The 111851-nt window shown below is 72.7% G+C and carries 109 protein-coding genes and 2 pseudogenes (2 of these 111 running past the window's edge); 68 read left to right on the top strand and 43 right to left on the bottom strand.

The genetic code is table 11. The features are described 5' to 3' along the window. The 4 genes in view from ABZ567_RS19610 to ABZ567_RS19595 are tightly spaced (at most 18 nt apart) and all read left to right on the top strand, a layout consistent with a single transcriptional unit that may run on beyond the window. On the top strand, positions 1-1194 hold the 3' portion of the coding sequence (locus tag ABZ567_RS19610; RefSeq protein ID WP_360791415.1) for an urease subunit alpha. Its footprint begins 528 nt before the window's first position; the window shows 1194 of its 1722 coding nt (coding positions 529-1722); its start codon lies off the left edge, out of view; the stop codon is at positions 1192-1194. A gap of 14 nt (positions 1195-1208) precedes the next feature. Continuing rightward, positions 1209-1871 (top strand): urease accessory UreF family protein, encoded by a 663-nt coding sequence (locus tag ABZ567_RS19605; RefSeq protein ID WP_360791413.1) that lies wholly within the window; start codon positions 1209-1211, stop codon positions 1869-1871. Positions 1872-1889: 18 nt separating this feature from the next. Further along, positions 1890-2567, top strand: coding sequence for an urease accessory protein UreG (gene ureG / locus ABZ567_RS19600; protein WP_360791409.1), 678 nt, complete (start codon positions 1890-1892; stop codon positions 2565-2567). Then, the gene (locus ABZ567_RS19595) at positions 2564-3307 is read left to right on the top strand and encodes an urease accessory protein UreD (protein WP_360791712.1); all 744 of its coding nucleotides are present in this window, start codon (positions 2564-2566) and stop codon (positions 3305-3307) included. The genes ureG and ABZ567_RS19595 overlap by 4 nt, the downstream gene beginning before the upstream one ends. Before the next feature lie 182 nt (positions 3308-3489). Here ABZ567_RS19595 and ABZ567_RS19590 read toward each other — a convergent pair whose 3' ends face one another. Continuing rightward, positions 3490-4527, bottom strand: a complete 1038-nt coding sequence (locus ABZ567_RS19590) for an NAD-dependent epimerase/dehydratase family protein (RefSeq protein ID WP_360791407.1) — start codon at positions 4525-4527, stop codon at positions 3490-3492. Between the two features lie 64 nt (positions 4528-4591). Continuing rightward, positions 4592-5311: a lysophospholipid acyltransferase family protein gene (locus tag ABZ567_RS19585; RefSeq protein WP_360791709.1), complete on the bottom strand. Its 720-nt coding sequence runs from the start codon at positions 5309-5311 to the stop codon at positions 4592-4594. Positions 5312-5392: 81 nt separating this feature from the next. On the opposite strand from ABZ567_RS19585, the gene ABZ567_RS19580 reads away from it, so the two are divergent. After that, entirely contained in the window at positions 5393-6433 is a 1041-nt protein-coding gene (locus tag ABZ567_RS19580; protein WP_360791404.1) for a DUF3048 domain-containing protein, read from the top strand. 116 nt (positions 6434-6549) lie between these two features. On the opposite strand, the gene ABZ567_RS19575 is transcribed toward ABZ567_RS19580, so the two are convergent. The 5 genes from ABZ567_RS19575 to ABZ567_RS19555 form a co-directional block, all read right to left on the bottom strand. Continuing rightward, positions 6550-6765 carry a hypothetical protein gene (locus ABZ567_RS19575; protein ID WP_360791726.1) on the bottom strand — a complete coding sequence of 72 codons (216 nt, stop codon included), beginning with the start codon at positions 6763-6765 and terminating at the stop codon, positions 6550-6552. Between the two features lie 116 nt (positions 6766-6881). Next, positions 6882-7832 carry a cytochrome c oxidase assembly protein gene (locus tag ABZ567_RS19570; RefSeq protein ID WP_360791401.1) on the bottom strand — a complete coding sequence of 317 codons (951 nt, stop codon included), beginning with the start codon at positions 7830-7832 and terminating at the stop codon, positions 6882-6884. A gap of 105 nt (positions 7833-7937) precedes the next feature. Further along, positions 7938-8963 carry a 6-phosphofructokinase gene (locus ABZ567_RS19565; protein ID WP_360791398.1) on the bottom strand — a complete coding sequence of 342 codons (1026 nt, stop codon included), beginning with the start codon at positions 8961-8963 and terminating at the stop codon, positions 7938-7940. 158 nt (positions 8964-9121) lie between these two features. Then, complete coding sequence (locus ABZ567_RS19560; RefSeq protein ID WP_360791395.1) at positions 9122-9850, bottom strand: glutamine amidotransferase; 729 nt, start codon at positions 9848-9850, stop codon at positions 9122-9124. A 19-nt stretch (positions 9851-9869) separates the two neighbouring features. Continuing rightward, positions 9870-11117, bottom strand: a complete 1248-nt coding sequence (locus tag ABZ567_RS19555; protein ID WP_360791393.1) for a MurT ligase domain-containing protein — start codon at positions 11115-11117, stop codon at positions 9870-9872. 126 nt (positions 11118-11243) lie between these two features. Between ABZ567_RS19555 and def the strand changes: the two genes are divergently transcribed. Then, positions 11244-11834: a peptide deformylase gene (gene def, locus ABZ567_RS19550; protein ID WP_360791390.1), complete on the top strand. Its 591-nt coding sequence runs from the start codon at positions 11244-11246 to the stop codon at positions 11832-11834. Here def and ABZ567_RS19545 read toward each other — a convergent pair. After that, positions 11831-12478 (bottom strand): TetR family transcriptional regulator, encoded by a 648-nt coding sequence (locus tag ABZ567_RS19545; protein ID WP_360791387.1) that lies wholly within the window; start codon positions 12476-12478, stop codon positions 11831-11833. The two genes, def and ABZ567_RS19545, sit on opposite strands and share 4 nt — an antisense overlap. Before the next feature lie 162 nt (positions 12479-12640). On the opposite strand from ABZ567_RS19545, the gene ABZ567_RS19540 reads away from it, so the two are divergent. Further along, positions 12641-13858: an acyl-CoA dehydrogenase family protein gene (locus ABZ567_RS19540; RefSeq protein ID WP_360791384.1), complete on the top strand. Its 1218-nt coding sequence runs from the start codon at positions 12641-12643 to the stop codon at positions 13856-13858. 104 nt (positions 13859-13962) lie between these two features. Here the strand turns inward: ABZ567_RS19540 and ABZ567_RS19535 are convergent, their stop codons facing one another. Together ABZ567_RS19535 and ABZ567_RS19530 are read right to left on the bottom strand one after the other, a co-directional pair. Beyond that, positions 13963-14148 (bottom strand): hypothetical protein, encoded by a 186-nt coding sequence (locus ABZ567_RS19535; protein ID WP_360791381.1) that lies wholly within the window; start codon positions 14146-14148, stop codon positions 13963-13965. 106 nt (positions 14149-14254) lie between these two features. Next, positions 14255-14722 (bottom strand): VOC family protein, encoded by a 468-nt coding sequence (locus ABZ567_RS19530; RefSeq protein ID WP_360791378.1) that lies wholly within the window; start codon positions 14720-14722, stop codon positions 14255-14257. Positions 14723-14887: 165 nt separating this feature from the next. Here ABZ567_RS19530 and ABZ567_RS19525 point away from each other — a divergent pair, with 165 nt between their 5' ends. Then, positions 14888-16261 (top strand): cytochrome P450, encoded by a 1374-nt coding sequence (locus tag ABZ567_RS19525; RefSeq protein WP_360791375.1) that lies wholly within the window; start codon positions 14888-14890, stop codon positions 16259-16261. On the opposite strand, the gene ABZ567_RS19520 is transcribed toward ABZ567_RS19525, so the two are convergent. Beyond that, the gene (locus ABZ567_RS19520) at positions 16258-17112 is read right to left on the bottom strand and encodes a putative protein N(5)-glutamine methyltransferase (RefSeq protein WP_360791372.1); all 855 of its coding nucleotides are present in this window, start codon (positions 17110-17112) and stop codon (positions 16258-16260) included. The genes ABZ567_RS19525 and ABZ567_RS19520 overlap by 4 nt on opposite strands. Further along, positions 17105-17587, bottom strand: coding sequence for a glutathione peroxidase (locus ABZ567_RS19515; protein ID WP_360791369.1), 483 nt, complete (start codon positions 17585-17587; stop codon positions 17105-17107). Before ABZ567_RS19515 ends, ABZ567_RS19520 begins: the two co-directional genes overlap by 8 nt. A 37-nt stretch (positions 17588-17624) precedes the next feature. Between ABZ567_RS19515 and ABZ567_RS19510 the strand changes: the two genes are divergently transcribed. Then, positions 17625-17849: a DUF6011 domain-containing protein gene (locus ABZ567_RS19510; RefSeq protein ID WP_360791366.1), complete on the top strand. Its 225-nt coding sequence runs from the start codon at positions 17625-17627 to the stop codon at positions 17847-17849. Positions 17850-17970: 121 nt separating this feature from the next. Then, complete coding sequence (locus ABZ567_RS19505) at positions 17971-19041, top strand: RNA ligase (ATP) (RefSeq protein WP_360791364.1); 1071 nt, start codon at positions 17971-17973, stop codon at positions 19039-19041. Positions 19042-19051: 10 nt separating this feature from the next. On the opposite strand, the gene ABZ567_RS19500 is transcribed toward ABZ567_RS19505, so the two are convergent. Beyond that, positions 19052-19918: an acyl-CoA thioesterase II gene (locus ABZ567_RS19500; RefSeq protein WP_360791361.1), complete on the bottom strand. Its 867-nt coding sequence runs from the start codon at positions 19916-19918 to the stop codon at positions 19052-19054. Positions 19919-19933: 15 nt separating this feature from the next. Next, on the bottom strand, positions 19934-22447 hold the full coding sequence (locus tag ABZ567_RS19495; RefSeq protein ID WP_360791358.1) for a DUF3516 domain-containing protein: 2514 nt from the start codon (positions 22445-22447) through the stop codon (positions 19934-19936). Between the two features lie 131 nt (positions 22448-22578). Here ABZ567_RS19495 and ABZ567_RS19490 point away from each other — a divergent pair, with 131 nt between their 5' ends. After that, positions 22579-23370, top strand: coding sequence for a metal-dependent hydrolase (locus tag ABZ567_RS19490; protein ID WP_360791355.1), 792 nt, complete (start codon positions 22579-22581; stop codon positions 23368-23370). Positions 23371-23465: 95 nt separating this feature from the next. Here ABZ567_RS19490 and ABZ567_RS19485 read toward each other — a convergent pair whose 3' ends face one another. The 5 genes from ABZ567_RS19485 to ABZ567_RS19465 form a co-directional block, all read right to left on the bottom strand. Next, on the bottom strand, positions 23466-25247 hold the full coding sequence (locus ABZ567_RS19485; protein ID WP_360791352.1) for an ABC transporter ATP-binding protein: 1782 nt from the start codon (positions 25245-25247) through the stop codon (positions 23466-23468). Next, positions 25244-27052 carry an ABC transporter ATP-binding protein gene (locus ABZ567_RS19480; protein WP_360791349.1) on the bottom strand — a complete coding sequence of 603 codons (1809 nt, stop codon included), beginning with the start codon at positions 27050-27052 and terminating at the stop codon, positions 25244-25246. Before ABZ567_RS19480 ends, ABZ567_RS19485 begins: the two co-directional genes overlap by 4 nt. A gap of 300 nt (positions 27053-27352) precedes the next feature. Then, positions 27353-28774, bottom strand: a complete 1422-nt coding sequence (locus tag ABZ567_RS19475; RefSeq protein WP_360791346.1) for a Gfo/Idh/MocA family oxidoreductase — start codon at positions 28772-28774, stop codon at positions 27353-27355. 160 nt (positions 28775-28934) lie between these two features. Next, positions 28935-31859: an FAD-binding and (Fe-S)-binding domain-containing protein gene (locus ABZ567_RS19470; protein WP_360791344.1), complete on the bottom strand. Its 2925-nt coding sequence runs from the start codon at positions 31857-31859 to the stop codon at positions 28935-28937. 39 nt (positions 31860-31898) lie between these two features. Continuing rightward, positions 31899-32378, bottom strand: a complete 480-nt coding sequence (locus ABZ567_RS19465; RefSeq protein WP_360791341.1) for a MarR family transcriptional regulator — start codon at positions 32376-32378, stop codon at positions 31899-31901. Between the two features lie 108 nt (positions 32379-32486). Between ABZ567_RS19465 and ABZ567_RS19460 the strand changes: the two genes are divergently transcribed. Both ABZ567_RS19460 and mltG read left to right on the top strand, forming a co-directional pair. Beyond that, positions 32487-34355 carry an ABC transporter ATP-binding protein gene (locus ABZ567_RS19460; protein ID WP_360791338.1) on the top strand — a complete coding sequence of 623 codons (1869 nt, stop codon included), beginning with the start codon at positions 32487-32489 and terminating at the stop codon, positions 34353-34355. Positions 34356-34660: 305 nt separating this feature from the next. Next, positions 34661-35563, top strand: a complete 903-nt coding sequence (gene mltG, locus ABZ567_RS19455; RefSeq protein ID WP_360791335.1) for an endolytic transglycosylase MltG — start codon at positions 34661-34663, stop codon at positions 35561-35563. 7 nt (positions 35564-35570) lie between these two features. Here mltG and ABZ567_RS19450 read toward each other — a convergent pair whose 3' ends face one another. After that, on the bottom strand, positions 35571-36689 hold the full coding sequence (locus tag ABZ567_RS19450) for an NAD(P)-binding domain-containing protein (RefSeq protein ID WP_360791706.1): 1119 nt from the start codon (positions 36687-36689) through the stop codon (positions 35571-35573). 267 nt (positions 36690-36956) lie between these two features. Between ABZ567_RS19450 and ABZ567_RS19445 the strand changes: the two genes are divergently transcribed. From ABZ567_RS19445 to ABZ567_RS19430, 4 genes are read left to right on the top strand one after another with little or no spacing between them, the layout of a single operon-like run. Then, complete coding sequence (locus tag ABZ567_RS19445; protein WP_360791332.1) at positions 36957-37817, top strand: ABC transporter ATP-binding protein; 861 nt, start codon at positions 36957-36959, stop codon at positions 37815-37817. Then, a complete protein-coding gene (locus tag ABZ567_RS19440) occupies positions 37814-38791 on the top strand; it encodes an iron-siderophore ABC transporter substrate-binding protein (protein ID WP_360791330.1) in 978 nt (325 codons plus the stop codon). The genes ABZ567_RS19445 and ABZ567_RS19440 overlap by 4 nt, the downstream gene beginning before the upstream one ends. 4 nt (positions 38792-38795) lie before the next feature. Continuing rightward, positions 38796-40871 (top strand): iron ABC transporter permease, encoded by a 2076-nt coding sequence (locus ABZ567_RS19435; RefSeq protein ID WP_360791327.1) that lies wholly within the window; start codon positions 38796-38798, stop codon positions 40869-40871. Positions 40872-40902: 31 nt separating this feature from the next. After that, positions 40903-43047, top strand: a complete 2145-nt coding sequence (locus tag ABZ567_RS19430) for a prolyl oligopeptidase family serine peptidase (RefSeq protein ID WP_360791704.1) — start codon at positions 40903-40905, stop codon at positions 43045-43047. Here ABZ567_RS19430 and ABZ567_RS19425 read toward each other — a convergent pair. Beyond that, complete coding sequence (locus tag ABZ567_RS19425; protein WP_360791324.1) at positions 42995-43978, bottom strand: LuxR family transcriptional regulator; 984 nt, start codon at positions 43976-43978, stop codon at positions 42995-42997. The genes ABZ567_RS19430 and ABZ567_RS19425 overlap by 53 nt on opposite strands. A 169-nt stretch (positions 43979-44147) precedes the next feature. Here ABZ567_RS19425 and ABZ567_RS19420 point away from each other — a divergent pair, with 169 nt between their 5' ends. Further along, positions 44148-45560, top strand: a complete 1413-nt coding sequence (locus ABZ567_RS19420) for an aminopeptidase P family protein (protein WP_360791321.1) — start codon at positions 44148-44150, stop codon at positions 45558-45560. Between the two features lie 42 nt (positions 45561-45602). Here the strand turns inward: ABZ567_RS19420 and ABZ567_RS19415 are convergent, their stop codons facing one another. Together ABZ567_RS19415 and ABZ567_RS19410 are read right to left on the bottom strand one after the other, a co-directional pair. Further along, complete coding sequence (locus tag ABZ567_RS19415; protein WP_360791318.1) at positions 45603-46508, bottom strand: PaaX family transcriptional regulator C-terminal domain-containing protein; 906 nt, start codon at positions 46506-46508, stop codon at positions 45603-45605. Then, positions 46505-47230, bottom strand: coding sequence for a GNAT family N-acetyltransferase (locus ABZ567_RS19410; protein WP_360791315.1), 726 nt, complete (start codon positions 47228-47230; stop codon positions 46505-46507). Before ABZ567_RS19410 ends, ABZ567_RS19415 begins: the two co-directional genes overlap by 4 nt. A gap of 123 nt (positions 47231-47353) precedes the next feature. Here ABZ567_RS19410 and ABZ567_RS19405 point away from each other — a divergent pair, with 123 nt between their 5' ends. From ABZ567_RS19405 to ABZ567_RS19380, 6 genes and pseudogenes are all read left to right on the top strand, one after another. After that, on the top strand, positions 47354-48631 hold the full coding sequence (locus ABZ567_RS19405) for a DUF418 domain-containing protein (protein ID WP_360791312.1): 1278 nt from the start codon (positions 47354-47356) through the stop codon (positions 48629-48631). 112 nt (positions 48632-48743) lie between these two features. Next, the gene (locus ABZ567_RS19400; protein WP_360791309.1) at positions 48744-49196 is read left to right on the top strand and encodes a nuclear transport factor 2 family protein; all 453 of its coding nucleotides are present in this window, start codon (positions 48744-48746) and stop codon (positions 49194-49196) included. Between the two features lie 171 nt (positions 49197-49367). Beyond that, positions 49368-49817 carry an STAS domain-containing protein gene (locus ABZ567_RS19395; protein ID WP_360791306.1) on the top strand — a complete coding sequence of 150 codons (450 nt, stop codon included), beginning with the start codon at positions 49368-49370 and terminating at the stop codon, positions 49815-49817. Continuing rightward, on the top strand, positions 49798-50181 hold the full coding sequence (locus ABZ567_RS19390; protein WP_360791304.1) for a VOC family protein: 384 nt from the start codon (positions 49798-49800) through the stop codon (positions 50179-50181). Before ABZ567_RS19395 ends, ABZ567_RS19390 begins: the two co-directional genes overlap by 20 nt. Positions 50182-50330: 149 nt before the next feature. Next, a pseudogene (locus ABZ567_RS19385) lies at positions 50331-50915 on the top strand (isochorismatase family protein); the annotation flags it as partial. Between the two features lie 277 nt (positions 50916-51192). Continuing rightward, entirely contained in the window at positions 51193-53253 is a 2061-nt protein-coding gene (locus tag ABZ567_RS19380; RefSeq protein ID WP_360791302.1) for a SpoIIE family protein phosphatase, read from the top strand. A 57-nt stretch (positions 53254-53310) separates the two neighbouring features. Here the strand turns inward: ABZ567_RS19380 and ABZ567_RS19375 are convergent, their stop codons facing one another. The 6 genes from ABZ567_RS19375 to ABZ567_RS19350 form a co-directional block, all read right to left on the bottom strand. After that, positions 53311-55272 carry an ABC transporter permease gene (locus ABZ567_RS19375; protein WP_360791299.1) on the bottom strand — a complete coding sequence of 654 codons (1962 nt, stop codon included), beginning with the start codon at positions 55270-55272 and terminating at the stop codon, positions 53311-53313. Between the two features lie 103 nt (positions 55273-55375). Next, positions 55376-56191 (bottom strand): molybdate ABC transporter substrate-binding protein, encoded by an 816-nt coding sequence (gene modA, locus ABZ567_RS19370; protein WP_360791296.1) that lies wholly within the window; start codon positions 56189-56191, stop codon positions 55376-55378. Between the two features lie 73 nt (positions 56192-56264). Beyond that, complete coding sequence (locus ABZ567_RS19365) at positions 56265-56660, bottom strand: helix-turn-helix transcriptional regulator (protein ID WP_360791293.1); 396 nt, start codon at positions 56658-56660, stop codon at positions 56265-56267. 105 nt (positions 56661-56765) lie between these two features. Continuing rightward, positions 56766-57818 carry an iron-containing redox enzyme family protein gene (locus ABZ567_RS19360; RefSeq protein WP_360791290.1) on the bottom strand — a complete coding sequence of 351 codons (1053 nt, stop codon included), beginning with the start codon at positions 57816-57818 and terminating at the stop codon, positions 56766-56768. Next, positions 57815-58147, bottom strand: coding sequence for a CDGSH iron-sulfur domain-containing protein (locus ABZ567_RS19355; protein ID WP_360791287.1), 333 nt, complete (start codon positions 58145-58147; stop codon positions 57815-57817). Before ABZ567_RS19355 ends, ABZ567_RS19360 begins: the two co-directional genes overlap by 4 nt. Further along, complete coding sequence (locus ABZ567_RS19350; RefSeq protein WP_360791284.1) at positions 58147-58869, bottom strand: HemK2/MTQ2 family protein methyltransferase; 723 nt, start codon at positions 58867-58869, stop codon at positions 58147-58149. The genes ABZ567_RS19355 and ABZ567_RS19350 overlap by 1 nt, the downstream gene beginning before the upstream one ends. A gap of 169 nt (positions 58870-59038) precedes the next feature. Between ABZ567_RS19350 and ABZ567_RS19345 the strand changes: the two are divergent. The 19 genes and pseudogenes from ABZ567_RS19345 to ABZ567_RS19255 form a co-directional block, all read left to right on the top strand. Continuing rightward, positions 59039-59497: pseudogene (locus ABZ567_RS19345) on the top strand (SRPBCC family protein); the annotation flags it as partial. Between the two features lie 272 nt (positions 59498-59769). Further along, positions 59770-60456 (top strand): HAD family hydrolase, encoded by a 687-nt coding sequence (locus ABZ567_RS19340; protein WP_360791281.1) that lies wholly within the window; start codon positions 59770-59772, stop codon positions 60454-60456. A gap of 41 nt (positions 60457-60497) precedes the next feature. Beyond that, positions 60498-61901, top strand: coding sequence for an FAD-dependent oxidoreductase (locus ABZ567_RS19335; RefSeq protein WP_360791278.1), 1404 nt, complete (start codon positions 60498-60500; stop codon positions 61899-61901). A gap of 34 nt (positions 61902-61935) precedes the next feature. After that, positions 61936-62187 (top strand): BON domain-containing protein, encoded by a 252-nt coding sequence (locus tag ABZ567_RS19330; RefSeq protein ID WP_360791275.1) that lies wholly within the window; start codon positions 61936-61938, stop codon positions 62185-62187. An 89-nt stretch (positions 62188-62276) separates the two neighbouring features. Then, complete coding sequence (locus ABZ567_RS19325) at positions 62277-63047, top strand: metallophosphoesterase (protein WP_360791701.1); 771 nt, start codon at positions 62277-62279, stop codon at positions 63045-63047. 151 nt (positions 63048-63198) lie between these two features. Continuing rightward, entirely contained in the window at positions 63199-63366 is a 168-nt protein-coding gene (locus ABZ567_RS19320) for a hypothetical protein (RefSeq protein WP_360791272.1), read from the top strand. A gap of 56 nt (positions 63367-63422) precedes the next feature. Beyond that, entirely contained in the window at positions 63423-64970 is a 1548-nt protein-coding gene (locus tag ABZ567_RS19315) for a SpoIIE family protein phosphatase (protein ID WP_360791269.1), read from the top strand. Positions 64971-65017: 47 nt separating this feature from the next. Next, entirely contained in the window at positions 65018-66283 is a 1266-nt protein-coding gene (locus ABZ567_RS19310) for a peptide ligase PGM1-related protein (protein WP_360791266.1), read from the top strand. 119 nt (positions 66284-66402) lie between these two features. Continuing rightward, positions 66403-66666 carry a GlsB/YeaQ/YmgE family stress response membrane protein gene (locus tag ABZ567_RS19305; protein WP_360791263.1) on the top strand — a complete coding sequence of 88 codons (264 nt, stop codon included), beginning with the start codon at positions 66403-66405 and terminating at the stop codon, positions 66664-66666. 75 nt (positions 66667-66741) lie between these two features. Then, entirely contained in the window at positions 66742-67062 is a 321-nt protein-coding gene (gene gvpO, locus ABZ567_RS19300) for a gas vesicle protein GvpO (protein ID WP_360791260.1), read from the top strand. Between the two features lie 62 nt (positions 67063-67124). Then, on the top strand, positions 67125-67559 hold the full coding sequence (locus ABZ567_RS19295) for a gas vesicle structural protein GvpA (protein WP_360791257.1): 435 nt from the start codon (positions 67125-67127) through the stop codon (positions 67557-67559). Further along, the gene (locus tag ABZ567_RS19290) at positions 67556-68275 is read left to right on the top strand and encodes a GvpL/GvpF family gas vesicle protein (protein WP_360791254.1); all 720 of its coding nucleotides are present in this window, start codon (positions 67556-67558) and stop codon (positions 68273-68275) included. Before ABZ567_RS19295 ends, ABZ567_RS19290 begins: the two co-directional genes overlap by 4 nt. Positions 68276-68279: 4 nt before the next feature. Beyond that, entirely contained in the window at positions 68280-68519 is a 240-nt protein-coding gene (locus ABZ567_RS19285) for a gas vesicle protein GvpG (protein WP_360791251.1), read from the top strand. Between the two features lie 33 nt (positions 68520-68552). Further along, on the top strand, positions 68553-68864 hold the full coding sequence (locus tag ABZ567_RS19280; protein WP_360791248.1) for a gas vesicle protein: 312 nt from the start codon (positions 68553-68555) through the stop codon (positions 68862-68864). Continuing rightward, the gene (locus ABZ567_RS19275; RefSeq protein WP_360791245.1) at positions 68861-69793 is read left to right on the top strand and encodes a GvpL/GvpF family gas vesicle protein; all 933 of its coding nucleotides are present in this window, start codon (positions 68861-68863) and stop codon (positions 69791-69793) included. The genes ABZ567_RS19280 and ABZ567_RS19275 overlap by 4 nt, the downstream gene beginning before the upstream one ends. Then, a complete protein-coding gene (locus ABZ567_RS19270; RefSeq protein WP_360791242.1) occupies positions 69790-69975 on the top strand; it encodes a gas vesicle protein in 186 nt (61 codons plus the stop codon). The genes ABZ567_RS19275 and ABZ567_RS19270 overlap by 4 nt, the downstream gene beginning before the upstream one ends. Beyond that, positions 69972-70247, top strand: coding sequence for a gas vesicle protein K (locus ABZ567_RS19265; RefSeq protein WP_360791239.1), 276 nt, complete (start codon positions 69972-69974; stop codon positions 70245-70247). Before ABZ567_RS19270 ends, ABZ567_RS19265 begins: the two co-directional genes overlap by 4 nt. A 40-nt stretch (positions 70248-70287) precedes the next feature. Beyond that, a complete protein-coding gene (locus ABZ567_RS19260) occupies positions 70288-70674 on the top strand; it encodes a hypothetical protein (protein ID WP_360791236.1) in 387 nt (128 codons plus the stop codon). Between the two features lie 153 nt (positions 70675-70827). After that, positions 70828-70989, top strand: a complete 162-nt coding sequence (locus ABZ567_RS19255) for a DUF5670 family protein (protein WP_073816292.1) — start codon at positions 70828-70830, stop codon at positions 70987-70989. 154 nt (positions 70990-71143) lie between these two features. Here ABZ567_RS19255 and ABZ567_RS19250 read toward each other — a convergent pair whose 3' ends face one another. Continuing rightward, positions 71144-71371 carry a DUF5133 domain-containing protein gene (locus ABZ567_RS19250; RefSeq protein ID WP_360791232.1) on the bottom strand — a complete coding sequence of 76 codons (228 nt, stop codon included), beginning with the start codon at positions 71369-71371 and terminating at the stop codon, positions 71144-71146. Positions 71372-71697: 326 nt separating this feature from the next. On the opposite strand from ABZ567_RS19250, the gene ABZ567_RS19245 reads away from it, so the two are divergent. From ABZ567_RS19245 to ABZ567_RS19230, 4 genes are all read left to right on the top strand, one after another. Continuing rightward, entirely contained in the window at positions 71698-75723 is a 4026-nt protein-coding gene (locus tag ABZ567_RS19245; RefSeq protein ID WP_360791229.1) for a HAMP domain-containing protein, read from the top strand. 119 nt (positions 75724-75842) lie between these two features. After that, positions 75843-78332 (top strand): SpoIIE family protein phosphatase, encoded by a 2490-nt coding sequence (locus ABZ567_RS19240; protein WP_360791226.1) that lies wholly within the window; start codon positions 75843-75845, stop codon positions 78330-78332. Between the two features lie 48 nt (positions 78333-78380). Then, on the top strand, positions 78381-78749 hold the full coding sequence (locus ABZ567_RS19235) for an STAS domain-containing protein (RefSeq protein ID WP_360791223.1): 369 nt from the start codon (positions 78381-78383) through the stop codon (positions 78747-78749). A gap of 64 nt (positions 78750-78813) precedes the next feature. Next, entirely contained in the window at positions 78814-79971 is a 1158-nt protein-coding gene (locus ABZ567_RS19230) for a PP2C family protein-serine/threonine phosphatase (RefSeq protein ID WP_360791220.1), read from the top strand. A gap of 148 nt (positions 79972-80119) precedes the next feature. Here the strand turns inward: ABZ567_RS19230 and ABZ567_RS19225 are convergent, their stop codons facing one another. Then, the gene (locus ABZ567_RS19225; RefSeq protein WP_360791217.1) at positions 80120-80629 is read right to left on the bottom strand and encodes a MarR family transcriptional regulator; all 510 of its coding nucleotides are present in this window, start codon (positions 80627-80629) and stop codon (positions 80120-80122) included. A 107-nt stretch (positions 80630-80736) separates the two neighbouring features. On the opposite strand from ABZ567_RS19225, the gene ABZ567_RS19220 reads away from it, so the two are divergent. The 3 genes from ABZ567_RS19220 to ABZ567_RS19210 all read left to right on the top strand — a co-directional run bounded on the left by ABZ567_RS19220 (position 80737) and on the right by ABZ567_RS19210 (position 83414). Continuing rightward, positions 80737-81987, top strand: a complete 1251-nt coding sequence (locus ABZ567_RS19220; RefSeq protein WP_360791214.1) for a GAF domain-containing SpoIIE family protein phosphatase — start codon at positions 80737-80739, stop codon at positions 81985-81987. Continuing rightward, the gene (locus ABZ567_RS19215; RefSeq protein WP_360791211.1) at positions 81987-82436 is read left to right on the top strand and encodes an ATP-binding protein; all 450 of its coding nucleotides are present in this window, start codon (positions 81987-81989) and stop codon (positions 82434-82436) included. The genes ABZ567_RS19220 and ABZ567_RS19215 overlap by 1 nt, the downstream gene beginning before the upstream one ends. Positions 82437-82601: 165 nt before the next feature. Continuing rightward, entirely contained in the window at positions 82602-83414 is an 813-nt protein-coding gene (locus tag ABZ567_RS19210) for an RNA polymerase sigma factor SigF (RefSeq protein WP_360791698.1), read from the top strand. Between the two features lie 72 nt (positions 83415-83486). Here ABZ567_RS19210 and ABZ567_RS19205 read toward each other — a convergent pair whose 3' ends face one another. Then, positions 83487-83756 carry a WhiB family transcriptional regulator gene (locus ABZ567_RS19205; RefSeq protein ID WP_360791208.1) on the bottom strand — a complete coding sequence of 90 codons (270 nt, stop codon included), beginning with the start codon at positions 83754-83756 and terminating at the stop codon, positions 83487-83489. 190 nt (positions 83757-83946) lie between these two features. Here ABZ567_RS19205 and ABZ567_RS19200 point away from each other — a divergent pair, with 190 nt between their 5' ends. The 3 genes from ABZ567_RS19200 (at position 83947) to ABZ567_RS19190 (ending at position 87714) form a co-directional block, all read left to right on the top strand. After that, positions 83947-84777 carry a DUF1206 domain-containing protein gene (locus tag ABZ567_RS19200; RefSeq protein WP_360791205.1) on the top strand — a complete coding sequence of 277 codons (831 nt, stop codon included), beginning with the start codon at positions 83947-83949 and terminating at the stop codon, positions 84775-84777. A gap of 286 nt (positions 84778-85063) precedes the next feature. Next, positions 85064-86560 (top strand): FUSC family protein, encoded by a 1497-nt coding sequence (locus ABZ567_RS19195; RefSeq protein ID WP_360791695.1) that lies wholly within the window; start codon positions 85064-85066, stop codon positions 86558-86560. A 98-nt stretch (positions 86561-86658) separates the two neighbouring features. Beyond that, positions 86659-87714, top strand: coding sequence for a lactonase family protein (locus tag ABZ567_RS19190; RefSeq protein WP_360791202.1), 1056 nt, complete (start codon positions 86659-86661; stop codon positions 87712-87714). 102 nt (positions 87715-87816) lie between these two features. Here the strand turns inward: ABZ567_RS19190 and ABZ567_RS19185 are convergent, their stop codons facing one another. Together ABZ567_RS19185 and ABZ567_RS19180 are read right to left on the bottom strand one after the other, a co-directional pair. Beyond that, a complete protein-coding gene (locus ABZ567_RS19185) occupies positions 87817-88737 on the bottom strand; it encodes a hypothetical protein (protein WP_360791199.1) in 921 nt (306 codons plus the stop codon). 135 nt (positions 88738-88872) lie between these two features. After that, a complete protein-coding gene (locus ABZ567_RS19180; RefSeq protein WP_360791196.1) occupies positions 88873-89877 on the bottom strand; it encodes a BadF/BadG/BcrA/BcrD ATPase family protein in 1005 nt (334 codons plus the stop codon). A gap of 108 nt (positions 89878-89985) precedes the next feature. Here ABZ567_RS19180 and ABZ567_RS19175 point away from each other — a divergent pair, with 108 nt between their 5' ends. After that, the gene (locus ABZ567_RS19175) at positions 89986-90663 is read left to right on the top strand and encodes a uracil-DNA glycosylase (RefSeq protein WP_360791193.1); all 678 of its coding nucleotides are present in this window, start codon (positions 89986-89988) and stop codon (positions 90661-90663) included. A gap of 42 nt (positions 90664-90705) precedes the next feature. Here ABZ567_RS19175 and ABZ567_RS19170 read toward each other — a convergent pair whose 3' ends face one another. Both ABZ567_RS19170 and ABZ567_RS19165 read right to left on the bottom strand, forming a co-directional pair. After that, positions 90706-91788 (bottom strand): exo-alpha-sialidase, encoded by a 1083-nt coding sequence (locus ABZ567_RS19170; RefSeq protein WP_360791190.1) that lies wholly within the window; start codon positions 91786-91788, stop codon positions 90706-90708. A 209-nt stretch (positions 91789-91997) separates the two neighbouring features. After that, the gene (locus ABZ567_RS19165; RefSeq protein ID WP_360791187.1) at positions 91998-93083 is read right to left on the bottom strand and encodes an NADH:flavin oxidoreductase/NADH oxidase; all 1086 of its coding nucleotides are present in this window, start codon (positions 93081-93083) and stop codon (positions 91998-92000) included. Between the two features lie 134 nt (positions 93084-93217). Between ABZ567_RS19165 and ABZ567_RS19160 the strand changes: the two genes are divergently transcribed. Continuing rightward, positions 93218-93583 (top strand): helix-turn-helix transcriptional regulator, encoded by a 366-nt coding sequence (locus ABZ567_RS19160; protein ID WP_360791184.1) that lies wholly within the window; start codon positions 93218-93220, stop codon positions 93581-93583. A 29-nt stretch (positions 93584-93612) separates the two neighbouring features. Here ABZ567_RS19160 and ABZ567_RS19155 read toward each other — a convergent pair whose 3' ends face one another. After that, the gene (locus ABZ567_RS19155) at positions 93613-94263 is read right to left on the bottom strand and encodes a DUF305 domain-containing protein (protein ID WP_360791181.1); all 651 of its coding nucleotides are present in this window, start codon (positions 94261-94263) and stop codon (positions 93613-93615) included. Between the two features lie 176 nt (positions 94264-94439). Between ABZ567_RS19155 and ABZ567_RS19150 the strand changes: the two genes are divergently transcribed. Then, the gene (locus ABZ567_RS19150; RefSeq protein ID WP_360791179.1) at positions 94440-95975 is read left to right on the top strand and encodes a hypothetical protein; all 1536 of its coding nucleotides are present in this window, start codon (positions 94440-94442) and stop codon (positions 95973-95975) included. Here the strand turns inward: ABZ567_RS19150 and ABZ567_RS19145 are convergent. From ABZ567_RS19145 to ABZ567_RS19130, 4 genes are all read right to left on the bottom strand, one after another. Beyond that, positions 95954-96625: a helix-turn-helix domain-containing protein gene (locus tag ABZ567_RS19145; RefSeq protein ID WP_360791176.1), complete on the bottom strand. Its 672-nt coding sequence runs from the start codon at positions 96623-96625 to the stop codon at positions 95954-95956. The two genes, ABZ567_RS19150 and ABZ567_RS19145, sit on opposite strands and share 22 nt — an antisense overlap. A 129-nt stretch (positions 96626-96754) precedes the next feature. Then, a complete protein-coding gene (locus ABZ567_RS19140) occupies positions 96755-97423 on the bottom strand; it encodes a phosphatase PAP2 family protein (RefSeq protein ID WP_360791692.1) in 669 nt (222 codons plus the stop codon). Between the two features lie 94 nt (positions 97424-97517). Then, complete coding sequence (locus ABZ567_RS19135; protein ID WP_360791173.1) at positions 97518-98453, bottom strand: M56 family metallopeptidase; 936 nt, start codon at positions 98451-98453, stop codon at positions 97518-97520. Positions 98454-98614: 161 nt separating this feature from the next. Next, the gene (locus ABZ567_RS19130) at positions 98615-99178 is read right to left on the bottom strand and encodes a DUF5134 domain-containing protein (protein WP_360791170.1); all 564 of its coding nucleotides are present in this window, start codon (positions 99176-99178) and stop codon (positions 98615-98617) included. Between the two features lie 173 nt (positions 99179-99351). Between ABZ567_RS19130 and ABZ567_RS19125 the strand changes: the two genes are divergently transcribed. From ABZ567_RS19125 to ABZ567_RS19100, 6 genes are all read left to right on the top strand, one after another. Continuing rightward, complete coding sequence (locus ABZ567_RS19125) at positions 99352-99924, top strand: GNAT family N-acetyltransferase (protein WP_360791167.1); 573 nt, start codon at positions 99352-99354, stop codon at positions 99922-99924. Between the two features lie 155 nt (positions 99925-100079). Next, positions 100080-101486, top strand: a complete 1407-nt coding sequence (locus ABZ567_RS19120) for a DUF6421 family protein (RefSeq protein ID WP_360791164.1) — start codon at positions 100080-100082, stop codon at positions 101484-101486. A 35-nt stretch (positions 101487-101521) separates the two neighbouring features. After that, a complete protein-coding gene (locus ABZ567_RS19115) occupies positions 101522-102283 on the top strand; it encodes an SDR family oxidoreductase (protein WP_360791161.1) in 762 nt (253 codons plus the stop codon). Then, positions 102280-103359 carry a low specificity L-threonine aldolase gene (locus tag ABZ567_RS19110; RefSeq protein WP_360791689.1) on the top strand — a complete coding sequence of 360 codons (1080 nt, stop codon included), beginning with the start codon at positions 102280-102282 and terminating at the stop codon, positions 103357-103359. Before ABZ567_RS19115 ends, ABZ567_RS19110 begins: the two co-directional genes overlap by 4 nt. A 77-nt stretch (positions 103360-103436) precedes the next feature. Next, entirely contained in the window at positions 103437-104039 is a 603-nt protein-coding gene (locus ABZ567_RS19105; protein WP_360791158.1) for a transglutaminase family protein, read from the top strand. Between the two features lie 27 nt (positions 104040-104066). Then, on the top strand, positions 104067-104759 hold the full coding sequence (locus tag ABZ567_RS19100) for a phenylalanine--tRNA ligase beta subunit-related protein (protein WP_360791155.1): 693 nt from the start codon (positions 104067-104069) through the stop codon (positions 104757-104759). A gap of 96 nt (positions 104760-104855) precedes the next feature. Here ABZ567_RS19100 and ABZ567_RS19095 read toward each other — a convergent pair whose 3' ends face one another. Further along, positions 104856-105578 (bottom strand): lysophospholipid acyltransferase family protein, encoded by a 723-nt coding sequence (locus ABZ567_RS19095; protein WP_360791152.1) that lies wholly within the window; start codon positions 105576-105578, stop codon positions 104856-104858. 223 nt (positions 105579-105801) lie between these two features. On the opposite strand from ABZ567_RS19095, the gene ABZ567_RS19090 reads away from it, so the two are divergent. From ABZ567_RS19090 to ABZ567_RS19070, 5 genes are all read left to right on the top strand, one after another. Continuing rightward, on the top strand, positions 105802-106113 hold the full coding sequence (locus ABZ567_RS19090; protein ID WP_360791149.1) for a thioredoxin family protein: 312 nt from the start codon (positions 105802-105804) through the stop codon (positions 106111-106113). Between the two features lie 197 nt (positions 106114-106310). Continuing rightward, positions 106311-106835, top strand: a complete 525-nt coding sequence (locus tag ABZ567_RS19085) for a flavin reductase family protein (protein WP_360791146.1) — start codon at positions 106311-106313, stop codon at positions 106833-106835. A gap of 199 nt (positions 106836-107034) precedes the next feature. Further along, positions 107035-107820, top strand: a complete 786-nt coding sequence (locus tag ABZ567_RS19080; RefSeq protein ID WP_360791143.1) for an electron transfer flavoprotein subunit beta/FixA family protein — start codon at positions 107035-107037, stop codon at positions 107818-107820. 85 nt (positions 107821-107905) lie between these two features. Then, a complete protein-coding gene (locus tag ABZ567_RS19075) occupies positions 107906-108868 on the top strand; it encodes an electron transfer flavoprotein subunit alpha/FixB family protein (protein ID WP_360791140.1) in 963 nt (320 codons plus the stop codon). A gap of 153 nt (positions 108869-109021) precedes the next feature. Further along, a complete protein-coding gene (locus tag ABZ567_RS19070; protein WP_360791138.1) occupies positions 109022-110311 on the top strand; it encodes an aldolase/citrate lyase family protein in 1290 nt (429 codons plus the stop codon). 172 nt (positions 110312-110483) lie between these two features. Here the strand turns inward: ABZ567_RS19070 and ABZ567_RS19065 are convergent, their stop codons facing one another. After that, on the bottom strand, positions 110484-111518 hold the full coding sequence (locus ABZ567_RS19065; protein WP_360791135.1) for a LacI family DNA-binding transcriptional regulator: 1035 nt from the start codon (positions 111516-111518) through the stop codon (positions 110484-110486). Between the two features lie 134 nt (positions 111519-111652). On the opposite strand from ABZ567_RS19065, the gene ABZ567_RS19060 reads away from it, so the two are divergent. Further along, positions 111653-111851, top strand: partial view of an ROK family protein gene (locus tag ABZ567_RS19060; protein WP_360791132.1) — the 5' end (the start) only. 782 nt of this gene lie beyond the right edge of the window; only the first 199 of its 981 coding nucleotides appear in the window; its start codon is at positions 111653-111655; the stop codon falls past the right edge of the window.

Genomic DNA, 111851 nt, shown 5'->3' with positions numbered 1-111851 from the left:
GTCACGCCCGGCCCCTGGCACACGGCCCGGATGTTCGAGGCCCTGGACACCTTCCCCGTCAACATCGGCCTGCTCGGCAAGGGCAACACGATGTCCCGGGAGGCCATGCACTCCCAACTCCGGGGCGGCGCCCTCGGATTCAAGATCCACGAGGACTGGGGTGCGACCCCGGCCGTCATCGACGCCTGCCTGTCCGTCTGCGAGGAGACCGGCGCCCAGCTCGCCATCCACACCGACACCCTGAACGAAGCCGGTTTCGTCGGCGACACCCTCGCCGCCATCGCCGGGCGCACCGTCCACGCGTACCACACCGAGGGCGCCGGAGGCGGGCACGCCCCCGACATCATCACGGTCGTCTCCGAGCCGTACGTCCTGCCCAGCTCCACCAACCCGACCCGGCCGCACACCGTCAACACCATCGAGGAACACCTCGACATGCTGATGGTCTGCCACCACCTCAACCCGGCCGTCCCCGAGGACCTCGCCTTCGCGGAGTCCCGCATCCGGCCCTCCACCATCGCCGCCGAGGACGTCCTCCACGACCTGGGCGCGATCTCGATCATCTCCTCCGACTCCCAGGCCATGGGCCGGATCGGCGAGGTGATCATGCGCACCTGGCAGACCGCCCACGTCATGAAGAAGCGCCGCGGCGCCCTGCCCGGGGACGGCCGCGCCGACAACCACCGGGTGCGCCGCTACGTCGCCAAGTACACGATCAACCCGGCCGTCGCCCAGGGCATGGACCACCTCATCGGCTCGGTCGAGCCCGGCAAGCTCGCCGATCTGGTCCTCTGGGAGCCCGCCTTCTTCGGCGTCAAACCGCTCGTCGTCGTCAAGGGCGGCCAGATCGCGTACGCGCAGATGGGCGACGCCAACGCCTCCATCCCCACCCCCCAGCCGATCCTGCCCCGCCCGATGTTCGGCGCGCTCGGCAGGGCCGCGGCGGCCGGCTCGGTCAACTTCGTCGCCCGGGCGGCCATCGAGGACGACCTGCCGCGCAGGCTCGGTCTCCACAAGGAGTTCACCCCCATCGGCTCCACCCGGCGGGTCACCAAGGCCGACATGCGCGAGAACGACGCCCTGCCCCGGGTCGAGGTCGACGCCGACACCTTCACGGTGACCATCGACGGCGAAGCGGTCGAGCCCGCGCCCGCGGCGGAACTGCCCATGGCCCAGCGCTACTTCCTCTTCTGACGGCGCGCGCCTCCATGACACGCTCCGCACTCCTCGTCCTCGCCGACGGACGCTTCCCCGCCGGTGGGCACGCCCACTCCGGCGGCGCCGAGGCCGCCGTCAGGGCCGGCCGCATCAAGGACGCCGCCGGACTCGAGGCCTTCTGCCGGGGCCGGCTGCACACCACGGGCCTCACCTCGGCCGCGCTCGCCGCCGGCGCCGCGTACGGACTCGACCCGGTCGAACTCGACGTGGCGGCCGACGCCCGCACCCCCTCGCCCGCCCTGCGCGCCAGTGCCCGCAGACTCGGCCGCCAGCTGATGCGGGCCGCCCGCGCCACCTGGCCGAGCCCCGCACTCGACGCGCTCGCGACCGCGTTCCCGCGCGGCGCCCACCAGCCCGTCGTCCTCGGCACCACCGCCCTGGCCGCCGGGCTCGGCCCCGAGGACGCCGCCCACTGCGTCGCGTACGAGACGGTCGGCGGCCCCGCCACCGCCGCCGTACGCCTCCTCAGCCTCGACCCGTACCAGGCCACCGCCGTCCTGGCGCGCCTCGCCCCCGAGATGGACGAGGTCGTCGAGCGCGCCACCGCCGCCGCCCGCGAGGGCGTCCACGCGCTGCCCGCCGCCTCCGCCCCCCTCCTCGACCTCACCGCCGAGCAGCACGCGGCCTGGCCCGTCCGCCTCTTCGCCTCGTAGCGCTCCGACAGGAGAACCATGCACCTCGACCACGCCCACACCCACCACGGCGCCGTGTCCGCCGACGCCCACCGCCCCGACGGCACCCGCCGCGCCCTGCGCATCGGACTCGGCGGCCCCGTCGGCTCCGGCAAGACCGCGACCGTCGCCGCCCTCTGCCGGGTCCTGCGCGACACCCACTCCCTCGCCGTCGTCACCAACGACATCTACACCCGCGAGGACGCCGACTTCCTGCTCCGCAACGCCGTCCTGCCGCCCGAGCGCATCCAGGCCGTGGAGACCGGCGCCTGCCCGCACACCGCCATCCGCGACGACATCTCCGCCAACCTGGAAGCCGTCGAGGAACTGGAGGAGGCCGTGGGCCCCCTCGACCTCATCCTCGTCGAGTCCGGCGGCGACAACCTCACCGCCACCTTCTCCAAGGGGCTCGTCGACACCCAGATCTTCGTCATCGACGTGGCCGGCGGCGACGACATCCCGCGCAAGGGCGGCCCCGGCGTCACCACCGCCGACCTCCTCGTCGTCAACAAGACCGACCTCGCCCCCCACGTCGGCTCCGACCTGGAGCGGATGGCCCGCGACGCCGAACAGCAGCGGGGCGAACTGCCCGTGGCCTTCACCTCGTTGCGGGCCGAGAACGGCGTCGCGCCCGTCGCCGACTGGGTCCGCGCCCAGCTCGCGGCATGGACCGCGTGAGCCTGCGGGCCACGGCCCGGATCACCGCCGACGCCGACGGCGGGCTGCCGTTCCTGGTGAGCGAAGGGCCGCTCGCCGTGCGCCGCACCCGGGCGGCCGGTCCGTACACCCGGGTCACCCTCGTCGGGGCGATGAGCGCCCCCCTCGGCGGTGACCGGCTCGCCGTCGAGACCGAGGTACGGGACGGGGCCCGGCTCCTGGTCGACGCGGCCGCCGCGACCCTCGCCCTGCCGGGCCGGAGCGCCGAGCCCGCCGCGTACGACGTCCGGATCTCCGTCGGCGAGGGGGGAGTCCTGCGCTGGCTGCCCGAACAGCTGGTCTCCGTCCACGGCTCGGACCTGCGGATGCGTACCGTCGTCGCGCTCGCCCCCACGGCACGGCTGGTCCTGCGCGAGGAACAGGTCCTCGGCCGCCACGGTGAACCCCCCGGCACCCTCCGCACCCGCCTCACCGTCCACCGCGCCGGACGCCCCCTCCTCGACCAGGAGCTCGCGTACGGCCCGGGGGCTCCCGGCGGCTGGGACGGCGGCGCGGTCCTCGGCGGTCACCGGGCCACCGGGCAACTCCTCGTCGTCGATCCCGACTTCGAGGAGAAGCCGGTCGCGCCCCGACTCCTCGGCGAGCACGCGGCCATCACCCCGCTCGCCGGACCCGCGGCCCTCACCACCGCCGTCGCCCCCGACGCCCTGACCCTGCGCCGCCTCCTCGACGAGGCCATGGAGCTGCTCGCACCCGCGTGAGCCGTACCGCTCAGCGGGACACCGTCACCGGTTATGGGTTCGGCAAAGAAACACCCGTACGGGTTTACATCGTGCTGCCCACGGACGAAAGGATCACCCGAACGGAACGACACCCGGCGGCCGTAACGGCCCGCGGGGGCCGGGCTCGGGGAGGGACGGCCGTCCCTCCCCGAGCCCGGCGTTCACCGCCGGGCGGCCAGCCAGGCGTCCTCCGCCGCGTAGTCGAAGAAGTCCACCCCGTACTTGGCGAGACCGGGGAAGGCCTCCCGCCACTCCCGCCCCGCCAGGTGCCCGGTGAGCCACTCGACCGTCTCCGGCAGGGACCCGGCGTACGACACCACCGGCCGGTAGCCCAACTCCCGTTCCGCCGCCGTCATGTCGTAGACCATCGGATGCGGCGACGTCCACGGGGTCAGCCCCACGACGCCCTCCGGCGGCGGCCCCTCGATCAGCACCGTCTCGCTCGCCGCTCCCATGACCCCGTCGATCGCCGCCCCGATCTCCGCCACCGTCGGCGCTTCCGGGTCGGCGCCGTTGAGCACCCGGCTGCCCGGGTTCGCCGCCGCGAGCCGGACGAGCTCCGCCAGGTTGTCCACGTGCACCGGATGGAACCGTGAGGCGCCGCCGTACGAGAGAAGGCGCACCGGCCGCCCGTCGAGCGCCCGCTTCACGAACCACAGCTCGCGCGGCCCCGGGCAGTACGGGCCGTGGATGGCGCCCGCGCGCAGCAGCGTCGTCGGCAGCGCGTCACCGGCCGCGAGCAACTCCCCCTCCAGGGCCACCTTCCGCGTGCTGTACGAGGTGTCGCCGGGCGCGACCGTCGGCCAGTCCTCCGCGACCGGCACCGGGTAGGCGGGGAAGCCGTCCGGCCGGTCCTGCGTGTCGAAGCTGCGCCCCTTCTCGTCCTCGTAGACGGCGCCGCTCGACACCACCACCGCCGAACCGATCCGGTCGGAGAGACCGGTCAGCTGCCTGCCGTGCCCGGCGTCGTACGCGACGATGTCGACGAGCACGTCACAGCCCTCGCCCAGCCCCGCCGCCAGCGCCCCCTCCTCGGTGCGGTCGAGCCGCACCGACCGGACCTCGTCCGGCCACCTCTCGTCCCTGACACCGCCCCGCGAGGCGGCCGTCACCTCCCAGCCGTCCGCGACGAGGGCCCGCACGGCCGCCCGTCCCACCTGTCCCGTCGCACCCAGCACGAACACGTTTCCCTTGGTCATGGCAGCGACGCTACGGCCGCCCGGCGCCCCGGCCCAGGGCGTTGCGCCGTGCGCGGATCAGCCCTCAGCGTTCCGTCCGGGGGAACTTTCGCGGGGCCTCCCCGTCGTCCGTCTCCGCGGCCTTCACCGTCGCCGCGTACTCGTCCACGTACTCCTGACCCGACAGGCGGAGGATCTCGTACATGATCTCGTCGGTCACCGCGCGGACCACCGTCTTCTGGTCCGCGGACCCGGCGAACCGGGAGAAGTCCAGCGGCTCCCCGAACCGGATGGCGACCCGGCGGATCCTCGGCACGACCTTCCCCGGCGGCTGGATCTCGAACGTGCCGACCATCGCGCAGGGCACCACCGGCACCCCGGCCGTCAGCGCCATCACCGCCACCCCCACCTTCCCCTTGTAGAGCCGCCCGTCGGGCGAGCGCGTCCCCTCCGGATAGATGCCGAGGAGCTCGCCGCGGTCCAGCACGCCGAGCCCCTCACGGATCGCCGCCTTCCCGGCCTCCTTGCCCGACCGGTCGACCGGGATCTGACCGGCCGCCCGGAAGAACGCGGCCGTGAGCCGGCCCTTGATCCCCGGCCCGGTGAAGTACTCCTGCTTCGCGAGGAAGGTGATCCGCCGGTCGATCACCGCCGGCATCAGGAAGTGGTCGGAGAAGGAGAGGTGATTGCCCGCGACGATCGCCGCGCCCTCCTCAGGGATGTGTTCGAGCCCCTCGATCCGCGGCCTGAAGAGCAGCTTCAGAAGCGGTCCGAGCAGTACGTACTTCATCAGGTGGTAGAACACCCGCAACCCCCGTTCGTCGTCCGTCACGCCCCGTTGTATCCGTGTGCGGCCCCGTGGTCCACTGGTGGAGGAGCAGTCACCATGACGGGCGAGCGCGGGGCCAGACGGCCCGGCCGCGTCCTCACCGCGCTGCTGTGCGCGCTGACGGCGGCCGGGCTGTACGGCTGCTCCGACTCCGGCCCTCCCAAACCCACCCCGGTACCGACGCCTTCGCCGGCCACCACGGCGCCCGCGCCCACGACACCGGTACCCACGACGCCGGCGCCCAGTGGTCGGTCGCCGCTCACCGGGCTGCCCGCCCGGCCCGCACCCGTGCTCGCCGTCAAGATCGACAACGTGACCGCGGCCCGCCCCCACACCGGACTCGGCGCGGCCGACGTCGTCTACGTCGAACAGGTCGAGGGCGGGGTCACCCGGCTCCTCGCCGTCTACTCCTCCCGCCTCCCGGAGCTCGCGGGGCCCGTCCGCAGCGCCCGCGAGTCCGACATCGAGCTGCTCGGCGCCTTCGGACGGCCGGTCCTCGCCTACTCGGGGGCGCAGTCCGCCCTGAACCCCCTGCTGCGCTCCGCGCCGCTCCACCCCGTCACCGAGACCACCGCCCCCGGGGCCTTCCGGCGCTCCCCGGACCGGGCCGCCCCGCACAACCTCTACCTGCGGCCCGAGCGGGCCCTGGCCACCGACCCCGGGGCCCGGGACGCGCGGGACATCGGCTTCCGGTTCGGGCCGGCCCCGGCCGGCGGCACCCGGGCCGACTCCGAGACCGTCCGCTTCCCCGCCGCCCGCTACACCTTCACCTGGTCCTCCGCCGACCGGGGCTGGCGGGTGGCCATGGACGGCCGCGCGGCCCGTGCCACGGACACCGGACCGCTGAACCCGTCGACGGTCGTGGTCCAGCGCGTCACCGTCCGGCCCTCCGACTTCCAGGACCGCACCGGCGCGGTGTCCCCGTACACCGAGACCGTCGGCAAAGGCACCGCGCTCGTCCTGCGCGACGGACGCGCTCACGAGGCCCGCTGGTCCCGGCCCTCGGCGTCGTCGGGCACCACCTACACCACCCCGGACGGAGCGCCACTGGCCTTCGCGCCGGGACAGATCTGGGTACTCCTGGCCCCCAAGGGCTAGGGACACACGGGTCCCGGGCCGGTCGGCCGCGGTGAGCCAGGGACGTACGGGACCCGAGCCGGTCGGCCGCGGTGAGCTAGGGACGTACGGGTCCCGAGCCGGTCGGCCGCGGTGAGCTAGGGACGTACGGGACCCGAGCCGGTCGGCGGGCGGCGGCGGGGCCCTGACAGGCCCGCCGCGCCGTCCGACGCCGCCAGCCCGATGGTGACCATTCCCAGCACCAGCCAGCCGAACCAGAGCCAGCCGCTGCTGCCGAGCGCCACCGTGTACGCCGTCGTCAGCACCAGCGCGGCGAAGGTGAGCACCGCCATCGTCTTCGTGGAACCGGACATCAGTCCGCCCTCCTCCCGACCGGGGTCACGGAAGCCGTCCCGACCATCGTGACCCCGGGAGCGGGGCGTGCGCTACTCCCCGGACGCCCCGGCGTGCGCCGAGCGCCGGGGCGGGGTCACCGCCCCCGGGTCTGGAGCGAGGCCAGATACGCGTTGTAGGCCTCCAGCTCCTTGTCCCCGTCCCGGTCGGCCTTGCGGTCCTGGCGTACCGCCTGCCGCTGCTCGGAGTGGTACCACTGGTAGACCAGCGCGATCAGCACGAGCACGGACGGGATCTCGCTGAACGCCCAGGCGATGCCGCCCGCCGCGTTCTGGTCGGCGAGCGCGTCGATCCCCAGCGAGGCCGGCGGACTCGCGTACGCCTGGACCATCGGCTCCGACGCCATCATCAGCGCGATGCCGAAGAAGGCGTGGAACGGCATGCCCGCGAACAGCTCCAGCATCCGCATCACGTAACCCGGCCGGTGCGGGCCCGGGTCCACGCCCATGATCGGCCAGAAGAAGACCACGCCCACCATCAGGAAGTGGATCATCATCCCGATGTGACCGGGCTTCGATCCCATCAGAGTGTCGAAGAGCGGCGTGAAGTACAGCCCGTACAGGCTCGCGATGAACATCGGGATCGTGAAGCCCGGGTGCGTGATCACCTTCATGTACCGGCTGTGCAGCAGCTTCAGGAGCAGCTCGCGCGGCCCCGTGGAGCCCCGGCCCGCCACCGGCAGCGCCCGCAGCGCGAGTGTCACCGGCGCGCCGAGGAGCAGCAGGATGGGCGACAGCATGGAGATCACCATGTGCTGCACCATGTGGACGCTGAACATGACCATGCCGTAGTCGTTCAGCCTGGTGCACATGACGAGGGCGATGGTCAGCACGCCGACCGTGAAGAACACCGTCCGGCTCACCGGCCACGCGTCCCCGCGCCGCCGCAGCCGCGCCACGCCCCACCCGTACAGACCGAGCGCCGTGAGGCAGCCGATCAGGAAGAAGAGGTCGGGAGAGAACTCCAGGCCCCGCCCCAGCGTGAACGGCGGCAGATCCGTGGTCATGCCGTGCCCGCTGTGATCCATCGTGTGCACTCCTGGAGCCCGATTCGTGCTTGTTGTCCGCACCAGACTAGAACCGCCCCCGGCCGCGACTGCGACCGGGGGCGGCTGTCACGCACGGGTGACGGGTCAGAGCACGCACTCCGCCTCGGCGTAGCGGTCGGCCGGGACCGTCTTGAGCGTCTCCACGGCCTCGGCCAGCGGAACCATGGTGATGTCGGTGCCGCGCAGGGCGGTCAGCATGCCGAACTCGCCGCGGTGCGCCGCCTCGACCGCGTGCCAGCCGAAGCGGGTGGCGAGGACCCGGTCGTACGCGGTCGGGGTGCCGCCGCGCTGGACGTGTCCGAGGATCACCGGTCGGGCCTCCTTGCCGAGCCGCCGCTCCAGCTCGACGGAGAGTTGGTTGGCGACTCCGGTGAACCGCTCGTGGCCGTAGATGTCGGTGCCCGCGGTCTTGAACTCCATCGAGCCCTCGCGCGGCTTCGCGCCCTCCGCGACGACGACGATCGCGAAGCGCTTGCCGTCGGCGAACCGGGCGCCGACCCGGGCGGTCAGCTCGTCCATGTCGAAGGGGCGCTCGGGGACGACGACGGCGTGCGCGCCGGCGGCCATGCCGGAGTGCAGCGCTATCCAGCCGGTGTGACGGCCCATGACCTCGACGACGAGGACCCGCTGGTGGGACTCGGCGGTGGTCTTCAGCCGGTCGAGGGCCTCGGTCGCGACGGTGACGGCCGTGTCGAAGCCGAAGGTGACGTCGGTGGAGGCGATGTCGTTGTCGATGGTCTTCGGGACGCCGACGATCGGGAGACCCGCCTCGGAGAGCAGGTTCGCCGCCTTCAGGGTGCCCTCGCCGCCGATCGGGATGATCGCGTCGAGCCCCAGGTCGGCGACATGGCCGCGGGCGCGCTCGACGCCGTCGACCAGGTGCGCGGGCTGGACCCGGGAGGAGCCGAGGATGGTGCCGCCCCGGGCCAGGATGCCGCCCACCGCTTCGAGGTCGAGCTTGCGGTAGTCGGCCTCCAGGAGGCCCTTCCACCCGTCGAGGAAGCCGATGACCTCGTCACCGTGGTCGACGACGGCTCGGTGCACGACGGAACGGATGACAGCGTTCAGACCGGGGCAGTCTCCGCCGGAGGTGAGCACGCCAATGCGCATAGCCCATAAACCTTTGCAACGTGGGCCGACTCCCGGACCACGTCGTCCGGCTGGATCCCCGCCACCCTATAGCCGCAGGGTGACGGGGCCGAACCGGATGTCCGCACAGTGGACAACGTACGTTCGTACGAGGGACCGACGGAGGGCCGCGGGACGACTCAGGCGGGCTGGGTGGCCGCCGCGATGCGCTCGCCGCGCAGCGCCTCGTACCAACGGTCGTCGGTCGGCGGCAGCGCGTTCACATCGAGGGCCAGCTTCAGGAGCAGGTCCGCGATCTGCGGGTTGCGGGCCATGACGGGGCCGTGCATGTACGTACCGAAGACGGTGTCGTTGTACGCGCCCTCGGTGCCGTCGCCGGTCCCGTTGCCCTTCCCGAGCACCGTCCGGGCGAACGGCCGGGCGGTCGGGCCGAGGTGGGTGATGCCCTGGTGGTTCTCGAAGCCCGTCAGCTGGGGGAGGCCGAGCCGCGGATCGATGTCCGCGAGGACGTCGCCGACGCACCGCTCACCCTCGCCGCGGGTCGAGATCACGTCGATGAGGCCGAGACCGGTCTCCCGCTCGCCGAGGTCGTTGATGAACTCGTGGCCCAGGATCTGGTAGCCGGCGCAGACCGAGAAGATGATCGCGCCGTTGGAGGCGGCCCGGCTCAGACCGCCGTCGCGCCGCAGCCGCTCGGCCGCGAGCCGCTGCGGACGGTCCTCGCCGCCGCCGATCAGGTAGATGTCGCCCGAGGTCGGCACCGGCTGGTCGCTGCGGACGTCGACGCGCTCGACGCTGAGACCGCGCTGCTCGGCGCGGCGCTGGACGACGAGGACGTTGCCCTGGTCGCCGTAGGTGCTGAGCAGGTCCGGGTAGACCCAGACCAGGCGCAGGCTGCTGTCAGTCATGCTGCATGTCCTCTACGGGTCAGTTGCCGACGCGGCGGCGGACGTCCTGGAAGGCGGTGTAGTTGGCGATCAGCTCGATCTGCCCGGGCGGGGCCATCGCGACGGCCTCGTCGAGCGTCTCGCAGACGCGGAAGTCGACGCCCGCGACCTCCAGCCGGACCGCGAGGTCCAGCTTCCGGTCGCCGATCACCATGATCGGGTGGCCGCCGAGCCGCCCGTAGTCCACGTCCCACAGCCAGGAGGTGTCCGTTCCGTCGGCGCCGCGGGCGTTGACGGAGAGGATCACCGGGGCGGGCGGCCCATCGATGAGGGAGAACGTCTCCAGCCAGCCGGCCGGGTTCTTCGCGAGCAGCAGACGCAGGTCGCGGCCCTGGAAGGAGACCACGTCGTAGCGTCCGGCGACGGCCTGTACCTGGTACATGCGCTCGAGGGCGACCTGCGGCGGGACCCCGAAGACGGCGGCGACGGCGGCAGAGCTGGTGGCGTTCGCCTTGTTGGCGCGGCCGGGCAGCTGGAGCCGGATCGGCCAGGCCGAACCGTGCGGGTCGAGCACGTGGTCGCCGCTGAGGGCCCAGCTCGGCGCGGGGCGGCGGAAGCCGCACTCGCCGCAGAACCAGTCGTCGCCCGGGCGCTGCATCACACCGCCGCAGGCGGGGCACGACCAGGCGTCGTCCTTCCACTCCTGGCCCGCGGCCACCCACACCACGTTCGGCGAGGAGGAGGCGGCCCACACGATGAGCGGGTCGTCGGCGTTGGCGACGACGACGGCCTTGGTGCCGTTGAGTCCCTCGCGCCACTTCTCGGCGAGCATCCGGGTCTCGGCGGCGCGGTCGAGCTGGTCGCGGGAGAGGTTGAGCAGCGCGATGACCTTCGGCGTGGTGTCGCGGGCGACCCCGGCGAGGTACTTCTCGTCGACCTCGATGACGCCGTACTTGGAGTCCGAGCCGCCGGCCAGCGCCGAGGTGATGCCGGCGGGCATGTTGGCGCCGAGGGCGTTGGAGACGACGGGGCCCGCGGCACGCAGGGCCTCCGCGATCAGCCGGGTCGTCGTCGTCTTGCCGTTGGTCGCCGACACCAGGACGACGTCCAGATGCTGCGCGAGCCGGCCGAGCAGGTCGGGGTCGAGCTTCAGCGCCACCTTGCCGCCGATCACCGAACCGCTGCCGCGCCCCGCCGCCCGCGACACCGCGGCCGCGGCCCTGCCCGCCGTCACGGCCAGCTTGGCGCGCGGCGACAGCGGCTCTGGATTACCGGGGTGTCCTGACATCGTTCTTGTTCCTCCTTGCGTCGGTCCGGGCTCAGCCTATCGAGATCCGGCCAGCAGCCCGAACAGCGGCACCGCCGAGTGGCCGTGCGAAACAGCCAGGTCACGGCGGACCGTACCCTTACCGGCATGCGAAACCGCCCCATCCCCGGCAGTTCCGGCCTCGTCCGGGCCATGACCCTGCTCGGCGACCCCGTGCTGCACCGACCCTGTGCGCCCGTCACCGACTTCGGGCCCGAACTGGCCCGGCTCGTCGAGGACATGTTCGCCACGATGTACGCGGCGAACGGCGTGGGCCTGGCGGCGAACCAGGTGGGCGTGGGCCTGCGCGTCTTCGTGTACGACTGCCCCGACGACGAGGAGAACCGCCACCTGGGCCATGTGGTGAACCCGCGCCTGGTGGAGGCGGACGGCGAGGTGGTCCGGGGCCCGGAGGGCTGTCTCTCCCTGCCGGGCCTGGAAGCCCCGACGCCCCGTCACGACCGCGCGGTGGTCGAGGGCGTACGGGTGGACGGGACACCGGTCCGTATCGAGGGCACGGGTTTCTTCGCCCGCTGCCTCCAGCACGAGGCGGACCACCTGGAGGGCGGGGTCTACGCGGACCGGGTCACCGGGTGGCGCAAGTCACGTCTCCTCCGCTCGATCCGCAAGGAGCCGTGGGGGAGCGGGGCGGGAGTGCTGGAGTCCCGGGGTTCCCGGGGAGCTGAGGGGTCCTCCTAGAACCCGGGTCCGTCCGGCCGGTCGTCCGCCTGGGCGAGGCGGCCCCACAGGAGGTCGGCGAGGCTGCGGACGAGTTCGGCGCGGGAGCAGGGGCGTTCGCCGAGCCACCAGTCGCCGGCCGCGTGCATCATGCCGACGATGCCGTGGCCCCAGATCCGGGCCTGGACCTCGGCGGCGGGGCCCAGGTCGACGCGTTCGGCGATGACCTGGCCGAGCTCCTCGCCCATGCGGCGGAGCAGCGGCGCGGAGTGGCGGCCGACGTCGAAGCCCTGCTCGGTCTGGTGCGACTCCTCCGCCGGGTGCATCAGGAAGCGGTAGACCTGGGGCATCGCCTCGATCGAGGCGAGATAGGTCTCGAGAGTGGCCTCGACCCGGCGGCGGCGGTCGGCGGGGGCGTCGAGCGCGGCCCGCAGAGCGGAGAGGAGGGCGTCCGTGTGGCGGATGGCGAGGGCGCGGTACAGACCGCCCTTGTCACCGAAGTGGCGGTAGAGGATCGGCTTGGTGATGCCGGCCTCGGCCGCGATCGCGTTCATGGACGCCTTGGGGCCCTCCCGGAGCACCACCCGGTCCGCCGCCTCCAGCAGTTCGCGTCGCCGCTGCTCGGCGGGCGTCTGCTGGTCGGTGGTCCGGTGTGCGATGTCCATAGCGTGTCTCCCCGCCCGTGCGATTCCGTGAGGCTGTCGCAACGTAACACCCGCCCGGTTCCCGGTGCTGGCCGGGCCGAAGGGCTGCGTCGCTGGTTGACAGCCCATACCCACCGGTAACAGACTGTTGTTACCGCAAGTAACATACAGCCGGGAGGGAACATGGGCGAGTTCACGCTCGAACTCAACGAGGACCAGAAGCAGGTCCGCGACTGGCTCCACGGCTTCGCCGCCGAGGTGATGCGCCCCGCGGCCGCCGAATGGGACGAGCGTGAGGAGACTCCCTGGCCGATCATCCAGGAAGCGGCCAAGATCGGCATCTACTCGCTCGACTTCTACGCCCAGCAGTTCTTCGACCCCACCGGTCTCGGCATCCCGATGGCGATGGAGGAGCTCTTCTGGGGCGACGCCGGCATCGCCCTCTCCATCGTCGGTACGGGCCTCGCCGCAGTCGGCGTCCTCGCCAACGGCACCGAGGAGCAGATCGGCACCTGGGTCCCGCAGATGTACGGCGACGCGCACGACATCAAGGTCGCCGCGTTCTGCTCCTCGGAGCCCGACGCCGGCTCGGACGTCGCCTCCATGCGGACGCGGGCCGTGTACGACGGGGCCAAGGACGAGTGGGTGCTCAACGGCACCAAGACCTGGGCGACGAACGGCGGCATCGCCAACGTCCACGTCGTCGTGGCCGTCGTCGACGCCGAGCTGGGTTCGAAGGGCCACGCCTCCTTCATCGTCCCGCCGAACACCCCCGGCCTCTCCCAGGGCCAGAAGTTCCAGAAGCACGGCATCCGCGCCTCCCACACCGCCGAGGTCGTCCTCGAGGACGTCCGCGTCCCCGGCCACTGCCTCCTCGGCGGCAAGGAGAAGCTGGACGAGCGCCTCGCCCGCGCCCGCGAGAAGGCGAAGGCGGGAGGCGGTGAAAGGGTGAAGAACGCCGCCATGGCCACCTTCGAGGCCTCCCGCCCGGCGGTCGGCGCCATGGCCGTCGGCACCGCCCGCGCCGCGTACGAGGTGGCCCTGGACTACGCGAAGACCCGGGTGCAGTTCGGCCGTCCGATCATCGAGAACCAGGGCGTCGCCTTCCAGCTCGCCGACATGGCCACCCGGATCGACGCGGCGCGCCTCCTCGTCTGGCGCGCCTCCTGGATGGCCACGGCGGGCAAGCCCTTCACGGCGGCCGAGGGCTCCATGTCGAAGCTCTATGCCAGCGAGGTCGCCAAGGAGGTCACCGCCCAGGCCATCCAGATCCTCGGCGGCAACGGCTACACCCGCGAGTACCCGGTGGAGCGGATGCACCGCGACGCCGCCATCTACACGATCTTCGAGGGCACGAGCGAGATCCAGCGCATGGTGATCAGCCGGGCCATCGCGAAGTAGCCGACCGGCCGAGGACGACATGGCGGCGGCCCCGCACCGGCTCGGTGCGGGGCCGCCGCCATGCGCGTCGGAGGGGGCCGGTGGATCGACGGGAGGGCCGCCGCTCAGGCGGCGAGCTCCTGCCCCGCCTGTACCGCATCGGTCCAGGCGGCCACCAGTACCTGGTAGATCCGCTGCTCGTCCGCCGTCAGCGGGCGGCGCTCCTCACCGGCGCGGACCCACAGGGTGCGGATCGCGTCGTTCAGAGCGGTGGGGCCAGGGGTCCCTGTGTGCGGATCGGTATCGGACATGGCATCCAGCGTAGGCGCTGGGTACGACAGACCCGGTCTCCGACAGACGTGGGATCCGCCACGCCCCGCGGCCGGAGTGCGGGGCCGGGGGGCGTGGCGAGCGATCTCACACCAGGCAGAACTCGTTGCCCTCCGGGTCCTGGAGGACCACCGCGTAGTAGTCCATGCCGTTCGGCTCGTCCATCGTGTGGAGGACGGACGCGCCGAGCGCTGTGAGCCGGGACACCTCGCCGTCCACCCGCTCCCGGCGCAGCGCGAGCGGGACGTCGCGGCCGCCGCCGACCTTGAGGTCCAGATGGACCCGGTTCTTGACGGTCTTGGGCTCCGGGACCCGCTGGAACCAGACCCGGGGGCCGACGCCCTTCGGGTCGACGATGGACTCGGGCAGCTCCCCGGCACCGTCGCCCAGCTCCTCCTCGGGCACGCCGATCGCCGCCCAGTACTCCCGCCAGGTGGCGTTCCCCGTGGGCGGCGGATCCGGGACGTACCGCAGGGCCTCCAGCCAGAAGGGCACCAGCAGTTGGGGGTCGGCGCAGTCGATCGTCAGTTGCAGGGTCAGCTCGGGTCGCTCCATGCGACGAGGCTCTCAGACGCCACTGACAACGGCGGAACGCCGGAAGCGTCAGGATCGGAACAAGCCAACCGGCCAGATCCGGACGGGTGTTCGGCCATTGCTACCTGTGGGTTACTTCACCGGGGGACAATCGCCCCGCAGGCGACGATCGAGGGGGAACCGTCCATGGCCATCACCACCGGTACCGAAGCACCCGAACTCGCGGGACTTCCGCTGCTCGGCTCCATGTTCGACCTCAAGAACGACTCCCTCGGCACCTTCCTGCGCGCCCGGCGCGAGCACGGCGACGTCGTACGGATCACCGCGGGACCGCCCGGCATGCGATCCGTCGTCTACGGAGTCTTCTCCGCCGACGGCGCCCAGCAGGTCCTCGCCGGGGAATCGGCCAACTTCCGCAAGGACAACCACTTCTACCAGAAGGTCCGCGAGTCCTTCGGCAACGGGCTGCTCACCAGCCAGGACGAGGACTACCTCCGCCAGCGCCGGCTCGTCCAGCCGCTCTTCACCCGCCGCCGCGTCGACGGCTACGCCTCCGCCGTCGCCGCCGAGGTCACCACCCTCACCGGAGAGTGGGAGGACGGCGGCGCCGGAACCGTCGACGTCCTCCAGGAGATGACCCGCCTCGCCCTGCGCGCCGTCGCCCGCATCCTCTTCGGCACGGACGTCGACGCCGCCGTCGAGATCGTCGAGCGCAGCTTCCCCGAACTCGGCGCCTACGTGCTGCGCCGCGGCTACTCCCCGGTGAACCTCCCCCGCGACTGGCCCACCCCCGGCAACCGCAAGGCCGCCGCCGTCCACCAGGCCCTGTACGAGGTCTGCGACCGCATCATCGCCCAGCGCCGGGTCTCCGACCGGGCCCCCGGCGAGGGCGACGACCTCCTCACCCTCCTCGCCGAGGCCGAGAGCGCCGAGGACGGCAGCTTCGACGCGACCGAACTGCGCGAACAGGTCCTCGTCTTCCTGCTCGCCGGCCACGAGACGACCGCCACCTCACTCGGCTTCGCCCTGCACCTGCTCGCCCTCCACCCGGAGGCGCAGAAGCGGGCCCACGAGGAGGTGGACCGGGTCCTCGGCGGCCGCGACCCCGGCGCCGCCGACCTCGACGCGCTGCCCTATGTCACCCAGGTCCTCAAGGAGGCCATGCGGCTCTTCCCCGCCGCCCCCGTCATCGGGCGCCGCGCCGTCGCGGCCACCCAGATCGGCGGGATCACCATCCCGGCGGGCGCGGACGTGATCGTCGCCCCCTGGGTCACCCACCGCCACCCGGACTACTGGGAGGACGCGGAGCGCTTCGACCCGGACCGCTTCACCCCCGAGGCGGAGGCGGCCCGCCCCCGGTACGCGTGGTTCCCCTTCGGCGGCGGCCCGCGCGCCTGCATCGGCCAGCACTTCTCGATGCTGGAGTCGGTGATCGCCCTCGCGATGATCCTCCAGCGGTACGGCTTCGAGGCCGTCGACACCGAGGTGCCCGTCGCCCCCGCGATCACCCTCCAGGCCGCGGGCCCGGCCCGCTGCCGCCTCACGCCCAGGACGGCCTAGCGTCCTTTCGTCCGGAGCAGGCCGCGAGCCCGGCGTGCTCCGGACGAGGGGTCCTGGCCCGCCCGTCCGCCGCCCTGCCGTCGGGTCGCGACGACGACCGTCGCCCACCACTCCTCCGAGGTGATCACCTCAGGGGCGAGCAGGCCGCCCGAGACCTCCACGACGGCCTCCACGGCCCCCTCGGCCTGCCGTTCGCTCGTCTCCACGAGGAGGTGTCCGCCCGGCGCCAGCCACTCCGGCGCCCCGGCGGCGACCCGGCGCAGTACGTCGAGACCGTCCCGGCCGCCGTCCAGCGTGACGAGCGGCTCGTGGTCCCGTGCCTCCGGGGGCAGCAGCCCGATCTCGTCGGTCGGTACGTACGGCACGTTGGCGACCAGGATCTCGACCCGGCCCCGCAGCTCCGCGGGCAGCGGTGCGAAGAGATCGCCCTCGTGCACCCGGCCGCCGCGCGGCTCGACGTTCCGCCGGGCGCAGCGCACCGCCGCGGGCTCGATGTCCGCGGCGTGCACCTCCGCGCCCCGGACCCGGTCGAGCAGCACCGCGCCCGCGGCGCCGGAGCCGCAGCACAGGTCGACGCAGACGGCGCCCGGCCGTGCCAGCTCCACCGCGCGCCCGACGAGGAACTCCGTACGCCGCCGGGGCACGAAGACCCCGCCGTCGACCTCGATCCGCAACCCGCCGAACGCGGCCCAGCCGACGACGTGCTCCAGCGGCAGCCCCGCGGCCCGCCGCTCGACCATCAGGTCGAGCTCGTCGGGTCCGGCGGCGGACGCGAGCAGCATCTCCGCCTCCTCCTCGGCGAAGACACAGCCCGCGGCCCGCAGCCGGCCGACGACGCCCGTGTCAGGCAAGCTGGGCCTCGATCGCGGCGACGACCTCGGGGGCGTCCGGCTCGGTGCGCGGACGGAAGCGGGTGACGTGGCCGTCGCGGCCGATCAGGAACTTCTCGAAGTTCCACTGGACGTCACCTGCCTCGCCCTCGGCGTCGGCGACCTTCACCAGCTCCGCGTAGAGCGGGTGGCGGGCCTCGCCGTTGACGTCCGTCTTCTCCAGGAGCGGGAAGGACACCCCGTACGAGGTCGAACAGAAGGTCCGGATCTCCTCGGCGCTGCCCGGCTCCTGGCCCGCGAACTGGTTGCAGGGCACGCCGAGCACGGTGAGACCGCGCTCCCCGTACTCCTTCTGCAGCCGCTCCAGACCCGCGTACTGCGGGGTCAGACCGCACTTGGAGGCCACGTTCACGACCAGGACCGCGCGGTCCCGGTAGTCGGCGAGGGAGACCGGCTCGCCGGTCAGGGACTTCAGCGGAATGTCGTACAGGCTCATGGACTGCTCCTTGAGGGAAATAGGGTTTGATCTCAACATGGGAGACGAACCGCTGGCAATCGACATCGATTCCGCACCCGAGCAGGGGCCGAGCCCGGTGCGCTGCCGCCTCTGCGGCCGGCCCCTCACCGGCGCGGACTCGCGCCGCACCGGTCTCGGCCCGACCTGCGACGCGAAACTCCACCCCCCGGCCCCCGACATCCGCACCCGCCGCCACGAGGTCGAGCAGGACGCCCTGCCGGGCATCGACCGCGCCCTGTAAGGCCGTCTGGCAGCCCGGAACCCGGTGACGCTACCAGTCCGCAAACCGCTGGCCCAGCCGTTTCCCCGGCCAGCACAGTGGGCGCCGATGAGAGCGAAACCCGAGCTGCCGGAGTCCTGAGATGTCCACCCTGCGCGTCACCGCCGAAGTCCTCACCGTCCACCCCCATCCGAACGCCGACGCCCTGGAACTGGCCCAGGTCGGGCTCTACCGGGCCGTCGTCGCCAAGGGCGCCTACCGGACCGGCGACGTCGCCGTCTACATCCCGGAGCAGGCGGTGCTGCCCGCCGCGCTCGTCGACGAGCTCGGGCTCACCGGGCGGCTCGCCGGGAAGCGCTCGGACCGGGTGAAGGCCGTGCGGCTGCGAGGGGAGCTCTCACAGGGGATCGTGTGCAGGCCCGGGGCGCTCGGGGACGCCGACCTGGCACGGGCCGCGGCCGAGGGGACCGACTTCGCGCAGACGCTCGGCATCGTCAAGTGGGCGCCGCCGATACCGCCGACGATGAGCGGCGACGTCGAGGCCGCGCCCGACCTGCTGCCCTGGGTCGACATCGAGAACCTCCAGCGCTACCCCGGCATCTTCGAGCCCGGGGAGCCCGTCGTCCTGACGGAGAAGCTGCACGGCACGGCCTGCCTGCTGACCTACCACGCCGAGGAGGGGCGGGTCCAGGTCTCGTCGAAGGGCTTCGGGGCGAAGGGTCTCGCCCTCACGGAGGACCCGCGCAACCTGTACTGGCGCGCCGTCCACGGCCACGGCCTGCCCGCCGTCGCCGAGCGGCTGGCGAAACGTCTCGGCGCCCGCCGCGTCGGCCTCTTCGGCGAGGTGTACGGATCCGGGGTGCAGGACCTCGCGTACGGCGCCGACGCCCGGTCCACGACCGTCGGCTACGCGCTCTTCGACGTCTCGGCCGAGATCGACGGCCGGGTGCGCTGGCTGGACCCCGCGGACGTCCTGGAGGCCGTCGAGGTCCCGCTCGTCCCGCGGCTGTACTCCGGCCCGTACGACCTGGACACCGTCCTCGCCCACGCGACCGGCCGGGAGACCGTCTCCGGGCGGGCGGCGCACCTGCGGGAGGGCGTCGTCATCCGGCCCGCGACCGAGCGGTACAGCCCGGTCGTCGGCGGCCGGGCCATCGCCAAGGCGGTCAGCCCGGCCTACCTCACCCGCAAGGGCGGCACCGAGTACGAGTGAGACGCGGGGCTCAGCCGAGCGCGCGGAACAGGCCCTCCTGCACCACCGACACCAGCAGCCGTCCCTCGCGGTCGTAGATCCTGCCCCGCGCGAGTCCCCGACCGCCCGTGGCGATCGGGGACTCCTGGTCGTAGAGGAACCACTCGTCCGCGCGGAACGGGCGGTGGAACCACATCGCGTGGTCCAGCGAGGCCATGTCGAAGCCGCGCGGGCCCCAGAGCGGCTCGACCGGGATCCGGACCGCGTCCAGGAGCGTCATGTCCGAGGCGTACGTCAGGGCGCAGGTGTGGACCAGCGGGTCGTCGCCCAGCGGACCGACGGCCCGCATCCACACCGCGGAGCGCGGGTCCGCGCCCTTGACCTCCTCCGCGGTCCAGCGCAGCCGGTCCACGTACCGGATGTCGAAGGGCTGGCGGCGGGCCATCCGCTCCAGGGCCTCCGGCAGCGCCCCGAGGTGCTCGCGGATCTCGTCCGCGAGGTTCGGCAGGCTGTCCGGGTCGGTCAGGTGCCGCGGCGGCAGCTGATGCTCGAAGGCGCCCTCCTCCGGCTGGTGGAAGGAGGCCGTCAGATTGAAGATCGTCCGCCCCTCCTGCACGGCAGTGACCCGGCGGGTCGTGAAGGAGCGCCCGTCCCGCACCCGCTCCACCTGGTACACGATGGGCACCCCCGGCCGGCCCGGCCGCAGGAAGTAGGCGTGCAGCGAGTGCACCGGCCGGTCGCCCTCCGTGGTGCGTCCGGCCGCCACCAGGGCCTGCCCGGCGACCTGCCCGCCGAAGACCCGCTGCAGCGACTCCTGCGGGCTGCGCCCACGGAAGATGTTGACCTCGATCTGCTCCAGGTCGAGCAGGTCCACGAGCCTCTCGGCGGGATTCGTCACGGCTGAACTCCCCTTCTACAGCTGTCCGACGGACGTCACACGGACCACCGCGCGGCCCTCCTCGTCGGAGGCCGCGAGATCCACCTCCGCGCTGATGCCCCAGTCATGGTCGCCGTTCGGGTCGGCGAAGGTCTGCCGGACGCGCCACAGGCCGTGCGCCGCGTCCTCCTCGATGGCGAGCAGCTTCGGGCCGCGCGCGTCCGGGCCCGTACCGAGGTCGTCGTACTCGTCCCAGTACGCGTCCATCGCGTCGCCCCACGCGTCCGCGTCCCAGCCGGACTCGGCGTCCAGCTCCCCGAGCGCGGTCAGGTTGTCGAGGGCGGCGAGCTCCACCCGGCGGAACATGGCGTTGCGCACCAGGACCCGGAAGGCGCGGGCGTTGGCCGTGACCGGCTTGACCTGGTCGGCCTTCTCCTGGGCCTCCTCGGCCGTCTGGACCTCCGGGTTGGCGAGCTGCTCCCACTCGTCGAGCAGCGAGGAGTCCACCTGGCGCACCATCTCGCCCAGCCAGGCGATCAGGTCCTCCAGGTCCTCGGTCTTCAGGTCGTCCGGGATGGTGTGGTCGAGCGCCTTGTACGCGCTCGCGAGGTAGCGCAGGACGATGCCCTCGGTCCGCGCCAGCTCGTACCAGGAGGTGAACTCGGTGAAGGTCAGCGCCCGTTCGTACATGTCACGGATCACCGACTTCGGCGACACCGGGTGGTCGCCGACCCACGGGTGCGACGTCCGGTAGACGTTGTACGCGTGCCAGAGCAGCTCCTCCAGCGGCTTCGGGTACGAGATGTCCTGGAGCCGCTCCATCCGCTCCTCGTACTCGACGCCGTCCGCCTTCATCTGCCCCACCGCCTCGCCGCGCGCCTTGTTCTGCATGGCGGCGAGGATCTGGCGCGGGTCGTCGAGCGTCGACTCCACGACCGAGACCATGTCCAGGGCGTACGAGGGGGACTCCGGGTCCAGCAGGTCGAAGGCGGCGAGCGCGAACGTCGACAGCGGCTGGTTGAGCGCGAAGTCCTGCTGGAGGTCGACCGTCAGCCGGATCCTGCGGCCCTCGGCGTCCGGGGTGGGCAGCTGCTCCACGACCCCGCCGTCGAGCAGCGAGCGGTAGATCGCGATGGCCCGGCGGATGTGCCGCAGCTGCGCCTTGCGCGGCTCGTGGTTGTCCTCGAGGAGCTTGCGCATCGCCTCGAAGGCGTCGCCCGGCCGGGCGATCACCGAGAGCAGCATGATGTTGGTGACCTTGAAGCGGGAGGTCAGCGGCTCCGGCTCGGCGCCGATGAGCCGCTCGAAGGTGGTGTCGCTCCAGGCGACGAAGCCCTCGGGGGCCTTCTTGCGGACCACCTTGCGGCGCTTCTTCGGGTCGTCGCCGGCCTTGGCGAGCGCCTTCTCGTTCTCGATGACGTGCTCGGGTGCCTGGGCGACCACGTAACCGGCGGTGTCGAAGCCGGCCCGGCCGGCCCGGCCCGCGATCTGGTGGAACTCACGGGCGCGCAGCGTGCGCACCCGGTTGCCGTCGTACTTGGTGAGGGCGGTGAAGAGCACCGTGCGGATCGGCACGTTCACGCCCACGCCGAGGGTGTCCGTCCCGCAGATCACCTTGAGCAGGCCTGCCTGGGCCAGCTTCTCGACGAGCCGCCGGTACTTCGGCAGCATGCCCGCGTGGTGCACGCCGATGCCGTGGCGGACGTAACGCGAGAGGTTCTGGCCGAACTTGGTGGTGAAGCGGAAGTTGCCGATCAGCTCGGCGATCTTGTCCTTCTCCTCGCGGGTGCACATGTTGATGCTCATCAGCGACTGCGCGCGCTCGACGGCCTGCGCCTGCGTGAAGTGCACGATGTAGACCGGTGCCTGCCGGGTCTCCAGGAGCTCCGTCAGGGTCTCCGTGATCGGGGTGAGCACGTACTCGTAGGAGAGGGGCACCGGGCGGGACGCGGAGCGGACCACGGAGGTCGGCCGGCCCGTGCGCCGGGTCAGGTCCTTCTCGAACATCGACACGTCGCCGAGCGTCGCCGACATCAGGACGAACTGCGCCTGGGGGAGTTCCAGGAGCGGGATCTGCCAGGCCCAGCCGCGGTCCTGCTCGGCGTAGAAGTGGAACTCGTCCATGACGACCTGGCCGATGTCGGCGTACCTGCCGTCCCGCAGCGCGATCGACGCCAGCACCTCGGCGGTGCAGCAGATGATCGGGGCGTCCGCGTTCACGGACGCGTCGCCGGTCAGCATGCCGACGTTCTCGGTGCCGAAGAGCTTGCACAGGTCGAAGAACTTCTCCGACACCAGCGCCTTGATCGGCGCCGTGTAGAACGTCACCTGGTCGTTCGCGAGCGCGGTGAAGTGCGCCGCCGCCGCGACCAGTGACTTTCCCGAACCGGTGGGCGTGGACAAGATCACGTTGGCGCCGGAGACGACCTCGATCAGCGCCTCTTCCTGGGCCGGGTAGAGCGTGATGCCCCGGTCCTCGGCCCAGGAGGAGAAGGCCTCGAAAAGGGCGTCGGGGTCGGCGGTGGGCGGCAGCTGATCGATAAGGGTCACGCCCCCATCTTGCCTGGATTCCGCTCGGATGAGGGAACCGGCCACGGGCGGCCAAGATCACGGACGATAGGCTCGTCCGTCGACCGGTCGTCAACTGAGCGCCGGCAGGGGAGAAACGGGGCGGACCGACCATGATGGGACCGGCGCATTCGCTGTCCGGAGCGGCGGCCTGGCTGGGCGTCGGAGCGCTGGCGGCGGCCTACGACCGGCCGATGCCCTGGCCGGTTCTCGTCGTCGGCGCGCTCATCTGCGCGGGCGCCGCACTCGCCCCCGACCTCGACCACAAGTCCGCGACCATATCCCGCGCCTTCGGGCCGGTCTCCAAGCTCCTCTGCGAGATCGTCGACAAGCTGTCGTACGCCGTCTACAAGGCGACCCGCTCCACGGCCGACCCCCGCCGGTCGGGCGGGCACCGGACCCTCACCCACACCTGGCTCTGGGCGGTCCTCATCGGCGGCGGCGCCTCCGCCGCGGCGGTCACCGGCGGCCGGTGGGCGGTGCTCGCCCTCCTCTTCGTCCATCTGGTGCTCGCCGTGGAGGGCCTGCTGTGGCGGGCCGCCCGGATGTCCAGCGACGTCCTGGTCTGGCTGCTCGGCGCGACCAGCGCCTGGATCCTCGCGGGCGTCCTCGACCAGCCCGGCAACGGCGCCGACTGGTTCTTCACCGGCCCCGGCCAGGAGTACCTGTGGCTCGGCCTCCCGATCGTCCTCGGCGCCCTCGTCCACGACATCGGGGACGCACTGACCGTCTCCGGCTGCCCGATCCTGTGGCCCATCCCGGTCGGCCGGAAACGCTGGTACCCGGTCGGCCCGCCGAAGGCCATGCGCTTCCGGGCCGGCAGCTGGGTCGAGCTCAAGGTCCTGATGCCCGCCTTCATGCTCCTGGGCGGCGCGGGCGGCGCCTCCGCTCTCGGGTTCATCTGAGGGGTACGGAAGGGGTACGCGGGCGGGGGAGTGCGCGACGAGGGGGCCCGCACCGGACAACCGGTGCGGGCCCCCTCTCATCGCCGCCGGGACGGTCAGCCGTGCCAGGACCGCCACAGCGCCGCGTACGCCCCGTCCGCCTCGACCAGCTCCGAGTGGCTGCCGAGCTCGCTGATCCGCCCGGACTCGACCACCGCGATCAGGTCGGCGTCGTGCGCGGTGTGCAGCCGGTGCGCGATGGCGACGACCGTGCGCCCGTCCAGGACCCGGCCGAGCGAACGCTCCAGGTGCCGGGCCGCCCGTGGGTCGAGCAGCGAGGTCGCCTCGTCGAGGACCAGGGTGTGCGGGTCCGCGAGCACGAGGCGGGCCAGCGCGATCTGCTGGGCCTGCGCCGGGGTGAGGGACCGGCCGCCTGAGCCGACCTCGGTGTCCAGGCCCTCGTCGAGACCCCGCGCCCAGACCTCCGCGTCCACCGCCGTGAGCGCCGCCCACAGGTCCGTGTCGGACGCCCCGGTCCTGGCCAGGAGCAGATTGTCCCGGAGCGTGCCCACGAAGACGTGGTGCTCCTGGTTGACCAGGGCCACGTGCTCACGGACCCGCTCGGCGGGCATCCGCGCCAGTTCCGCGGCGCCGAGGGTGACCGAACCGGTCCGCGGGGCGTAGATGCCCGCGAGCAGCCGCCCGAGGGTGGACTTGCCCGCACCCGACGGGCCCACGAGCGCGAGCCGGGTGCCGGGGGCCACCTTCAGGGTCACCTCGTGCAGCACGTCGACGCCCTCGCGGTAGCCGAACCTGACCTCGTCGGCCCGGACGGCCCGGCCCTCCGGCCGCACCTGCGCGTCGCCCGCCTCCGGCTCGATGTCCCGGACGCCGACGAGCCGTGCCAGCGACACCTGGGCGACCTGGAGCTCGTCGTACCAGCGGAGCACGATCCCGATCGGCTCCACCAGCATCTGCGCCAGCAAGGCGCCCGTCGTCAGCTGGCCGACGTCGATCCAGCCCTGGAGCACGAACACCCCGCCGAACAGGAGCACGGAGCAGAGCACCGTCATATGGGTGACGTTGACGACGGGGAAGAGCACCGAGCGCAGGAAGAGCGTGTACCTCTCCCACGCGACCCATTCGGAGATGCGCCGGTCCGACAGGGCGATCCGGCGGGCGCCGAGGCGGTGCGCCTCGACCGTGCGGCCCGCGTCGACCGTCTCGGCGAGCGCGGCGGCCACCGCCGCGTACCCCGCGGACTCCGAGCGGTACGCCGAGGGCGCCCGCCTGAAGTACCAGCGGCAGCCGACGATCAGCAGCGGCGCCGCGAGCAGCGCGACCAGCGCGAGGGGAGGAGCCGTCACGGCGAGACCGCCGAGCAGCAGCCCCACCCACACGACGCCGATGGCCAGCTGGGGCACGGCCTCGCGCATCGCGTTGGACAGCCGGTCGACGTCCGTGGTGATCCGGGAGAGGAGATCGCCGGTACCGGCCCGTTCGAGGACGCCCGGAGGCAGACCGACCGCACGGACGAGGAAATCCTCCCGCAGGTCGGCCAGCATCTCCTCGCCCAGCATCGCCCCGCGCAGCCGGACGAGACGCACGAAGAACGTCTGGACGACCAGGGCGACCGCGAACAGCGCGACCGTACGCTCCAGATGCAGCTCGCGTGCTCCCGAGGCCAGGCCGTCCACCACCGAGCCGAGCAGGTACGGGCCGGCCATCGAGGCGATCACGGCGACCGTGTTCACCCCGATCAGCACGGCGAAGGCCCGGCGGTGGCGGTGCAGCAGTTCGCGGACGTAGCCGCGGACGGTCGCGGGGGCGGCGACGGGCAGTGTCGTCGCCGTCGTCGGGGCCGCCGGGTCGTAGTCGGGCGGCGCCAGGCCGATCATGCCGATTCCCCTTCCAGTGCTTCGATCCCGCCGAGGCGGGGGACCGCCGTGCCCAGTTCCTCGTCGGTCTCGCGGGTGACGACCGCGCGGTAGCGGGGCTCCCGCGCCAGCAGCTCCCGATGGGTGCCGACGGCGACCGCCTGGCCCTCGTGGACCAGGACGACCCGGTCGGCGCGGTCCAGGAGCAGCGGAGAGGACGCGAGGACCACCGTGGTCCTGGCCTCGCGCAGCTCGCTGATGCCGGCGGCGACCCGGGCCTCGGTGTGGGCGTCGACCGCCGAGGTGGGCTCGTCGAGGACGAGCACCCCCGGGTCGGTCACCAGGGACCGGGCGAGCGCGAGCCGCTGCCGCTGGCCGCCGGAGAGCGACCGGCCCCGCTCGGTGATCCGGGTGCTCATCGGATCGCCGTCGGTGTCCACGGAGGCCTGCGCCAATGCGTCGAGGACGTCCTCGCACCGGGCGGCGGCCAGGGCCCGCCCGGGGAGCACCTCGCCGGAGCGGGGGACGTCGAGCAGCTCGTGGAGCGTGCCCGAGAGCAGGACCGGGTCCTTGTCCTGGACGAGGACGGCCGTACGTGCGCTCTCCAGCGGCAGTTCGTCGAGCGGGACCCCGCCGAGCAGGACCGAGGTGTGGTCCGTGCCGGGTTCGGCGGGATGGCCGCCGAGCCGGTCCGCGAGCCGCCCGGCGAGGTCCGGGTCGCCGCAGACGACCGCGGTGAAGCGCCCGGCCGGCGCGAGCAGCCCGGTCAGCGGGTCGTACAGGTCGCCGGTCGCCTCGCGGTCCTCGCCCCCGGCGTCGGTGGTGGTGGACGTACGGGTCAGGGCGAGCACCCGGGCGGCGCGCTTGGCGGACGGCCGGGAGAAGGAGAAGGCCATCGCGATCTCCTCGAAGTTGCGCAGCGGGTACAGGGTCAGCGCCACGGTGCTGTAGACGGTGACCAGCTCACCGACCGAGATCCGCCCGTCGAGCGCGAGTCGCGCCCCGTACGCCACCACGACGATGAGCAGGATGCCGGGCAGCACGACCTGGGTCGCGGAGATCAGCGCCCACATGCGCGCGCTGCGCACGGCCGCCCTGCGGACCTCCTGGGAGGCGGCGCGGTAGCGGCCGAGGAACAGCTCCTCGCCGCCGATGCCGCGCAGGACACGGAGTCCGGCGACGGTGTCGGAGGCCAGTTCGGTGGCCTTGCCCGCCTTCTCGCGCTGGACGTCCGCCCGGCGGGTGGCGCGGGGGAGGAGCGGCAGCACGGACAGGGCGAGGAAGGGGATGCCGATGGCCACGACGACGCCGAGGGACGGCTCGTAGAAGAGGAGACCGACGCAGATGATCACCAGGACGACGGCGCCCGCGGCGAACCGGGAGAGGGCCTCGACGAACCAGCCGATCTTCTCGACGTCACCGGTGGAGACGGCGACGACCTCGCCCGCGGCGACCCGCCGGGTCAGCAGGGATCCCAGCTCGGCGGTCTTGCGGGAGAGGAGCTGCTGGACCCGGGCGGACGCCGTGATCCAGTTGGTGACGGCGGTGCGGTGCAGCATCGCGTCACCGGCGGCGATCGCCGCGCCCATGACCACGAGCAGCACTCCGGCGAGGGCGAGGCGCCCGCCGTCGCGGTCGACGACGGACTGGACGGCGATGCCGGTGCCGATCGGCAGTCCGGCGATGCCCAGGTGGTGCAGGAGCCCCCAGAGCATGGCCTTCGTCTGCCCGGCGAGTTGGCGGCGGCCGAGCCAGACGAGGAGCCGGGTGCCCGAGCGGACATCGGGGACCCCTGGGTCGGCGTACGGAAGATCTCGAATCTGCATGGCGTCCCAGGGTCTCCGGGTGTGGTCTGGGGAAACGCGCGCCGGGGGTGTGCGACGGCGGGGAGCGGGGATGGAAACCGTGCAAGGTTCGCCCTCTTCCCCGCCCGGCGGCAATCGAATTTCCCCACGACGGAACAGATCGCGCCATGCCCAACAGGGCGAGGGCAGCCGGTCCGTCACCGGCGGCCCCGACCGGGCGAGGAGACCGCCCCGCGCACCTCACCGTCACCGAGGACGCGCCGGGCACCGCTGAACACGGCGGTGCCCGGCGCCCCGTACGCGGGGCCGGGCACCGTACTGTCAGGCGGGCTTCACCGAGTCCACGCCCGAGCGGGCCGCGGCCCACTCCCCGCGCGTGAAGTCGGGGATCTCCTGCGGCGCGCCCTTGGCCTTGATCGAGGCGTCGCTCAGCGGCAGCGGCGCCGTCCAGACGGCGGCGTCGTACACGTCGAAGTCCGGCGTGAGCCCGAGCCGCATGCACTGCATCAGCCGGTAGACCATCAGATAGTCCATGCCGCCGTGGGCGCCCGGCGGGTTGGCGTGGTCCTTCCAGAGCCAGTGGTCGAACTCGGCCGCGTACGCCGAGAAGTCGCCCCACCGGTCGTCCTGGTGGTCCGGCTCGATGTAGACCCGGGCGGGGTAGTCCTCGAAGACGCCCCTGGTACCGCCCAGACTGTTCACCCGGCTGTACGGGTGCGGGGTGGACACGTCGTGTTCGAGGCGGATCACCCGCCCCTTGGCCGTCTGGACCAGACTGATCGTCCGGTCGCTCCCGGTGTACGACTCCTTCCAACTGGGGTCGCCAGCCGCCACGTTCGCCTCGCGGTACTCGGCCAGACCCAGCGCCGGCGTGCCGAAGCTGCTGATGCTCACCGCCCGGTCGCCCCGGTTGACGTCCATGTAGGTGGCCACGGGACCGAAGCCGTGGTTGGGGTAGAGGTCTCCCCTCATCCGCGTGTGCCACAGTCGACGCCAGGGGCCCTCGTAGTACGTCGGGGAGAAGAGCAGACCGCGCAGGTCGTGGTTGTACGCCCCCGCGCCGTGCAGCAGTCGCCCGAACTTGCCGGCGTGCGCCATCCGCAGCACCCGCATCTCGTTCCGGCCGTAGCAGCAGTTCTCCAGCTGCATGCAGTGGCGGCGGGTCCGCTCCGACAGGTCGACCAGGTCCCACAGCTCGTCGAGCCGCATGGCGACCGGACACTCCACACCGACGTGCTTGCCGTTCAGCATCGCCGCGCGGGCGATCGCGAAGTGACTGTCCCAGGGCGTGGCCACGTACACGAGGTCGACATCCGAGCGGGCGCAGAGCTTCTCGTAGTCGTTCTCGCCGTTCGTGTACAGGGCGGGGGCGGGCTGCCCGGCGGCGGTGACCTCGGCGGCCGCCCGTGCGGCCTTGTCCCGTACGGGGTCGCAGACGGCGGTCACGCGGACCCCGGGGAGCGAGAGGAAGTGGCCGATCATGCTGCCGCCACGGTTGCCGAAACCCACGATGCCGACACGGACAGTGGAGCGCCGTTCGAAGGGGACCCCGGCCATGGTGGCCCCCCGACGGCTCGGCGCGGCCACGGTCCCGGCAGGAGCTGAGGCGGGGGCGGGGACGGCCGCCTCGGCCGTCCCGGCGGACGGGCCGCCGAGGGCGCCGGCGCCCAGGCCCGCGCCGACCGCCGCGGCGGCCCCGAGGGCCTGACGGCGGCTCGGGGCGTGGGGCGTCTGCTCGTTCATGGAACCTCCCGGACCGAGTGCACGGCCGTCCCGTCGGATGGTCGGACTGTACTGTTCCGAAGCGGGCGCCGAGCGTTACGGAACACCCGCCGTCACCCGAACAGACGAAGGGCCCCTCACCGATGGGTGAGGGGCCGACGGGTGCCGTCCTGGCCGGCCGTCAGGGGCGCGTCGCACGCTCCAGGGCGAGGAGCACCGATCCGTAGTCGCGGCCCGTGGCCCGCTCCATCCCGATCTCGCACATCCGGTTGGCCGAGAGGTGCGCGTCGAAGCTCCGCGCCGTGACCTCGGCCGCCTCACGGGCGGTCGCCGAGGCCGTCAGCTCCGGGTGCAGCATCCCCCGGTCGCCCGCGAAGGCGCAGCAGCCCGCGTCGGCGGGGACGACGACCTCCTCCGCACAGGCCTCGGCGAGCACCGTCAGCTTCTCCTCGTCGCCCAGGTGCCGCATGGAGCACGTCGGGTGCACCACGGCGGAGCCGACGCGGCGCCGCACGTCGAGTCGCGGAAGGAGTTCGTCCGCCGCCCACACCAGCGAGTCCACCACCGTCATCTCCGCGTGCAGCGCCCGGTTGTCCTCCGTCAGGTACGGCACCACCTCGTGCGCGATGCCGAGCGTGCACGAGGACGCGTCGACCACCAGTGGCAGCGTCCCGCCCGCCGTCCACCCCCAGGCCGCCTCGACGATCCGGTTCGCCATCAGTTCGTTGCCCCGCCGGTACCCCTTGGAGTGCCAGATCGTCGCGCAGCACGTACCGGTCACGTCGTCCGGAATCCACACCGGTCTCCCCGCCCGCGCCGACACCGCGACCACCGCCTCGGGGAGCGAGGGCCCGCGGTCGCCGTCCGGGCCGCCGAAGATCCGGTTCACACAGGCCGGGTAGTAGACGGCGACCGCCGCCGGACGGTGGGTGCGGGGCAGCCGCCGGGCCGCCGCGCCGGGGATCTGCGGCAGCCACTCCGGCACGAGGTCCTTGCTGACCGCCCGGCGGGCCAGGCGCGTCACCGACTCCAGGACCCGGTCGCCGATCCGGTCCGCCGCCGCGACGGCGAGCCGCGCGGACGCCTCCACGGCGCGGAAGTTCCTCGCCGCGAGGGCGGCCGTCCGCTCCTCGCGCGGCGAGTGCCGCTCGTGCCGGAACTCCTTCATCAGGGCGCCGGTGTCGATCCCCACCGGGCAGGCCAGCGCGCAGGTCGAGTCACCGGCGCAGGTGTCGACGGCGTCGTAGCCGTACGCCTCCAGGAGACGGGTCTCCACGGGGGAGCCCGTGCCCTGCCGCATCATCTCCCGGCGCAGCACGATCCGCTGGCGCGGAGTGGTGGTCAGGTCCTGGCTGGGACAGGTCGGCTCGCAGAAGCCGCACTCGATGCAGGGATCGGCGATCGGCTCCACGGACGGGATCGTCTTCAGACCGCGCAGATGGGCGAGCGGGTCGCGGTCGAGGACGATCCGCGGCGCCAGCACCCCCGCGGGGTCGAGGGCCTCCTTGACGCGCCACATCAGGTCGGTCGCCTTCGTCCCCCACTCCAGTTCGAGGAAGGGCGCGATGTTGCGGCCGGTGGCGTGCTCCGCCTTCAGCGAGCCGTCGAAGCGCTCCACGGTCAGTTTGCAGAACTCGTCCATGAAGCGCGCGTACCGCTCGATGTCGGAGGGGTCGGCCGCGTCGAAGGCCAGCAGGAAGTGGAGGTTGCCATGTGCGGCGTGCCCGGCCACCGCCGCGTCGAAGCCGTGCCGGGACTGGAGGTCGAGCAGTTCGGCGCAGGCCTCCGCGAGCCGGGCCGGGGGCACGGCGAAGTCCTCGGTGATCAGGGTCGTGCCGGAGGGGCGGGAGCCGCCGACCGCCGTCACGAAGGCCTTGCGGGCCCTCCAGTACCCGGAGATTCTCCACGGGTCGCGGGTGAACGCGTTCTCCACGGACGCCACCGGGGCCACCAGGTCGAGCCCGGCGAGCACGTCCCGCGCGGCCCGTTCGTACGCCTCGCGCGCCGCCTCGTCCGGCGCCCGGAACTCGACCAGGAGCGCCGCCGTCTCCTTGGGCAGCCCCGCCCAGTCCGCGGGCACGCCCGCCACGCTCACGGACGCCCTCAGGGTGTTGCCGTCCATCAGCTCGACGGCCAGCGCCCCGGCCTCGTTGAAGAGGGGCACGGCGGCGGCCGCCGCCGGCAGGGAGGGGAAGAAGAGCAGCGCAGTGGAGACCTCCCGGTCCAGGGGCACCGTGTCGAAGACGACCTCCGAGATGAAGCCGAAGGTGCCCTCGGAGCCGACCATGAGGCCCCGCAGGATCCGTACCGGGGTGTCGCCGTCGAGGAAGGCGTCGAGCCGGTAGCCGTTGGTGTTCTTGATGGCGTACTTGGCACGGATCCGGTCGGTCAGCTCGGCGTCCGCCTCGATCTCCGCCTTGAGCGCCATCAGCTCCGCGCACAGCCTCGGCTCGGCGCGCGCCAGTTCCTCGTCGGCGGCCGGGTCGGCCGTGTCGACGACGGTCCCGCTCGGCAGCACGACGGTGAGCGAGGAGACGGTCCGGTACGAGTTGCGGGTCGTCCCGGCCGTCATGCCCGAGGCGTTGTTGGCGACGACCCCGCCGATCGTGCAGGCGACGGCGCTGGCCGGATCCGGACCCAGGACCCGCCCGTGCGGGGCGAGCGCCGCATTGGCCCGGGCGACGGTGGTGCCGGGACGGATCCGGGCGCGCGCGCCGCCGTCCAGGACCTGGACACCGACCCAGTGGCGGCGCACGTCGACCAGGATGTCCTCGCCCTGCGCCTGCCCGTTGAGACTGGTCCCGGCGGCCCGGAACACCACCTCGCGGCTTTTGCCGTGCGCGTAGGACAGGACCGTGGAGATGTCGTCGATGCTCTCGGCGACCACGACGACCTGGGGCACGAAGCGGTACGGGCTGGCGTCCGAGGCGTACCGGACGAGGTCGGAGATCTTCGACAGGACCTTCTCCGCGCCGAGGAGCTCCGTGAGCTCCTCCCGCATCCGCCGTGGGGTACCCCCCGCCCGGAGCTCCGGGACGCGGTCCGGCGCCGGACTCCGCCTCGTGCCGGGACGAAGGGCCTGCGGGTTCGGCTCGAACAGCGGCATGTCACGGCTTCCCTTCGGCGCGTCCCCGCACCCGAGCGGTCAGCAGCCGCCCTCCGGGCCGGGGTCGACCAGGGCGGTCAGCAGACCTCCGAGCACCTCGCGCTGTGCGGCGGTCAATGGAGCAAGGATGTCCTCTGCGGCCGCCCGGCGCGCGCTGCGCAGCTCCCGCAGCGTGGCGCGGCCCGCGTCGGTGAGCTCGATCCGCACGACCCGCCGGTTGCTCGGGTCGGGCACCCTGCGCACCCGGTCGACGGCCTCCAGGCCGTCGACGAGACTGGTCACCGCGCGGGGGACGACCTCCAGGCGGGCGGCGAGATCGGCCATCCGCGGCGGCTCCCCGAAGTGCGCGACCGTCCGCAGCAGCCTGGACTGGGCGGGGGTGATACCGACCGGCTCCAGGTGGCGCTTCTGGATGCGGTGGAGCCGCCGGGTCAGGCGGAGGAGCTGCTCGGCGAGGAGCCCGTCGGCATCGGTCCTGGTCAGCGGGTCGGTGGCGGTCGACGGGTCGGAGGCGGTCATGCGGGAACAATAACAGGACGACGTTCATTGTGAGTATAGGTAACAATGGGCTAGGGTCCTCGTCGGCTTCCCCACCCACGGTCGACCCCGACACCCACGAAGGAGCCCATGCGCCCCCACGACCAGTCCGACTGGACGCCTCCGCCACGCGACTCCGCACGACCGAAGGAGCCCGCGCAGCTGCGGCGCATCCTGGGACTCTTCCGCCCCTACCGGGCGCGCCTGGTCGTCGTCGGCCTCCTGGTCGGCGCCGCCTCGCTCGTCACGGTCGCCACACCCTTCCTGCTCAAGGAGATCCTGGACACCGCGATCCCCCAGGGCCGCACCGGGCTGCTCAGCCTGCTCGCCCTCGGCATGATCGCCACCGCCGTGCTGACCAGCGTCTTCGGCGTGCTCCAGACCCTGATCTCCACCACCGTCGGCCAGCGCGTCATGCACGACCTGCGCACCGGGGTCTACGAGCAGCTGCAGCGGATGCCCCTCGCCTTCTTCACCCGCACCCGCACGGGCGAGGTCCAGTCCCGCATCGCCAACGACATCGGGGGCATGCAGGCGACCGTGACCTCGACGGCCACCTCCCTCGTCTCCAACCTCACCGCCGTCGTCGCGACCGTCGTCGCCATGCTCGTCCTCGACTGGCGCCTCACGCTGGTCTCGCTGCTCCTGCTGCCGGTCTTCGTCTGGATCAGCCGGCGGGTCGGCCGCGAGCGCAAGCGGATCACCACCCAGCGGCAGAAGCAGATGGCCTCCATGGCCGCCACCGTCACCGAGTCCCTCTCGGTCAGCGGCATCCTGCTCGGCCGCACCATGGGCCGCGCCGACTCCCTGACCAGGTCCTTCGCCGAGGAGTCCGAGCGCCTGGTCGACCTCGAAGTGCGCTCCTCCATGGCCGGACGCTGGCGGATGTCCACCATCGGCATCGTCATGGCCGCGATGCCCGCCCTCATCTACTGGGCCGCCGGGGTCGCGGTCGGCTCGGGCGGCACGGAGATCTCGATCGGCACGCTCGTCGCCTTCGTCTCGCTCCAGCAGGGCCTGTTCCGGCCCGCCGTCAGCCTGCTCTCCACCGGCGTCCAGATGCAGACGTCCCTCGCGCTCTTCCAGCGGATCTTCGAGTACCTCGACCTGCCCGTCGACATCACCGAACCCGCCGAGCCGGTCCGGCTCGCCGAGATCCGCGGGGAGGTCGCCTTCGAGAAGGTCGAGTTCCGCTACGACCCCGAGGGCGAGGGCCGCCCGACCCTGGACTCCATCGATCTGACCGTCCCCGCCGGGGGCACCCTGGCCGTCGTCGGCCCCACCGGCTCCGGCAAGTCGACCCTCAGCTATCTCGTGCCGAGGCTCTACGACGTCACCGGCGGCCGTGTCACCCTCGACGGGGTCGACGTGCGCGACCTGGACTTCGACACCCTCGCCCGCGCGGTCGGCGTCGTCTCCCAGGAGACGTACCTCTTCCACGCCTCCGTCGCCGACAACCTCCGCTTCGCCAAGCCGGACGCCACCGACGAGGAGATCGAGGCCGCCGCCCGCACCGCCCAGATCCACGAGCACATCGCCTCGCTCCCCGAGGGGTACGACACCCTGGTCGGCGAGCGCGGCTACCGCTTCTCGGGCGGCGAGAAGCAGCGCCTGGCCATCGCCCGCACGATCCTTCGCGACCCGCCCGTGCTGATCCTCGACGAGGCGACCAGCGCGCTGGACACCCGTACGGAGCACGCGGTGCAGCAGGCCGTCGACGCCCTCTCCGCCGGCCGCACCACGATCACCATCGCCCACCGGCTGTCCACCGTCCGTGACGCCGACCAGATCGTCGTCCTGGAGGCGGGAAGGATCGCGGAGCGCGGCACGCACGACGAACTGCTCGCGCGTGACGGGCGGTACGCGGCCCTGGTCCGCAGGGACGCCCGGGGCACCCTCGGCACCGCCCCCGGAGCCGAACAGGCGAACGTGGGAGCGGTTGTTCCCCAGAACGTGTGATCGTGCCGGGAATCGTTGCCCAACTCCCGTACGGCGTCGGAGGATTGCGGTGCGCGATCGACGGGCTGCAGACCGTGGCCGCGCATGTCCCATCGATGCGTAGTCCCACTGATGTACCTGTACGAGGAGAAGCACCACCATGAACGTGATCACCGATCTGCTCGCCGGCGTCCTCCACTTCCTGGGATGGCTCGTCTGACGCTCGCAGTGCCCGGCGCCGCCGGTTCCCCGTCCCAGGGGGCCGGCGGCGCCGCCGCGTGCGCGGGTTCCCCGGATTCCGGTACGGGTCGGGTTAGCGTGCGGCCATGACGTACCGGCCGCCGTCCCCGTACGCACCCGCACGCCGACGCCCCCGACGCCTCTCCCTCCCCCGGCCGCCCCGGCCCGCCCGCCGCCCCCGCCTCACCCGGCGCGGCCGGCTGGCGCTCGTCCTCGGAGCGGTTCTCGTGGTGGCCGCCGGGATCACCGTCCCGCTGCTCCTGGCCAGGGACGAACCAGCGGTCGAGCAGCCCCGGATGCTGCTCGTCCCCGAGGGCTGGCGGGCCGGTCAGGTCTACACGGCCGTCGACCGGGCGCTCGGTCTGCCCGAGGGGACCGCGCGGAAGACCGCGACCGCGCCCGCGACCGGCCTGCCGCTGCCCCAGGCGGCCGGCGGCAACCCCGAGGGCTATCTCTTCCCCGCCACCTATCCGGTGCGCTCGGCCACCACCCCGGAGGGCCTGCTGCGCTTCATGGTGGACACCGCCGTCAAGCGTCACGGAGCCGGGCGGATCGTCCAGGGGGCGAAGGCGCGCGGGTTGAGCGTGTACGAGACGGTCATCGCGGCCAGCATCGTGCAGGCCGAGGCGGACAACCCGGAGGACATGGCGAAGGTCGCCCGGGTCGTCCACAACCGGCTCGCCCGGGGCATGGCCCTGCAGATGGACTCGACCCTCAACTACGCGTTGTCCCGCAGCACCCTGGACACGACGCACGAGGACACGCGGACCAGGAGCCCGTACAACACCTACGAGCACAAGGGTCTGCCGCCGACACCCATCGGCAACCCGGGGGACCAGGCCCTGGACGCGGTGATCCGGCCGGCGGACGGCGACTGGCTCTACTTCGTCACGGTGGGCCCGGGAGACACCCGGTTCACGGCCGACTACGCGGCCCACCAGGTCAACGTGGCCGAGTTCAACGCGCTCCGGGGCGCCCAGAAGGGCTGAGCCCGGTTCACCCGGCCGGGGCGACGGTGGCCCTGGCAGCCGGCGAGGTGACGCCGGCCAGCTGCGTCCGCGCGGCGGCGGGCGCGCCGCGCAGGAGCCGGCGGATGTCGGAGACGGCCGCGCGGCCCGCCCGGTTGGCGCCGATCGTCGAGGCCGAGGGACCGTAGCCGACGAGGTGGACGCGCTCGTCCCGTACCGCACGCGTCCCCTCGACCCGGATGCCTCCGCCCGGTTCGCGCAGCCGCAGCGGGGACAGATGGTCGATCGCCGCGCGGAAGCCGGTCGCCCAGAGGATCACGTCCACGTCGACGCTCCGGCCGTCGTCCCAGGCCACCCCGGTCGGCGTGATCCGGTCGAACATCGGGAGGCGGTCCAGGATCCCGCGCGCGCGTGCCGAGCGGATCGCGTCGCTCAGGGGCAGCCCGGTGACCGAGACGACGCTCTGCGGGGGCAGTCCGCGCCGCACCCGCTCCTCGACGAGCGCGACGGCCGCCCGGCCCTCCGCCTCCCCGAAGGGGCCCTCGCGGAAGACCGGCTCGCGCCGGGTCACCCAGAACGTCCCGGCGGCCACGTCCGCGATCTCCATGAGGTGCTGGGTGCCGGAGGCGCCGCCGCCGACGACGAGGACCCGCTTGCCGGTGAACTCCGCCGGGCCGGGGTATCCGGCGGTGTGCAGCTGGAGCCCCCGGAAGGTCTCCTGGCCGGGATAGCGGGGCCAGAAGGGGCGGTCCCAGGTGCCGGTGGCGTTGATCAGGGCGCGGGGGGCGTACCGGCCCTCGGAGGTCTCGACGAGGAGCCGTCCGTCGTCTCCCTCCCGGACGGCGGTGACGTCGACGGGCCGGCGGATCCGCAGGTCGAAGGTGCGCTCGTACGTGTCGAAGTAGGCGCCGATCACCTCCGACGAGGGCCGCGCGGGGTCGGCGCCGGTCAGCTCCATGCCGGGCAGCGCGTGCATTCCGTGGACCTTGCCGTACGTGAGGGAGGGCCACCGGAACTGCCAGGCGCCGCCCGGCGCCGGGGCGTGGTCGAGGACGACGAAGTCCCGGTCCGGTTCGAGTCCGGCGCGGCGCAGGTGGAAGGCGGCCGAGAGTCCGGCCTGTCCGGCGCCGATGACGACCACGTCCACGGGCGTGGGCCGCTGCTCCCGGGCCGCCCCGGCCGCTGCTTCTTCGACCACGAAATCGTTCACGGTTCTACTAACCAGGGGGAGGGTGGGGATCTTCCCGCGCGCGGGGGGCGGTGTCGTGACGTCAGGAGGGTGAGGAAGTGATCCGGAGGGCGGAGAGAGGAGAGTGGAGGGCGGGGAGTGGAGAGCTTGGCCGGAATGCGCCTTGCGGAAACCGTCCAGGACCCCCCTTTCGCTCCTTGGTAAGGTTAGGCTAACCTCTGCGACGTGCAAGCAGCTGAAGAGACCGCCGCGACCCCGCGTCCCCCCGGTCATGAACTCTCGGCCACGGGCGTCACGGTGGCGTACGAAGGCGTCGACGTCGTCCACGACGCCGCCATGACGCTGCGCCCCGGCGAGGTGACCGTGCTCGTCGGTCCCAACGGCAGCGGCAAGTCGACGCTGCTCCGCACGATCGCACGGCTTCAGCAGCCGCGGACCGCCACCCTCGTCCTCGACGGCGCCACCGACTGCCTCGCGCTGAGCCCCCGTCAGTTCTCGCGCCATGTCGCCCTGCTCACCCAGGGACGCCCCACGCCCAGCGGACTGACCGTACGGGACCTCGTCGAGTTCGGCCGTTACCCCCATCGCGGACGCTGGGGCAAGGCCGACCCGGGCGGCCGGGCCGCGGTGGACCGCGCCCTCGCCATGACCGGCGTCGCCGAACTCGCCGGACGCGGAGCCGAGCACCTCTCCGGCGGCCAGCTCCAGCGCGTCTGGCTGGCCGGCTGCCTCGCCCAGGAGACGGGCGTCCTGCTGCTCGACGAACCGACCACCTATCTCGACCTCCGCTACCAGGTCGAACTCCTCGACCTCATGCGTGACCTGGCGGACGACCACGGCATCGCCGTCGGCGCCGTCCTCCACGACCTCGACCAGGCCGCCGCCGTCGCCGACCGGATCGTCCTGCTCGACGCGGGGCGGGTCGTCGCCGACGGCGCCCCGGCGGACGTCCTGACGCCGGAGCGCCTGACCGGCACGTACGGCATCCGCATCGAGGTCGACACCGACCCCCTCACCGGCCGGCTCCGCACCCGTGCGATGGGCCGCCACCACTCGCGAAGCGAAAGGCTCAGCACCACCTCATGAGACGCCTCCTCCTCACCGCGGCGGCCGCCACCACCGCGGCCCTCACCCTGACCGCCTGCGGCACCACCGAGCCCGCCGCGGACGACGCGAAGAAGACCACCGAACGCATCACCCTCACCGACGCCTCGGGCGCCGAGGTGGAGCTCGACGGCCCGGCCAAGAAGGTCGTCGGGACCGAGTGGAACGTCGTCGAGAGCCTCGTCTCGCTGGGCGTCGACCCGGTCGGCGTCGCCGACGTCAAGGGCTACAAGACCTGGGACACGGCCGTCCCGCTGAAGAACGAGCCCAAGGACATCGGCACCCGCGGCGAGCCCAGCACGGACACCGTCGCCGCGCTCGCCCCCGACCTCATCGTCGCGACCACCGACCTGCCGCCGGCCGCCGTGAAGCAGCTCCGCAAGATCGCCCCGGTCCTGGAGCTGCGCGCCGCCGACGCCGCCAACCCCATCGGTCGGATGACCGAGAACCTCGACCTCATCGCCAAGGCCACCGGCACCACGGAGAAGTCCGCGGAGCTCAAGAAGCGGTTCCAGGCGAAGCTCGACGAGGGCAGCAAGGCACTGGCCGCCGCCGGCCTTGCGGGCGCGAAGTACGCCTTCGCCGACGGCTACGTCGTCTCCAACCAGGTCTCCGTCCGGCCGTTCACCAACGGTTCGCTCATCGGCGCCGTCAACGAGAAGCTCGGCCTGAAAAACGCCTGGACGGTCAAGGGCGACCCGGCCTACGGCCTCGCCGCCACCGACGTCGAGGGCCTCACCAAGCTCGGCGACGTCCACTTCGCCTACGTCGGCAACGACGGCGACGCGGCCAGCACCCCCTTCACCGGCGTCCTCGCCAAGGACAAGGTCTGGACGTCCCTGCCGTTCGTCAAGAAGGGGAACGTCCACCGCCTGCCCGACGGCATCTGGATGTTCGGCGGCCCCGAGTCGATGAGCACGTACGTCGACTCCGTCGTCGCCGCCCTGACGAAGTAGCACCATGGCCGTCACCGCAACCACCCCCGCCACCCGTCCGCCGACGGCCACGTCCCGGACGGGCGCGGTCCCGGTGACGGCCGCACTCGTCCTCCTCGTCGTCGTCCTCGCGGTCGTGGACATCACCCAGGGCACGGCCGCCGTCGGCGCCCCCGAGGTCTGGAAGGCGCTCACCGGCCGGGCCGACCCGGCCGACGCCTCCGTCGTCATCGCCTCCCGGCTGCCCCGGATGACCGCCGGGCTGCTCGTCGGCGCCGTCCTCGGCATGGCCGGCGCCGCCCTCCAGGCCGTCAGCCGCAACGTCCTCGCCTCACCCGACACCCTCGCCGTCAACGCCGGCTCCTACTTCGCCCTCGGCCTCACCGCCGCCACCGGCGTCTCGCTGCCCCTGCTCGCCTCCTCCGGGGTCGCCTTCGCCGGCGGCCTCGCGGCGGCCGCGGTCGTCCTCGGCCTCTCCGGCCTCGGCACCGGCACCGTCCGGCTCGTCCTCGCGGGCAGCGCCCTCACGCTCGGCCTCACCGCCGTCACCGAAGGCCTGCTCCTGCTGTTCCCCCAGCAGACCGAGGGCATCTACCAGTGGAACCAGGGCAGCATCGCCCAGAACGGTTTCGACGGCGTCCTCCAGACGGCACCCATCGCCGTCGTCGGCCTCGTCGGACTGCTGCTCCTCGCCCGCCGCGTCGACGCCCTCGCCCTCGGCGACGACGCCGCCCGAGGCCTCGGCGTCCCCGTCCGCGCCACCCGCGTCACCGCCGTCGTGCTCGCCGCCCTGCTGTCCACGACCGCGGTCACCCTCGCCGGACCCATCGGCTTCGTCGGACTGTGCGCCCCCGCCCTCGTCCGCCCCCTCGCCCGCCGCTTCCGCGCCTTCACCCGCACCAGGGGCGCCCTGCCCGTCGCCGGGCTCACCGGAGCCGCCCTGGTCCTGGGCGCCGACGTCCTGCTCCGCGCCGTCGTACCGTCCGACGTGGCGGTCGGTGTGCCCACCGGAGTCGTCACCAGCGTCGTCGGCGCCGTCTTCCTGATCGTCATGGCCACCCGTGCCAGGGACACGGCCGGGGCCGCTGCCCCCGACCGGCTGCGCATCAGGAGCCGGTCCGTCTTCCTCGTGACCACCGGCGTCCTCCTCGTCCTCCTCGTCGGCGTCGCCGTCGCCGCGGTCCTCCTCGGCGACACCAAGCTGCTGCTCGGCGACGTGCTGAACTGGATCCAGGGAAACGCCGGCCGGACCACCACCTTCGTCCTCGACACCCGGGTGCCCCGCGTGCTCGCCGCCCTTCTCGCGGGCGCCGCCCTCGCCCTCGCCGGAACGCTCGTCCAGGCCGTGACCCGCAACCCCCTCGCCGAACCCAGCATTCTCGGCGTCTCCGGCGGAGCCGCCCTCGGCGCCGTCCTCCTCGTGACGACGGTGACCAGCGCCGGGTCGTGGAGCGTGGCCGGCGCGGCGTTCGCGGGCGCCGCCCTCAGCGCCGTCCTCGTCTTCGGCCTCGCCGCGCGGGGCGGGTTCCAGCAGAACCGGCTCGTCCTCGTCGGATTCGGCGCCGCCACCGGTGCGGCGGCCCTCATCAGCCTCCTCGTCATCCTCACCGACCCGTTCAACGCGACGAAGGCCCTCACCTGGCTGTCCGGCTCCACCTACGGACGGACGCTGCCCGACGTCCTGCCCCTCGCCGCGGTCCTCGCCGTGGGCGCGACCCTCGCGGCCGTCCGTCGCACCGAACTCGACCTGGTCTCGCTCGACGAGGACACCCCGCGGCTGCTCGGACTGCGGCTGGGACGCGGCCGCCTCGGCTTCCTCGTCCTCGCCGTCCTGCTCACGGCCACCGCCGTCGCCGCCGCCGGCACGATCGGCTTCGTGGGACTCGTCGCGCCGCACGCGGCCCGCGCCCTGGTGGGCCGCCCCCACGCGCGCGTGGTGCCCGTCGCGGTGCTCCTCGGCGCGGTCCTCGTCTGCACCGCCGACCTGGTGGGGCGGACGGTGATCGCACCGGCGCAGCTCGGCGCGGGCCTGATGACCGCCGTCATCGGCACCCCGTACTTCCTCCATCTCCTGGTCCGCAGCCGGGGCGGCCGTGGCTGACCTTTCGTGCGGGGACGGCGCGGCCTGCACAATACGAGGCGTGACCGATGACGATCCGTACCTGTGGCTGGAAGACATCTCGGGCGAGGCCGCCCTCGCGTGGGTGAGCGAGCGGAACGCCGAGACCGCGCGAGCGGTCGCGGGGGACGCCGGGTTCGGGGCGCTGAGGACGCGCCTGCGGGAGGTCCTCGACGCCTCCGACCGGATCCCCTACACCGTGCGGCGCGGGGCGTACCTCTACAACTTCTGGCGGGACGCCGAGCACGTGCGCGGGGTGTGGCGGCGCACGACCCCGGAGCGGTACCGGGAGGAGTCACCCGAGTGGGAGATCCTCCTCGACGTCGACGCCCTGGCCGCCGCCGAGGGCGAGAAGTGGGTGTGGGACGGGGCGCGGGTCCGGCGTCCGGCGTACGACCGGGCTCTCGTGCGGCTCTCGCGGGACGGCGGGGACGCTGTCGTGGTGCGCGAGTTCGACCTCACGACCGGCGAGTTCGTCGAGGACGGCTTCCGGCTGCCGGAGGCCAAGACGCGCATCGGCTGGGTCGACGCCGACACCGTCCTCGTCGGTACGGACCTCGGGCCGGGCTCGCTGACCGACTCCGGCTATCCGCGCACCGTCCGCCGATGGCGGCGCGGAACCCCCGTGGAGGCCGCCGAACTCGTCTACGAGGCCGAGCAGGGCGACGTGGCCGCCTGGGGGTACCGGGACGCCACGCCCGGGTACGAGCGTGAGTTCGTCGGGCGCTCGCAGGACTTCTTCCGCAGCGAGACGTACCTCCTGCGGCCCGACGGCACCCGCGTACGGATCGACGTGCCCGACGACGCCGACGCCTACGCCCACCGGCGCCACCTGATCGTCACCCTGAAGTCCGCGTGGCTCGGGCAGCCGACGGGCTCGCTCCTCGCGTTCGACTTCGACGCGTTCCTGGCCGGCGACCGCACCCCCGAGGTGCTCTTCACCCCCGACCGGCGGACCGCGCTCGCCGGGCACAGCTGGACCCGCAACCACCTGATCCTGGAGACGATGCGGGACGTCAGCGCCCGCATCGAGGTCCTCACCCCCGCCGCCGACGGAACCTGGTCGCGCGAACCGCTCGTCGGAGTCCCGGAACTGTCCGCCGTCAGCGTCGTCGACACCGACCCCGACGTGTCCGACGAGTACGTCCTCGACGTGTCCGGGTTCCTCCAGCCCTCCACCCTCCACCTGGGCCGGATCGGAGCCGGCTCGGAGGTGCTCAAGCAGGCCCCGCACCGCTTCGACCCCACCGGGCTCACGGTCGCCCAGCACTTCGCGACCTCCCGCGACGGCACACGCGTGCCGTACTTCGTCATCGGCCCCGACCGCACCACCAGCGGCCCCGGCCTCACCCTCCTCTACGGCTACGGCGGCTTCGAGGTCTCCCTCACGCCCTACTACGGCGCCGTGACGGGCCGGGCCTGGCTGGAGCGCGGCGGCACCCACGTCATCGCGAACATCCGCGGCGGCGGCGAATACGGCCCCGACTGGCACCAGGCCGCACTCGGCGCCGAACGGCCCCGGGCTTTCGAGGACTTCGCGGCCGTCGCCCAGGACCTCGTCGCACGGGGGATCACCACCCCCGCCATGCTCGGCGCGTCGGGCGGCAGCAACGGCGGGCTGCTCATGGGCGCCATGCTCACCCGCCACCCCGAGCTGTTCGGCGCGATCGTCGCCCAGGTGCCGCTCCTCGACATGACCCGCTTCCACAAGCTCCTCGCGGGCGCGTCCTGGATCGCCGAGTACGGCGACCCCGACGACGAGGCCGACCTGCCCCACCTGCGGGCCATCTCCCCGTACCACCGGATCACCGCGGACCGGGACTACCCCCCGGTCCTCCTGATGACCTCGACCCGCGACGACCGCGTCCACCCCGGCCACGCCCGCAAGACCGCGGCGCGGCTGAGGGAACTCGGCCACCGGGTCCTGTTCCACGAGAACACCGGCGGCGGCCACGCGGGCGCGGGCGACAACGAACAGGCCGCCCACAACAGCGCGCTCGTCCACACCTACCTGTGGCAGCAGCTGACCGGCACCGCACCGGCGCCCACGCAGGCCCACGTCGCGGAGGTCCCGCCGCCGGCCGCCCCCGCCGACGGCACGCCCGTCACAGCCATCCCGCGCGCTGCGCCTGCAGCGCCATCTGGAACCGGCTCGTAGCACCCAGCCGCGCCATCAGGACCTGCACCCGCCGGAAGAGGGTGCGGCGGCTGACCCCGATCTCCCGGGCGATGACGTCGTCGGCCGCCCCGGCCGCGAGCAGCCGGAGCAGCCGGCGGTCCGCCGGACGCAGACCCGCGGGACGCGGCGAACGGCCGTGGAACGGCAGCGCGTTCTGCCACGCCTGCTCGAACAGGGCCACGAGCGCCGAGAGGAGCCCGCACGGCTGCACGACCAGCATCGTGTTGTACACGTCCGTCTCCCTGATCGACAGGGAGACCAGCGCGTACGCGTCGTCGATGATCACCAGCTTGACCGGAACCGACGGCAGGACCCGCGCCTGCTCGCCCGCCTCGATACAGGGCTCGATGGAGTTCTCCAGCTGCCCCGGATGCTCCAGGGACTCCCGCGAGTACACGACCCGCTGGGTCACCCCCCGGGCCAGCGTGGCCAGCGCGTCGTCGGTGGCGCCTTCGAGGGGGAAGTACGGCGGCGAGTCGAACTGCCGGATCTGCTCGCGGGCACTGGCCCAGGCCTGACGCATCCGGAGACCGATCGCGTCCCCGGTGACGACCTCCACGAGACGGTCGTCGTACGCGGCGAGACGCTGCCGCCGGAACGACTCGAACGCGCCCCCGACGGTGATCCGGGACTCGTCGATCTCGGCCGCCCGGTGCCGGCCGAGGATCTCCAGGCCCGCGGCCGGCGGGACCGGCGCCACCACGTCCGCGCCGTCCCCGGCCCCGCTCGCCAGGCCCGAGTCGATCAGCTCCCCGTACGCCGCCGAGAACGCCCCGTCCTCCAGGCCGGCCGCCGACCTGATCGCGCCCAGCGGCGCCGGGCCCCGTTCCAGCAGCTCCAGATAGACCCGTACGGCCTCCTCACCGATCCCCAGGACCCGCAGGGCCCGCGTGAGCTTCTGATTCGCCATGGACCGCATTATCAACCCGCCATCCACGGCGGTGTCCGATCCGTGCCAGTGGCCGATCCGGGCACCCGGCGTGCGCCGGGCGCAGTACCTTCCGGGAGCCGCCGAGGCCGTCGGCGGACGACGAACTCCCGAACACACCCGGAAACTCACACGGAAGAAGGTGCAGGACGTGGCGAAGGGTCGCAAGAACGGCCTCTACGGAGGCGTGTCCGAGGAACTCTCCGCGCTGATGAGGACGGGATGGGCGGACACCGAGCGGCACGGCCTCGATCCCGACGAGCAGGCCCCCTACGCGGCCCGCCGCCGCGCCGCCCTGTCCGCGCGCTTCCCCGGCGAACGCCTCGTGGTCCCGTCGGGCAACCTCAAGACCCGCTCCAACGACGACACCTACCCGTTCCGCCCGTACTCCGGCTACGTCCACATGACCGGGGACCAGGCACGCGACGGCGCCCTCGTCCTCGAACCCCGCGCCGACGGCGGCCACGACGCCTACTGCTACCAGCTGCCCCGCGACAGCAGGAACGACGACGAGTTCTGGACGGGCAACACGGCGGAGTTGTGGATGGGCAGGCGCCGGTCCCTCGCGGAGGCGGAACGGGTCCTCGGGCTGCCCTGCCGGGACGTCCGCACCGCCGCCGAGGACCTCGCCGCCGGCTCCGGCGTGCCGACCCGGATCGTCCGCGGCCACGATCCGGCCCTCGAAGCCGCCGTCACCACGGACGAGCGGCGCGACGACGAACTGGAGGAGGCGCTCAGCGAACTGCGGCTCGTCAAGGACGCATGGGAACTGGGCGAGATGCGCAAGGCGGTCGACTCGACCGTGCGTGGCTTCACCGACTGCGTCGGCGAACTGTCCCGGGCGATCGCCTCGTCCGAGCGGTGGATCGAGGGCACGTTCTTCCGCCGGGCACGCCTGGAGGGCAACGACGTCGGCTACGGCACCATCTGCGCCGCCGGCGAGCACGCCACGATCATGCACTGGACGGACAACGACGGCCCGGTGCGGCCCGGCGAACTGCTCCTGCTCGACGCCGGCGTGGAGACCCGCTCCCTCTACACCGCCGACGTCACCCGCACCCTCCCCGTCAGCGGCGTCTTCACCCCGGTCCAGCGCCAGGTGTACGACGCGGTGTACGAGGCGCAGGAGGCGGGCATGGCCGCGGTCAAGCCCGGCGCGCTCTTCCGCGACTTCCACGAGGCGGCCCAGCGCCGTCTGACGGCGCGGCTCGTCGAGTGGGGCTTCATCGAGGGGCCCGTCGACCGCGCGTACGACCTCGGTCTCCAGCGCCGCTTCACCATGGCCGGAACCGGGCACATGCTCGGCCTGGACGTCCACGACTGCGCGCACGCGCGCACCGGGGAGCACGTCGACGGCGTCCTCGAAGCGGGCATGGTGCTCACCGTCGAGCCGGGTCTGTACTTCCAGCCCGACGACCTGACCGTGCCCGAGGAGTGGCGCGGCATCGGCGTCCGGATCGAGGACGACCTCGTGGTCACCGACGAGGGCCACGAGAACCTGTCGGCGGGCCTGCCCCGCTCCTCGGCCGAGGTCGAGGCGTGGATGGCGCGCGTCGCGGGCTGATCCGGGGGTTCCCGGGGACCTCGGGCAGGCGGCCTCCGCGTCTCACCCGTCGCCGCCGAGGTCCCCGTACAGGGTGAAGAGGCGGGGGAGCGGCGGGCCGGAGTCCGGCGCGGGGCGGTGCGCGAGTGACACCCAGGCGGTGGCGGTGAGTTCACGCGCCCGGCCACCGGGCCACGGCCGGGGCAGCAGCTCCGGGGGCAGCAGCGGGTCGGGTCGCATGGCGTACGTGAAGGCGGCGGCGAGCTGGACCGCGAGCGTCAGCCGCTCGGCGTCCGTCGGGGCCTCCGGGCGGGCGAGGCGGTCCAGGCAGGAGCGGGCGAAGGCGGCCAGCTCCTCGTGGCGGGCGGCGATCTCGTCCAGGGACCAGAGGGCGGCGGCCAGGTCCCGCGGCGCGGCGGCCTCCCCGACCCGGAGGTCCGTGCTGGTGAGGGAGGTGACCTGAGCGGCGACGCCGAGGTGGCGGGCGTGCGCCTCGACGAGCGGCTCGATCGGGTTGGCGGCCACGTACAGACCGCCCTGGACGGGGGCCGCGCCGAGCCCGACGAGGGTGTCGCGGAGCGCGTCGCGGGCGGCCCGCGCTGACTCGGGGACGGCGAAGGCGAAGAGGTGCCAGACGCCGTCCCACGGGGCGAGGCCCCGGTCCTGGCGGTAGGCGAAGCGGACGTGGGCGGCGTCGGGGGCGAGGGAGCCGCTGGGGTCGGCGACCGCGCGGAGTACGGCCTTGCGCCCCCGCCCCTCGTGGGTGAAGCGCCCTTCCGCGACGAGCCGCTTGACGCAGAGCCGGACCTGCTGGTCGGTCATCGCCAGCAGCCCGGCGACGGCGTAGAGCTCCCCGGCGTCGACGGTGCCGTCCTCCCGGACCAGGGCGTGCACGAGGGTACGGGTGGGGATCGGGTTCCAGGGGGTGGCTGGGGCCTCGGGGACCTCGGGGGAGTCGGCGGGCTTCACGAGGCCTCCCCTCCGGGGCGGGGGTCGGAGCCGGCCGTCGTGGCGGTGTGGGGATCGGACGTCGTGACGGGGTCGGAGTCGGCCGCCGTGACGGGGGTGGCGTCGGCCGGTGTGAGGGGGGTGCCGTCGGCCGGTGTGATGGGCCTGTGCATCGTCGTGACGGCGCCGAAGCCCATCAGGCCGCGTAGGTACGGGGTGTTCTCGGTGCGGACGGCGGTGAAGCCGTGCCGCTCGTACAGGGCGCGGGCCCGCGGGTTGACGTCGATGACGTCGAGCCGGACGCGACGGCAGCCCGCCTCGGCGGCGACGGCCGCGATCTCGCCCAGCAGCCGGGCGCCGATGCCCGCCCCCCGGTGCTCGGCGGCGACGGCGATGCCGTCCATCACGAGTTCCTCGGCCGCGGGGCGCCGCTCCAGGAGGGCGAGGACGGCGAGGCGGGGCAGCCCGCGCAGCACCCCGTACGCCGCGAGGAGATCCCCCGCACCGCCGCCGGTGAGCCCGCGTCCGCCGAGGTGGTAACCCGCAACCCCCGCCACCTCGCCGTCGACGAATGCGGTGACGCCCCGGTCGTGGTGGAGGTGGGCCGCGAGGAAGGCCCGTGCCTTGTCGGGCGGGTTCAGGGCGGCGCCGAGCTTCCGCCCGAACGCCTCCCAGTAGAGCGCGGCGACCCGCGCCTCGCTTCCCTCGGGCACGCCTCTGCGCACCACGGGCCGCGTGTCCATCGGCACCTCCTTCTCGTGACGGCCCCCGCCGCCGTGGCCGGGAATGACGCTTGTGCTATCGATACTAGTACGTTCATTCTCGGTACGGGCGTTCTCAAAGCGATAGTTCTCAAGGGGATGGTCATGAAGTACGTCATGAGGCAGGCCGCGCGGCAGGTCGGGAGGCCGCGGGCCGTAGGGGAGCAGGGCCCCGACGGGCCGGCGGCGGTCCGCGCGGGGGAGCGGCTCGCGCACGTCGACGCCCTGCGCGGATTCGCCCTGCTGGGTATCCTCGTCGTCAACATCGGTTTCATGGCGTCGACTTATCACGGCTCCGGCCTGGAGGACCCCCGCTTCGGCGCGCCCCTCGACGGGGCCGTCCGCTGGGTGGTCGCGGTGTTCTTCGAGGCCAAGTTCTTCCTGCTGTTCTCGTTCCTCTTCGGCTACGGCTTCACCCTCCAGCTCGCCTCCGCCGAGCGGAGCGGCTCCCGTTTCGTCCCGCGCTTCCTGCGGCGCCTCGCGGGCCTGTTCGTCCTCGGTCTCCTGCACGCGGTCCTGCTGTTCACCGGCGACATCCTCGCCACGTACGCCGTCCTCGGTCTGGTCCTGCTCGCCGCGCGCCGGATCCGCCCCCGAACCGCCGTTCGTACCGCCGTGATCCTCTTCGCCGTGACCGCCGCCGCGTATCTCCTCCTCGCGGGGGGCGTGCATCTGACGGGCGGCGAGGCGGGAGTGGAGCCGGGAGCGGCGGCCGAGGCCGAGCGGGCCGCGGCGGAGCTGCGCGGCGGCCCCGGTTCCGTGATCGGGGAGAACCTGGCGCAGCTGCCCGACATGGCGTTCCTGCTCGTCTTCTTCCAGGCCCCGTCCGCCCTCGCCGCCTTCTTCCTCGGTCTCGCCGCGGGGCGGGGACGGGCGCTCGCGGATCTCGCCCGGCAGCGCACGGTCCTGGCCCGGCTCCAGTGGGCGGGCTTCACGGTCGGGCTCCTCGGTGCCCTCGTGTACGCCCACGCGAACCTGGTGCACCCCGGAGGCCCGTACCAGCTCCTCGCCCTGGGGATCGACGTCGTCACGGCGCCGTTGCTCGCCGCCGCGTACGCCGCCACCGTGCTCCGGCTCGCCCAGGGGCGGTTCGGGCGGAGGACGGTGGCCGTGCTCGGGCCGGTGGGCAGCATGACCCTGACCGGTTACCTCACCCAGTCCCTCGTCGGCGCCCTGCTGTTCACGGGGTACGGGACGGCTCTCGTGGGCCATATGCCGCCGTCGGCGGTCCTGGCCCTCGCCCTCGCGCTGTTCACCGCGCAGGTGGTGGTGAGCCGGTGGTGGCTCCGGCGCCATCGGTACGGCCCGGCGGAGTGGGTGCTGCGGGCGTGGACGACGCTGACCCGGCCGCCCCTTCGACGTGCGGCGACGCCCGAGGGGTGAGCGGGGGCGGGGTCGTGCGCCGGTGGAGGGTCGATCGGTCACTGGACGCGGCGCGGGCGATGCGGTTAGCTGCCCCTGCACCTATTCAACGAATTGACTATGGAGCTGTCTGATGCATCCGTTCCGCAAGGCCGTCGAGACCCAGGACCACGACGCCATCGAGGCGATGCTCGCCGAGGACGTCGTCTTCACCAGTCCGGTCGCCTTCCGGCCGTACCCCGGCAAGGCCATCACCGCCGCGATCCTGCGCGGGGTCATCCGGGTCTTCACCGACTTCCGGTACGTCCGCGAGATCGCGAGCGCGGACGGCCGGGACCACGCCCTCGTCTTCGTCGCGAAGGTCGGCGACAAGGAGATCAACGGCTGCGACTTCCTCCACTTCGACGAGGAGGGCAGGATCGACGACTTCACCGTCATGGTCCGACCCCTCTCCGCGGCGCAGGCGCTTGCCGCCGCGATGGGCGCCCAGTTCGACCGCATCGAGGCCGAGGCGCGCGCGACGGCCGGGGGAGGGGAGTCCGGGGGAGCGGAGCTCGGGGGAGCGGAGCCCGGTCACGAGAGGTGAGCGTGCGGGCGTCCCGCTCGCCCTCCCGTACGGATCCCGGTCGTACGGGCGAGACCGGGGTGGCTCGCGCTTTCACCGATTCAGGTGACAGAGGTCGAGGCGAAACGTCCCTCCCGGGAGAGAGACGGCCACGCTCGAAGCGACACATGGAGCCACCCTGTGGAGCGCCCGATGCAGCTGATCCCCCGTCATGACCCTTACCTCGTCGTCCGCTCGGCCGGCGGCCGCACCGTCGCCGCCCTCCGGGGCGAGCTGGACCTCGTCCTCGTACGGCATCTCCGGCCGGAGCTCGACGCCCTCGTCCGGGCGTCCGACGCCCTGACCGTGGACATCCGGCGCCTCACCTTCTGCGACGCCACCGGCCTCGGTCTCCTCGCACACTGCGCCGGGCGCACAGGGGAACGGGGCGCGCAGTGGAGGCTCGTCTGTGACCAGCCGAAGATCCTCCGGCTCATCCGCCTGACCGCGCTGGGCGACCTGCTGCGCCCGGAGCCGGGGCGGCCGGACGAGCCGGCCGACGAGCGGCCCGACGAACCACTCCTCGACGACGTCGCTCCGTCGGCGCCGACCGGCTTACGGCTGTCCGCATACACTCCCGTGCATGGCATGCCGCATCAGTGAACTGGTCATCGACTGCGCCGACCCCGAACGGCTCGCCGCATTCTGGAGCGAGGTCCTCGGCTACGTCGAACTGGGCAGGGAGGACGACGGCAGCATCGAGATCGGGCCGCCCGACGCCGGCTTCGGCGGCCCGCAGCCCACGCTCGTCCTCAGCCCCAGCAACGACCCGCGCACCGGGAAGCTCCCCCTGCACGTCGACGTCAGTCCCACCGACCGCGACCAGGACGCCGAGCTGGAGCGTCTGCTCGCCCTCGGCGCGAAGCCGGCCGACGTCGGCCAGAAGGGCACCGAGAACTGGCACGTCCTGGCCGACCCCGAGGGCAACGAGTTCTGCCTCCTGCGCACCCGGCTCCAGCCCCTCTGACCGGGCGGTAGGCGTGTCGGCGGCGGAGCCCGCCGCGTAGACCGCCCCGGCCCGCTCTCTCCCGGGTGACGTCGGCGCCATCTTCCCGCGCCGCCTCCCACGGGTGAAATGCCGTGGCCGTGAGGGGGGTTGACGGTGATGATGGTGGGATGGACCAGCATCGTGGCACCGACCCGCACCCCGTCGACGCCCTCATCGTCGTGGACGTGCAGGCGGCCTTCGTCGGCGGGGACGGCGCCGTACCCGGGGCCGCCCGGCTCGTCGACCGCACGGCCGACCTCATCGCGCGGGCCCGGCAGGGCGGCGCGCTCGTCGTCCACCTCCAGAACGACGGACCGCCCGGCGCGGAGGACGAACCCCACACGCCAGGCTGGGAGCTCCACCACCCCGTCCGGCACGCGCCGACGGAGATGGTCATCCGCAAGCCGTACGACGACGGCTTCCGCGAGACCCCGCTCGGTGACGTCCTCGCCGACGCGGGGGTGCGGGCGGTCGCCGTCTGCGGCGTGATGTCCGAGATGTGCGTCCAGGCGACGGCCCGTACGGCCCTGGACCGCGGCTACCGCGTGGTCGTGCCGCACGACGCCCACGCGACCCAGGACGTCCCGGCCGCGCCCGGGATCTGCGGGGTCGTACCGGCCGCCACGGTCTCCCGGGTCGCGGCCTACGCCCTCGGGAGCGACGCGGAGGTGACGTCGGCGGCCGCCGACGTCACCTTCACGGCGCCCGCCCCGGCCACCGACGTCACTCTCACGGCGCCCGCCCCGGCCGCTGACGTCAGCTCTACGGCGCCCGCCCCGGCCGACGGCGTCACTCTCACGGCGCCCGCCCCGGCCGCCGACGTCAGCTCTACGGCGCCCGACCCGGCCACCGACGTCACTCTCACGGCTCCCCGGGCGGCCGGAAACATCGATCGGCCGCACTACGCAGCGCCCCCCGTCAGGTACTCGGCTAGGGTGATTCGATAGGGAATGCGCCCCCAGGGGCCGGGCCGATGCGTAGGTCGATGCGTTGGAGACTCACCAGTCGTCGAGCAGGGTTCCGCAGCCGCCCCGGGCGGCCGTCGGGGACGCGGGCGTGCTCCGCGAGCTGCTGCCGATCGCCCTGTGGCGCGAGGACGCCGACGGTCACATCGTCGAATGGTCGCTCGCCGCACAGGATCTCCTCGGCCACCGCCCCGAGCACGTCCTCGGACGGCTCGCCACCCCGCTTCTCGTCCCGGACGCCAACCGGGAGCTCGCCGACCGGCTCACCCACCGCGTCCAGGCGGGGGAGACCATGGTCGGCACGCTTCCCGTCCGCCACCGCGACGGCCACACGGTCGCCATGGAGATGTGGATCGTGCCCGCGGCCGACCCGACCGGCCGGGCGGGGGCGATGCTCATCGCGGTCGAGACGTCCGAGGTCCTGCGCATGCGGGAGAACCTGGCGGCGATGGAGAGCCTCTTCACCCAGTCCCCGATCGGTCTCGCCCTGCTCGGTCCCGACCTGCGGTTCCTCCGCGTCAACGACGCGCTCGCCCGGATGAACGGAGTGACGGCGGCCGAGCACGTCGGCCGCCGCCTCACCGAGGTCGTGCCCGGCGTCAACGCCGACTCGCTGGAGTCCCTGATGCGCCAGGTCCTCCACAGCGGGAGCGCCGTCGTCGACGCCCGCCGGGTCGGCCGTACTCCCGCCGACCCCGACCGGGACCACATCTGGTCCTGCTCGTACGCCCCCCTGATCGACCGCACCGACCGCCGGTCCCTGGGGCTGATCGCCTCCCTCGTCGACATCACCGAGCACCAGGAGGCCCACACCGAGGTCGAGCGGGCCCGGCACCGCTTCGCCCTGCTCGCGGAGGCGGGGGCCCGGATCGGCACCACCCTGGACCTCAAGCAGACGGCGGAGGAGGCGGTACGCTTCCTCGTGCCGCAGCTGGCCGACTCGGCGGACGTGCAGATGCTGGAGTCGGTCCTCGAACCGGACGACCCGGCGGCCTCCACGCGGGGGGTGCTGCGGCGGCTCGCGGCCCGCTTCCCCGACCCCACCGCCCCCACGGCGCTGCTCGCCCCGGGGCAGACCTTCCAGATCCCGCTGGACTCCGTGTACGAGCAGGTCGTCGCCCGTGGCCGGCCCACCAACCTCTACACGTCCGACATCCCGGCGCTCTTCACCGACCCGCTTACCGAGGCGCTCCGCACCTACCTCGGCGCCCGCATCGGTTCGGCGCGGCTGGTGCCCCTCGTGGCCAGGGGCCAGGTGCTCGGCGCGGTCACGGTCACCCGGCTGCGGACCCGTGAACCCTTCGACGCGCAGGACTGCGTCCTCATCGACGAGGTCGTGGCCCGCGCCGCCCTCAACATCGACAACGCCCGCCTCTACACCACCCAGCGCGAGGCGGCCCTCACCCTCCAGCGGAGCCTCACCAACAGCGCGCTCCCCGACGTCACCGGGCTCGAACTCACCGGCCGCTACCTGCCCGCCAGCTCCCATGACGTCGGCGGCGACTGGTACGACGTCATCGCCCTGCCGGGCGGCCGGACGGGGCTGGTCATCGGTGACGTCATGGGGCACGGCATCCACGCGGCGGCCGTCATGGGCCAGTTGCGCACGGCGGTACGGACCCTGGCCCGCCACGACATCCCGCCGGCGCGGATGCTCAGCTCCCTCGACGCCGTCGTCGCCGACCTCGGCGAGGACACCATGGCGACCTGCGTGTACGCCGTCCACGACCCGGCGACCGGCGGATGGGTCATCGCCCGGGCCGGCCATCCGCCGCCGGCCGTGGCGACCCCGGACGGCACCATCACCTTCCTCGACGGACCGCCGGGAACCCCGCTGGGCACCGGCGCCCACGACTTCGGTACGGAGAAGGTCTCCCTGCCGGCGGGCGGGCTCCTCGTGCTCTACACGGACGGCCTCATCGAGGCGCGCGACCGCGACCTCGACGAGGGGATGCGGCAGCTCGCCCGGGCTCTCCGGCACTTCGACCGCCCCCTGGACACCCTGTGCGACGAGATCCTGGACCAGCTCCTCGAAGGTCCCGCGCAGGACGACGTGGCGATGCTGCTGGCCCGCGTCACCCGCTGACCCGGGACCCGAGCTCCCAGCTCGTACGACGAACCCCTCCGGCACCCGTACGCCCGCTCACAGCGGAACGACGGTCACCTCCGTCGCCTTGACGCCCGTCCAGACCGGCACCCCGTCCGCGAGGCCCAGTTCGGCGGCCGCCTGCGGGGTGATCTCGGCGACGAGCGCAGGGGCCAGGTCCGAGGTGACGAGGACCCGGAGCCTGCTGCCGCTCGCGGTGATCTCGCGTACGGTCCCCGGCCAGACGTTACGGGGGCTGCCGCCAGGCCGCTCGCGGTGGACGGCCACCGCCTCGGGCGCGATGATCGCCAGGGAGGGCGTACCCGGCGGGGGTTGCTCGGCGGTGATGAGCGTGCCGCCCCCGTCGAGATCGAGGCCGTCGGCCGTGGCGGTACCGGGCCAGGCGTTGCGGCCGAGCATGCGGGCGACCCACGGCGAGCGGGGATGACGGGAGACCTCGGCGGGCGAGGCGTCCTGGAGCGGCCGGCCGTCCTGGAGGACGAGGACGCGGTCGGCGAGGGACACGGCTTCGACCGGGTCGTGGGTGACGATCAGGCAGACGCCGCCGAAACCGGCGAGGTGGCGGCGCAGGGTGTGCCGGACGTGGGCCCGGGTGGTCTGGTCGAGGGCGGCGAGCGGCTCGTCGAGGAGCAGCAGTCGGGGCCGCGCGGCGAGCGCCCGCGCGAGGGCGACCCGCTGGGCCTGCCCGCCGGACAGCTGCGCGGGGCGACGGTGGGCCAGATGGCCGACGCCGAGGCGGTCGAGCCAGCGCTGTGCCTCCCGGCGGGCGTCGGCGCGGGGCACTCCGCGCGCCCGCAGCCCGTACGCGGTGTTGGCGAGCGCGGACAGACGGGGGAACAGCGCGCCGTCCTGCGGGACCCACGCCACCTGACGGCGGTGCGGCGGCAGGTCGGTGACGTCGGTGCCGCCGAGCCGCAGCACGGCGTGGGCCCGGGGGGTGAGCCCGAGGAGCGCACGGAGCAGGGTCGTCTTGCCGGCGCCGTTGGGGCCGACGACGGCGATGGTGGTGCCGGGCTCGGCGGAAAGGACCAGCTCGGTGAAACCGTCGACCTCCGCGTGCAGCGCCCAGCGTCCGCCCGCGCCGGGGGCCCCGTCCTCCGGGTGGGTGGCCTCTTCGGGGGGCGGGGCCGCCGGGTCGGAGACCTCCTCCACCGGCGCGTCGGGCGAGCGGGTACGGCCCGTGGCGGCCGGCGTGCCGGTCCAGTTGCCGCGCAGCGCGAGGAGCACGGCCATCGCGATGGCGAGCAACAGCAGCGAGACGGAGGTGGCGGCCTCCGGTTCCTCCTGGAGCAGCAGGTACACCTGGAGCGGGAGGGTCTGGGTGGTGCCGGGCAGGTTCCCGGCGAAGGTGATCGTGGCGCCGAACTCACCGAGCGCCCGCGCCCAGGTCAGCGCGGCACCGGCCAGCAGCCCGGGGGCGACCATCGGCAGGGTGACGGTGAAGAACACCCGGACGGGTGAGGCACCAAGCGACGCCGCCGTCTCCTCGTACCAGGGGCGCAGACCGGCCAGCGCGCCCTCCAGGCTGATGACGAGGAACGGCATGGAGACGAAGGTCGCGGCGACCACCGCGCCGGAGGTGTGGAAGGGCAGCGTCACCCCGAAGGTGCTCTCGAGCCAGGGGCCGAGGAGACCGCGACGCCCGAAGGCGAGCAGCAGCGCCACGCCGCCGACCGTCGGCGGCAGCACCATGGGCAGCAGGACGAGGGAGCGGACGACCGCCTTCCCGCGGAACGGCACCCGGGCGAGCAGCCAGGCCAGTGGCACCCCGAGCAGCAGCGAGAGACCGAGCGCCCAGAAGGAGACGACCAGGGACAGGGTGAGGGACTCGACGGTGGCGGGACCCGTCAGATGCGCGCCGAACGCCCCCCACTCGGTGCGGGCCAGGACCCCGACGAGCGGCAGCAGCAGGAACGCGACGGCGAGCAGCGCGGGCACGGCGAGGAGGAGCGGGGTGCGGGGACCGCGCCGGGTGGGCCGACCGTGGAGGCGTCTCATCGTTCGTTCCCGGTGTCGGAGTTGCGGAGAGGGGAGGGGAGGGGAGCCGGGCGTCCGCCGGCCGGTGGGGGCCACGCGGACGGCCCGGCCGCGTCCTTGGGGGCTACGGCTTCTGGAAGCCGGCGTCCTGGAAGATCTTCTGTGCCTGGGGCGAGGACAGCCAGGCGACGAAGGCCGCCGCGGCCACCGCGTTCTTCGAGTCCTTGATCGTGGCGGCCGGGTAGGCGGCGACGGTGTTCTGCGCGTCGGGGATCTCGACGGCGTCGACCTTGTCCTCGGCGCTCTCGGCGTCGGTCCTGTAGACGAGCCCGGCGTCGGCCTCGCCCAGTTCGACCTTGCTCAGGACGGCACGGACGTTGGGCTCCTGGGAGACCGGCTTCACCGTGATCTTCTGCGCGTCGAGGATCTTCGCGCTGTACTTGCCGACCGGGACCTCGGGGGCGGCGAGGACGACCTTGAGCTTGGTGTCCGCGAGGTCCTCCAGCGCGTCGATCCTGAACGGGTTGCCCTCGGCGGTGGCGATGACGAGCCGGTTCCTGGCGATGACGGTCGGGGTGCCGGTGTCGGCCTTCACCTTGTCCATGCTCGTGGTGTCGGCGGTGATCAGGGCGTCGGCGGGGGATCCCTGGGCGACCTGGGCGACGAGTTCCTGCGAGCCGGCGAAGGAGAAGGTGATGCCGGTACCGGGGTGGGCCTTCTCGTACGCGGCCCCCGCCGTCCTGAAGACGTCAGTGAGGGAGGCGGCTGCGAGCACCGTCAGACGGGCCGGGGGTGCCCCGGAGCCCGTGGAGCCGGTGCTGGGTCTCGCCGTGCCGTCCTGCGTGCCGTCGGCGCCGCAGGCGGACAGTGGCAGCAGCAGTCCGGCGGTGGCGGCGACGGCGAGGGCCCGACGGCCGACGAGGGTGCGGGGGTGAACCATGAGGCTGGGACTCCTGGGGCGTGGGACGGCGCTGCCGCCCGGACGGGAGGGAGCGGACCCGGAACGGGCGGGATCAGGTCCGGTCGATGTGCACGCTGGTCGACTTCACGCGGGCGGTGGCCTGCATGCCGACCTCCAGGCCAAGCTCCTCCACGGCCTCGCGGGTGAGGAGCGACACGAGCCGGTGCGGACCGGCCTGGATCTCCACCTGCGCGGCCACGTCACCGAGCTTGACCGCCGTGACGATGCCGGGGAAGGCGTTGCGCGCGGAGGTGTACGGCGTTTCCTCGTCGCCCGGGGTGTTCTGGGCGACTTCGACGGCGAAGGCGGCCAGGTCGCGGCCGTCGACGAGACGCCGGCCGTTCTCGTCGCGATGGGTCGCGACGCGGCCGGCGTCGGCCCAGCGGCGCGCGGTGTCGGGGCTCACGCCGAGCAGGCGCGCCGCCTGTCCGATGGTGTAGGACTGCATGTGCCACACGTTAGGCCGCGATGTCTCTCATCTGCAAGGAATCAGGGATCATCTCATCGCATCTGCCAACCTCGTTGGAGGAACCCCCAAGGGGGGCGATGAGCCCTACGGCCAGTTCTGGTCAATCGTGGTCAGAACCGGGTCCCTGTCCCCGTGGGTCGGGGTGCGCAACGCGCTCTCTCCTCGCGACCAGGCCTCCACGAGACGGCCGGCGAACCGGTCGTCCAGAAGGCAGGTCGCGGCGATGCCGAAGGTGACCTCGGACGCGAGTTCCGGCTCGTCCTCCAGGAGGCCGCCGATGACCTTCCGGCGTACCACCTGCTCGTGGACGGCGTCCGCCTCCACGTGTTCGTCGTAGAACCGCTCCGCCGCCGGCCCCGCCCCGGACCGGCGCAGAGCGGCGGCGAGCCGCGACGCTGCGGGAGACGAGGTGATCTCCACGACGGCGAAGTGGCCCACGAGGGCCCCGCGCAGCCGCCGGTGCAGACCGAAGAGCGACATCAGGTTCGAGGCGGCGAGCGTCTCGGCCCCCGCCAGGTCCACGTAGCGCCCGTACGCGGGGTCCAGGCCCAGGGCGGCCATGAGGTCGGCGTACAACCCGGCGTGCATCCGTTCCGCCCGCCCGCAGCCGTACTCGTCGTAGGCGACCGCCATCATGGCCGCCTTGGCGCGCCCCCGCAGCCTGGGAACGACCCAGAGCTGCGGATCGGTCTCCCTGAGCTGGGCGACGGAGCGGAGCACGGCGTGCTCGCGCAGCTGCCACGGCTCGCCCTCGGACACGAGGAAGCGGGCGACGCCGGTGCCCTCGACCGGCTCGACCAGGAGGGCGGCCAGTGCCTCGTCCACGTCCGGACGGTCGTGGCAGTCGTGCCGCAGCGCACTCTCGAACCGGCGCTCCAGGAGGGCGCGGACCGCGAGCAGGTCCGCGTCCCATTCGAGCGTCTCGGGAACCCCCTCGAAGCCCCGGTAGTGCTGCTCGTGACAGAGGTGGAGGGCGAGCTGGAGATCCTCGCCGTACGGGGAGCAGCGGGCGATCTCCGTCTCGCCGGGCAACTGCCCGCCGCCCCCGAGCAGCCGTCTTCGTACGGCGTACGACACGTCCCCGCGCGCCTCGGGCACGGGAGGCGCCGTCCCAGCCGCCGGGGGGACGACGGTCATGGCGTCCTGGCCTCCTCGGTCGGTTCGCCCGGCTCCGTGTCCTCCCGTCCGGACTCGTCCGCCCCGGTGCCGGAGGGGCGCGGCCCGCGCCCCGTCCCCGTCCGGGAGCCGCGCTTGAGGCGGGGGCGGTGGCTCGTGTCGCAGAACGGCGCCCGCAGGCTCCGCCGGCAGGTGCACAGGGCCATCATGGGGCGGTCGCAGTGGACCACCGACCCGTCCGGCATGACGATGTCCGCCGGGCCCTCCATCAGGAACGGGCCCTCGGCGAGGGGCTCGACACGTGGGACCGCCGAGCGGCGCCCGGCGGTCCCGTCGGGGGAGACGGACATCACGGCCTCCAGGAGCGGATCACCACGAGTTCCTCCGTGCGCGCGCCGAGCGGGATCAGCCCCTGGGCCGCCAACCAGCCCGACCGGGACGACAGCACCGGCCCGAAGGACTCCGTACGACGGTCCACGACACGGGCTTCGAGGCCGCGCCGCCGAAGGGCGTCCAGAGTGGCGTCGACGCCCGAGAGAGACGACTGGACGAGCAGCAGGACCCCGGAGGGCGTCAGGAGCCGGGGTGCCCGGGAACAGATCCGGTCGAGGAGCAGTCGGCCGTCGGTGCCGGCGTCCCAGCTCCTCCGCGCGCCCCGGGTGGGGACCTCGGGGTCCTCGCTGGGCACGTAGGGCGGATTCACCGTGACGAGGTCGAAGCGTTCGCCCGGAACCGCCGCGTCCAGGTCGCCGCGCAGCACCCGGATGCGACGGCGGTGCCGCAGGGCGTTGAGTCGTGCGGTGGTGATCGCGGAGCGCGAGATGTCGACGGCCGTGGCCCGGGCGCCGTGCCGGGAGGCGACGAGGGCGAGCGCGCCGGTTCCCGTGCACAGGTCGAGCGAGCGCGCGCCCGGCCGCAGCTCCTCGCGCCGTACGTGCGCCGCGAGCAGGCCGGTGTCCGTCTGGGGGGCGTACACCCCGGGAAGACGCCACACCCGTGGGATGTGCGCGGACGGCGCCGGGCCGTCCACCGGCGCGAGCGCTTCCCCCGCACCCGTCGTCAGTATCTTCATCTCCGGTTCTCCTCACTCCTCGGTCCGTCCGCGAGTACCCCTGACCTGCTCCCTCATGCCGAGTCCCGCCGCCCGAGCCGACGACGGCCGGGGAGGCATGAGGTGCGCTTCGTCGGGTACGCGCCGGTTGATCGTGAAACTGACCGTGACGACTGGAGGAGGAATCACCATGAGCAGGGTCGAGCAGACGATCGATGTGGATGTGCCGCTGAGCACCGCGTACAACCAGTGGACGCAGTTCGAGGAGTTCCCGAAGTTCATGGAGGGCGTCGAGGACGTCCGTCAGATCGACGACCGGCACTGTCACTGGCAGACCAAGGTGGCCGGTGTCCGGCGTGAGTTCGACACGGAGATCGTCGACCAGCTCCCGGACGAGCGCATCTCGTGGCGCACGGTCGCGGGCGACACCCAGCAGAAGGGTGTGGTCAGCTTCCAGCCGCTGGACGAGGGGCACACCCGGGTCCGGCTGGCGATGGACGTCGAGGCCGACGGCATGATGGAGAAGGTCGGAGAGGCGGTCGGCGTCCTCGACCGGCGGGTCAAGGGAGACCTGAAGCGGTTCAAGGGTTACATCGAGGAGCACGGCCACGAGTCCGGCGGCTGGCGCGGGCGCGTCCGCCCGGCGGACGCCGGGAAGAGCCCCATGGGCGGCGGCACGATGGACGACGGCCCCGGCCCGGTCCGACGGGAACCCGGATCGATGACCGACCCCGGGACGACGGGAACCACCGGAGCACCGGGAACGCCGGGATCGATGGGCACGCCCGGAACGATGGGTACGCCGGGCATGAGCGGCGGCACCCGTGACTCCCGGCCGCTCGGCCCCCGGCCCGACGACCCGGACTCCATCGACCGCATCTGAGGAACGGTGGTCACGGCCGCTCGAAGGGAACCCCGTACATGGACCGCGTCGCGCTCTTCGACGTCGACGGAACCCTCGTCGACTCCAACGCCCTGCACGTCGTCGCCTGGTGGGAGGCCCTGCGCCAGGGCGGACACCGCGTCCCCACGCACGCCGTCCACCGGGCGATCGGCCTGCCGGGAGAGGACCTCCTGGAGCACTTGCTCGGCCCCGACCGGGACCGCTCGCAGGACGAGCGCCTCAGCGGCGCCCACGACACCCTGTACGGCCCGTACTTCGAGCGGCTCGTCGCCTTCGACGGCGCCGCGGACCTGCTGCGGACCCTTGCGGGAAGCGGCTGGAAGGTCGTCCTTGTGACCTCGGCCAAGGACCGGGAGTTCGACGCGCTGCGCGCGGCCCTGGACGCGGACGACGTGATCACGGCCACGGCCACGGCCGACGACGTCGAACAGGGCAAGCCCGCCCCCGACCCGATCGAGCACGCCCTCTCCCTGGTGGGAGGGAGCGCGGACAGTGCCGTCTTCGTCGGGGACAGCGTGTGGGACATGAAGGCGGCCCGTAGCGCCGGCGTGGTCGGCGTCGGACTGCTGTGCGGCGGCCTCCCCCGGGAGGACCTGACGGCGGCGGGCGCCGCCGCCGTGTACGACGACCCCGCCGATCTCCTTTCCCGCCTCGGCACCGGCCCGTTCGCGACGGAGCGCACCGGCCCCACCGGCCCCTGGTAGAGCCGCCCCGCCCCGGCCGCCCGCCCCCCGGAGGAGCGCCCATGCGTGCAGACCGGAACTCGTACTGGATGGAGTCGGCGCCCCCGGGCGACCCCCACCCGCCCCTCGACCGCGACCTCCGCGCCGATGTCGTCGTGGTCGGGGCCGGGATCGCCGGCCTGTGCACCGCGCGCGCACTCGCCCATGCCGGACGTGACGTGGTGGTCCTCGAAGCCGGCCGGATCGCGGCCGGGGTCACCGGGCACACCACCGGCAAGCTGACGTCCCTCCACGGCCTGCGCTACGAACGCCTGCGCGGCCGCCAGGGCGCCGAGGCCGCGGCCCTCTACGCCGACGCGCAGGAGAACGCCCTACGCGAGGTCGTACGGCTGTGCGAGGAGCTGGGCGTCGACGCGGAGATCGAGCACCGCCCCGCGTACACCTACACGCTCGACGAGGAGTGTGCGGGGAGGATCAGGGCCGAGGCGGAGGCCGCGGCGGCGGCGGGCCTGGGGGCCACCACGGTGACCGACACCGGGCTGCCGTATCCCGTCGCCGCGGCCGTCCGGGTGGAGGACCAACTCCAGTTCCACCCCCGCCGGTTCCTCCTCGCTCTCGCGGACGACCTCGTCGCGCGCGGCGGTCGCATCCACGAGAACACGCGCGTCACCGGCCTCCACGAAGGCGCCGACTGCCGTCTCACGGTGGAGGGCGGACTCACGGTCCACGCGAGCGACGTCGTCCTCGCCACCCACTTCCCCCTCCGCTGCCACACCACCCTGCTGACACGGCTCTCACTGACACGCGAACTCGTCATCGCCGCCGCCGTCGAGGAGCGCCACGCCCCGTACGGGATGTACCTGACGCCCGAGCACGGCACCCGCTCGGTGCGCACCGCGCCCCTGGGCGACGGCAGACGGTTGCTGATCGTCGGCGGGGAGGCGTTCGAGCCGGGCGGCGGAGGGGTAAGCGCGCGGTACGAGCGCCTCGAAGCCTGGGCCCGCGCGCGGCTCCCGGGCTTCGCCGAGGCGCCGACGATCCACCGGTGGGCGGCCCAGGACGTCCACACCGACGACGGGATGCCCTGCATCGGCCATGAACACCCCGACACCGAACACGTCTACGTCGCCACCGGCTTCGGCGGATGGGGCCTCAGCAACGGGGTCGCCGCGGGACGGCTGCTCACCGCGCACCTCACCGGAGCGCCCCGCCCGGCCTGGACCGAGCTCGTCGACCCGCGCCGACGGCTTCCGGCCCGGGACGTTCCCGGGGTCGCACGGCACCAGGCCACCGTGGCACGCCACTTCGTGGCGGGCCTGCGGGCCGGTCGGCGCTGCACGCACATGGGATGCGAGCTGGGATTCGACGAGGCCGAACAGACCTGGGAGTGCCCCTGCCACGGCTCCCGCTTCGCACACGACGGGCGGGTGCTCCAGGGCCCGGCGACCCGCCCCCTCGACACGTGACCGGCGCCCGGCGGGACCAGGACGGAGAGACACCATGAGCACCGGAGAGAGCGAGTACCGGATCGCCCGGCTGAGGGACCGGCTCGCACGGGAGGAGGTGGCCGAACTCGGGGTACGGATCGAGGTGCGCGGGGCGGTCCTCCTCCTGACGGGAACCGTCCCCACCGCCGACCGCCGAGACGAGATCCTCCGGATCGCCCAGGAGGAGCTGACCGACATCCCGGTCCGCGCGGACCTCCAGGTCGTCTGCGCGGATCCGCCCGACCGACCCGAGGAGCTGCTGTGACATCGCCCGGCGAGCAGGACGACGTACCGGCCCGGAACGCCGGCGCACCGGCCCGGAACGACGACGGGCCGCCCCACCCCGACGGAGCCGTGGTCCGGGTGGCCGCGGTGGGTGACATCCACCTGGGCCCGGACTGCCGGGGCCTGCTGCGCCCCTCCTTCGAGACCCTCCACCACAGCGCGGACGTCCTCCTCCTCGCCGGGGACCTCACGCGCCACGGCACGGTCGCCGAGGCGGAGGTCGTCGCGGACGAGGTACGCGACCTGGGCGTCCCCGTCGTCGCCGTGCTCGGCAACCACGACTACCACTCCGAGCAGGAGACCGACGTCGCGCGCGTCCTGACCGACGCCGGGGTCACCGTCCTGGAGGGGGAGAGCGTGGTCCTGCCGGTGGGCGGCGGGAGGGTCGGCATCGCCGGGACGAAGGGCTTCTGCGGCGGTTTCGCGGGCCGCAGCGCCGGCGAGTTCGGCGAACGGGAGATGAAGGAGTTCGTCCGCACCAGCCGCCGGGGCGCCGACAGCCTGCGCCGGGCCCTCAGCGAACTGGACGCCGACGGCTGCGGTGCCCGGATCGCCCTCACCCATTTCGCCCCCGTCCCCGACACCCTCGCGGGTGAACCGGTGGAGATCTACCCCTTCCTCGGCAGCTACCTCCTCGCGGAGGCCATCGACGAGTCAGGGGCCGACCTCGCGGTGCACGGCCACGCCCACCTGGGCACGGAGCACGGCATGACGGCCGCGGGGGTACGCGTCCGGAACGTCGCCCAGCCCGTCATCCGACGGGCCTTCGCCCTTTACCACCTCCCCCTCGCCCCGACGGCCCCCGCGCCCGCGGCCGAGGTGACACGGACGCCAGGCTGAGCGTCCCCGCACATCTGTCCGGGCACGTCCGGTCGGCATCCGCCATGTTTCCGGTGGCCGCCACGGGCTAGACGCGTGGTGAACCAGAGCGGGCCGCCTCCACTTCCGGGGGCGGCCCCTGACCCGTGCCGTCCGGCACATGGGAGGAACGATGGACCAGTCACGTGTCCCGGTACCGGGGACTCGGCGCCGCAGCGACGGGGTGCACGGTCCGTCGCTGCCGGGCGGCGGCTCCGGCGACGGCGCGCTCGCCCCGGACGCGGCCGGTGCCGCCCTCCTTACGCTCCGTGTCGTGACGTCCCAGGGACCGATCGGGTGAGCGCGCCCGGCACCACGTCGACGGGCCGTCTCCTCCTCCCGTGGGATGCTCGTTCCATGACGGCCGAAGGAGCGCGAACCACCGCCCCCGTGGCGTGCGTCGTCCAGGAGCTGCTGGACGGCCTCCCGGGCTCGGTGACCTTCCTCGTCCCGCTCCACGGGGCGGACGGCGAGGTGGAGGACTTCCGGGTCGAGGCGGCCTCGCCCGACGCCGTGGACATCGCGGGCCGCAGAGGCAAGGAGCTGGTGGGAGTCAGCGTCGTCGAGACGTACCCGACCGTCCGGGGCACGGCCCTGTGGCGCGGATACCTCGAGGCGCTGGAGGGCGGCGGCCGCTACGACGGCGAGCCGTTCGTGTACGAGGAGGTGCTCGCGGGCAGTCCCCGCCGTTCCCGCTTCACCCTCCGCGCGGCCGCCTTCCGAGGAGGTCTCATCGTCTCCTGGGTGCGCCTCGACAGCGGGGAGCGCGGGCAGAGCCGCCTTGAGGTGATGCAGCGCCTGGAGAACATGGGCTGGGCGAGCTGGGACGTCGTCCGCTCCGCGGTCACCTGGTCGGAACACGTCTACGACATCTTCGACCGGGACCCCTGCCTCGGCCCGCTGACGCTGGAGGAGCTGCCACGGCACGTCGTGGCCGGTGACCGCCCCGCCCTCGGCAAGGACATCCGGCGCCTCGTCCGGGAGGGCCGGGCCCTCGACCTCACCTTCCGCGTCGGCACCGCCGACGGGGAGGTCCGGCACGTCCGGCTCGTCGCGGAGGCCGACGTCGACGTCCTCGGCTCGCCCGTCGAGGTGCACGGCTTCTTCCTGGACCTCACCGCCAGGACACGGGCCGAGGAGCGACTCCTCGGGCACGAGCGGACCGCCCTGGCCCAGCAGGGACGCCTCGCGGCCGAGCGCGCCCTCGCCGCCCGACTCGAGCACGCACTGCTGCCCCTTCCGCAGCAGTCGCTGCGTCTGGCCGGCCTCACCGTCGACGTGGCCTACCAGCCCCACCAGGAGGGCCTGAACGTCGGAGGGGACTGGTACAGCGCCATCGAGCTCCCCGACGGCAGCGCGCTGCTCGTCGTCGGCGACGTCGCCGGGCACGGGCTCGACGCCGTGGCCACCATGGCCCAGCTGCGGTTCACCGCCAAGGGCATGGCGATCACCGGAACTCCCCTCGCCACGATCCTCGCCCGTCTCAACACGCTCCTGTGGCACAGCGCGGAGCGCGCCTTCAACACCGCCACGGTGATCATGGCGCGTTACGAGCCCGCCACGGAACTCCTCACCTGGGTGCAGGCCGGCCACCTGCCGCCGCTGCTCCTGCGCCAGGGCGAGGCCCGCTACCTGCCGTCCCCCCACGGCGTTCTCCTGGGCGCCACGACCGGGACGCGCTACGACTCGTCCACTATCCGGCTGTTGCCCGGAGACCATCTGCTGTTCTTCACCGACGGCCTGGTCGAGGCCCCCGGACAGCTCCTCGACGACGGTCTCGCCCGCCTGGCCCGTACGGCGGTCGAGCACAGCGGAAGCGACCACCTCCTCGACGACGTGCTCGACTCCCTCGTCGACCCGGACACCCGGCGCGACGACATCTGCGTCCTGCACATCAGCGTCTGACCGCGAACCCCTGACCCCCACCCCGCTCACGACGCGAGAGGACCCGCATGGACAGGCCCGGCCCGCAGGTCCTCTACGCCAACCTCGTCTCCGATCTGGCGGTGGACCTCGACCAGCGCGAGGTGCTCGGCGCCTGGGCGGAGCAGGCACCCCGCGAGGTGTGGTTGCTGCGCGCGGGAGACATCCTCGTGACGCCGGTGCCGGTCGGCGGGGCGTTCCTGGAGTACGCCTGCGCCCTGACCGGCGTTCCCCGGGGCTCGGTGACGGTGCTCACCCTCCCCGACGGCTTCGTGTCGGCGGGGCGGCCGGCGTCGTACGCCGCGGCCGTCGAGGCGGTGCGCCGGGCAGCCGCCCGCCGCCCCGTGGCAGCCGTCCTCCCCACGGCCCTGGACGCGGCGGCGATCGGTCTCGCCCGCGGCCTCGGGACGACCGTGGCGCCGTACGCCTCCGCCGACGCGGCCGAGGCCGCGCTCGACGTGACCAGGCTGCTCAACACGAAGGCCGGTTTCCGGCGTACGGCACGGGCCCTCGGCATGCGGTTGCCGGACGGCCGCGTCTGCCGCCGCGACGAGGTGGCGGGTGCCGTCGAGGAGTTGCTGGGCTCGCACGAACGGGTCGTGGTCAAGCCCGACAGGTCCGCCGGGGGGCACGGTCTGCTCTTCCTCTCCTCCGCGGACGGCCCGTGGGCCGCGGACGCCCTCGCCCCGGTCGGCGGGGCGGACGGACTGTGGGTCGTCGAGGAGGAGATCGACGTGGCGCGGTCGGTGAGCGTCCAGCTGGAGACGGGTGCCGACGGACCGAGGCCGCTGTTCAGCGGCGAGATGCGGACCGTGGAGGGCTGCTTCACGGGCTATCTGTCACCCCTGCCCGCCCCCGTGGCACACTGCGCGCCGACGCTGGAGTCGTGGGGTCGCGCCCTGGGCGGCTTCCTGACGGAGCACGGCTACGCGGGGCCGTTCAGCCTCGACGCGATGGTGTCCGCCGACGGCCGGCTCCACGCGGGCGAGAGCAACGTGCGGCGCACGGCCACCACCACCCCGCAGGCCATGGTCGCCCGTCTCGCCGGGACCGGTGACCCGACCTGGGCGACGGGCCGCCTCCGGGCACCGGCGCCGTACTCCTTCGAGCAGGCCGTGGACCGGCTGCGTGTCGGCCGGATCGCCTTCGACCCCGCGCGCGGTGAGGGGATCGTGCTGTACGCCGGTGCGCCGGCGGACGGCCTGACCTGGCGTTACGCGGTGGTCGCGGCCGACCCCGACGGCGTGGCGCGGTACGAGGAACTCCTGCGGTCCTCCTTGACCCGCACTTACTGACGCATCGTCACCGACGCGCGGAACACCTGCCGAGCCATCAGATGCGCCGACCGTGCGTGGAGTGGCGCGCGTGGGGCAGGCGGGCCGAAGGGCGTTGTCCAGAGGCCGGGGAGGCGACGGTGGAGATCTCAGGCGTGCTCAGCGCGCTGCTCATCGGAACGGTCGTCGGCGCGCTGGGGCGGTTCCTCGTCCCCGGACGCCAGCACATCGGGGTGCTGTGGACCCTCGTCGTCGGCATCGCCGCCGCGTTGACGGGTACGGCGATCGCCCGGGTGGCGGGGCTCTCCGACACCTCCGGGCCCGACTGGACCGAGTGGCTGGCACAGGTGCTGCTCGCCGTCCTCGGCGTCGCGGCGCTGTCGCAGGTGAAGGCCCTGCGCTGACCCCACCCCACAACTGCCGGACGTTTCCGCCGGTTTGGGAACGGAGCGCCCGGCAACACGAGAAAGGAGAAAGTCATGGCCCATTCATCGGAAAGCGGGACGGACAGCAAGGCCGCGCGGACGGAGGCGGAACGCCCGCCACCGGTGGCCGAGGTCATCCGGACGGCGATGGAGCAGCTCGCGCTTCTCCTGAACCAGCGGGCGGAGGCCGTCAGCTCCTGCGGACGCGGTGAGGACGGCGACTGGCACCTGACGGTCGAGGTCCTCGAACTGGAGCGCGTACCGGACACGATGAGCCTGCTCGCCTCGTACGAGGTCGAAGCCGACCCCAGCGGGCACCTCATCGGCTACCGGCGCACCCGCCGCTACGAGCGGGGGCGGGCGGACCGCCGCTGAACGACGCGGATCCGCCCCTTCCCGTACCCGTCCGTCCCGAGACGAGAGGGAGACCCAGAGAAATGACTGTCGTTCCTACCCAGACCGCCGCTCCGGCCACCTCCGGAGGTGGCTCCAGCGGTCTGTACGACGTACTGGAACTGGTGCTGGACCGAGGCCTGGTGATCGACGCGTTCGTGCGCGTCTCCCTGGTCGGCATCGAGATCCTGAAGATCGACGTCCGCGTCGTCGTGGCGAGCGTCGACACCTACCTGCGCTTCGCCGAGGCCTGCAACCGCCTCGACCTGGAAGCCGGTCCGCGCAAGAACCCCGGACTGCCCGACCTGGTAGGTGACATGACCGAGTCCGGTGCCCGGGGCAAGACCAAGGGCGCGCTGAGCGGCGCCGCACAGACCATCTCCGACGCCCTGTCGCGTGACGACGAGCCGGAGGAGAAGAGCACCAGCAGCGGCAGCTCCCGCCGCCGCACCTCGACCCGCCGGGAGGAGAAGGAATGAGCACCTACGTCTACGGCATCGCCCCCGCCGACCGGAAGCTGCCCGAGCCGATCGAGGGCATCGGCAGCCCCCCGCGGCCCGTACGCACCGTGCGGAGCGGCGACCTGGTCGCCCTGTGCAGCGACGCGCCGCCCGAGCTGAAGGCCAAGCGCCGCGACCTGCTGGCGCACCAGCACGTGGTGATCACCGCCGGCAAGGACGGCCCGGTGCTGCCGCTGCGGTTCGGCGGGGTCTCGCCCGACGACGAGACCGTCGCCGCCATCCTCGAAGAGCACCACGACCGCTACGTGGAGCGGCTGAAGAAGCTCGACGGCAAGGAGGAGTTCAACGTCAAGGTCTACCACGACGAGGAGGCCGTCCTCCATGTCGTGCTCGCCGGGGACCCCGCGCTGCTGGCCCGGCACGCCGCCCAGCGCGCGGCGGGCGGTGCCACGCACGAGGAGAAGCTCGCCTTCGGGGAGCTGGTCGCGCGGGCCGTCGCCGAGCGGGAGAAGACCGACGCGGCGCTCGTCGAGCAGGCCCTCGCGCCGTACGCGGCGGCCGTGGTGCGCGGCCCGGAGGGCAGCGGCTGGCTGGCCAACCTGTCGTTCCTCGTGGACCGCGAACGGCAGGACGAGTTCCTCGGCGCCGTGCGCGCCCTCGCCCAGGAGCACGAGCACCTCAAGGAGCAGGTGACGGGGCCGCTCCCCGTCTACAGCTTCGTCGAGACGGAGTGACTCCATGGGACTGCTCAAGAAGGTCCTCCTGCTGCCGGCCGCGCCGGTGCGGGGCACCGCCTGGGTGCTGCGTCAGGTCGTCGAGGTCGCGGAGCGGGAGTACTACGACCCTGAGGTCGTCCACCGCGAACTCGCCGGCCTCGTCGCCGCGTTCGAGGCCGGCGAGATCGACGAGGAGGAGTTCGACCGCCGCGAGGACGACCTCCTGGCCCGACTGGAGACGGCGCGGCGCGACTTCCGATGACCCCCACCCGCGAAAAGACGAGGAGGACACCGAATGACGATGCCGTCCGGGCTTCCGCGTCCGCATGACGACCAGTCGGCCAACCTCGCCGACATCCTGGAACGCGTCCTCGACAAGGGCGTGGTGATCGCCGGGGACATCCGTATCAACCTCCTCGACATCGAACTGCTCACCATCAAGCTGCGGCTCGTCGTGGCGTCGGTCGACCGTGCCAAGGAGATGGGCATCGACTGGTGGGAGCAGGACCCCGCCCTGTCGTCCGGAGCCCGCCGCAACGAACTCGGCAAGGAGAACGAGGAGCTGCGCCGCCGCATCGCCGAACTGGAGGCGAGGCAGGAGTCATGAACGACGAATCACTGCTGTACGTGTACGCCGTCGTCCGGTCCTCCGCCGCCGGCGGGCCGCCTCCCGGCCCGCCGGCCGACGAGACCCTGGGCGCGGGCCTGACGACCGTCACGCACCGAGGTCTGACGGCCCTCGTCGAAGAGGTCTCCGCTGCCGACTTCGACGAAGCGCCCCTGCGCGCACGCCTTGAGGACCTGGACTGGCTCGCGGGAGTGGCCAGGGCCCACCACCGGGTGGTCGCCGCCGCGGGCAGCCACGCCACCACCGTGCCGCTGCGGCTCGCCACTGTCTGCCGGGGCGAGCCGGGTGTGCGCCGTCTCCTCGACGAGGGCGGCGACCGTCTGTCGGAGACCATCGACCGTCTGACGGGTGCCCACGAGTGGGGCGTCAAGCTGTACGTCGACGAGCCGTCCGTGGGCGCCGCGTCGGCGACCGCCACTGGCGGCGCCCCGGCGTCCGGAGGGTCCGGTCGTGACTACCTGCGGCGCCGGCTCGGCGACCGGCGGGCCCGCCAGGACGTCGACGACACGGCGGCCCGGACCGCACGGGAGCTGCACGAGCTCCTCGCGGGCGTGGCGTCGGAGACGGTGCTGCACCCGCCCCAGCAGGCCCGTCTCTCCGAGGGACCGGGCAGGAACGTCTTCAACGCCGCCTATCTGGTGCCTGACGAGAGGCGGCAGGAGTTCCTGGACTCGGTCACCCGGCCCGAGGACCTCCACGCCGGCCTGCGCGTGGAGATCACCGGCCCCTGGGTGCCCTACTCGTTCACCCGGACCGAGACCGACGTCACAGGGACCGGAGGCGACGCCACCCTGACGGAGACCGATGTCACAGGGACCGGAGGCGACGCCACCGGGTCCGAGACCGGTGCTCCCGTGTCCGAGACCGAGGTCACAGGCGCCGTGGTCGGCGAGGGGCCGGGCCGATGATCGACCAGCGGGAGATCGCCCTGGTCGACCTCCTCGACCGGCTCCTCGCCGGGGGCGTGGTCCTCGCGGGCGACATCACCCTGACGATCGCCGACGTCGACCTCGTCCGCGTCGACCTGAAGGCGCTCATCAGCTCCGTCGGCGACGCCGTGCCCTCCCCGTGGAAGCAGGTGACACCGTGACGACCCAGCCCCGACGGGTGGAACTAGACCCCGACACCGTCGAACGCGACCTCGCCTGCCTGGTCCTGACCGTCATCGAGCTGCTGCGCCAGCTGATGGAGCGGCAGGCCCTGCGCCGGGTCGAGGTGGGCGATCTCACGGAGGAGCAGGAGGAACGGCTCGGTCTGACCCTCATGCTCCTCGAGGACCGGATGGGACTGCTGCGCGACCGGTTCGGCCTCGAACCGGAGGACCTCAACATCGATCTCGGTCCGCTCGGCAAACTCCTGTGAAAGAGGGTTTGTTCGGGCCGAGTGCGGCTACACGAAGTCCATGAGTGCATCGGAGAAGAGCAACGAGACCCCGTCCGGTCGGAACAATTCGCGTGCCGCTTCGGAAAGCACCGGCACGCGCAACGGAACGAGCCGCGCCTCGAACGCGGCCAAGAAGACCGCGCAGACGGCGGAGAAGAGCGGGGCAGCGGCCACCGGGACGCTGACCGCGCTTCCCGCTCCTCTCGCCGAGAAGACCATGGCGGCCGTTCACGCCGTCCGTGGCACCGGCGGGACGCTGTTGACCGTCGTACGCGCCCGCAAGGCGATCACGAGCAGTGCCGCCGTCAGCGCGGCGGCCGCGATCACCGGCGCGTACGCGCTGGGACGCCGGTCGGGACTCCGTTCCCGCGGCCCGGTCTCCCGGCTCATCGGCGTCCGCCTCTGACACGCGGGGCTCCGGGAAAGAGCGATCGAATTCCCGGCCGCCGAAAAGGAAACGTTCCGCCTGATTGATGTGAGACCCGTTCCCGAGGAATCCCTTTCAAGGAAAGGGAGCGAACGGGAACGGTTGAAGAAGAAATTCCGGAGGTTGTGACACATGGTTCCCCTGCTGTTGGTTCTGCTGCTGGCCCTGATCCTGTTCGGTGCCGGTTTCGCGGTGAAGGCCCTCTGGTGGATCGCCGTGATCGTGCTCGTCCTCTGGCTGCTGGGCTTCGTTGCCCGGCCGAAGGGCGGCAGTGGCCGCTGGTACCGCTGGTAGGCCACCCCTCACCGCCCTCGCGGTAGGACGACCGCGCCCGCCGCCGACACATCGGCGGCGGGCGCGGTCGTCTGTTGTACGCATGCGCCGGACAACAGACGAACCCGGCACGTTCCTCCTTCGAGGGATCGTGCCGGGTTCGACTCTGTTCAGTTCAGGCCATCAGGACCGAGTCGTCCTCCGGGCGCGCGCCGGGCAGGCGGTGGCGGGCGGCTATCAGTGCGGTGTCCACGTCACGGGTGCCCGTGGAGACGCACAGCGTGTAGGCGAGGTCGTCCATTCGCCGCCGCACCTCGGCGCCGCCGTTCTCCGCGTGCAGCACCCTCAGCGTCTCGTACTGCTCGATCAGATTGCTCAACACCGCGGGATGGGCCATCAACACAGTGCGTCTCCCCTCGCCGTCAGGGCGCCGACCGCCCGGTTCGCAGCGCCGTCTACCCCTCCTTCTCGTATCCATGCGAGTTGACGCGGGGCGGCCTGGGCAGGTACGCCTCCGTGAGGCGAAGGCGGGAGGCTCCCGGGGACGGCTCGTTCAGGCCGCTTGATCCGCAGCCGCTCTCCTCGCGCCGATCACAGCGAGGTAGTGTCGTCTTTATTGCCGTACGGCAACGGTCGAGGCCGGAGCCGTACGGGAGGGGCGGCGGTCCGGCACCGTCCGTGACCGTGGTACCCCTCAGCGGGTGCCTGGCGAGCAAACGAGGATGAGGCATGTCTGAGACGATGATCGAAGGCTCCTCGGCCGCACGGCGGCCGGGGCCGGCCGCTGTGGGGGAGTCCGAGCTGCGGCAGCTCCTGGCCGGTCTCACCGCCGTCCGGGACGGAGACTTCGGCACCCGTCTGCCCGACGAGGCGAACGGGCTGATGGGCGAGATCTCGTCCGTCTTCAACGGCATGGTCGATCAGCTCTCCCTCTTCACCTCCGAGGTGACCCGAGTCGCCCGCGAGGTGGGCACGGAGGGCACCCTGGGCGGACAGGCCGAGGTGCCCGGGGTGTCCGGCACCTGGGCGGATCTGACCGACTCGGTGAACGCGATGGCCGGCAACCTCACCACGCAGGTCCGTGACATCGCCCAGGTCGCCACCGCCGTCGCCAAGGGCGACCTCTCGCAGAAGATCGACGTCGACGCCCGCGGCGAGATCCTGGAGCTCAAGAACACCATCAACACGATGGTCGACCAGCTCTCCTCCTTCGCCGACGAGGTCACGCGCATGGCCCGTGACGTCGGTACGGAGGGCATCCTCGGCGGTCAGGCCGACGTCAAGGGCGTCTCCGGCACCTGGCGCGACCTCACCGACTCCGTCAACTCCATGGCCGGCAACCTCACCGCGCAGGTCCGCGCCATCGCGCACGTCGCCACCGCCGTGGCCACCGGAGACCTCTCGAAGAAGGTCGACGTCGACGCCCGCGGTGAGATCCTGGAGCTGAAGACCACCATCAACACGATGGTCGACCAGCTGTCGGCGTTCGCCGCCGAGGTCACGCGCGTGGCCCGCGAGGTCGGCACGGAGGGCAACCTGGGCGGCCAGGCCACCGTCCGGGGCGCCTCGGGCACCTGGAAGGACCTCACCGACAACGTCAACGTCATGGCGTCCAACCTCACCGGCCAGGTGCGCTCGATCGCCCAGGTCGCGACCGCCGTGGCCCGCGGAGACCTCTCCCGCAGGATCACCGTGGAGGCGAAGGGCGAGGTGGCCGCGCTCGCCGACACCATCAACACCATGGTCGACACCCTGTCGGCCTTCGCCGACGAGGTGACCCGTGTCGCCCGGGAGGTCGGCACCGAGGGCCGCCTCGGAGGCCAGGCGCGGGTGCCGAACGTGGCCGGCACCTGGAAGGACCTCACCGACAACGTCAACTCCATGGCGAACAACCTGACCGGCCAGGTCCGCAACATCGCCCAGGTCACCACCGCCGTCGCCAACGGCGACCTCTCCAAGAAGATCGACGTCGACGCCCGCGGCGAGATCCTGGAGCTGAAGACCACCATCAACACGATGGTCGACCAGCTGTCCTCGTTCGCGGCCGAGGTGACCCGTGTCGCCCGGGAGGTCGGCAGCGAGGGCCGCCTCGGCGGCCAGGCCGAGGTCGAGGGCGTCTCCGGCACCTGGAAGCGCCTCACCGAGAACGTCAACGAACTGGCCGGGAACCTCACCCGTCAGGTCCGCGCCATCGCCGAGGTGGCGAGCGCGGTCGCCGAGGGCGACCTCACCCGCTCGATCACCGTCGACGCCTCGGGCGAGGTGGCCGAACTCAAGGACAACATCAACTCGATGGTCGGCTCGCTGCGCGAGACGACCCGGGCCAACCAGGAACAGGACTGGCTCAAGTCCAGCCTGGCCCGGATCTCCGCGCTCATGCAGGGCCACCGCGACCTGGCCGTCGTCGCCGAGCTCGTCATGGACGAGCTGACCCCGCTCGTCTCCGCCCAGTACGGCGCGTTCTACCTGGCGGAGGAGGGCGAGACAGGCGTCGAGCTGGGGCTCGTCGGCTCCTACGGCCGCCCCGTGGACAGCTCCGGCCACGACCGGTTCAAGCTCGGCGAGTCCCTCGTCGGCCAGGCCGCCCGCAGCCGTCGCACCATCGCCGCCGAGGACGTCCCCGACGACTACGTCTCCATCTCCTCCGGACTCGGCCGGACGGCACGCGGCAGCCTGATCGTGCTGCCGATCGTGGTCGAGGACCAGGTCCTCGGCGTCATCGAGCTGATGTCCTTCACCCCCTTCACCTCCGTGCACCGGGACTTCCTGGAGCAGCTCATGGAGACGGTGGGCGTCAACGTCAGCACCATCGTCGCCAACGCCCGTACCGACGAACTGCTCGGCGAATCCCAGCGACTCGCCGGCGAGCTTCAGGCCCGCTCCGAGGAACTCCAGGTCCAGCAGGTCGAGCTGCAGCGCTCCAACGCCGAGCTCGAGGACAAGGCGGCCCTGCTCGCCTCGCAGAACCGCGACATCGAGGCCAAGAACCTGGAGATCGAGCAGGCCCGGCAGGAACTCGAGGACCGGGCCCAGCAGCTCTCCCTGGCCTCGAAGTACAAGTCCGAGTTCCTGGCCAACATGAGCCACGAACTGCGCACCCCGCTCAACAGCCTGCTGATCCTCGCCCAGCTGCTCGCGCAGAACCCGACCCGCAACCTCACGGCCAAGCAGGTCGAGTACGCCGGCATCATCCACTCGGCCGGATCCGACCTCCTCCAGCTCATCAACGACATCCTCGACCTGTCCAAGGTGGAGGCCGGGAAGATGGACCTCAACCCGGAACGGGTGGAGCTGCGCCGGCTCCTCGACTACGTCGAGGCGACGTTCCGCCCGCTCATCACGCAGAAGAGCCTCGCCTTCACCGTCTCCACCGCCCCGGGCGCGCCCGGCGACCTGGTCACCGACGACACCCGGCTGCGGCAGGTGCTGCGCAACCTGCTCTCCAACGCCGTCAAGTTCACCGAGCGCGGCAGCGTCGAGCTGGTCATCGAGCCCGCGTCCGACGACGAGCTGCCCTCGATGGTCCACCGCGGCGGCAGTGTGGTCGCCTTCCGGGTCAAGGACACCGGCATCGGCATCCCGTCCCAGCACCTGGAGGCCATCTTCGGCGCCTTCCAGCAGGCGGACGGCACGACCAACAGGAAGTACGGCGGCACCGGCCTCGGTCTGTCCATCAGCCGGGAGATCGCCCACCTGCTCGGTGGCGCCCTCACCGCCGAGAGCGAGCCCGGCGTCGGCAGCACCTTCACGCTGTACCTGCCCGTGGCCCGTGCCGACCTCAAGGTGCAGTCCGTCCAGGACCAGGCGGCCGCGTCCGAGCAGGACCCGGGCCACGAGGAACTCGGCGAGGGTGCCCCCGCCCCTCGCCCCGCCCTGCCGCCCGCCCCGCAGGCCCGGCAGACCAGGCGCCTGCTCGTCATCGAGGAGCGCCCGCGCGGGCTGCTCTCCCTCGTCGCCGAGAACGCCGTCACGGAGCTGACCGCCGACCGCGCCCACGCGGACCGGGAGGACATCGAGCTGATCGCGGTCGTGGGACCCCAGGAGGCCGCGTCCGCCCTCGCCACCCAGCCGTTCCACTGCGTCGTGCTGGACGTCGACATGGCCCACGGCGAGGCCCTGCGCTTCCTCGACGCCATGACCGGGGACGAGGCCCTGCGCACCGTCCCCGTGCTCGCCCACAACAACCGGAGGCTCGCCGACGACCAGGAGCGGGCGCTCCAGGCGCTGGCCCGCCAGCGTCCCCTCGAACTGCTCTCCAGCCTCGACGAACTGCGCGAGCGGATCGCCCTGCACCTGTCCGCCGACCAGCCGGGCGACGTCGTGCCCCTGATGCGCGGCGAGCACCGGCCGCCGACGCCGCAGAACATCGACACCACCCTGCAGGGCCGCACGGTGCTGGTCGTCGACGACGACGCCCGCAACCTCTACGCCCTCAGCGGCATCCTGGAACTGCACGGGATCAACGTCCTGCACGCCGAGAACGGCCGCGAGGGGATCGAGGCGCTCACCGCGCACCCCGAGATCGACCTGGTCCTGATGGACGTCATGATGCCCGAGATGGACGGCTACACGGCCACTTCCAAGATCAGGCAGATGCCCGCCCACGCCGGACTGCCCCTGATCGCCGTCACCGCGAAGGCCATGCCGGGGGACCGCGAGAAGAGCCTGGCCTCGGGTGCCAGCGACTACGTGACCAAGCCGGTCGACGCCGACGAGCTCATCGCCTGCATCCACCGGTGGCTGAACGAGGGATAGTCCATGGGTCCCTCCACCGGACCGTTCCGCGCCGTCCGGCGGGCACTCCGCCCGCCGGGGCGCACCCCGTCCCCATCCGTCCCGCGGCCCCGGGCCGCCGTATCCGAGGAGTCCCCGTCATGAGCGCTCCCCACGCCCACGGCGCTCCTGCCGCCGGTCCCCCCGGGGCTGCTCCGACGCCGCCCGGGGCCATGCTGCCCGCCACGCCCTCCCCGCGACGGCCCGGCATCCCGACGGAGGCCCGCCCGCCGGAGGAGGACCACTCCACCGTAGGGCGGCTGGCCGCGACGGTGGAGCGGCTGCGCGAGGAGGTGCGCGCGGCGCACGCCGCCGCCGAGGGGCGTGCCCTGATCGAGCTCGCCAAGGGAGTCATCGTCGAGCGGCTCGGGTGCGGGCCGGCCCAGGCGGCGCGGCAGCTCGCCGAGCTGGCCGAGCAGGCCGGGCTCTCGCAGCTGGAACTGGCCGCGGACGTCATCAACCAGGCCGCCCACGACCGGGTCGCCGAGGCCGCCGGCGAATTCGTCCGACTGGCCGTCGGGGAGCCCGGCGAATCCGGTGCGGGCACCGGGCCGGACGCCTCGGTCGCCGTGCGCCTGCGGACGGCCGAGAGCGCCGCGCTCAACGCGGGGGACAGCCAGGCCGTCGCCGAGTCCCTGCTCGAGCACGCCCTCGCGCCCCTGGGCGCCAGCGCCGTCGCCATCTGGACCACCGGCCCCGACGCCTCGCTGACCCTCTGCGGCCACGCGGGCTTCGGTGCCGACGAGCCGGCCCGCTGGCGCTACGTACCGCCCGGCGTGGCCACCGCGGCCCGGCAGGCGCTCACCGAGCGCCGCACCGTCTGGTTCCCCTCGTTCGGAGCCGTCGGCATCCCCTCGATCGGCCGCGCACGCCATCCCGACGGGGGCCGGGTGGTGGTCCCCGCCGGAACCGGTGGCCGTATCCACGGCGTCCTGGAGATCTGCTGGCCCCGACCGCTGGACCCCCAGCCCTCCGCCGTGGAGCGACAGATCGAGGCCCTGGCCGAACTGTGCGCCCACACCATCGAGACCCTTCCCGAGCGGCCGGCGCCGGTACGGCCGTTCCCGCCCGACATCGACCGGTCGTCCGAGCTGGTGGAGATCGCCGACGGGCTCTACGACCCCGCCCTGGTCCTCTCCCCGTATCTGGACGACGACGGCCGTCTACGGGACTTCCGCATCCGCCACGCCAACGCGCACTTCCAGGACCCGGCGGGCCGCTCCCGGAGCGCCGTCGACGGAACCCTGCTCCTGGAGGCGTACCCCGCGACGGCCGGCGAGAGCGAACTCTTCGAACAGATCGAGCGCGTCTACGCCACCGGCGAGCCCTTCCGCGCCCGGCGGACCCGGATGACCGCCCTCGTGGACCAGGTGCCGGTGTCGTCCCTGGCCGACATCAGCATCAGCCGGCACGGTGACAGCGTCCTCCTCATCTGGCGGATCGAGGACGAGTCCGCCCGGCTCGCGAGCCTGTTGCAGCACGCCCAGCGCCTCGGCCGCATCGGCGGTTTCGAGGAGGACGTCCTGACCGGGGAGATCTCCTGGAACGGACAGCTCTTCGAGCTCTTCGGCCGGGACGTCACCGAGCCGCCGGTCGCCCTGCGCGACCTCGCCGCCCACGCCCACCCCGACGACGCGGTCGCCATCGGCCGTTTCCTGCGGGCCGTGCTGCACCAGCGGCGGCCGAGCTCGACGGCCTTCCGCATGCTCCGGCAGGACGGGGTCACCCGCCACATCCGGGTGATCGCCGAACCCGCCCTCGACGCCGCCGAGCAGCTCCTCGCCGTGCGCGGCGCCTACCAGGACATCTCCGCACAGCACTGGACGGAGGTCGCCCTCGCGGCCACCCGGGACCAACTCGCGGTGACGGAGCAGGAGTCGGCGGAACGCAACCGCCTCGCCCTGCAGCTGCAGCACGCCATCATGCCGCCGACCAAGCCCCCGCTCGACGCCCCGGGCCTCGACGTCGCCGTGCGCTACCGGCCGGCCGAGACCGAGTCCCTCGTCGGCGGCGACTGGTACGACGCCGTCGTGCTGCCGTCCAAGAAGATACTGCTGTGTGTCGGGGACATCGCGGGCCACGGCATCGAGGCCGCCACCGGGATGGTCGTGCTCCGCAACGCCATGCGCGGCCTCGCCGTGACGGGTGCGGGCCCCGCGCAGCTGCTGTCCTGGCTGAACAACGTGGCGCACCACCTCACCGCGCACGTCACGGCCACGGCCGTCTGCGGCATCTTCGACCCCGAGACCCGCACCCTGCGCTGGGCCAGGGCGGGACATCTCCCGCCGGTCCTGGTCCGGGGCGCGGAGGCGGACAACCTGCCGCTGCTCAGGGGCATGCTGCTCGGGGCCCTCGCCGAGGCCGAGTACGAGGAGGCCGAGGTCCAGCTGGAGGCGGGGGACACGGTGCTGATGTACACCGACGGTCTCGTCGAACGCCGGGACACCTCCGTGAACGACTCCATGGCCCAGCTGCTGGCCACGGCCCAGGCGCCGGCGGCCAGCCTCGAACGCCGCCTCGACCTGCTGCTGACGCACAGCAAGTCCGACACCGACGACGACACGTGCCTGATCGGTGTGCGGGTCAACTGACCCCATGCCCGACCGACCGTCCCCCCCTCACCGTGGAAAGCAGGCAGCATGCCCGAGCGAGAAGTGAACCTGGATGTCGAAGTCGAGATCCGCGACGCCGGCACGGCGGTGCTGTCCGTGGGCGGCGAACTCGACATAGAGACGGCCACCAAGCTCCACCACCACCTGGCCAACCAGTTCCTGCACGGCCGCCACCACCTCGTCCTGGACCTCTCCCCGCTGGACTTCATGGACTCGTCCGGTCTCAACGTCCTGATCAGGGCGGCGCGGGACGCGCGGCAGGCCGGGGGCGACCTCCACCTCGCCGCGCCGACCCCGGCCGTGCGACGCATTCTGGAGATCACCGGTCTGACACTGACGACGCCTCTGCACGCCGATGTGGCCGAGGCGCTGGCCGCGGCCGGCAGACCGGCCTAGACGAAGGGCGGTGCGGTCCCGCCGAGGGCGGGGCCGCACCCGAGGGAAGGACGAGCGGGAACACGTGGACGAGATCACCGGAGTCGAGCAGGCACTGCGCCGGGCCGCTCCGCACCTCCTCGTGAGCGTCGTGGAGGACGCCCTGAGGGAGCACCACGACGCGCGGAGGGTCGAACTCCGGCTGGCCGACTACGGACTGCGGTCGCTCCAGCTCGTCGGGCGCGCGCCCCACGCGCCCCGGCAGGTCCTGATCCACGACAGCCCGCAGGGCCGTGCCTTCGGCGCCCAGGAGCCGTACGTCACGCAGGAGGCCGACTCCGTCTCCGTACACCTGCCGGTCACCGTCAGGGGCGACCGGATGGGCGTCCTCACCGTCGGCCTGCCGACCGGGAGCGACCTCGTGCCGCTCCTTCCCGAGCTGCGCCACCTCTGCGAGGCGCTCGGCCACGAGATCCTGGTGGCCGAGCGGGACACGGACCTGTACGTCCTGGCGCGGCGGGCCACCAGGATGACGCTCGCGGCCGAGATGCAGTGGCAGCTCCTTCCGGGCCTCTCCTGCGCCCGCCCCGAGTTCGCCCTCGGCGCGCATCTGGAACCCGCCTACGCGATCTTCGGGGACAACTACGACTGGTCGGCCTCGGACGACCAGCTGACCCTGACGGTCACCAACGGCATGGGGGAGGGCATCGAGGCCGCCCTCCTGACGAACCTCGCCATCAACGCCCTCCGCAACGCCCGCAGGGGCGGCCTCGGCCTCGCGGACCAGGCGGCTCTGGCGGACCAGGCCGTGTACGCGCACTACCGCGGCAGCGCCTACGTCTCGGTGCTCCTCCTGCGCTTCGACCTCGCCACGGGCGAGGTGGAGGCCGTGGACGCCGGCTCGCCGCGCCTGTGGCGCCTGCGGGGCCGTTCCGTCGAGCGGGTCTCGCTGGAGGCCCAGCTGCCCCTGGGGATGTTCGAGGAGTCCTCCTACGTCCCCGAGCGGTTCACGGTGCTGCCGGGCGACCGGCTGCTGTTCGGCAGCGACGGCGTGTACGACGCCGCGTCGCCCGAGGGGGAGAGCTACGGGGAGCGGGCGCTGGCCCGCGCGCTCACCGCGACCAGGCTGCTGCCGCCCACACAGGTGCCGGGGGCGGTCCTGCGGGAACTCGCCACGTACCACGGCGGCACCCCGCTGGAGGACGACGCGCTCGTCGTCTGCCTGGACTGGCACGGACGGTAGGACGGTCCGTGTCAACAGTTGCCGGATGGCAACTGTATCCTTGGGGCAACACCTGGCTCGTGTCCATGGTGATCGCGTCATAGGTGACCGGGGGATGACAAGTGGGGCATGGGGCACGCGGCCGACCGGAGCGGACGGCGCACGGAGATCAGGCGGACCGGACGTCCTTGAGCGCCGCCCCCTCTGAGGGGTGGCCGGGTCTCTCCTCGTCCAGCGCCTCCTGGAACCCCGTGAGCCCGCGCAGGAGCGCCTTGCGGCTCGTCGGCGACATCGCCGAGATCACCGCGAGCAGGGCTTCCTCCCGCTGGACGCGCAGCTCACGGAGATACGTCTTCCCCCGGGGGGTCAGATGCAGCTCCAACTGCCGACGGCTGACGGGGCTGGGCAGCCGCTGCACGAAACCCAGCGCCTCCAGACGGTCGCACATGCGGCTCACCGAGGGGGGCGCGGACCCGAGCAGCTCCCCCAGGGCGCGGAGGTTGATGCCCTCCTCGCGATCGAGGCTGTACAGCACGCGCAGCTGAGACGCCGACACCGGTGTCGACGACACCATGTCCCGGCCGCGCTCCCACAGCACCTCGAGCAGCTCGATGAGCTCGCGGGCGGCCTGCGTCGTCTGCTGCGGCTCCCGCGAGGACTCGGCGGGGTTGGTGTTCATGGCTGGCGACACTCCTCGGACGTCCGGGGCCGAGGAAGTCGGCCGTGCGACACACCGGTCATCTCCACATCTCTCCAGAAGGCGGTACGCATTCGGTGGATCGACGCGTGACAGTGGAACGCGCGCTGCGCGGGGCGCCGCCACACCGCCTTCTGGACTCCCTCCGTGTCGATCTGGCACAGCAACTCGACGCGCTCTCCGTCGACCTCCTGCTCGTCGACCACGGGCTCACGTCGCTCCGCCCCGTCGAGCCCGCACAGGCTCCGACCGGGGTGCAGCACGGGGCCGCGGGGCCGGGGCCCGAGGGCCGCGCCTTCACCTCACAGCAACCATATCTTTTCGGTGGTGACGGGCCCACGGCGACCGCTTACCTTCCTGTGACGGTTCGTGGCGAGCGTTACGGGGTTCTTGTGGTCGTCCTCCCCTCCGACCGGGTCACACCGGAGACGACCGAGGATCTCGTCCGCATCGCCGAGGTGCTGGGACACGCCCTGCGTGTCGCCGATCGTCACACCGACCTGTACCGCCGGACCCGCAGGGCGCATCCCCTCAGCGTCCCCGCGGAGATGCAGTGGGGCGTGCTTCCCGGCCGGGCCTGCGAGGGCCCGGAGTTCGACCTCCACGCCTACTGGGAGCCGTCGTACGGCTCGGGCGGGCACGTCCTGGACTGGTCCGTCACCGATGAGGAGCTCCAGCTGGTCGTGGCCAACGGCGCCGGCCCCGACACCCGGTCGGCCCTGGTGAGCACCCTCGCCCTGAACGCGATCCGCAACGCCCGGCGCGCCGGACTCGACCCGGTCGGTCAGGCCAGCCTCACCGACCAGGCGCTCTACGGGCAGTACCGGGGCGAGAGGTCCCTCTCCGCCCTCCTGCTGAGCTTCGCCCTCGCGAGCGGTGAGGTGAGGGTGGTCGACGCCGGCTCGCCGACGGTCTGGCGGCGGCGCGGAGCGGTGACCGAGCGGATCGAGCTGGAGCGGCAGCTGCCCCTCGGGATGTTCGAGGACACCGTCTACGCCACCCAGCGCCTCCGTGTCCGCCCCGGCGACCGGCTCGTCTTCGTCGCCTGTGAGCGGGAGGAGCCCTCGCCCGGCGCCACCGGCGCGGCCCTGGACCGCTCGGTCGGCCGGGCGATCGACCGGACCCGGCACCTGGGCGGGGCGGACACCCCCCGGGCGGTCGTCCAGGCGTTGCGGGAGGCTCCCGGGGGGCTGCCGGACGACGTCCTCGTCCTCTGTCTGGACTGGCGCGGGTCCGCAATCTGCGGTGCGGAGGGAATGGAAGGCGTAAAGGGGGGAAGGGCGGAGTACGAGGTGTGTGCGAAGCACGGCACGAAGCCGTGTGCGGAAGGGGGATGCTGATGACGGACGCGATCGCCACCGAGCGTGTGACCCGAGAGCCCGTGCTGTCCGCGAGCGTCGACTACGACGTCGGGGACGCCGGCGACGGCATGATCGCGTCCGCTCGCGCCTTCACGGCGGACTTCCTCACCGCCTCACCGGCCGTGGGACGCCGACCGGTGGCCCGTGAGCGGATCGACCTGGCCCGTCTGGTGGTCAGCGAGCTGGTGACCAACGCGATACGGCACGCGCCCGGCCCCTGCCGACTGCTGCTCGAGCTGTTCGACGAGGTCCTCGACATCTCCGTGTTCGACCGCGTGGAGACCTCACCCGTCCCGCGCGGCCACGACCCCGGCCGCATCGGCCAGCACGGTGTCGAGATCGTCGTCGCCATCTGCGAGAGCGTGACGGTGGAGCCGCATCCGAGGGGGAAGCGGGTCAGGGCACGGCTCTCGCTCGTCGCCTCCTGACCCGGGCCGACGCGACGGAACTCGGGATTCGAAAATTCCGTGCATGATCCGTGAGAGCCGGGGTAGGCGAGCCGTCCGGGGGAGAATCGGCTTGCGACGAATGAAGGGGTCAGCGGAGTGTCGACTGCAGTGCAGACGGAGACGAAGGACCGTACTGAAGCGACTGTGGGGGGCCTGCCGGTCGTAGAGGCTCCCCGCACGATCGCACCCAGGGACGCGCGTGAACTGTCGAAGGTGTTCTTCAGCAGGATGGCCGTACTGGAGGAGGGAACCCCCGAATACCAGTACGCGCGCAACACGCTGATAGAGATGAACATGTCGCTCGTGCGCTACGCGGCCGGCCGCTTCCGGGCCCGTGGCGACGAGATGGAGGACATCGTCCAGGTCGGCATCATCGGCCTGATCAAGGCCATCGACCGGTTCGACATCTCCCGCGAGGTGGAGTTCACCACCTTCGCCGTCCCGTGCATCGTGGGCGAGATCAAGCGCTTCTTCCGTGACACCTCCTGGGCCGTCCACGTACCGCGCCGACTCCAGGAGGCGCGCGTCGAGCTGGCCAAGGCGACGGAGGAGCTGAGCTCCCGCCTCGGACGGGCCCCGACCGTCTCGGAGCTCTCGACCCTGATGAACCTCTCCGAGGACGAGGTCATCGAGGCCCGGATCGCCTCCAACGCCTACCGCTCCACCTCGCTCGACGCGGCCATCGGCGGTGACGACGAGGACGGCGCCATGCTCTCCGACCTCATGGGCGAGGAAGACCCGGCGCTCGCGCTCTTCGAGGACTTCCACGCCCTCGCGCCGCTGATCGCCGAACTCGGCGAGCGGGACCGTCTGCTGCTCCACCTGCGCTTCGTCGAGGAGCTGACGCAGTCGGAGATCGGGCAGAGGCTCGGCGTCTCCCAGATGCAGGTGTCGCGCCTCCTCACGCGCAACATCGCCCGCCTGCGCAAGGGGATGCTCGCCCCCATGGAGGCGTGAACCCCGGGGGGTGTGAACCCCCCGGGCCACGAACCCTCCACCAGGACCGAACGGCCTCACCGGCTTCCCCCCCTACCGGTGAGGCCGTTCCCCTGCGTGCGCCGCACGGCGCAACCGCCGCTTCAGGGACCGGCGTTCGTCGTCGTCCAGGCCGCCCCAGACCCCCGTCACCTGGCGGGAGTCGTCCAGGGCCCAGGCGAGGCACTCCTCCCGCACCGGACAGTGTCGGCAGACGTCCTTGGCCTCCTCGGCCTGGACCAGAGCGGGGGAGCCGGTCCCCACCGGGAAGAAGAGATCGGGGTCGACGTTCTGGCAGGCCGCGGCCGTGCGCCAGCTGTCCATCGGTCCTCCTGACGTAAGAGCGGACAAGTCGTTGCTTCTCGGCTGACCGGTCGTCGGCTCTTGAAACACCGATCGCGGCGGATTCGCCGGATTCGGCAGATTCGGCAGATTCGCCAGGTCCCGCGGATCCGGCGGATTCGGCGGGGAAAGAGGGGGCACCCGAAGGTTCTGACTCAGGGGAGGAACGGATATGACCACAGTGGGATCGTCGACGTCGGTGGCGAGAAGAGCCGCCCGCGGGGAGGTCGTCCGAACGGCGGCCCGGGCGGGCTTCGTGGCGCGCGGTGTGCTGTACCTGCTCATCGGGGCGCTGGCCGTGCGGATCGGTGCGACGGGTTCCGACGAACAGGCCGACCGCGGCGGGGCCCTCACGGACGTCGCCTCGACGTCCTTCGGGTCCGTACTCCTCTGGGCCCTCGGCATCGGTCTCGCCGGGATGGCGTTGTGGCGCCTTTCGGAGGCCCTCTTCGGTCTCGCGGGGCCGAAGGGCGACCGGGCCCGCAAGCGCGCGCTGTCCGGCTGCCGCTTCGTCTTCTACGCCGTCACCTCCTTCCTCGTCCTGTCCTTCGCGGCGGGGGACCGGGGCAGCGGCGCCGGTGCGACCGACCGCCAGAGCCAGGACATCACGGGACGCCTGCTCGGGCTGCCGGGCGGACAGTGGTGGGTCGGCGCCGTCGCGGCCGGCTTCCTGGGAGCCGGGCTGTGGATCGCGGGCCGTGCCGTGGCGCGCAAGTACCGCAAGCGCCTGATGTGGGGGCGGATGCCGAAGCACCAGCGCCGCCTGATGGACGTCACCGGCGTGGCGGGCGGGGTGAGCCGCGGACTCGTCTTCGCCGCCCTCGGCTTTTCGGGCCTGAAGGCGGCGATCACGTTCGACGCGGGCCAGGCCAAGGGCATGGACGACGCGATCCGCTCGTTCGCCCAGACCCCGGTGGGACCGTGGCTGCTGATAGCCGTGGCCGTCGGACTCGTGCTCTTCGGCGTCTTCTCCTTCGGCCAGGCGAAGTGGCGCGACGTCTGACCCGCCCCACGACCCGGGCCGACGGCGACGGCCGACCGGGAGCCCGGGCATCGGGGACGGGCCGACGGCCCACCCCGATACCGTCCGATTGAGCCCTCCGCCCCCCTTCGGGCTATCCTTGGACCCATCACACACCTTCGGCGCCGCGCAGCGCCGGCCGGCGACGACGCCGGACCGGCCCGCGGTGCCTTCGTCGTGTCCGAGCCCCCACCACCCCCGGGGAACCTCGCGCCCGGCGAGGAGACAGAACAGGGGGGCGGGATTGGCCGCCGTGCGGAAGTACTTCATGGCCCCGGACCCGGGACGCGTCCGGCTCCGGGTCTCGCTGCGGGCCGTCCTCGGCGTCACGCTCGCGGTCGCCCTGGCCGAGCTCCTCGGCCTCTCGCTGACCGCCTCCATCACCGCCGGTCTCGCGGCCCTCCTCGCCCTCTTCACCGTCGCCGACCCCACCGTCCGCCGCCAGGCCGTCACCACCGCCCTGCTGCCCGCCGTCGGCTTCCCCGTCCTCGCACTCGCGACCCTCCTGCACGGCGCGCCCGCGCTGCGGGACACGGCCTGGCTGCTCGTGGTCTTCGCCGGCGTGTACGCCCGCCGCTGGGGGCCGCGCGGGCACGCGCTCGGGATCTTCGCCTTCATGCAGTTCTTCGTGACGCAGTTCCTGCACGCGCTCCCGTCGCAGCTCCCCGAGCTCTACGCGGCTGTCGCCCTGGCCCTGCTCGCCGTCGGCGCGGTCCGCTTCGGTGCCTGGTGCATCGAGCGGCGCGTCCCGCCTCCCGCCGCACCCGCCCCGCTGCCCGGCACCGGACTCGCCCGCCCCACGACCCGCCAGGCCTTCCAGGCCACGGCGGCCTGCGCCGTCGCCCTCGCCGCCGGCCAACTGATCTCGCACGAGCGCTGGTACTGGGCCGTCGGCACCGCCTGGTGGATCTTCGTCAACACCGCCTCGCGCGGCGAGACGCTCGTCCGGGGGTTCCGCCGGGTCCTCGGCACCGTCGTCGGCATCGCGGCCGGCCTCCTGATCGCCGTCCCGCTCGGCGGCGCCACCGCCCCCACCGCCCTGCTCGTCGGCGTCTGCGTCTTCGGGATCTTCTACACCGCCCCGCTCTCGTACAGCTGGATGATGTTCTTCGTCACCGTCATGGCGGGACTGCTCTACGGACTGCTCGGCGTCCTGCACCCCGGGCTTCTGCTCCTCCGCTTCCAGGAGACCGCGGTCGGCGCGATCGGAGCGGTGATCGGTGTGGCCCTGCTCCCCGTGACCACGCACGCCGCCACCAACGCCTGGATCGAGCGGGCCGTGACCTGCGTGCACACGTGCACCACCGCAGCCGCCCGGCGCCTGGCCGGCGACCCGGGCGTGGACCCGGCGCCGCACGCCGCCGAACTGGAGGTCCTGCTCGGCCGGGTCCGGCTCTCCGTCGCACCCCTGGTGCACCCGCTGAGCCCGCTGCGGGCCCGCAAGGCGCGGGCGCGCCGGGTGCTCGCGCTCCTGGACGACTGCGCCCGTGAGATCCGGGGCCTCGCCGCCGTCGCCGCCGACCCGGACGCCTCGCACGACGCCCGGCTCGTGGCCGCCGCCTGGCGGGTCGAGGCCGCGGTCCACGCCCTCGTACCCCCGGCGCAGCCGGTCCCGGCGTCGCCGTCCGACGCGGCGGGCGTACCGCACCACCACCCCGGCGCGGAGGCGGCACTCGGTCATCTGCACGGTCTGGAACAGGCCCTCGTCGGCCTCGCTGCACCGCTCCGGACCTCGGTCCGGGCCCCGCTGCTCCCGGCCGCCTGACCCATCGCAGCCGTCCCACCCCCTGGTCTAGACCGCCTGCTACCGTCGGCCGGACGCAGGCCGGTCGACCACGACCGGCCCGGTACAGGGGAGGCGCCGTGAGCGGCACAGGGACGGTTCAGGGACGGAACGCGGTACGGGCGTACATCGGCTCGTTCACGTCGGCCGGCGGGCGGGGCGTCCTGGCCGCCGACGTGGACGTGGAGACCGGCGCGCTGACCGTCACCGGTGGCAGCGACGCCGTCGCCGACCCCTCCTTCCTCGCCCTCGCGGGCCCCGTGCTCCATGCCGTGTCCGAGACCGGGGCGGGCGCCGTGGCCGCCTTCGACGTCACCGGGCCCGCGCCGCGGCCGCTCGGGGCGCCCACCCCCGTCGACGGCGAGGCCCCCACCCACCTCGCCCTCGCCGCCGGGCACCTCCTCACCGCCAACTACACCTCCGGCAGCGTCACCGTCCTGCCGCTCGCCGAGGACGGCACCCCGCGGCCCGCCGCGTCCGTCCTGCGCCACGACGGAACCGGACCCGTCGCAGCCCGCCAGGCCGGCCCGCACGCCCACCAGGTGCTCCCCGACCCCAGCGGCCGGTGGATCGTCAGCGTGGACCTCGGCACCGACTCCGTACGGATCTGCGCCCTCGACCCCGGGACCGGGACGCTCACCCTCCACGGCGAGACGGCGCTGCGCCCCGGCACCGGCCCCCGCCACCTCGCCTTCCACCCGGCCGGCACCCACGCGTACGTCCTGAACGAACTGGAGCCCACCCTCACCGTCTGCCGCTGGGACGCGGTCGCGGGCGTCCTCGAACCGCTCGGTGAGACCCCCGTCGTCCCCGAGGGCACCACCGGACCCAGCTACCCCTCCGAGATCGTCGTCGCCCCCGACGGACGCTTTCTCTGGGCCGCCGTCCGGGGCGACGACACCCTCGCCGTGCTCGCCGTCGACCCCGACGGAGCCAAGGCGGCCCTGGTCGCCACCGTGCCCTGCGGCGGCACCTGGCCGCGCGACCTGACCCTCGGCCCCACCGGCCGGTATCTGTACGCGGCCAACGAGCGCTCCGGCGACGTCACGTGGTTCGCCGTCGACCCGGAGACCGGGATCCCCGCGCGCGCGGGCGCGATCGAGGCCCCGGCCGCCTCCTGCGTGGTCTTCGGCTGAGGCACCGGCTCCCGGAGCCCCTGGGATACGCCGAAGGGCCCGCACCGGACGTCCGGTGCGGGCCCTTCGGCGTACGGGCGGGGTGGCGCGGCCGCGAAGGCCTCAGAACGAGGGCGCGCCCTGCGGCTGCTGAGGAATGCCCAGAGCGGCCGTGTACTGCGAGAGCACCAGCTTGCCGATCGCCGGGTAGGCCCCCAGGGGCTCGGCCGCGGCGCATCCGGCCTCCTTCGAGGCCTCGTCGAGCAGGCCCTCGGCCAGTTCCGGGCCGATCAGGTACGGGGCGAGGGCCAGCTGCTCCGAGCCGGCGGCGCGCAGCTGCTGGGCGATCGAGGCGATCGACCCCTCCTGGTCGAGCGCGGCGGCCATGACCGGGACGGCGAGGCGCGCGGCGAGCAGCATGCCGGTGATCCCCGCGGCCTGCACGGCCTCCTCGCCGCCGACCGTGGCCAGGATGATGCCGTCGGCGGCCGTGGCGACCGTGAAGAGCCGGGCGCGGTCGGCACGGGCCAGGCCCGCCTCCGAGAGACGCACGTGCAGGGCCTCGGCGAGCAGCGGGTGCGGGCCGAGGACGTCGGTCAGCTCGGCGGTGTTGCCCGCGTCCATCACGGCCTGGCGCACGTGGCGCGTCTGGGCGCTGTCGGGGCCCGCGAGCAGCGGCACGACGACCGCGGCGGGGCCCGTCGGGGCGCTGACCTCGCGGCCGGCGGCCACGGCCAGCTCGTACCGCTGGGTGCGCAGCGAGGCGGCGGCCGTGAGCATCGTCGTGAGCGAGGGGTACTCGGTGTCGTCGCCGTCCAGGAAGCCGATCAGGGCCTCCAGGCCGGGCAGCTCGGAGCGGGCGATGCTCACGACCTCTTCGGCGAGCGATCGTATGGCGGCGGACGGCACGCCGGGCACAGCGAGAACCAGTGCGGGAGCGCCCTCGGGCGCCGCCGCGGGTTCGGGGCGACGGTGCCGCCCGGACTGACGGGGTCGAGGCATTCGTACAGGCAGGCCGGAAGCAGGCCCAGTGGGGGAGCTCATGGCGCCGCATGCTACTGGTTTCGCCCGGACCGCCGTCGGTTGAGGTGCGATCATGCACCTTGTGCCCCCCTATGTCCGCCTTGGTCGAGGTCCGGCCCCCGCCACCGCCTCCCACCTGGGCGGATGCCTCCGCGCCTATGCCGACGAGGCTCCGAACAGTCGCAGCAACGAGGGATCCTCCGGCAGCCGCAGCGTGCCGATGGCGAGTGCCGCGGCGAGCGCGACCGCCCCGGCCGTCGGATCCCCCGCCGGGTCCACGGTCCGGGCGCGCGGGATCCGCTCCGCGAGCGCGGCGCGCAGCGGTACGAGCAGCCCGTCGCCCATCTTGAACAGGCCTCCGGTCAGGGCCACGAAGGTCCCGGGGCCGGTGGGGCAGGCCGCCTCGGCGGCGTCGGCGATGTGGCCCGCCGCACGCGCCAGGATGTCCGCCGCCACCGGGTCCTCCGCGGCACACCGCCCCACCTCGGGGGCGAACGAGGCGAGCACCGCGGGCCGGTCCGTACGCGGGTACAGCGCGCCGGGCAGCCCGGCCGCCGGCCCGAACAGCTCCTCGGCGCGGGCCAGGAGCGCCGGGGAGCCGCCGCGCCGCCCGTCGTACGCGCGCATCGCCGCTTCCAGGCCGGCCCGTCCGATCCACGCGCCGCTGCCGCAGTCGCCGAGGAGATGCCCCCAGCCGTCGGCCCGCCGCCAGGACGTGAGGTCCGTGCCGAGCGCGATCATGCCCGTCCCGCCCGCGACGACCGCGCCCGGCCGCTGTCCGAGCGCCCCGGCGTACGCGGTGACGGCGTCGGCCGCGAGCGCGAGCCGCCCCGCCCCCCACGCGTCGGCGAAGGCGCCCGGCAGTTCGGCCCGCAGCTCGTCCCCGAGGGTCGCCATCCCCGCCGCCCCGACGGCCACGGCGACGACCGGCCGTCCACCGTGGGGCGCCGTCAGAGCCCGGACGGCGGGCAGGACCTGGGTGAGGAGATGCCGGGCGGAGATCCCGCCGGGACCGGTCCGCACCGGCTCCTGGGAGACATGACGGCCGAGGACGACACCGCTCCCCGCCTCGGCCAGGTGCACCCTGAGCCCCGATCCCCCGGAGTCGACGCCGACGACCAGGCCGTCGCAGGAGCCGGGGGACTCGTTCACGGAAACCACGGTGCACCGTCCTCGCGGGGTGGGGCGGGGGAGTGGGCGGAGTCTAGGAGACCGGCCGGGGAGCCGGTCGGGTCGGGGTGTCACTGTAGGCCGGTAGAGTGACGGACCGTGACAGCGCGACCGTTGAAGGAACTGGTGGAGCCCGGCTGGGCGGAGGCCCTCAGCCCCGTCGCCGGGCGGGTGGCCGAGATGGGCGACTTCCTGCGTGCGGAGATCGCCGCGGGCAGGACGTACCTGCCGGCCGGGCAGCACGTGCTGCGGGCCTTCCAGCAACCGTTCGACGAGGTGCGGGTCCTGATCGTGGGTCAGGACCCCTACCCCACCCCGGGAATGGCGATCGGGCTGAGTTTCGCGGTGGCGCCGGAGGTCCGTTCGCTGCCGGGGAGCCTGGAGAACATCTTCCGGGAGCTGCACACCGATCTCGGGATGCCGAGGCCCTCCAACGGCGACCTGACCCCGTGGACCCGCCAGGGCGTCCTGCTGCTCAACAGGGCGCTCACCACGGCCCCGCGCAAGCCTGCCGCCCACCGCGGCAAGGGCTGGGAAGAGGTGACCGAGCAGGCCATCCGCGCCCTGGCCGCCCGGGGCAAGCCGCTGGTGTCGATCCTCTGGGGCCGCGACGCCCGCAACGCCCGCCCGCTTCTCGGCGACCTGCCGGCGGTCGAGTCCGCGCACCCCTCCCCGATGTCGGCCGATCGCGGCTTCTTCGGCTCCCGCCCCTTCAGCCGCGCCAACGAGCTGCTTCTGGAGCAGGGCGCCCAGCCGGTGGACTGGCGCCTGCCCTGACGAGGGGGACAGGCGCCGAGCGTCCGGGCATCCGCGCCGCTGTCAGATCACCGCCGCCCGGACGCACAGCACGTCCGGCAGGTGTCCCGCGAGGAGCTGCCAGCTGTCCCCGTCGTCCGCGCTCGCGTACACCTCGCCGTTGCGGTTGCCGAAGTACACGCCCGCCGGGTCCGCGTCGTCCGTGCACAGGGCGTCCCGGAGCACCGTGCCGTAGTGGTCGCTCTCGGGCAGCCCCTTCGACAAGGGCTCCCAGGTGGCTCCGGCGTCGCTCGTGCGGTAGACCCGGCACCGGCGGCCGGCCGGGACCCGGTCGGAGTCCGCGGTGATGGGGAAGACGTAGGCGGTGTCCGGCCGGTGGGGGTGCGCGGCGACCGCGAAGCCGAAGTCCGAGGGCAGTCCGGTGCCGATGTCGGACCAGCTGGTGCCCGCGTCGTCGCTGCGGAACACGCCCCAGTGGTTCTGCAGGTAGAGCCGGTCCAGGTTGCCCGCGTCCTGGGCGATCTTGTGGACGCACTGCCCGAACTCGGGATCGGGGTCAGGCAGGAACACCGCCGACACCCCGTGGTTGGAGGGTTCCCAGGCGGCCCCGCCGTCCCGCGAGCGGAACACCCCGGCGGTGGACACCGCGACCGTCAGGGCCTCCGGGTCGCGCCGGTCGGTCACCACGGTGTGCACGGCCTCGCCGCCCCCGCCGGGCACCCACTGGGAGCGGGTCGGGTGCTCCCAGAGGGGACGGACGAGCTCGAAGGACTCCCCGCCGTCCGCCGACCTGAAGAGCGCCGCCGGCTCCGTCCCGGCGTACACGACGCCGGGGGAGTGCTCCGGCGCCGGGTGCAGCTGCCAGACGCGCTCCAGGGAGGCGCCGGTGTCCTCGGGGAACTTCACGGCGGGCCGCGCCGGCTCGGTCCAGCTCCTCCCGAGGTCGTCGGAGTGGAAGACCGACGGCCCCCAGTGGGCGCTGTCGCCGCCCACGAGCAGCCGTGGGCTCGCTCCCCGCTTGTCGATGGCCACCGAGTAGACGGCCTGCGCGGGGAAGGCCGGATCGTCGAACTCCCAGCGGCCGTCGTGCCTGCGGCCGATGAAGAGTCCCTTGCGGGTGCCTACGGTGAGGAGTACGTCGGGCATGGATGCCACCTCCAGGACGCCGTTGTCGCGGATACGGGCCAGTCTGCACCCGCCCACTGACAACGGCCCCCGGACACTCCCGCACCCGGCGCCCGGAGCGCGACGGCCGGGATGACGCCCGGCGCCCGGAGCGCGACGGCCCCGGCGCCCGGAGCGCGGCAACCGGGGCCGCCCCCGGCGTCCGGAGCGCGGCGTCCCGAGCGCGAGCGTCAGATCGCCCAGGCGTACGGAGCCGGGGCCTCGGGTTTCGAGGCGCCGAGGTCGCGGGCGGCGCGGCGGGCCCAGGAGGCGTCGCGCAGCAGCTCGCGGCCGAGGAGGACCGCGTCGGCCTCACCGTTGGCGATGATCTTCTCGGCCTGTCCGCTCTCGGTGATCAGACCGACGGCCGCCACCGGCAGTCCGGTCTCCGCCTTGACCCGGGCCGCGAAGGGCACCTGGTAGCCGGGACCCACCGGGATCTCGGCCGGCCCACCGTTGCCGCCGCTGGAGACGTCGAGGAGGTCGACCCCGTGCTCGCGGAGGAGCGCGGCGAACCGTACGGTCTCGTCGACCGTCCAGCCCTGCTCCTCCAGCCAGTCGGTGGCCGAGATGCGGAAGAAGACGGGAAGTTCCTCGGGCCACACGGACCGCACCGCGTCGACGACCTCCAGGGCGAGGCGGGTGCGGTTCTCGAAGGAGCCGCCGTACGCGTCCGTGCGGTGGTTGCTGTGCGGGGAGAGGAACTCGCCGATGAGGTAGCCGTGGGCGCCGTGGATCTCGACGACCTGGAAGCCGGCGTCGAGCGCGCGGCCGGCCGCGGCGGCGAACTGGCCGGTGATCTCCCGGATCCGCTCGACGGTCAGCTCGGTCGGCACCGGGTACCCCTCGGCGAACTCGACGGGGCTGGGCGCGACGGGCTGCCAGCCGGGGCCGCCCTGGGGGACGGGGCCGCGGCCCTCCCACGGAGGCTGGGTCGAGGCCTTCCGGCCGGCGTGGCCGATCTGGATGCCGGGCACCGTGCCGTGCTCCTTGAGGAAGGCGGCGATGCGGCGCAGGCTCTCGGTCTGGGTGTCGTTCCAGAGGCCGAGGTCCGCCGGGCTGATCCGGCCCTCGGGGGCGACGGCGGTCGCCTCGACGAGGATGAGTCCGGTGCCGCCGGTGGCACGGGAGGCGTAGTGGGCGAAGTGCCAGTCGTTGGCGACACCCGCGTTCGGTCCGGTCATCTCGGCCGAGTACTGGCACATGGGCGCCATCCAGACCCGGTTGGGAACGGTGACGGACCGCAGGGTGTAGGGCTCGAACAGGGCGACGCTCATGACGGACTCCGTTTCGGGGTGCCTCGAAGGGACGCTAGTACGGTAACCCTCGTAGTACGGCATCTGTCAAACTACGAGGATCCTCGTACTACTCGTACACTGGGCCGTATCCCGGATGAAGTGGAGCCGCCGTCATGACGACCGCCCCCAGCCCTCGCGCCCTCGACCACCCCGCGCGTGACCAGATCCGTCTGGAGGCGGTGCTGCACGCCCTCTCGGACCCGGTGCGGCTGCGCATCGTGCGGGACATGGCGCGCGAGGGCGCCGAGCTGAGCTGCTCGTACTTCGACCTCCCGGTGACCAAGTCCACGACGACGCACCACTTCCGGGTGCTGCGCGAGAGCGGCGTCATCCAGCAGGTGTACCGCGGCACGGCGAAGCTCAACGCACTGCGCGGGGACGACCTCGACGCCCTCTTCCCCGGCCTCCTCGGCACCGTCCTCTCGGCCGCCGCCGCCCAGGCCGCCCGCGCGGGCGGGACGCTGCCCGCGGACGCCTGAGGGGCGTCGCCCCACGCGGCCTCGGGGACCTACAGCGACCGCATCCTGTTGATCTCCGAGGTCTGCTGGGCGATCACGTCGTTCGCCATCTCCTCCACGAGGACGTTGTTGCCCTCGCTCAGCACCTCGGCGGCCATCGTCACCGCCCCCTCGTGGTGCGTGATCATCAGCTTCAGGAACAGCGCGTCGAAGGCCTTGCCCTTCGCCTTCCCCAGCTCCTCCAGCTGCTCCCCGGTCGCCATGCCCGGCATCGAGTGATGGTCGTGACCGGCCTGCTCGCGCGGTCCGCCGTTGTTCTTCAGCCAGCCCTCCATCGCGCCGATCTCCGGTTGCTGTGCCGCCGCGATCCGCTCGGCCACCTTCCTGACCTGGGTCGATCCCGCCCGCTGCGGGGCCAGCGCCGTCATGGTCAGGGCCTGCCTGTGGTGCACGATCATCATCTGCGCGTAGCGGAAGTCCGCGCTGTTCGGGCTCTCGTCCGGGAGGAGCCGGGCGGCCTCCTCCGGGGATATCCGCCGGGCCGGCTCACCGGGCTTCCCCGGCGCCACCACCGATTTCCCGGCCGAGGCCCCGGCCTCCGGCGCGCCCTTGTCCGACCCCGACTCGCAGGCGGTCAGGGCGAGTACGGCGACGGCGGACAGGGTCACGGCGACGACGGCACGCTGACGGCGGATCAACAACGCGACCTCCAGATGTTCTTGCGGGGACAGTGACCGTTCCTAGCACTTTTCGCGGGGCCTTCGACCAAAAACCTTGATTACATCTGTGTTGCCATCTGTTGAGATGTGCACGGCAAGGAAGATACTGCCGAGGTCCAACACCCGTTCAACGCCGAACGGATACCAGGGAGGACGGAGTGACTTCGTTGCGTACCCCGCGTACCACGTCCATCACGCGCGACCCGCGTGCACGGCTCAGACGCCTGGGCGTGGCATCCGCCGCGGCCGGACTGCTCGCCACACTGCTCGCGACCGGCCCCGCGGCCGCCACACCCGACCCCGGAGACGCCCCCGTACAGGGCAAGGTCTCCGCGGAGCAGGCGGCGGACGCGCGCTCCGCCATCCAGAGCGGTGAGATACCCGGCGTGGACGAGATCGTCCACAGCTCCAACATCGAGCACCTCGCGAACATCCCCAAGGACGCCCTCAAGGGCACCAACTCGGACCTGGCCTTCCAGGGCAGGTACGCCTTCGCCGGCAACTACGACGGCTTCCGGATCTTCGACATCAGCGACCCGAAGGCCCCGAAGACCGTCGCCCAGGTCCTCTGCCCCGGCTCCCAGAACGACATCTCCGTCTCCGGGGACCTGCTGTTCCTCTCGACGGACTCCTCCCGGAGCGACGACAGCTGCGCCAGCACCTCGCAGCCCGCCACGGTCAAGGAATCCTGGGAGGGCATGAAGATCTTCGACATCAGCGACGTCGCCGACCCGAAGTACGTCGCCTCCGTCGAGACCGCCTGCGGCTCGCACACCCACACGCTGGTGCCGGAGCGCAAGGACGTCTACGTCTACGTCTCCTCGTACTCGCCCAACGCCGCGTTCCCGGACTGCCAGCCCCCGCACGACGGCATCTCGGTCATCAAGGTGCCCCGCAAGGCGCCCGAGAAGGCCGCGATCGTCAGCTTCCCCGTCCTCTTCCCGGGCGAGGGCCCGGACGGCGGCGGCAACCCCGGCGGACCCACCAACCCGGGCGTCTCCAAGACCACCGGCTGCCACGACATCACCGTGCTGCCCGAGAAGGACCTCGCGGCCGGCGCCTGCATGGGTGACGGCATCCTCTTCGACATCGAGGACCCCGAGCACCCCCGGGTGATCGACCAGGTCCAGGACAACGTCAACTTCGCGTTCTGGCACTCCGCGACCTTCAACCAGAAGACGAACAAGGTCGTCTTCACCGACGAGCTCGGCGGCGGCGGCGCGGCCACCTGCAACGCGGCGGTCGGCCCGAACCGGGGTGCCAACGGCATCTACGACATCGTCGGCAAGGGCAAGCACCGCGAACTCGTCTTCCGCAGCTACTTCAAGATCCCCCGGCACCAGGCCGACACCGAGAACTGTGTCGCCCACAACGGCTCGCTGATCCCGGTCAAGGGCAAGGACCTCATGGTCCAGGCCTGGTACCAGGGCGGCGTCTCCGTCTGGGACTTCACCGACTCGGCCAAGCCCAAGGAGATCGCCTACTTCGAGCGCGGCCCCGTGTCCGCCACCACCATCTCCACCGGTGGCTCCTGGTCCGCGTACTACTACAACGGCTACATCTACTCGAACGACATCGCCAAGGGCTTCGACGTCCTGAAGCTCTCCGACCGTCGTACCGACCCCGCGAAGCGCATCCGGATGGACGAGCTCAACGTCCAGACCCAGCCGGACTACTTCGACTTCGACGACTGATCGGCACCCTGAGGGCCGGCTGACGGCCTGAACGTCGGCGTGCCGTCGGGCGGACCCCCGTCCGGCGGCACGCCCGCCTCCCAGTCGAGGCCGTACCGGTGGAACAGCTCCGACCGCAGCCGCGCCAGCGGCATCCTGGCGCCCGGCAGCAGCACCGCCACCACCGCGCCCATCAGCAGGGCGCGGAGCAGCGGATAATCCGTGTCCACGTCGGCGGAGCCGTACCGGGTGACCGTGTCCCGCAGCAGGAACGCCAGCCGCTGCTGCTCCTCGCACTGCACGAACCCCTCGGCCTGCAGGATGCCCGCCATATGGGTCCGCATCAGGGTGGGCCGCTCCGCCGCGAGGCCCAGGACCGCGTCGATCGCGCGGGCCAGCCGCTCGCGGCCGTCCTCCGTGCGCGGCTCGCGCTCCAGCGCCTCCTCCAGGGTGAGGTGCATCAGACGGTGCACCGCCGCCTGCAGGAGCTGCCGCTTGCCCGGGAAGTAGTACGAGATCAGCCCCCGCGCCGTACCCGCACGCTTCGCGATGTCGCCGAGCGTGGTCGCCTCGTAGCCGCGCGTGTCGACCAGCTCCACCGTGGCCTGCAGAATGCGCTCGCGCGATCTGCGTCGAAGCTCTTCATTGACCGATGGGCTACGCGGGGACATGCTGGACTCCTGCGTTGACTGGCTGCCGGCCAATATACTCGGCGCATCCCGTCGGCCTGCCCGTGTGGCATACCGCCGGGGATGCCGTCTGTTCTGGGCGACACGGGGGATCGTCCAGAACAGGCGGCTTCATCGTGTGTCTCCCATTCTGCTCCCGCCGTTCTCCCCGGGGCAGGGGTCGGCGGCGGCCCCGCGCCGTTCGCTCCGGCGGTACGTCAGGACCGCGACGGCCACACAGCACCAGCCGAGGAGCCAGCCGGCGAGAACGTCCGAGAACCAGTGCACGCCCAGGTAGACCCGCGTCCAGCCCACGCCGAGCACCGACACGAGGGCGACCCCCGCGAGCGTGCCCCAGCCGCGCCACTCGGGCCTCCAGCGCAGCGCGAGCACCCAGAGCAGCAGTCCGCAGGTGACCGTGGCCGCCATCGCGTGCCCGGAGGGGAAGGCGGCGAACCGCGCCGAGTCCACCGGATCCACCCACTGCGGCCGCTCCCGGCCCACCAGCGCCTTCAGGCCCTGCTGGAGCGCCAGGGCCAGCAGGCTGGTCGCCGCCACCCACAGCGCCGTGCGCCGCTCGCCCCACCACCACAGCAGGACGACGGTCGCCGCGGCGAGGGCGCGCATCGTCACCGGGTCCCAGACCCAGTCGCTGAGGACGCGGTGGACTCTGGTGAGTCCGGGATGGGCGAGGGCTTCGCGGTGGAGCGACTCGGCGACGGACCGGTCGAAGGAGAGCAGTGGCGTCCACCCCACCGCGACGAGGACGAGCAGCAGAAGGGCCAGGACACCGGAGATCATGGCGGAGGAGCGCATATCCCGATCCTGCCCGACGAACGGCTTCGCATGATCCTCCCCGCGCCACGCGTCCTGCCGGTGTGCTCGGCAAGGGCTCCTACTCCAGCGCGCTGAGGGCCGGGACGAATGCGACGAGTACGGGGACCACCGGCACCAGGGCCGCGGCGGCGGTGAGCCGGAGGCGGCGCCCCGCCGTGAGCCGGGGTGCGGCGGTCAGCAGACGGTTCACCCGCCGGGGAAGGTCCGCGTACGGGGCGGAGCCGGGGCCGAAGACGCCCCGGTCCTCGTTCAGTTCGACCAGCGCGAGGGCGATCGTCAGACGTCCGAACCGGCGCGAGGCGACGTCGTCGGCGGCCAGCTCCACGAGTCGGTGCATCTCCTCGCGGAAGCCCGCGAAGACCGGGATGCCCGGGAACCCGGCGGCCAGCGCAGCCGAGCAGTGCAGCAGCCAGTCGTGCCGGGCGCGCGCGTGACCCTGCTCGTGCGCCAGGACCGCGTCGAGCTGGGGGCCCTTCAGGCGGCGCAGCGCCGCCGTGGTGATGACCAGCTGGGGCGTGGTCCCCGCGAGCCACCAGGCGTGCGCCCGCTCGCCCTCCAGGACCACGAGACGCTCGCTGCCTGGCGGTTCCCCCGGCAGCAGGGGGGAGCGGACGAGCAGCTCGCGGCGCCGCCGGCGCCGCCGGGCGCCGGCCTGGCCGATCTCCCGGCCCAGCATCGCCCCGGACCAGACCCCGCCGGCCGCGAGGACCACCGCGAGGACCGCGGACCAGGGCCCGGTCGTCCCGAACTCGTACGCGTCGACCACCGCGCGCGGTGCGGGCGCGAAGAGGTGCCCCCGTACGGCTTGCCAGGCGGTCGAGGCGCTGAACGTCATGGACAGCGCGAAGCTCAGCAGCACGGCGGCGACCGCGCACTGCCACACCCAGAGGGCCACCACGGGTTCTCGCTCCACCCAGTCCGCCCGCGCCAGCAGCCGGGGGGCCGCGAGCGCGGTCAGGACGCCGAGCAGGAGCAGCGCGAGGGAGACCCACATGGGCGTCAGCCTATGAGTGCGGTACGGGTCGGGGGTATGGCCCGGGACGGCAAGTGACGTACGCCACGGTGTGGTTGACCGGCCGCCTCGCAGGGTCACACGGATCCCATGGGGTCACGCCCGCCCTACGGGGTCACCCACCCGCACCAGGCACACGGGCCTCACAGGGCCACGAGCATGGCCAGCATGGCGAGCGCCATCGTCAGTCGGCAGACGAGTGCCAGCTCCGGCCGGGTCGTCCATGCCTGTCCGGCGCCGCCACCCGCGATGGCCGCGGTCGCCGGCACCAGTCCCGCGCCCGTGTGGAGCACGTACGCCATGTAATAGAGGAGCAGCCCGCCCGTGAGGGCGGGTATGCCGCCCGTGGTGCCGATCGTGTGCCCCGTGTGCGCCCCCGTGGTGGGCGCCGCCATCGCGACCGCCATGTACACCATGGCGAGCGAGCCGACCAGATGGTGCAGATGGTGACCGCCGCGCCGGAGCGTGAGCAGGCCGTGCAGGGTCGCGCCGCCGAACACCGCGGCGTACACCGCCCAACTCCATCCCGGCGGTGTGAGCACCGTCGCGGGCAGTGCCATGGACGCCATCCCGAATCCCATCAGCGCCTCGCCGCCCGCCGCCCGCCGTTCCTCCCCGGCGCAGACGCGCATCCGGATCAGGCAGTACACGCCTGTCGCGGCGCACAGCGCGACCATCAGCCACCCGGACAGGGCCGGTCCGTGCACGGCACACCTCCCCCTCGACGCCGTCCCCTCCCCGGAGCCTTTCCCGCCGCCACCCGGACCCACGCGGGCGCACGGACGCGCACAGGCGTACGGAGGGGAGCGAACGGCGCGCGCGTTAGGCTCGGGCCGATCGCGTACGGCGATCGTCAGCGCCCGAGGGGAGCCCCGCTCACATGGACACCGCCACGTCCCGCCCGGACACCGCCACGCCGCACGGGAAAGGCGGGATCAGCTACCGCGAGGCGGTCCGGGACGACGTCCCGGCGCTCGTCCCGCTCGTCGAGTCGGCCTACCGCGGCGACGCCAGCCGGGGCGGCTGGACCACCGAGGCGGACATCCTCCAGGGGCAGCGCACCGACTCCGACGGCGTGGCGGCCGTGATCACCGCCCCCGACAGCCGGCTGATGGTCGTCGAGCGCGACGGCGAGATCGTCGCCTGCTGCCAGCTGGAGCACCGGGGGGAGGCGGCCTACTTCGGGATGTTCGCGGTCCGTCCCGATCTGCAGGGCGCGGGCCTGGGCAGGCAGATCATCGCGGAGGCCGAGCGCCGGGTGCGTGAGCTCTGGGGCGCGCGTGAGATGCACATGACGGTGATCTCCGTACGGGAGGAGCTCATCGCCTGGTACGAGCGGCGCGGCTACCGGCGTACCGGCCGGATGTCGCCCTTCCCGTACGGCGACGAGCGCTTCGGTGTGCCCCAGCGCGACGACCTGGAGTTCGAGCTGCTGGTGAAGCCGTTGACCTGACCGGGCGGCGGAAGGGTGGCCTCGGCCCTGTCGGACAGGAAAAATTTCCGTCGACAGGGGGGTCGCACAGGATAATTTCTCTTGCTCCCCTTGTGGTGGAGATCCGTCGATGGTTACGGTGTCTTGACGCCAGGTTCTCCTGTGGAGGAAGAGGAATGACGGAAATTCTTGTGCAGGACGTGACCAGCGAGGGGATATCCCTCGAGGCCCGGGTGATCGACCACCCCGCCTGGCCCGAACTCAAGGATGCCGTGGAGGAGATCCGCGCCTGGCAGAGCACGGACGGCTCCATCGACTTCGAGGCCGAGGGCGCTCCCGCCCGCTCCCTCGTCGAGCTGACGCTCGACCGCGTCACGGCGGCGGTCGAGCAGCTCTCCCCGCTCGTCCCGCACGACGGCGCCTACCACCGCGCCCTCGTCGCCGACCTGCGCAAGTGGTCCGAGAGCGGCTTCGCCGTCCCGGACTTCCTGGACTCGCTGCTCGCCTTCCAGCCGGCCGCCGACCGCGTCGACGGGCTCCAGCACCTCGTGCTGTTCCCGATGTACACGCAGAACGGCAACCCGCACCGCAACCTCGAAGCCGTCGTGCTCCGCATGGTGTGGCCGGAGTGGCTCGCCGAGCTCGAAGCGACCCGCTACGACAACCCGCTCTTCTGCGGCATCACCTTCGAGGACTTCACCGCCGGGTACGACACCCACTCGGCCGTCCTCTTCCCGGAGACCATCGCCGTCCGCGAGGCCCCCGAGCGCTTCACCTGGGGCGGCATCTTCTGCGACCGCGAGGCCGCGCGCTTCCGCAAGGTCACCGAGGCCGCCGTCGACACGCTGGGCCTCCAGCTGCCCGCCGACATCGCCGCGATGATCGACGACCAGGAGCGCTGCGAGAAGGCCTTCGTGCTCTGGGACATGGTCCACGACCGCACCCACAGCCACGGCGACCTGCCCTTCGACCCCTTCATGATCAAGCAGCGCCAGCCCTTCTGGATGTACGGCCTGGAAGAGCTCCGCTGCGACCTCACCGCCTTCAAGGAGGCCGTGAAGCTGGAGGCCGAGGGCAACGCGCACGGCCGGGACGTGCAGTACGCGGTCCTCTTCGACCGCATGTTCCGCTTCCCGCTCTCCGGCGACCGCAACCGCAACTACGACGGTCTCGGCGGTCAGCTCCTCTTCGCGTACCTGCACAAGCACGACGTGGTGCGCTGGACGGACAACACCCTGAAGATCGACTGGCAGCGGGCCCCCGAGGTCACCAACCAGCTCTGCGCCGAGATCGAGACCCTCTACCGCGACGGCATCGACCGCCCCAAGCTCGTCCACTGGTTCAAGGCGTACGAGCTCGTCTCCACCTACCTCGCCCCGCACCCGGGATCGAAGTGGGCCAAGGGTCCCGACGCCCTCGACCTGTCGCTGCCGCCGCGCAAGCTCGTCGACGACGTGCTTCCGGACGAGTTTCCGCTCAGCATGTTCTTCGAGGCCCTCGCCAAGAAGCTGAAGGGCGTGATCGCCGACACCAAGGGCATCACCGCCGCCGACGTCCCGCGGACCGAGCGGGCCGCCGCGTGAGCGCTCGTACCGAGGACACGGAGGAGGCGTCGCCCATGAACGCCAACGGAAACGGCGGGTCGCTGGAAGGCGCCGTCATCGCGGTCGCGGGCGCGGCGGGCCCCGCGGGCCGGGCCGCCCTGCTGCGGCTCGCCGAGGCCGGCGCGACCGTCGTCGGCTCCGACGCGGACCCGACGAGGCTCGCGGAGGCCGTCGACGCCGCCCGCTACGCGCACGGCGGGGCCACCGTCATCGGCGACACGGTCGATCTGCTCGACCTGGACGCCACGCGCGACTGGGCCGCGAAGACCGAGAAGGAGTTCGGCCGGATCGACGGCCTGGTCCACCTGGTCGGCGGCTGGCGCGGCAGCGGTTCCTTCACGGACACCGACCTCAAGGACTGGGACTTCCTGGAGAAGCTCCTGATCCGTACGGTCCAGCACACCTCGCTCGCCTTCCACGACGGACTGCTGCGCGCCGGCGGACGCGGCCGGTACGCCCTGATCAGCCAGGTCGGCGCGCACAAGCCGCTGGCCAACAACGCCGCCTACAACGCCGGCAAGGCCGCCGCGGAGGCCTGGACCCTCGCCATGGCGGACTCGTTCCGCAAGCTGGGGGGCGACGACGGCCCGCAGGCGGCGGCTGCGATCCTGGTGATCAAGGCATTGGTGCACGACGCCATGCGCGCCGAACGCCCCAACGCGAAGTTCGCGGGCTTCACCGACGTCGGCGATCTCGCCGACGAGATCGCCGGTCTGTGGGACAGGCCCGCCCAGGAAGTGAATGGACAGCGTCTGTGGCTGACCCCCAAGCCGTGACCGCGGCCCTCGGCCCCAGGACCGACGCGCGTCGGCATCACGACCCGTCGGTCCGGGGCTTCGCCAGCGACAACTACGCCGGCGCCCACCCCGAAGTGCTCGCGGCTCTCGCCCTCGCCAACGACGGCCACCAGGTCGCCTACGGCGAGGACCAGTACACCGAGCACCTCCAGCGCGTCATGCACAGCCACTTCGGCTCCCGCGCCGAGGCCTTCCCGGTCTTCAACGGGACCGGGGCGAACGTGACCGCGCTCCAGGCGCTCACGGACCGCTGGGGCGCCGTCATCTGCGCCGAGTCCGCGCATATCAACGTCGACGAGGGCGGGGCGCCGGAGCGGATGGGCGGCCTCAAGCTGCTCACCGTGCCGACCCCGGACGGCAAGCTCACCCCCGAGCTGATCGACCGGCAGGCCTGGGGCTGGGAGGACGAGCACCGGGCGATGCCCCAGGTCGTCTCGATCACCCAGAACACCGAGCTGGGCACCGTCTACACCGTCGACGAGATCCGCGCGATCGTCGAGCACGCCCACGCCAAGGGCATGAAGGTCCACCTCGACGGGGCCCGGATAGCCAACGCGGCCGCCTCGCTCGACGTGCCGATGCGGGCGTTCACCAACGCGGTGGGCGTCGACGTCCTCTCGTACGGGGGGACGAAGAACGGCATGCTCTTCGGCGAGGCCGTGGTCGTCCTCAACCCGGACGCGGTCAGCCACATGAAGCACCTGCGCAAGCTGTCCATGCAGCTCGCGTCGAAGATGCGCTTCGTGTCGGTGCAGCTGGAGGCTCTCCTCGCGAAGGACCTGTGGCTGCGCAACGCCCGGCACGCCAACGCGATGGCGCAGCGCCTCGCGGCGGGGGTGCGCGAGGTGGACGGCGTCGAGATCCTCTATCCGGTCCAGGCCAACGCGGTCTTCGCCCGTCTGCCGCACGAGGTGAGCAGGCGGCTCCAGGAGCGCTTCCGCTTCTACTTCTGGGACGAGACCGCCGGGGACGTGCGCTGGATGTGCGCCTTCGACACCACGGAGGACGACGTGGACGCCTTCCTCCAGGCCCTCAAGGAAGAACTCGCCCGCTGACCTCAGGGCTGCATGGATATACGGCCGGATGGAAAGTCATTGACTTCCGTCCGGCCGTTTCCCTACGCTCGCCCCGCATGGAACTCGTTCAGCAGAACCCCGACATCGCCGCCTATCTGGCCGCGAGCGAGGCCGTCGACCATGAGCACCCGGTGGTCCGCGCCGTGGCGGACGATCTCTCCGACCGGCATCCCGACGCATACGCATACGCGGCAGCGGCTTATGCCCGCGTACGAGACACGGTCCCGCACTCCATGGACACGGGCGACCTCCGCGTCACCTGGCGCGCCTCCGACGTCCTTGAGCAGCGGACCGGCATCTGCTACGCCAAGTCCATCGCGTACGCCGCGCTGTTGCGCGCCCGGGGCATTCCGGCGGCCCTCTGCTATCAGCGGCTCGCCGACGACGACGGCATGAACCCCGTGATCCACGGTCTCGTCGCGCTCCTGCTGCCCGGCGAGCGGAACTGGGCCCGGCAGGACGTGCGGGGCAACAAGCCCGGAGTCGACGCCCAGTTCTCCCTGAGGGAGGAGCGGCTGGCCTGGACCGTACGCCCGGAGTCCAATGAAGTGGATTATCCAGTGCTCTACACTGAACCTCACCCGGCTGTTCTGGACGCGCTGCGCGCCGCGCCCGACCGGCCGCCCCTCCTCTGGCGGACGCTCCCCACGGAACTCTGACCCCCGTACACCAGCGAACGGCGGACCATGACCCTCACGCTCACCGTCTCCGACGAGGTGCGCACCCTCGTCCCCGGTTTCACCGCCCTCGTGATCGAGGCCCACGGTCTGGTCAACGGGCCCAGCGACGAGACCAGCGCGGCCCTCCTCGACGAGGCCGCGCGCCGGCTCGCCGAGCGCCTCGACGGCCGGACTCCGGACCAGGACCCGCACGTAGCCGCCTGGCGCGCCGCGTACACCGCGTTCGGCGCCAAGCCCTCCCGTACCCGCAACTCGGCCGAGGCGCTGGCCCGCAGGGCCCTCGCGGACGGCGGGCTTCCCCGGATCAACCGGCTCGTCGACGCCTACAACGCGATCAGCGTCGCCCACCTCATCCCGGTCGGCGGCGAGGACCTGGGCAGGATCCAGGGCGCCATGCGCCTGGTCCGGGCCACCGGCGACGAGCCCTTCGTCACCACGGCGGGCGGTACGGAGACGGTCGAGCACCCCGAGCCCGGGGAGATCGTCTGGTGCGACGAGGCGGGGGTCACCTGCCGGCGCTGGAACTGGCGGCAGGGTCCCCGCACGCGGATCGACGACGACACGGTCGACGCGGTCTTCCTGCTCGAATCGCTCGCCCCCATGACCCGGGACGAGCTCCTCGCGGCGGGCGCCGAGCTCGCGGAGTCACTGGAGAAGCTCAGCCCCGGAGCCCGGATCACCGTCAGGGACCCGGAGTAGCGGTTCCTCGTCGGGACCTCACGGCACCGGGGCGCATCGGAACGGCGGGGCCGCCCCGCGCCTGCCGCGGAACCCGGCCCCGCTCCCGTACGAGCGTCAGCCCGCGTCCTTGACCTGGGCCGCCGTCGGAGCCGTGCCCCCGAGGTGCGCGGGCACCCACCAGGTGTCACTCGCGTCCTTGGGGCGCACCGGATAGGCGCGCTGGGCGGCCTCGAGCAGCTCCTGGACGTGCTCGCGCAGCCGTCGGGTGATGGCACCCGCGTACTGGTCGGCGGGGGCCTCGACGGGCTCGCCGACGCGGATCGTCACCGGGATGTGGCTCCGCTTGAAGTTCCGGGGGCGGCCCTTCGTCCACAGTCGCTGGGTGCCCCAGAGCGCCATCGGGATCAGCGGAACGCCCGCCTCCTGCGCCAGGCGCGCCGCACCCGTCTTGAAGCCCTTGAGCGTGAACGACTGCGAGATGGTCGCCTCGGGGAAGACTCCGATGATCTCGCCGGCCCGCAGCGACTCCAGCGCGTGCTTGTAAGCGTGCTCGCCCTGCGCCCGGTCCACCGGGATGTGCTTCATGCCGCGCATGAGCGGGCCCCCGATCTTGTGCCGGAAGACCGACTCCTTCGCCATGAAGCGCACCAGGCGCTTCTGCGGCAGGGTCGCGAGACCGGTGAAGATGAAGTCGAGGTAGCTGATGTGGTTGCTCACGAGCACCGCCCCTCCCGTCCGCGGGATGTGCTCGGAACCCTGGGTGTCGATCTTCAGGTCGAGTGCCTTGAACAGGGTGAGCGCGGCACCGACGACCGGTCGATAGACGAGTTCTGCCATCGGAGAGGAACCTCTTCTTCGTGTGCCCGGGGAAGGTCTCCCCGCGAAGTTACGCGGCCGTAGGTTTTCGGCTTCGGGCAGATCGTGCCCCATGCGGGGCGCCGTGACCAGTCCATGTGGCCTCGTACGGGGAGATTTCCGTCACTCGCGGTGGCCGTGGCGGGAATCGTACGCGCCCGTGCGACGCTGCACCGGACGACGTGTCCACAGGAAGGGAAGTGGGATGACCGAGGTGCTCGGACCCGAGGCGCTCGGCGCCGAACTGGGGGAGCGGGCCACCCTCGTCCAGTTCTCCACGGCCTTCTGCCAGCCCTGCCGGGCCACGCGCCGCATCCTCGCCGAGGTCGCCGTGATGGTGCCGGGCGTGGGGCACGTGGAGATCGACGCCGAGGAACGGCTCGATCTGGTACGCGAACTCGGCATCGCGCGGACCCCCACCGTCCTCGTCCTCGACCGGGCGGGCCGCGTCGTCCGGCGGGCCGCGGGGCAGCCGCGCAAAGCGGACGTCATCGCCGCCCTGGGGCGCGCGGTCTGACGCGGTGACACTTCTCGCACATCCCGGTGCCCACTTGACTGCACGCGGCAACGATCGTCACCCTGGCGGAGTGCCCCCAGAACTCCTTCTCCACGGCCGGCCCCATGGGGACCTGGCCCGCGACGCGAGCGCGCGCTGTCCGGGTCTCTGACGACCCCGGGACCTCATCCATGCCGCCCTCGCAGAAGGACAACTCCATGACGGTTTCGCCCGAGCTCCGTGCCGTCCCCACCATCGGCGCCCCCCGGCAGGCCTCTCCCGATCTGCTCCGCTCCGTCTTCCGCCGGCACGCGGCCGGTGTCGCGGTCGTCACCGCGCACGGCGAACGCCCGGTCGGTTTCACCGCGACCTCCCTCAACTCCGTCGCCGCAGACCCTCCCTTGATCTCCTTCGGGATCGGCACCTCCTCCTCCAGCTGGCCCGTGCTCGCCGAGGCCGGGCACATCGGCGTGCACATACTCGGAGAGCACCAGCAGGAGCTCGCCGCCACCTTCGCGCGCAGCGGCGCCGACCGCTTCGGCGACGGTACGCGCTGGAGCGTCGGACCCGAGGGCGTGCCCGTTCTCGACGGCGTCCTGGCCTGGATGATCTGCCGGGTGGTGGCCCGGGTGCCCGCGGGGGACCACCGCATCGTGATCGCGCAGGCGGTCGCGGGAGACCCCGACGGCGTGGGCCGGCCGCTCCTCTACCACCACGGGCGCTTCAACGCGCTGCGCGACTGAGAGTTCCCGTGCCCGCCGCTTTCCGCGCGTTGGCCAGATCACATGGCTGAGCGCTTGCTTACTCGTAACGAACTGGGTGTACTGGCGAGTAATATTTCGGTGGGGGCGTCCGGCGCCCCGACCGGAGACCCGCCCTTCGGACGCCTATGCTGCGAGCAACAAGGCAGCCCAGTTATGACGATGCAGTAGGAGAGCCGGCGTGAGCTTGAGGATCGTTGTCTGTGTGAAGTACGTGCCCGACGCGACCGGAGACCGCAAGTTCGCGGACGACCTCACGGTCGACCGCGACGACGTCGACGGCCTGCTGTCGGAGCTCGACGAGTACGCGGTCGAGCAGGCCCTGCAGATCGCCGAAGAGGCCGACGACGCCGAGGTCACCGTGCTCACGGTCGGCCCCGAGGACGCCAAGGACGCGCTGCGCAAGGCGCTCTCGATGGGCGCCGACAAGGCCGTCCACGTCGAGGACGACGACCTGCACGGCACCGACGTCATGGGTACCTCGCTGGTGCTCGCCAAGGCGATCGAGAAGACCGGATACGACGTCGTCATCACCGGCATGGCCTCCACCGACGGCACCATGGGTGTCCTCCCGGCGATCCTCGCCGAGCGTCTGGGCGTCCCGCAGGTCACGCTGCTCTCCGAGGTCACCATCGAGGACGGCGTCGTCAAGGGCCGCCGTGACGGCGACACCGCCTCCGAGCAGCTGGAGGCCTCCCTCCCGGCCGTCGTGTCCGTGACGGACCAGTCGGGCGAGGCGCGCTACCCCTCCTTCAAGGGCATCATGGCCGCCAAGAAGAAGCCGGTGGAGTCCCTGGAGCTGGACGACCTGGACATCGACGCGGACGAGGTCGGCCTCGCCGGCGCCTGGACCGCGGTCGACTCGGCCGCCGAGCGCCCGGCGCGCACCGCGGGCACGATCGTCAAGGACGAGGGCGAGGGCGGCAAGCAGCTGGCCGCCTTCCTTGCGGAGCAGAAGTTCATCTAAGACTCAGCCCGTGAGCCGGAGGTCCGTCCGGCCCGCGCGAGCCCCTCAGACCCGCCCCTTTCCGTTCGCAGGAGATTGAAGTCCCATGGCTGAGATTCTCGTCTACGTCGACCACGTCGACGGAGCCGTCCGCAAGCCCACCCTGGAGCTGCTGACCCTGGCCCGCCGCCTCGGCGAGCCCGTCGCCGTCGCGCTGGGCAACGGCGCCGCCGACACCGCCGCCGCGCTCGCCGAGCACGGCGCGGTGAAGGTCCTGACCGCCGACGCCCCCGAGTTCGCGGACTACCTGGTCGTCCCGAAGGTCGACGCCCTCCAGGCCGCGTACGAGGCCGTGTCCCCGGCCGCCGTCCTGGTGCCGTCCTCCGCCGAGGGCAAGGAGATCGCGGCCCGCCTCGCGGTCCGCATCGGCTCCGGCATCATCACCGACGCCATCGACCTGGAGGCCGGTGACGAGGGCCCGGTCGCGACGCAGTCCGCCTTCGCGGCCTCCTTCACCACCAAGTCCCGTGTCTCCAAGGGCACCCCGGTCATCACGGTCAAGCCGAACTCGGCCCCCGTGGAGGCCGCCCCGGCCGCCGGTACCGTCGAGGCCCTCACGGTCTCCTTCGGCGCGCTGGCCACCGGCACCAAGGTGACCGCGCGCACCCCGCGCGAGTCGACCGGCCGCCCGGAGCTGACCGAGGCCGCGATCGTGGTCTCCGGCGGCCGCGGTGTCAACGGCGCCGAGAACTTCGGCATCATCGAGGCGCTCGCCGACTCCCTCGGTGCGGCCGTCGGCGCCTCCCGCGCCGCCGTGGACGCCGGCTGGTACCCGCACGCCAACCAGGTCGGCCAGACCGGCAAGTCGGTCTCCCCGCAGCTGTACATCGCCTCCGGCATCTCCGGCGCGATCCAGCACCGCGCGGGCATGCAGACCTCGAAGACGATCGTCGCGATCAACAAGGACGCCGAGGCGCCGATCTTCGACCTCGTCGACTACGGCGTGGTGGGCGACCTCTTCGACGTCGTCCCGCAGCTGACCGACGAGGTCAAGACCCGCAAGGGCTGACCTGCGGTTCTCTCGTGGCCCGGGGCCGCACGGTGATCCCTCACCGTGCGGCCCCGGGCCGTTTCGGACAACCATTGACTCAGGTCCCGACGGACTACTAACTTCGCCATACGGATTGTTGATTCCGTTCAGCGGAAAACAGGAGGATGAGGGATGGGCCAGCAGGAGAAGGTGTCGACAAGCCTCGCGGGCGCGGTCAGCGAGGGCATCAGCGCCTCCCTCGCCACGGTGGACGCCGAGCTGGACCGCCGCTACCCGGGAGACCCCGGCACCCGCCAGCCCGTCCACACCGTCTACGTCCCCGGGAACGTCTTCGACGCCGGCACCATCCGCTCCTGGGGCGACCAGGCCCTCGCCGCGCTCGACGAGCACGCCCCCGACGCCGCCTCCCTCGCCGCCGTCCTCGGCCTCTCCGACGACCTCGCCGAGGACGTCTACGGCCGCGTACGCGCCAAGCTGGAGCGCGAGCCCGTCGAGGACCTCCGGGTCGACTTCGAGGACGGGTACGGCGGCTCCGACGAGGACCAGGACGCCGCCCGCGCCGCCCGGCTGATCTCCGAGGCGTACGGGAACGGCACCGCCGCCCCCTACATGGGCATCCGGATGAAGTGCATGGAGGCCGCCGTACGCGACCGGGGCATCCGCACCACCGACGTCTTCCTCACCGGCCTCCTGGAGAACGGCGGCCTCCCCGACGGCCTCGTCCTCACCCTTCCCAAGGTCACCTACCCCGAGCAGGTCACCGCCTTCGTCCGTCTCCTGGAGGCCTTCGAGAAGGCCCACGGCCTCGACGCCGGCCGCCTCGGCTTCGAGATCCAGATCGAGACCAGCCAGTCCATCCTCGCCACCGACGGCACCGCCGCCGTCGCCCGCATGATCGGCGCCGCCGAGGGCCGCGCCACCGGACTGCACTACGGCACCTTCGACTACAGCGCCTGCCTCGGCGTCTCCGCCGCCTACCAGGCGAGCGACCACCCGGCCGCCGACCACGCCAAGGCGATCATGCAGGTCGCCGCCGCCGGCACCGGCGTCCGCGTCTCCGACGGTTCCACCAACGTCCTCCCGGTCGGCTCGAAGGAGCACGTCCACGAGGCCTGGCGGCTCCACTACGGCCTCACCCGCCGCGCCCTCGCCCGCGCCTACTACCAGGGCTGGGACATGCACCCGGGCCACATCCCCACCCGCTACGCCGCTGTCTTCGCCTTCTACCGCGAGGGCTTCGAGGCGGCGGCCAAGCGCCTCTCCGCCTACGCCAACCACGCGGGCGGCGACGTCATGGACGAGCCCGCCACCGCCAAGGCCCTCAGCTCCTACCTGCTGCGCGGCATCGACTGCGGTGCCCTCGACACCGCCGAGGTCGACGCCCTCACCGGCATGGACCGCGCCGCCCTCGACCGCTTCGCCGCCCCGCGCCGCGGCGACCTCACGGCCTCCGCCGAGTAGCCGGCCGCAAGCCCCTGACGCCGGCCGGCCGGACCGACCGGCGGCCCGTCGGGCAGCCGGGACGCACCGCGGGGACTGGGAGCACTGCCACCCGGTTGCGCAATCCTGCGGGCGTGAGTCCTTCTGATCCTTGGTTCCGATCAGCCCGTACGTGCTGATCGTCATGCCGCTCTCAGCCGGTCGGCGGCGGGATCTCCCCCGAGCCACGGGGGATGAGCGTGGTGCCGAGCACCACCCGTTGCGGCGCCTCGGCCGCCCCGTCGAGGCGCCGGAACAGGCGCTCCGCCGCCGTCCGGCCGAGCGCGGCCGCGTCCTGCGCGATGACCGTGACGCCGAGCAGGTCGGCCAGCTCGATGTCGTCGAAGCCGACCAGAGCGACCGGCCGCGCACGCCCGGCGAGGGCCCGGACCGCCGTGACCGTCACCCGGTTGTTCCCCGCGAACAGCGCCGTCACCGGCTCCGGCCCGGCGAGGAGCTCCCGTACGGCCGAGGTCACCCGCTCGGGGTCCGTGGACCCGGCGGAGACCCAGGCGTCCCGGACCGGCAGACCCGCGTCCTCCATGGCCGCGCGGTAGCCCCGCAGCCGCTCGGCCGACGTGTGGATTCGGGGACGGTCACCGATGAAGCCGATGCGGCGGTGCCCGTGGGCGATCAGATGGGCCACCCCGTCGCGGGCGCCGCCGAAGCTGTCCGAGAGGACGGCGTCGGCCTCGATCAGCCCCGCCGGGCGGTCGACGAAGACGGTAGCGACCCCCGCCCTCATCTCCGGCTCCAGATACCGGTGGTCGTCACCCGCGGGGATCACGATCAGGCCGTCGACCCGGCGCGCGCACAGGGCGAGCGCCAACTCCTGCTCCCGGTCCGGGTCCTCGGCGCTCGAACCGTTGATGAGCAGGGCGCCGTGCGCCCGCGCGACCTCCTCGACCGCCCGGCTGAGCGGCCCGTAGAACGGGTCGGCGAGATCCTCGAGGACGAGGCCGACGGTCGCGGTCCTGCCCTTGCGCAGCACGCGCGCGCTGTCGTTGCGGCGGAAGCCGAGGACCTCGATGGCCTCCTGGACCCGGCGCTCGGTGTCGGGGGTGACACCCGGTTCCCCGTTCACGACCCGGGACACCGTCTTCAGGCCGACGCCCGCGCGCGCGGCGACGTCCTTCATCGTGGGCCGGTTGCCGTAGCGGTGTTCGGGTCGGCGGGCGGTGTCGGCCACGGTGTGCGGTTCCTCCGTCGAAGATCGGTGGTGCTGCCTCTCCGGGAAGCATAGAGCCTGGACAACGTTGTCACGACGCGGGAGACTGTACGCGACACCGTTCCGCCCGCGTCGCCGACTGGAGACCCCGCGCCATGCAGACCGATCCCGCCACGGGCCGCGCCGACGGTCTCGTCGTCGCCCTGGACATCGGGGGTACCAAGATCGCCGGCGCCCTGGTCGACGCTGAGGGCCGCATCCGGCTCCGCTCCCAGCGCCCCACGCCCGCGCGTGAGGACGGCGAGACGGTGATGGGCGCGGTCGAGGACGTGCTCGCCGACCTCGCGGCCTCGC

It is taken from the genome of Streptomyces sp. NPDC016459, from assembly GCF_040632845.1.
Taxonomy (GTDB): domain Bacteria; phylum Actinomycetota; class Actinomycetes; order Streptomycetales; family Streptomycetaceae; genus Streptomyces.
Note: the sequence above shows the minus strand (reverse complement) of the source record. Positions and strands in the feature narration are given on the sequence as shown.

Excerpts from the sequence above, each read along its gene's own strand:
- ABZ567_RS19115 (WP_360791161.1), top strand. The coding sequence starts at position 101,522 with ATGAACGCCAACGGAAACGGCGGGTCGCTGGAAGGCGCCGTCATCGCG.
- ABZ567_RS19470 (WP_360791344.1), bottom strand. The coding sequence starts at position 31,859 with ATGCCGCTGTTCGAGCCGAACCCGCAGGCCCTTCGTCCCGGCACGAGG.
- ABZ567_RS19195 (WP_360791695.1), top strand. The coding sequence starts at position 85,064 with ATGGCCCCGGACCCGGGACGCGTCCGGCTCCGGGTCTCGCTGCGGGCC.
- ABZ567_RS19360 (WP_360791290.1), bottom strand. The coding sequence starts at position 57,818 with ATGACCGTCGTCCCCCCGGCGGCTGGGACGGCGCCTCCCGTGCCCGAG.
- ABZ567_RS19390 (WP_360791304.1), top strand. The coding sequence starts at position 49,798 with ATGGCATGCCGCATCAGTGAACTGGTCATCGACTGCGCCGACCCCGAA.
- ABZ567_RS19205 (WP_360791208.1), bottom strand. The coding sequence starts at position 83,756 with ATGGACAGCTGGCGCACGGCCGCGGCCTGCCAGAACGTCGACCCCGAT.
- ABZ567_RS19555 (WP_360791393.1), bottom strand. The coding sequence starts at position 11,117 with ATGTCAGGACACCCCGGTAATCCAGAGCCGCTGTCGCCGCGCGCCAAG.
- ABZ567_RS19095 (WP_360791152.1), bottom strand. The coding sequence starts at position 105,578 with ATGGCAGAACTCGTCTATCGACCGGTCGTCGGTGCCGCGCTCACCCTG.
- ABZ567_RS19490 (WP_360791355.1), top strand. The coding sequence starts at position 22,579 with ATGATGGGACCGGCGCATTCGCTGTCCGGAGCGGCGGCCTGGCTGGGC.
- ABZ567_RS19165 (WP_360791187.1), bottom strand. The coding sequence starts at position 93,083 with ATGAGCGTCGCCCTGTTCGAGCCCTACACCCTGCGGTCCGTCACCGTT.
- ABZ567_RS19465 (WP_360791341.1), bottom strand. The coding sequence starts at position 32,378 with ATGACCGCCTCCGACCCGTCGACCGCCACCGACCCGCTGACCAGGACC.
- ABZ567_RS19125 (WP_360791167.1), top strand. The coding sequence starts at position 99,352 with ATGGACACCGCCACGTCCCGCCCGGACACCGCCACGCCGCACGGGAAA.
- ABZ567_RS19215 (WP_360791211.1), top strand. The coding sequence starts at position 81,987 with ATGACGGACGCGATCGCCACCGAGCGTGTGACCCGAGAGCCCGTGCTG.
- ABZ567_RS19365 (WP_360791293.1), bottom strand. The coding sequence starts at position 56,660 with ATGCAGTCCTACACCATCGGACAGGCGGCGCGCCTGCTCGGCGTGAGC.
- ABZ567_RS19460 (WP_360791338.1), top strand. The coding sequence starts at position 32,487 with ATGCGCCCCCACGACCAGTCCGACTGGACGCCTCCGCCACGCGACTCC.
- ABZ567_RS19075 (WP_360791140.1), top strand. The coding sequence starts at position 107,906 with ATGGCTGAGATTCTCGTCTACGTCGACCACGTCGACGGAGCCGTCCGC.
- ABZ567_RS19280 (WP_360791248.1), top strand. The coding sequence starts at position 68,553 with ATGACGATGCCGTCCGGGCTTCCGCGTCCGCATGACGACCAGTCGGCC.
- ABZ567_RS19140 (WP_360791692.1), bottom strand. The coding sequence starts at position 97,423 with ATGATCTCCGGTGTCCTGGCCCTTCTGCTGCTCGTCCTCGTCGCGGTG.
- ureG (WP_360791409.1), top strand. The coding sequence starts at position 1,890 with ATGCACCTCGACCACGCCCACACCCACCACGGCGCCGTGTCCGCCGAC.
- ABZ567_RS19570 (WP_360791401.1), bottom strand. The coding sequence starts at position 7,832 with ATGGATCACAGCGGGCACGGCATGACCACGGATCTGCCGCCGTTCACG.
- ABZ567_RS19350 (WP_360791284.1), bottom strand. The coding sequence starts at position 58,869 with ATGAAGATACTGACGACGGGTGCGGGGGAAGCGCTCGCGCCGGTGGAC.
- ABZ567_RS19090 (WP_360791149.1), top strand. The coding sequence starts at position 105,802 with ATGACCGAGGTGCTCGGACCCGAGGCGCTCGGCGCCGAACTGGGGGAG.
- ABZ567_RS19375 (WP_360791299.1), bottom strand. The coding sequence starts at position 55,272 with ATGAGACGCCTCCACGGTCGGCCCACCCGGCGCGGTCCCCGCACCCCG.
- ABZ567_RS19335 (WP_360791278.1), top strand. The coding sequence starts at position 60,498 with ATGCGTGCAGACCGGAACTCGTACTGGATGGAGTCGGCGCCCCCGGGC.
- ABZ567_RS19245 (WP_360791229.1), top strand. The coding sequence starts at position 71,698 with ATGTCTGAGACGATGATCGAAGGCTCCTCGGCCGCACGGCGGCCGGGG.
- ABZ567_RS19320 (WP_360791272.1), top strand. The coding sequence starts at position 63,199 with ATGGACCAGTCACGTGTCCCGGTACCGGGGACTCGGCGCCGCAGCGAC.
- ABZ567_RS19200 (WP_360791205.1), top strand. The coding sequence starts at position 83,947 with ATGACCACAGTGGGATCGTCGACGTCGGTGGCGAGAAGAGCCGCCCGC.
- ABZ567_RS19505 (WP_360791364.1), top strand. The coding sequence starts at position 17,971 with ATGTCCACCCTGCGCGTCACCGCCGAAGTCCTCACCGTCCACCCCCAT.
- ABZ567_RS19255 (WP_073816292.1), top strand. The coding sequence starts at position 70,828 with ATGGTTCCCCTGCTGTTGGTTCTGCTGCTGGCCCTGATCCTGTTCGGT.
- ABZ567_RS19535 (WP_360791381.1), bottom strand. The coding sequence starts at position 14,148 with ATGTCCGATACCGATCCGCACACAGGGACCCCTGGCCCCACCGCTCTG.
- ABZ567_RS19605 (WP_360791413.1), top strand. The coding sequence starts at position 1,209 with ATGACACGCTCCGCACTCCTCGTCCTCGCCGACGGACGCTTCCCCGCC.
- ABZ567_RS19440 (WP_360791330.1), top strand. The coding sequence starts at position 37,814 with ATGAGACGCCTCCTCCTCACCGCGGCGGCCGCCACCACCGCGGCCCTC.
- ABZ567_RS19135 (WP_360791173.1), bottom strand. The coding sequence starts at position 98,453 with ATGTGGGTCTCCCTCGCGCTGCTCCTGCTCGGCGTCCTGACCGCGCTC.
- ABZ567_RS19290 (WP_360791254.1), top strand. The coding sequence starts at position 67,556 with ATGAGCACCTACGTCTACGGCATCGCCCCCGCCGACCGGAAGCTGCCC.
- ABZ567_RS19575 (WP_360791726.1), bottom strand. The coding sequence starts at position 6,765 with ATGTCCGGTTCCACGAAGACGATGGCGGTGCTCACCTTCGCCGCGCTG.
- ABZ567_RS19085 (WP_360791146.1), top strand. The coding sequence starts at position 106,311 with ATGACGGTTTCGCCCGAGCTCCGTGCCGTCCCCACCATCGGCGCCCCC.
- ABZ567_RS19485 (WP_360791352.1), bottom strand. The coding sequence starts at position 25,247 with ATGATCGGCCTGGCGCCGCCCGACTACGACCCGGCGGCCCCGACGACG.
- ABZ567_RS19120 (WP_360791164.1), top strand. The coding sequence starts at position 100,080 with ATGACGGAAATTCTTGTGCAGGACGTGACCAGCGAGGGGATATCCCTC.
- ABZ567_RS19395 (WP_360791306.1), top strand. The coding sequence starts at position 49,368 with ATGCAGCTGATCCCCCGTCATGACCCTTACCTCGTCGTCCGCTCGGCC.
- ABZ567_RS19070 (WP_360791138.1), top strand. The coding sequence starts at position 109,022 with ATGGGCCAGCAGGAGAAGGTGTCGACAAGCCTCGCGGGCGCGGTCAGC.
- ABZ567_RS19225 (WP_360791217.1), bottom strand. The coding sequence starts at position 80,629 with ATGAACACCAACCCCGCCGAGTCCTCGCGGGAGCCGCAGCAGACGACG.
- ABZ567_RS19565 (WP_360791398.1), bottom strand. The coding sequence starts at position 8,963 with ATGCGCATTGGCGTGCTCACCTCCGGCGGAGACTGCCCCGGTCTGAAC.
- gvpO (WP_360791260.1), top strand. The coding sequence starts at position 66,742 with ATGGCCCATTCATCGGAAAGCGGGACGGACAGCAAGGCCGCGCGGACG.
- ABZ567_RS19510 (WP_360791366.1), top strand. The coding sequence starts at position 17,625 with ATGGGAGACGAACCGCTGGCAATCGACATCGATTCCGCACCCGAGCAG.
- ABZ567_RS19315 (WP_360791269.1), top strand. The coding sequence starts at position 63,423 with ATGACGGCCGAAGGAGCGCGAACCACCGCCCCCGTGGCGTGCGTCGTC.
- ABZ567_RS19400 (WP_360791309.1), top strand. The coding sequence starts at position 48,744 with ATGCATCCGTTCCGCAAGGCCGTCGAGACCCAGGACCACGACGCCATC.
- ABZ567_RS19285 (WP_360791251.1), top strand. The coding sequence starts at position 68,280 with ATGGGACTGCTCAAGAAGGTCCTCCTGCTGCCGGCCGCGCCGGTGCGG.
- ABZ567_RS19560 (WP_360791395.1), bottom strand. The coding sequence starts at position 9,850 with ATGACTGACAGCAGCCTGCGCCTGGTCTGGGTCTACCCGGACCTGCTC.
- mltG (WP_360791335.1), top strand. The coding sequence starts at position 34,661 with ATGACGTACCGGCCGCCGTCCCCGTACGCACCCGCACGCCGACGCCCC.
- ABZ567_RS19540 (WP_360791384.1), top strand. The coding sequence starts at position 12,641 with ATGGGCGAGTTCACGCTCGAACTCAACGAGGACCAGAAGCAGGTCCGC.
- ABZ567_RS19410 (WP_360791315.1), bottom strand. The coding sequence starts at position 47,230 with ATGGACACGCGGCCCGTGGTGCGCAGAGGCGTGCCCGAGGGAAGCGAG.
- ABZ567_RS19260 (WP_360791236.1), top strand. The coding sequence starts at position 70,288 with ATGAGTGCATCGGAGAAGAGCAACGAGACCCCGTCCGGTCGGAACAAT.
- ABZ567_RS19145 (WP_360791176.1), bottom strand. The coding sequence starts at position 96,625 with ATGTCCCCGCGTAGCCCATCGGTCAATGAAGAGCTTCGACGCAGATCG.
- ABZ567_RS19515 (WP_360791369.1), bottom strand. The coding sequence starts at position 17,587 with ATGAGCCTGTACGACATTCCGCTGAAGTCCCTGACCGGCGAGCCGGTC.
- modA (WP_360791296.1), bottom strand. The coding sequence starts at position 56,191 with ATGGTTCACCCCCGCACCCTCGTCGGCCGTCGGGCCCTCGCCGTCGCC.
- ABZ567_RS19525 (WP_360791375.1), top strand. The coding sequence starts at position 14,888 with ATGGCCATCACCACCGGTACCGAAGCACCCGAACTCGCGGGACTTCCG.
- ABZ567_RS19100 (WP_360791155.1), top strand. The coding sequence starts at position 104,067 with ATGACCCTCACGCTCACCGTCTCCGACGAGGTGCGCACCCTCGTCCCC.
- ABZ567_RS19295 (WP_360791257.1), top strand. The coding sequence starts at position 67,125 with ATGACTGTCGTTCCTACCCAGACCGCCGCTCCGGCCACCTCCGGAGGT.
- ABZ567_RS19270 (WP_360791242.1), top strand. The coding sequence starts at position 69,790 with ATGATCGACCAGCGGGAGATCGCCCTGGTCGACCTCCTCGACCGGCTC.
- ABZ567_RS19240 (WP_360791226.1), top strand. The coding sequence starts at position 75,843 with ATGAGCGCTCCCCACGCCCACGGCGCTCCTGCCGCCGGTCCCCCCGGG.
- ABZ567_RS19425 (WP_360791324.1), bottom strand. The coding sequence starts at position 43,978 with ATGGCGAATCAGAAGCTCACGCGGGCCCTGCGGGTCCTGGGGATCGGT.
- ABZ567_RS19105 (WP_360791158.1), top strand. The coding sequence starts at position 103,437 with ATGGAACTCGTTCAGCAGAACCCCGACATCGCCGCCTATCTGGCCGCG.
- ABZ567_RS19405 (WP_360791312.1), top strand. The coding sequence starts at position 47,354 with ATGAAGTACGTCATGAGGCAGGCCGCGCGGCAGGTCGGGAGGCCGCGG.
- ABZ567_RS19340 (WP_360791281.1), top strand. The coding sequence starts at position 59,770 with ATGGACCGCGTCGCGCTCTTCGACGTCGACGGAACCCTCGTCGACTCC.
- ABZ567_RS19170 (WP_360791190.1), bottom strand. The coding sequence starts at position 91,788 with ATGCCCGACGTACTCCTCACCGTAGGCACCCGCAAGGGACTCTTCATC.
- ABZ567_RS19160 (WP_360791184.1), top strand. The coding sequence starts at position 93,218 with ATGACGACCGCCCCCAGCCCTCGCGCCCTCGACCACCCCGCGCGTGAC.
- ABZ567_RS19580 (WP_360791404.1), top strand. The coding sequence starts at position 5,393 with ATGACGGGCGAGCGCGGGGCCAGACGGCCCGGCCGCGTCCTCACCGCG.
- ABZ567_RS19185 (WP_360791199.1), bottom strand. The coding sequence starts at position 88,737 with ATGAGCTCCCCCACTGGGCCTGCTTCCGGCCTGCCTGTACGAATGCCT.
- ABZ567_RS19275 (WP_360791245.1), top strand. The coding sequence starts at position 68,861 with ATGAACGACGAATCACTGCTGTACGTGTACGCCGTCGTCCGGTCCTCC.
- ABZ567_RS19475 (WP_360791346.1), bottom strand. The coding sequence starts at position 28,774 with ATGAACGAGCAGACGCCCCACGCCCCGAGCCGCCGTCAGGCCCTCGGG.
- ABZ567_RS19235 (WP_360791223.1), top strand. The coding sequence starts at position 78,381 with ATGCCCGAGCGAGAAGTGAACCTGGATGTCGAAGTCGAGATCCGCGAC.
- ABZ567_RS19330 (WP_360791275.1), top strand. The coding sequence starts at position 61,936 with ATGAGCACCGGAGAGAGCGAGTACCGGATCGCCCGGCTGAGGGACCGG.
- ABZ567_RS19530 (WP_360791378.1), bottom strand. The coding sequence starts at position 14,722 with ATGGAGCGACCCGAGCTGACCCTGCAACTGACGATCGACTGCGCCGAC.
- ABZ567_RS19435 (WP_360791327.1), top strand. The coding sequence starts at position 38,796 with ATGGCCGTCACCGCAACCACCCCCGCCACCCGTCCGCCGACGGCCACG.
- ABZ567_RS19480 (WP_360791349.1), bottom strand. The coding sequence starts at position 27,052 with ATGCAGATTCGAGATCTTCCGTACGCCGACCCAGGGGTCCCCGATGTC.
- def (WP_360791390.1), top strand. The coding sequence starts at position 11,244 with ATGCGAAACCGCCCCATCCCCGGCAGTTCCGGCCTCGTCCGGGCCATG.
- ABZ567_RS19355 (WP_360791287.1), bottom strand. The coding sequence starts at position 58,147 with ATGTCCGTCTCCCCCGACGGGACCGCCGGGCGCCGCTCGGCGGTCCCA.
- ABZ567_RS19310 (WP_360791266.1), top strand. The coding sequence starts at position 65,018 with ATGGACAGGCCCGGCCCGCAGGTCCTCTACGCCAACCTCGTCTCCGAT.
- ABZ567_RS19590 (WP_360791407.1), bottom strand. The coding sequence starts at position 4,527 with ATGACCAAGGGAAACGTGTTCGTGCTGGGTGCGACGGGACAGGTGGGA.
- ABZ567_RS19545 (WP_360791387.1), bottom strand. The coding sequence starts at position 12,478 with ATGGACATCGCACACCGGACCACCGACCAGCAGACGCCCGCCGAGCAG.